General features: G+C 31.1%; 100 protein-coding genes and 1 other annotated feature (1 of these 101 running past the window's edge). Of the genes, 20 read left to right on the top strand and 80 right to left on the bottom strand.

Annotation, left to right across the window (positions count from 1 at the left end; genetic code table 11):
* From OCU55_RS12505 to OCU55_RS12560, 12 genes are all read right to left on the bottom strand, one after another.
* Positions 1–1158 carry the 5' portion of an acetyl-CoA carboxylase biotin carboxylase subunit gene (locus tag OCU55_RS12505; protein ID WP_261852644.1) on the bottom strand. 186 nt of this gene lie to the left of the window's left edge, so only the first 1158 of its 1344 coding nucleotides appear in the window; its start codon is at positions 1156–1158; its stop codon lies off the left edge, out of view.
* Between the two features lie 21 nt (positions 1159–1179).
* Entirely contained in the window at positions 1180–1605 is a 426-nt protein-coding gene (gene fabZ, locus OCU55_RS12510) for a 3-hydroxyacyl-ACP dehydratase FabZ (protein WP_261852645.1), read from the bottom strand.
* A gap of 15 nt (positions 1606–1620) precedes the next feature.
* The gene (gene accB / locus OCU55_RS12515; RefSeq protein ID WP_261852646.1) at positions 1621–2082 is read right to left on the bottom strand and encodes an acetyl-CoA carboxylase biotin carboxyl carrier protein; all 462 of its coding nucleotides are present in this window, start codon (positions 2080–2082) and stop codon (positions 1621–1623) included.
* Positions 2083–2088: 6 nt separating this feature from the next.
* Entirely contained in the window at positions 2089–3330 is a 1242-nt protein-coding gene (gene fabF / locus OCU55_RS12520) for a beta-ketoacyl-ACP synthase II (protein ID WP_261852757.1), read from the bottom strand.
* Positions 3331–3343: 13 nt separating this feature from the next.
* The gene (gene fabG / locus OCU55_RS12525; protein WP_261852647.1) at positions 3344–4078 is read right to left on the bottom strand and encodes a 3-oxoacyl-[acyl-carrier-protein] reductase; all 735 of its coding nucleotides are present in this window, start codon (positions 4076–4078) and stop codon (positions 3344–3346) included.
* Positions 4079–4095: 17 nt separating this feature from the next.
* The gene (gene fabD, locus OCU55_RS12530; RefSeq protein WP_261852648.1) at positions 4096–5037 is read right to left on the bottom strand and encodes an ACP S-malonyltransferase; all 942 of its coding nucleotides are present in this window, start codon (positions 5035–5037) and stop codon (positions 4096–4098) included.
* Positions 5038–5043: 6 nt separating this feature from the next.
* On the bottom strand, positions 5044–5976 hold the full coding sequence (gene fabK, locus OCU55_RS12535) for an enoyl-[acyl-carrier-protein] reductase FabK (RefSeq protein WP_261852649.1): 933 nt from the start codon (positions 5974–5976) through the stop codon (positions 5044–5046).
* Between the two features lie 16 nt (positions 5977–5992).
* Positions 5993–6214, bottom strand: a complete 222-nt coding sequence (gene acpP, locus OCU55_RS12540; protein WP_261852650.1) for an acyl carrier protein — start codon at positions 6212–6214, stop codon at positions 5993–5995.
* Between the two features lie 201 nt (positions 6215–6415).
* Complete coding sequence (locus OCU55_RS12545) at positions 6416–7393, bottom strand: beta-ketoacyl-ACP synthase III (RefSeq protein ID WP_261852651.1); 978 nt, start codon at positions 7391–7393, stop codon at positions 6416–6418.
* Between the two features lie 2 nt (positions 7394–7395).
* Entirely contained in the window at positions 7396–7863 is a 468-nt protein-coding gene (locus OCU55_RS12550) for a MarR family winged helix-turn-helix transcriptional regulator (RefSeq protein WP_261852652.1), read from the bottom strand.
* Positions 7864–8212: 349 nt separating this feature from the next.
* On the bottom strand, positions 8213–8626 hold the full coding sequence (locus tag OCU55_RS12555) for a Fur family transcriptional regulator (protein ID WP_261852653.1): 414 nt from the start codon (positions 8624–8626) through the stop codon (positions 8213–8215).
* Between the two features lie 218 nt (positions 8627–8844).
* The gene (locus OCU55_RS12560) at positions 8845–9396 is read right to left on the bottom strand and encodes a manganese efflux pump MntP (protein ID WP_261852654.1); all 552 of its coding nucleotides are present in this window, start codon (positions 9394–9396) and stop codon (positions 8845–8847) included.
* Positions 9397–9693: 297 nt separating this feature from the next.
* Here OCU55_RS12560 and OCU55_RS12565 point away from each other — a divergent pair, with 297 nt between their 5' ends.
* Complete coding sequence (locus OCU55_RS12565) at positions 9694–10911, top strand: 6-phosphofructokinase (protein ID WP_261852655.1); 1218 nt, start codon at positions 9694–9696, stop codon at positions 10909–10911.
* A gap of 104 nt (positions 10912–11015) precedes the next feature.
* On the opposite strand, the gene OCU55_RS12570 is transcribed toward OCU55_RS12565, so the two are convergent.
* Complete coding sequence (locus tag OCU55_RS12570) at positions 11016–12323, bottom strand: aminotransferase class V-fold PLP-dependent enzyme (protein WP_261852656.1); 1308 nt, start codon at positions 12321–12323, stop codon at positions 11016–11018.
* A gap of 495 nt (positions 12324–12818) precedes the next feature.
* On the opposite strand from OCU55_RS12570, the gene OCU55_RS12575 reads away from it, so the two are divergent.
* A complete protein-coding gene (locus tag OCU55_RS12575) occupies positions 12819–13397 on the top strand; it encodes a hypothetical protein (protein ID WP_261852657.1) in 579 nt (192 codons plus the stop codon).
* A 103-nt stretch (positions 13398–13500) separates the two neighbouring features.
* Here OCU55_RS12575 and OCU55_RS12580 read toward each other — a convergent pair whose 3' ends face one another.
* From OCU55_RS12580 to OCU55_RS12590, 3 genes are all read right to left on the bottom strand, one after another.
* Positions 13501–14709 carry an ABC transporter permease gene (locus OCU55_RS12580; RefSeq protein ID WP_261852658.1) on the bottom strand — a complete coding sequence of 403 codons (1209 nt, stop codon included), beginning with the start codon at positions 14707–14709 and terminating at the stop codon, positions 13501–13503.
* A 90-nt stretch (positions 14710–14799) separates the two neighbouring features.
* Positions 14800–15507 (bottom strand): ABC transporter ATP-binding protein, encoded by a 708-nt coding sequence (locus OCU55_RS12585; protein ID WP_261852659.1) that lies wholly within the window; start codon positions 15505–15507, stop codon positions 14800–14802.
* Positions 15500–16885, bottom strand: a complete 1386-nt coding sequence (locus OCU55_RS12590) for an efflux RND transporter periplasmic adaptor subunit (protein ID WP_261852660.1) — start codon at positions 16883–16885, stop codon at positions 15500–15502. The genes OCU55_RS12585 and OCU55_RS12590 overlap by 8 nt, the downstream gene beginning before the upstream one ends.
* A gap of 227 nt (positions 16886–17112) precedes the next feature.
* On the opposite strand from OCU55_RS12590, the gene abc-f reads away from it, so the two are divergent.
* Positions 17113–19038 (top strand): ribosomal protection-like ABC-F family protein, encoded by a 1926-nt coding sequence (abc-f, locus tag OCU55_RS12595; RefSeq protein WP_261852661.1) that lies wholly within the window; start codon positions 17113–17115, stop codon positions 19036–19038.
* Between the two features lie 130 nt (positions 19039–19168).
* Here abc-f and OCU55_RS12600 read toward each other — a convergent pair whose 3' ends face one another.
* The 7 genes from OCU55_RS12600 to OCU55_RS12630 form a co-directional block, all read right to left on the bottom strand.
* Complete coding sequence (locus OCU55_RS12600) at positions 19169–19660, bottom strand: dUTP diphosphatase (protein WP_261852662.1); 492 nt, start codon at positions 19658–19660, stop codon at positions 19169–19171.
* Between the two features lie 234 nt (positions 19661–19894).
* Positions 19895–20650 carry a prealbumin-like fold domain-containing protein gene (locus OCU55_RS12605; RefSeq protein ID WP_261852663.1) on the bottom strand — a complete coding sequence of 252 codons (756 nt, stop codon included), beginning with the start codon at positions 20648–20650 and terminating at the stop codon, positions 19895–19897.
* A gap of 279 nt (positions 20651–20929) precedes the next feature.
* Positions 20930–22651, bottom strand: a complete 1722-nt coding sequence (locus OCU55_RS12610; protein ID WP_261852664.1) for a glycoside hydrolase family 13 protein — start codon at positions 22649–22651, stop codon at positions 20930–20932.
* 369 nt (positions 22652–23020) lie between these two features.
* Positions 23021–23905, bottom strand: coding sequence for a sugar ABC transporter permease (locus OCU55_RS12615; RefSeq protein ID WP_261852665.1), 885 nt, complete (start codon positions 23903–23905; stop codon positions 23021–23023).
* 1 nt (position 23906) lies between these two features.
* On the bottom strand, positions 23907–24836 hold the full coding sequence (locus tag OCU55_RS12620) for a carbohydrate ABC transporter permease (protein WP_261852666.1): 930 nt from the start codon (positions 24834–24836) through the stop codon (positions 23907–23909).
* 64 nt (positions 24837–24900) lie between these two features.
* Positions 24901–26127, bottom strand: a complete 1227-nt coding sequence (locus OCU55_RS12625) for a sugar ABC transporter substrate-binding protein (protein WP_261852667.1) — start codon at positions 26125–26127, stop codon at positions 24901–24903.
* A gap of 491 nt (positions 26128–26618) precedes the next feature.
* A complete protein-coding gene (locus tag OCU55_RS12630) occupies positions 26619–26873 on the bottom strand; it encodes a hypothetical protein (protein ID WP_261852668.1) in 255 nt (84 codons plus the stop codon).
* Positions 26874–27251: 378 nt separating this feature from the next.
* Here OCU55_RS12630 and OCU55_RS12635 point away from each other — a divergent pair, with 378 nt between their 5' ends.
* On the top strand, positions 27252–27971 hold the full coding sequence (locus OCU55_RS12635) for a polysaccharide deacetylase family protein (RefSeq protein ID WP_261852669.1): 720 nt from the start codon (positions 27252–27254) through the stop codon (positions 27969–27971).
* A gap of 180 nt (positions 27972–28151) precedes the next feature.
* Positions 28152–28655: an amidase domain-containing protein gene (locus OCU55_RS12640; RefSeq protein WP_261852670.1), complete on the top strand. Its 504-nt coding sequence runs from the start codon at positions 28152–28154 to the stop codon at positions 28653–28655.
* A 257-nt stretch (positions 28656–28912) separates the two neighbouring features.
* Here the strand turns inward: OCU55_RS12640 and OCU55_RS12645 are convergent, their stop codons facing one another.
* The 3 genes from OCU55_RS12645 to OCU55_RS12655 all read right to left on the bottom strand — a co-directional run bounded on the left by OCU55_RS12645 (position 28913) and on the right by OCU55_RS12655 (position 30836).
* The gene (locus OCU55_RS12645) at positions 28913–29476 is read right to left on the bottom strand and encodes an N-acetylmuramoyl-L-alanine amidase (protein WP_261852671.1); all 564 of its coding nucleotides are present in this window, start codon (positions 29474–29476) and stop codon (positions 28913–28915) included.
* Positions 29477–29625: 149 nt separating this feature from the next.
* On the bottom strand, positions 29626–30183 hold the full coding sequence (locus OCU55_RS12650) for a hemerythrin domain-containing protein (RefSeq protein ID WP_261852672.1): 558 nt from the start codon (positions 30181–30183) through the stop codon (positions 29626–29628).
* An 11-nt stretch (positions 30184–30194) separates the two neighbouring features.
* Positions 30195–30836 (bottom strand): hypothetical protein, encoded by a 642-nt coding sequence (locus tag OCU55_RS12655; RefSeq protein WP_261852673.1) that lies wholly within the window; start codon positions 30834–30836, stop codon positions 30195–30197.
* A 366-nt stretch (positions 30837–31202) separates the two neighbouring features.
* Between OCU55_RS12655 and OCU55_RS12660 the strand changes: the two genes are divergently transcribed.
* Entirely contained in the window at positions 31203–32135 is a 933-nt protein-coding gene (locus OCU55_RS12660) for a polysaccharide deacetylase family protein (RefSeq protein ID WP_261852674.1), read from the top strand.
* A 323-nt stretch (positions 32136–32458) separates the two neighbouring features.
* Positions 32459–32761 (top strand): hypothetical protein, encoded by a 303-nt coding sequence (locus OCU55_RS12665; RefSeq protein ID WP_261852675.1) that lies wholly within the window; start codon positions 32459–32461, stop codon positions 32759–32761.
* A gap of 169 nt (positions 32762–32930) precedes the next feature.
* On the opposite strand, the gene OCU55_RS12670 is transcribed toward OCU55_RS12665, so the two are convergent.
* From OCU55_RS12670 to OCU55_RS12725, 12 genes are all read right to left on the bottom strand, one after another.
* The gene (locus tag OCU55_RS12670) at positions 32931–33449 is read right to left on the bottom strand and encodes a tryptophan transporter (protein WP_261852676.1); all 519 of its coding nucleotides are present in this window, start codon (positions 33447–33449) and stop codon (positions 32931–32933) included.
* Positions 33450–33591: 142 nt separating this feature from the next.
* Positions 33592–33827 (bottom strand) — a binding site (T-box leader).
* A gap of 47 nt (positions 33828–33874) precedes the next feature.
* The gene (locus tag OCU55_RS12675; protein ID WP_261852677.1) at positions 33875–35257 is read right to left on the bottom strand and encodes an MATE family efflux transporter; all 1383 of its coding nucleotides are present in this window, start codon (positions 35255–35257) and stop codon (positions 33875–33877) included.
* Between the two features lie 301 nt (positions 35258–35558).
* A complete protein-coding gene (locus tag OCU55_RS12680) occupies positions 35559–37436 on the bottom strand; it encodes a bifunctional diguanylate cyclase/phosphodiesterase (RefSeq protein ID WP_261852678.1) in 1878 nt (625 codons plus the stop codon).
* Positions 37437–37473: 37 nt separating this feature from the next.
* Positions 37474–37614 carry a hypothetical protein gene (locus OCU55_RS12685; RefSeq protein WP_261852679.1) on the bottom strand — a complete coding sequence of 47 codons (141 nt, stop codon included), beginning with the start codon at positions 37612–37614 and terminating at the stop codon, positions 37474–37476.
* Between the two features lie 254 nt (positions 37615–37868).
* Positions 37869–38060, bottom strand: a complete 192-nt coding sequence (locus OCU55_RS12690) for a DUF4250 domain-containing protein (protein ID WP_261852680.1) — start codon at positions 38058–38060, stop codon at positions 37869–37871.
* A 777-nt stretch (positions 38061–38837) separates the two neighbouring features.
* Complete coding sequence (locus tag OCU55_RS12695) at positions 38838–39320, bottom strand: GAF domain-containing protein (protein WP_280923799.1); 483 nt, start codon at positions 39318–39320, stop codon at positions 38838–38840.
* 169 nt (positions 39321–39489) lie between these two features.
* Positions 39490–40512 carry an adenosine deaminase gene (gene add / locus OCU55_RS12700; RefSeq protein WP_261852681.1) on the bottom strand — a complete coding sequence of 341 codons (1023 nt, stop codon included), beginning with the start codon at positions 40510–40512 and terminating at the stop codon, positions 39490–39492.
* Between the two features lie 17 nt (positions 40513–40529).
* Positions 40530–41897: a sensor histidine kinase gene (locus OCU55_RS12705; protein ID WP_261852682.1), complete on the bottom strand. Its 1368-nt coding sequence runs from the start codon at positions 41895–41897 to the stop codon at positions 40530–40532.
* Between the two features lie 19 nt (positions 41898–41916).
* Positions 41917–42579: a response regulator transcription factor gene (locus OCU55_RS12710; protein WP_261852683.1), complete on the bottom strand. Its 663-nt coding sequence runs from the start codon at positions 42577–42579 to the stop codon at positions 41917–41919.
* Positions 42580–42772: 193 nt separating this feature from the next.
* Positions 42773–44008, bottom strand: coding sequence for a [FeFe] hydrogenase H-cluster maturation GTPase HydF (gene hydF / locus OCU55_RS12715; RefSeq protein ID WP_261852684.1), 1236 nt, complete (start codon positions 44006–44008; stop codon positions 42773–42775).
* 14 nt (positions 44009–44022) lie between these two features.
* Positions 44023–45420: an aspartate ammonia-lyase gene (locus tag OCU55_RS12720; RefSeq protein ID WP_261852685.1), complete on the bottom strand. Its 1398-nt coding sequence runs from the start codon at positions 45418–45420 to the stop codon at positions 44023–44025.
* 12 nt (positions 45421–45432) lie between these two features.
* Entirely contained in the window at positions 45433–45771 is a 339-nt protein-coding gene (locus OCU55_RS12725) for a winged helix-turn-helix transcriptional regulator (RefSeq protein ID WP_261852686.1), read from the bottom strand.
* A gap of 328 nt (positions 45772–46099) precedes the next feature.
* Between OCU55_RS12725 and OCU55_RS12730 the strand changes: the two genes are divergently transcribed.
* Positions 46100–46750: a flavodoxin family protein gene (locus OCU55_RS12730; RefSeq protein ID WP_261852687.1), complete on the top strand. Its 651-nt coding sequence runs from the start codon at positions 46100–46102 to the stop codon at positions 46748–46750.
* Positions 46751–47050: 300 nt separating this feature from the next.
* On the opposite strand, the gene nudC is transcribed toward OCU55_RS12730, so the two are convergent.
* The 12 genes from nudC to OCU55_RS12790 form a co-directional block, all read right to left on the bottom strand.
* Positions 47051–47869 carry an NAD(+) diphosphatase gene (gene nudC, locus OCU55_RS12735; protein ID WP_261852688.1) on the bottom strand — a complete coding sequence of 273 codons (819 nt, stop codon included), beginning with the start codon at positions 47867–47869 and terminating at the stop codon, positions 47051–47053.
* A 143-nt stretch (positions 47870–48012) separates the two neighbouring features.
* Positions 48013–48249, bottom strand: a complete 237-nt coding sequence (locus OCU55_RS12740; protein ID WP_261852689.1) for a hypothetical protein — start codon at positions 48247–48249, stop codon at positions 48013–48015.
* Positions 48250–48536: 287 nt separating this feature from the next.
* Complete coding sequence (gene fucO, locus OCU55_RS12745) at positions 48537–49697, bottom strand: lactaldehyde reductase (protein WP_261852690.1); 1161 nt, start codon at positions 49695–49697, stop codon at positions 48537–48539.
* Between the two features lie 61 nt (positions 49698–49758).
* A complete protein-coding gene (rhaD, locus tag OCU55_RS12750; protein ID WP_261852691.1) occupies positions 49759–50577 on the bottom strand; it encodes a rhamnulose-1-phosphate aldolase in 819 nt (272 codons plus the stop codon).
* Positions 50578–50585: 8 nt separating this feature from the next.
* Positions 50586–51842, bottom strand: coding sequence for an L-rhamnose isomerase (gene rhaA, locus OCU55_RS12755; RefSeq protein WP_261852692.1), 1257 nt, complete (start codon positions 51840–51842; stop codon positions 50586–50588).
* Positions 51843–52079: 237 nt separating this feature from the next.
* Entirely contained in the window at positions 52080–53480 is a 1401-nt protein-coding gene (rhaB, locus tag OCU55_RS12760) for a rhamnulokinase (RefSeq protein WP_261852693.1), read from the bottom strand.
* A 247-nt stretch (positions 53481–53727) separates the two neighbouring features.
* A complete protein-coding gene (gene mmsB / locus OCU55_RS12765) occupies positions 53728–54939 on the bottom strand; it encodes a multiple monosaccharide ABC transporter permease (RefSeq protein WP_261852694.1) in 1212 nt (403 codons plus the stop codon).
* Complete coding sequence (gene mmsA, locus OCU55_RS12770; protein ID WP_261852695.1) at positions 54940–56475, bottom strand: multiple monosaccharide ABC transporter ATP-binding protein; 1536 nt, start codon at positions 56473–56475, stop codon at positions 54940–54942. It lies immediately after the preceding gene.
* A 104-nt stretch (positions 56476–56579) separates the two neighbouring features.
* Complete coding sequence (chvE, locus tag OCU55_RS12775) at positions 56580–57677, bottom strand: multiple monosaccharide ABC transporter substrate-binding protein (protein ID WP_261852696.1); 1098 nt, start codon at positions 57675–57677, stop codon at positions 56580–56582.
* A gap of 174 nt (positions 57678–57851) precedes the next feature.
* Positions 57852–59114 (bottom strand): response regulator, encoded by a 1263-nt coding sequence (locus OCU55_RS12780; protein ID WP_261852697.1) that lies wholly within the window; start codon positions 59112–59114, stop codon positions 57852–57854.
* A 2-nt stretch (positions 59115–59116) separates the two neighbouring features.
* Positions 59117–60586 (bottom strand): sensor histidine kinase, encoded by a 1470-nt coding sequence (locus OCU55_RS12785; protein ID WP_261852698.1) that lies wholly within the window; start codon positions 60584–60586, stop codon positions 59117–59119.
* Positions 60587–60589: 3 nt separating this feature from the next.
* Positions 60590–61558 carry a substrate-binding domain-containing protein gene (locus OCU55_RS12790; protein ID WP_261852699.1) on the bottom strand — a complete coding sequence of 323 codons (969 nt, stop codon included), beginning with the start codon at positions 61556–61558 and terminating at the stop codon, positions 60590–60592.
* Between the two features lie 329 nt (positions 61559–61887).
* Between OCU55_RS12790 and OCU55_RS12795 the strand changes: the two genes are divergently transcribed.
* Entirely contained in the window at positions 61888–62265 is a 378-nt protein-coding gene (locus OCU55_RS12795) for a CBS domain-containing protein (protein WP_261852700.1), read from the top strand.
* A gap of 140 nt (positions 62266–62405) precedes the next feature.
* On the opposite strand, the gene OCU55_RS12800 is transcribed toward OCU55_RS12795, so the two are convergent.
* The 3 genes from OCU55_RS12800 to gltB all read right to left on the bottom strand — a co-directional run bounded on the left by OCU55_RS12800 (position 62406) and on the right by gltB (position 69676).
* A complete protein-coding gene (locus tag OCU55_RS12800) occupies positions 62406–63377 on the bottom strand; it encodes an AraC family transcriptional regulator (RefSeq protein WP_261852701.1) in 972 nt (323 codons plus the stop codon).
* A 264-nt stretch (positions 63378–63641) separates the two neighbouring features.
* The gene (locus OCU55_RS12805; RefSeq protein ID WP_261852702.1) at positions 63642–65126 is read right to left on the bottom strand and encodes a glutamate synthase subunit beta; all 1485 of its coding nucleotides are present in this window, start codon (positions 65124–65126) and stop codon (positions 63642–63644) included.
* 17 nt (positions 65127–65143) lie between these two features.
* Positions 65144–69676 carry a glutamate synthase large subunit gene (gltB, locus tag OCU55_RS12810; protein WP_261852703.1) on the bottom strand — a complete coding sequence of 1511 codons (4533 nt, stop codon included), beginning with the start codon at positions 69674–69676 and terminating at the stop codon, positions 65144–65146.
* A 620-nt stretch (positions 69677–70296) separates the two neighbouring features.
* Between gltB and OCU55_RS12815 the strand changes: the two genes are divergently transcribed.
* The 4 genes from OCU55_RS12815 (at position 70297) to OCU55_RS12830 (ending at position 75305) form a co-directional block, all read left to right on the top strand.
* Entirely contained in the window at positions 70297–71004 is a 708-nt protein-coding gene (locus OCU55_RS12815) for a Crp/Fnr family transcriptional regulator (RefSeq protein WP_261852704.1), read from the top strand.
* A gap of 261 nt (positions 71005–71265) precedes the next feature.
* On the top strand, positions 71266–72498 hold the full coding sequence (locus OCU55_RS12820) for an FprA family A-type flavoprotein (RefSeq protein WP_261852705.1): 1233 nt from the start codon (positions 71266–71268) through the stop codon (positions 72496–72498).
* A gap of 17 nt (positions 72499–72515) precedes the next feature.
* Positions 72516–73229, top strand: coding sequence for an iron-sulfur cluster repair di-iron protein (gene ric, locus OCU55_RS12825; RefSeq protein WP_261852706.1), 714 nt, complete (start codon positions 72516–72518; stop codon positions 73227–73229).
* Positions 73230–73460: 231 nt separating this feature from the next.
* Entirely contained in the window at positions 73461–75305 is a 1845-nt protein-coding gene (locus OCU55_RS12830) for a multicopper oxidase domain-containing protein (RefSeq protein WP_261852707.1), read from the top strand.
* Between the two features lie 204 nt (positions 75306–75509).
* Here the strand turns inward: OCU55_RS12830 and OCU55_RS12835 are convergent, their stop codons facing one another.
* The 7 genes from OCU55_RS12835 to OCU55_RS12865 form a co-directional block, all read right to left on the bottom strand.
* Positions 75510–76271, bottom strand: a complete 762-nt coding sequence (locus tag OCU55_RS12835; protein WP_261852708.1) for an exodeoxyribonuclease III — start codon at positions 76269–76271, stop codon at positions 75510–75512.
* 163 nt (positions 76272–76434) lie between these two features.
* Entirely contained in the window at positions 76435–78345 is a 1911-nt protein-coding gene (locus tag OCU55_RS12840; RefSeq protein ID WP_261852709.1) for an FtsX-like permease family protein, read from the bottom strand.
* Positions 78332–79102, bottom strand: a complete 771-nt coding sequence (locus OCU55_RS12845; protein ID WP_261852710.1) for an ABC transporter ATP-binding protein — start codon at positions 79100–79102, stop codon at positions 78332–78334. Before OCU55_RS12845 ends, OCU55_RS12840 begins: the two co-directional genes overlap by 14 nt.
* Positions 79103–79359: 257 nt before the next feature.
* Positions 79360–80370 carry a sensor histidine kinase gene (locus tag OCU55_RS12850; protein WP_261852711.1) on the bottom strand — a complete coding sequence of 337 codons (1011 nt, stop codon included), beginning with the start codon at positions 80368–80370 and terminating at the stop codon, positions 79360–79362.
* Positions 80367–81041 carry a response regulator transcription factor gene (locus OCU55_RS12855; protein WP_261852712.1) on the bottom strand — a complete coding sequence of 225 codons (675 nt, stop codon included), beginning with the start codon at positions 81039–81041 and terminating at the stop codon, positions 80367–80369. Before OCU55_RS12855 ends, OCU55_RS12850 begins: the two co-directional genes overlap by 4 nt.
* A gap of 320 nt (positions 81042–81361) precedes the next feature.
* Positions 81362–81685 (bottom strand): hypothetical protein, encoded by a 324-nt coding sequence (locus OCU55_RS12860; RefSeq protein ID WP_261852713.1) that lies wholly within the window; start codon positions 81683–81685, stop codon positions 81362–81364.
* Positions 81686–81786: 101 nt separating this feature from the next.
* Positions 81787–82170, bottom strand: coding sequence for a MerR family transcriptional regulator (locus tag OCU55_RS12865; RefSeq protein ID WP_261852714.1), 384 nt, complete (start codon positions 82168–82170; stop codon positions 81787–81789).
* A 237-nt stretch (positions 82171–82407) separates the two neighbouring features.
* Here OCU55_RS12865 and OCU55_RS12870 point away from each other — a divergent pair, with 237 nt between their 5' ends.
* The gene (locus OCU55_RS12870; protein ID WP_261852715.1) at positions 82408–82941 is read left to right on the top strand and encodes a hypothetical protein; all 534 of its coding nucleotides are present in this window, start codon (positions 82408–82410) and stop codon (positions 82939–82941) included.
* A 187-nt stretch (positions 82942–83128) separates the two neighbouring features.
* Here the strand turns inward: OCU55_RS12870 and OCU55_RS12875 are convergent, their stop codons facing one another.
* A complete protein-coding gene (locus OCU55_RS12875) occupies positions 83129–84325 on the bottom strand; it encodes an MFS transporter (RefSeq protein WP_261852716.1) in 1197 nt (398 codons plus the stop codon).
* A 95-nt stretch (positions 84326–84420) separates the two neighbouring features.
* Positions 84421–86412 carry an NAD(P)/FAD-dependent oxidoreductase gene (locus OCU55_RS12880; protein WP_261852759.1) on the bottom strand — a complete coding sequence of 664 codons (1992 nt, stop codon included), beginning with the start codon at positions 86410–86412 and terminating at the stop codon, positions 84421–84423.
* Between the two features lie 272 nt (positions 86413–86684).
* Between OCU55_RS12880 and OCU55_RS12885 the strand changes: the two genes are divergently transcribed.
* Positions 86685–87596 carry a LysR family transcriptional regulator gene (locus tag OCU55_RS12885; RefSeq protein WP_261852717.1) on the top strand — a complete coding sequence of 304 codons (912 nt, stop codon included), beginning with the start codon at positions 86685–86687 and terminating at the stop codon, positions 87594–87596.
* A 386-nt stretch (positions 87597–87982) separates the two neighbouring features.
* On the opposite strand, the gene aroD is transcribed toward OCU55_RS12885, so the two are convergent.
* From aroD to OCU55_RS12905, 4 genes are all read right to left on the bottom strand, one after another.
* On the bottom strand, positions 87983–88747 hold the full coding sequence (aroD, locus tag OCU55_RS12890; RefSeq protein ID WP_261852718.1) for a type I 3-dehydroquinate dehydratase: 765 nt from the start codon (positions 88745–88747) through the stop codon (positions 87983–87985).
* A gap of 14 nt (positions 88748–88761) precedes the next feature.
* On the bottom strand, positions 88762–90009 hold the full coding sequence (locus OCU55_RS12895; RefSeq protein ID WP_345795593.1) for an MFS transporter: 1248 nt from the start codon (positions 90007–90009) through the stop codon (positions 88762–88764).
* 57 nt (positions 90010–90066) lie between these two features.
* Positions 90067–90939 carry a shikimate dehydrogenase gene (locus OCU55_RS12900; RefSeq protein WP_261852719.1) on the bottom strand — a complete coding sequence of 291 codons (873 nt, stop codon included), beginning with the start codon at positions 90937–90939 and terminating at the stop codon, positions 90067–90069.
* 554 nt (positions 90940–91493) lie between these two features.
* Positions 91494–91988 carry a hypothetical protein gene (locus OCU55_RS12905; protein ID WP_261852720.1) on the bottom strand — a complete coding sequence of 165 codons (495 nt, stop codon included), beginning with the start codon at positions 91986–91988 and terminating at the stop codon, positions 91494–91496.
* A gap of 209 nt (positions 91989–92197) precedes the next feature.
* Here OCU55_RS12905 and OCU55_RS12910 point away from each other — a divergent pair, with 209 nt between their 5' ends.
* On the top strand, positions 92198–94216 hold the full coding sequence (locus tag OCU55_RS12910) for a Na+/H+ antiporter (protein ID WP_261852721.1): 2019 nt from the start codon (positions 92198–92200) through the stop codon (positions 94214–94216).
* A gap of 168 nt (positions 94217–94384) precedes the next feature.
* Here the strand turns inward: OCU55_RS12910 and gltA are convergent, their stop codons facing one another.
* From gltA to OCU55_RS12925, 3 genes are all read right to left on the bottom strand, one after another.
* Complete coding sequence (gene gltA / locus OCU55_RS12915) at positions 94385–95767, bottom strand: NADPH-dependent glutamate synthase (protein ID WP_261852722.1); 1383 nt, start codon at positions 95765–95767, stop codon at positions 94385–94387.
* Positions 95760–96653, bottom strand: a complete 894-nt coding sequence (locus OCU55_RS12920) for a sulfide/dihydroorotate dehydrogenase-like FAD/NAD-binding protein (protein ID WP_261852723.1) — start codon at positions 96651–96653, stop codon at positions 95760–95762. The genes gltA and OCU55_RS12920 overlap by 8 nt, the downstream gene beginning before the upstream one ends.
* 167 nt (positions 96654–96820) lie before the next feature.
* The gene (locus OCU55_RS12925; protein WP_261852724.1) at positions 96821–97843 is read right to left on the bottom strand and encodes an AI-2E family transporter; all 1023 of its coding nucleotides are present in this window, start codon (positions 97841–97843) and stop codon (positions 96821–96823) included.
* Between the two features lie 273 nt (positions 97844–98116).
* Here OCU55_RS12925 and OCU55_RS12930 point away from each other — a divergent pair, with 273 nt between their 5' ends.
* Positions 98117–99187, top strand: a complete 1071-nt coding sequence (locus tag OCU55_RS12930) for an NAD(P)H-dependent flavin oxidoreductase (protein ID WP_261852725.1) — start codon at positions 98117–98119, stop codon at positions 99185–99187.
* A 292-nt stretch (positions 99188–99479) separates the two neighbouring features.
* Positions 99480–101069, top strand: coding sequence for an ABC-F family ATP-binding cassette domain-containing protein (locus OCU55_RS12935; protein WP_261852726.1), 1590 nt, complete (start codon positions 99480–99482; stop codon positions 101067–101069).
* A gap of 41 nt (positions 101070–101110) precedes the next feature.
* On the opposite strand, the gene OCU55_RS12940 is transcribed toward OCU55_RS12935, so the two are convergent.
* The gene (locus OCU55_RS12940; RefSeq protein WP_261852727.1) at positions 101111–104341 is read right to left on the bottom strand and encodes a DEAD/DEAH box helicase; all 3231 of its coding nucleotides are present in this window, start codon (positions 104339–104341) and stop codon (positions 101111–101113) included.
* Positions 104342–104560: 219 nt separating this feature from the next.
* Positions 104561–105166, bottom strand: coding sequence for a DUF2238 domain-containing protein (locus OCU55_RS12945; protein WP_261852728.1), 606 nt, complete (start codon positions 105164–105166; stop codon positions 104561–104563).
* 281 nt (positions 105167–105447) lie between these two features.
* Between OCU55_RS12945 and OCU55_RS12950 the strand changes: the two genes are divergently transcribed.
* Positions 105448–106404: a D-2-hydroxyacid dehydrogenase gene (locus OCU55_RS12950; protein ID WP_261852761.1), complete on the top strand. Its 957-nt coding sequence runs from the start codon at positions 105448–105450 to the stop codon at positions 106402–106404.
* A gap of 55 nt (positions 106405–106459) precedes the next feature.
* Here the strand turns inward: OCU55_RS12950 and OCU55_RS12955 are convergent, their stop codons facing one another.
* The 7 genes from OCU55_RS12955 to OCU55_RS12985 form a co-directional block, all read right to left on the bottom strand.
* On the bottom strand, positions 106460–107281 hold the full coding sequence (locus OCU55_RS12955; RefSeq protein ID WP_261852729.1) for a PhzF family phenazine biosynthesis protein: 822 nt from the start codon (positions 107279–107281) through the stop codon (positions 106460–106462).
* Between the two features lie 71 nt (positions 107282–107352).
* Positions 107353–108093, bottom strand: a complete 741-nt coding sequence (locus tag OCU55_RS12960) for a gamma-glutamyl-gamma-aminobutyrate hydrolase family protein (RefSeq protein WP_261852730.1) — start codon at positions 108091–108093, stop codon at positions 107353–107355.
* Between the two features lie 432 nt (positions 108094–108525).
* Positions 108526–108780 carry a hypothetical protein gene (locus tag OCU55_RS12965; RefSeq protein WP_261852731.1) on the bottom strand — a complete coding sequence of 85 codons (255 nt, stop codon included), beginning with the start codon at positions 108778–108780 and terminating at the stop codon, positions 108526–108528.
* A gap of 376 nt (positions 108781–109156) precedes the next feature.
* On the bottom strand, positions 109157–109816 hold the full coding sequence (locus OCU55_RS12970) for a hypothetical protein (protein ID WP_261852732.1): 660 nt from the start codon (positions 109814–109816) through the stop codon (positions 109157–109159).
* A 341-nt stretch (positions 109817–110157) separates the two neighbouring features.
* Entirely contained in the window at positions 110158–110346 is a 189-nt protein-coding gene (locus tag OCU55_RS12975) for a hypothetical protein (protein WP_183276355.1), read from the bottom strand.
* Between the two features lie 187 nt (positions 110347–110533).
* Positions 110534–111238 carry a restriction endonuclease gene (locus OCU55_RS12980; protein ID WP_261852733.1) on the bottom strand — a complete coding sequence of 235 codons (705 nt, stop codon included), beginning with the start codon at positions 111236–111238 and terminating at the stop codon, positions 110534–110536.
* Between the two features lie 89 nt (positions 111239–111327).
* Complete coding sequence (locus OCU55_RS12985; RefSeq protein ID WP_261852734.1) at positions 111328–112320, bottom strand: LacI family DNA-binding transcriptional regulator; 993 nt, start codon at positions 112318–112320, stop codon at positions 111328–111330.
* A 180-nt stretch (positions 112321–112500) separates the two neighbouring features.
* Between OCU55_RS12985 and OCU55_RS12990 the strand changes: the two genes are divergently transcribed.
* Complete coding sequence (locus tag OCU55_RS12990) at positions 112501–113211, top strand: glycerophosphodiester phosphodiesterase (protein WP_261852735.1); 711 nt, start codon at positions 112501–112503, stop codon at positions 113209–113211.
* Positions 113212–113458: 247 nt separating this feature from the next.
* Here the strand turns inward: OCU55_RS12990 and OCU55_RS12995 are convergent, their stop codons facing one another.
* Together OCU55_RS12995 and OCU55_RS13000 are read right to left on the bottom strand one after the other, a co-directional pair.
* Positions 113459–114457: an inorganic phosphate transporter gene (locus tag OCU55_RS12995; protein ID WP_261852736.1), complete on the bottom strand. Its 999-nt coding sequence runs from the start codon at positions 114455–114457 to the stop codon at positions 113459–113461.
* Positions 114450–115073, bottom strand: coding sequence for a DUF47 domain-containing protein (locus tag OCU55_RS13000; RefSeq protein WP_261852737.1), 624 nt, complete (start codon positions 115071–115073; stop codon positions 114450–114452). The genes OCU55_RS12995 and OCU55_RS13000 overlap by 8 nt, the downstream gene beginning before the upstream one ends.
* Between the last annotated feature and the right edge of the window lie 270 nt (positions 115074–115343).

Raw genomic sequence — 115343 nt, forward strand, 5'->3', positions numbered from 1 at the left:
TATCATAGAATCATAATGGGGTGGAATTACATATCCATTATACACTGCACTGTCAATCCTTACACCATTTCCTCCTGGCATGAAAAGAAATTCTATCTTTCCTGGTGAAGGTGCAAAGTTTCTATGTGGATTTTCTGCATTTATTCTACACTCAATAGCATGACCTCTTATCTCTAAGCTCTCTTGAGTAATTGAAAGTTTTTCTCCTGCTGCTATCTTAATCTGCTCTTTTACTAAATCAATACCTGTAACCATCTCAGTGACTGGATGTTCAACCTGTATTCTAGTGTTCATTTCCATAAAGTAGAACCTTCCGTTCTTATCAAGAAGGAACTCTATAGTTCCAGCATTTTTATAGTCCACAGCTTTTGCAGCTTTTACTGCAGCATTTCCCATTCTATCTCTCAAATCTTTGTCTAAAACAACAGAAGGAGCTTCTTCTAAAACCTTTTGGTTTCTTCTTTGAAGTGAACAATCTCTTTCACCTAAGTGAATGATATTTCCGTGCTCATCACCTAATATCTGAAATTCTATATGTCTAGGATTTTCTATGAACTTTTCCATATAGATCCTGTCATCTCCAAAGTTTACTTTCGCTTCACTTTTAGCTGTTTCATAGGCCTTATCTAATTCTTCCCTTTTATGAACAATTCTAATACCTTTTCCGCCGCCACCAGCAGAAGCTTTTACCATAACAGGATATCCTATGTTCTCAGCACTATTATAAGCCTCTTCTAAAGTTTCTATTATACCTTCTGTTCCAGGAACTACTGGAACCCCAGCATCTATCATTACTTCTCTTGCTTTTGATTTGTCTCCCATCATTTCAATAGTACTTGGTGATGGTCCGATAAACTTAATATTACATTCTTCACACATTCTTGCGAATACTGAGTTTTCTGATAAAAATCCGAATCCTGGATGAATAGCTTGCGCTCCTGTAAGTACTGCTGCACTTATTATGTTGCCCATATTCAAATAGCTATCCTTAGATTTAGCAGGTCCTATACAAACTGCTTCATCAGCAACTTGTGCATGCAAGGAATCTCTATCTGCTTCTGAGTAAACAGCAACAGTCTCTATTCCCATTTCTCTGCATGCTCTTATTATTCTTACTGCTATTTCTCCTCTATTGGCTATAAGTATCTTTCTTATCATTTAATCACCTCAATTAAGGAATTAGTCTCCTATAGCGAACATAAACTCGCCTTCAACAGCTTTTTCATCGCCTACATATGCTATGCCTTTTCCTATACCTGCTGGGCCTTTTGCTTTAATTATCTCAACTTCCAGTCTTAAAGTATCTCCAGGAACTACCTGTCTTCTAAATTTAACTTTATCTATACGCCCAAAGAAAGCTATCTTACCTTTATTTTCTTCTAATGAAAGTAATGCTACAGCTCCCGTTTGTGCCAAAGCTTCTACTATTAAAACACCTGGCATTACTGGATGACCTGGAAAATGGCCTTGAAAGAAGTTTTCATTTGCAGTCACATTTTTTATTGCTACAGCTCTCTTTCCTTCTTCAAGTTCTAAAACTCTATCTATCAATAGAAATGGATATCTATGTGGAATTATTTCTTGTATTTGATTTATATCTAACATAAAAATCAGCTCCTATTATTTAATTCTAAACATCTTCTGGCCATATTCTACCATCTGTTCGTTAGAAACTAGTACTTCAACAATTTCTCCATCAACTTCACTTTGTATTTCGTTCATAATCTTCATAGCTTCTATGATACAAAGTACATCGCCTTTTTTAACTTTATCTCCAACCTTTACAAAAGCTGGTTTCTCACTGCCTGCTGAAGCGTAAAAAGTTCCTACTATTGGAGAATTTACGTACGTTCCACCTTTAACTTCTACTTCTTCAACAACCTTTTCTGTCTTGCTTTCTGATATATATTCTAATTTGCTAGCTTCAACAGCTTTTATTTCCTTTGTTGTAGTTGTTTTTGGAGCACTCTCATTATTGTTTTTACTCATTTTAAGAGAAACTCCGTCAAACTCCATTTCGAAATTTGTAAGATCAGAAGAATTGATTATTCCAATCAATTCTTTAATTGAAGCATAATCCATAAAACATTACCTCTCAGTCCATTTTTTAAATAGAAGTACAGCATTATGACCACCAAATCCTAAAGAATTTGAAAGTACATAATTAACTTCTTGATTTCTTCCTACATTCACGACATAATCTAAATCACAGTCTTCATCAACATTTTCATAACCAATTGTAGCTGGTATATAGTTTTCTTCTACAGCTTTAATTGCAACTATAGCTTCTATTCCTCCAGCTGCTCCTAAAAGGTGGCCAGTCATTGATTTTGTTGAACTAACTGGTACTTTGTAAGCTTGCTCTCCAAATAGTCTTTTTATAGCTACTGTCTCAAATTTGTCATTGTATGGAGTACTTGTTCCATGGGCATTTATATAACTTACTTCTTCTTTAGCTATATTCCCCTCTGTAATAGCAAGTTCCATAGCTCTAGCAGCACCTTCACCTTCAGGCGATGGTGAAGTCATATGATAAGCATCACAAGTGCTTCCATATCCAACTACTTCTCCATATATCTTTGCTCCTCTTGCTAGTGCGTGATCTAATTCTTCAAGAATCAGTATTCCAGCACCCTCTCCCATAACAAAGCCTTCTCTATCTTTATCAAAAGGAATAGAAGCTCTCTTAGGGTTCTCATTTTTTGACAAAGCATTCATAGAAGCAAATCCTGCTATACCAAGAGGTGTTATAGAAGCTTCAGCACCACCTGCTATCATTATATCACTATATCCAAATTTTATGTTTCTAAAAGCTTCACCTATAGAATTTGTAGCACTTGCACAAGCAGTTATTACTGAAGTACATATTCCTTTTGCACCAAATCTTATCGCTATATTACCTGCAGCCATGTTTGATATTGACATAGGTATAAAAAATGGTGAAACTCTTGTAGGTCCTTTTTCATGAAGTTTTATAGTTTGTTCTTCTATAGTCGCAAGACCACCTATACCTGAACCAACGATAACCCCTAATCTTTCTTTATTAACTTTATCAAGATCCAATTTTGAATTTTCTACAGCTTGTTGTGCTGCAGCTAATGCAAATTGGCAGTACCTATCCATTCTTCTAACTTCTTTTCTGTCTATATATTCTTCAGGTTTAAAATCTTTTACCTCTGCAGCAAGTTTTACTTTTTGTTCAGTAGTATCAAAAGCTTTTATTTCGTTAACTCCACAAACGCCTTCTTTAATACCATTCCAAAAAGAGTCAACACTATTTCCTAAAGGAGTTATTGCTCCCATTCCCGTTACTACAACTCTTCTTCCCATCATTCCACCATCCTTACATAACCATTCCGCCATCAACATTTATAACCTGGCCAGTAATATAATTTGATAAATCACTTGCTAAAAATCCTACAAGATTAGCAACATCTTCAGTAGTTCCTAATTTTTTTAAAGGAATTGTATTTAATGTAGCTTCCTTCACTTTATCTGATAATGCTCCTGTCATATCTGTTTCTATAAAACCTGGTGCTACTGCATTACAAGTTATACCTCTAGAAGCAAGTTCTCTAGCTACAGATTTGGTAAGCCCTATAACCCCTGCTTTTGATGCGGCATAATTTGCTTGACCTGCATTTCCAGTAATACCTACTACAGAAGTCAAGTTTACTATCTTACCACTTCTTTGCTTCATCATTATTGATGATGCTGATCTTATTGTATTGAATGTACCTTTTAGATTTGTGTTTATAACACTATCAAAATCTTGGTCTTTCATTCTCATTATTAGTCCATCTTTAGTTATTCCTGCATTATTAACAAGTATATCTACAGAACCAAACTCAGCGAATGCTGTCTTTATAAGTTTATCAGCGTCTTCACTGTTAGATATATCACATTGCACGCCTATAGCATTTACACCAAATGCTTTTATCTCAGTTAAAACTTCATCTATAGAGCTGCTTCTATAGTTAACTACTATATTAGCTCCCATTTCAGCAAGCTTAATAGCAATAGCTTTTCCTATTCCTCTACTTCCTCCAGTAATTACTGCAGTTTTTCCCTTTAACATGAATTCACACCTTCCTATTAATTTAACTTGCTTAATCCTTCTATAGTTTTATCTAAAGATTTAATGTCTTCAACATTAAATATATTTACATTTCTGCTTATCTTCCTAACAAAACCGCTAAGAGCACGACCTGGTCCAACTTCTATAAAAGTATCTACACCGTCATTTATCATAAGTTTTATAGAATCTTCCCATTTTACTGAACTCATGACTTGTTTAACTAGTAAAGGCTTTACATCCGTGGTTGAGTTTACATATTCAGCAGTAACGTTACTAATAAGCGGAATACTTAATTCATTTAATTCTATTTTATCCAATTCTCCAAATAATCTTTCACTTGCTGGTTTCATCATCGATGTATGAAATGGACCACTAACAGTTAATGGAATAACTCTTTTTGCTCCTCTTTCAGATAGTAAAGTGCCGCACTTTTCAACAGCATCCTTTTCACCGGCAATAACTATTTGGTCTGGGCAGTTATAATTAGCCACTTCAACTACACCAACCTCTTTGCATTCGTTAACACATGAATTAAGAACATCTTTATCCATACCAAGTACTGCTGACATAGCCCCTACACCTAGAGGTACAGCTTCCTGCATAAAGAATCCTCTTTTCTTAACTAAAGTTACTGCATCATTAAAGCTAATAGTTCCCGCCGCAACATGGGCTGAGTATTCACCTAAGCTAAGTCCAGCAACTACATCAAAACTTATTCCTTTTTCTTGTATAACTTTAAGAGCAGCAATAGATGTAGTTAAAATAGCAGGTTGAGTATTTTCAGTTTTATTTAATTCTGTATCTGGGCCTTCAAAGCACATAGACTTAAGTGAAAATCCTAAGGCTTCATCAGCTTCATTAAATATCTTTTTTGCAACCTCATAATTATCATATAATTCTTTTCCCATTCCAACGTATTGTGCACCCTGGCCGGAAAATAATAACGCTATCTTCATCATATCCTCCTAGTTAAACTTCGCTATAAGTTCATCATATTTATCAAACATTTCTTTTATGATTTCTTCACAACTTTGTTCTTTTGATATCATACCAGCTATTTGTCCTGCCATGAATGAACCTTCATCAGGATTTCCTTCAACAACAGCTTTAGCTAGAGCACCACGTCCTAGTTCATCATATGCTTCAGTTGGAGCATTTTCTTTTTCTAAAGCTTCAAACTTTTTAGCAAGCTTATTCTTGATTACTTGAACTGGATGTCCTGTAGCTCTTCCAGTAACCATTGTATCAATATCCTTAGCTTTTATTACAATATCTTTATAGGTTTGGTGTATAGTGCATTCCTTAGCAACTAAAAATCTAGTACCGACTTGCACTCCTGTTGCACCTAGCATAAATGCAGCTGCAATTCCTCTTCCATCTCCAATTCCACCAGCAGCTATTACAGGAATATCTACTGCATCTACCACTTGAGGTACCAATGCCATAGTAGTAAGTTTACCTACATGACCACCAGATTCACAGCCTTCTGCAATAACAGCATCAGCTCCACATCTTTCCATTCTCTTCGCTAAAGCAACAGAAGGTACAACTGGAATAACTTTTATCCCATTACTCTTCCACATCTCAACATACTTTCCAGGATTACCAGCTCCAGTTGTTACAACTTTTACACCTTCTTCACAAACTACTCTAGCTAATTCATCTGCGTTGGGACTTAAAAGCATTATATTCACTCCGAATGGTTTATCTGTCAATGTTTTTGCTTTTCTTATTTGCTCTCTAACATATTCAACCGGTGCATTTGCTCCTGCAATTATTCCAAGACCCCCAGCATTTGATACAGCAGATGCCAATGAAGCATCTGCTACCCAAGCCATACCCCCTTGTAAAATAGGGTATTGTATATTTAGAAGTTCACAAATATCTGCCTTAATCATATTTTCCTCCTAAGGATTAAACTCTCTCTTCGATATAAGTAACTGCGTCTCCAACTGTCTTTATAGCTTCTACATCTTCTATTTTTACATTGAATTCTTCTTCTAAGTCCATGATTATTTGGAATAAATCTAAAGAATCAGCACCTAAATCTTCTTGAAATGTTGTTGCCAATGTTATTGCATCAGCATCTACTCCTAATTGTTCTACTATTACCTCTTTTATTTTTTCTAATACCATTATTTTTTCCTCCTAATAATTTCATAATTTATATTTATCCGGCTATCCATTAAAAATAAAGACACAACTTTTTAAAATCATCTTTTTACACTATCTACAAAGATGATTGCTTTATTTTACTTTTGTTGAGCCAGTAAAATTGGCAAACTTATTTTAAATTTAATATTAAAATTTCGCAACTTGTTTATTCTTAAGTTAATCCTACCATTGTAGGAATATAGACCCCCAAGTGAGTCCTCCACCAAACCCTACTAAAACCAACTTATCCCCTTGCTGAAGCAATCCATTTCTATTAGCCTCATCTAATGCTAAAGGTATCGAAGCTGCTGATGTGTTACCATACTTATTTAGATTTACATAAAACTTTTCTTTAGGTAAGTCTAATTTTTTAGCAGCAGCGTCAACGATTCTAAGATTAGCTTGGTGAGGGAATATTAACTTCACTTCATCTAACGCAGTTTCAGCTTTTGCCAACACTTCATTTACTGCTTGCGGTATCTTATTAACTGCAAATCTAAAGATTTCTTTACCATCCATATTTATATAGATTTCATCTTGTTGATTTTCATCTTTAATATATGGGTTCTTAGGGACAAATTCTCCGCATGTAAGTGAGCTTCTTCCTAATGTTCCGTCAGATCCTAATACAGAACTTATTATTCCCTTTTCTTCTGTTTTCTTAAGAACAACTGCACCAGCTCCATCTCCAAAAAGAACACAGGTACTTCTATCATTCCAGTTGACTATTCTAGAAAGAGTTTCTGCGCCTATTACTAGAGCATTAACTTCTTCACCTGCTCTCATAATTTTATCTGCTACAGATATAGCATAAATAAAGCCTGAACATGCTGCACTAACATCAAAAGCATATGCTTTTTTAGCTCCAATAATATCTTGAACTATGCATGCTGTTGATGGAGTAAAACTATCTGGGGTTGTTGTTGCTACTATTAGTAAATCTATATCCATAGGCGTAAGCCCTGCATTATTTATTGCATCTAATCCAGCTTTTGCAGCTAGTGCCGAAGTGTTTTCTCCTAAAGAAATTCTTCTTTCTCTTATTCCTGTTCTAGAACTAATCCATTGATCATCTGTTTCAACTATTTTAGATAAATCATCATTAGTAACTATATTGTTTGGTGCATAACTTCCTGTTGATATTATCTTTGTATAAATCATAACTACTCCTTGCTTTCTTTATTAAATAAATCATAAGTATTTCTACAAAACACATTTAATTTTTGTAGTGCATGAACCAGTACAGCTTCCTCTTCTTCAGATAAGTCTGTCACTGTTGCTTTTACCATCTCTAAATGAAACTTTTCATGAATTCTATAAAGCAACTTACCTTTCTTGGTAAGACTAATTTTAACTACTCTTCTATCTTCCTCAGATCTTACTCTCTCAACATAACCTTTCTTAACAAGATTATTTATTGCAATTGTCAGAGTACCAACTGTTATACTTAATTGTTTGGCTACTTCACTCATACTCTTTGAATCATAATAACCTATAGCCTCAACAGTATGAACTTCTGTGATAGACACATCATTGAATCTACCAGACTGCAATGCATATTCTTCTATATTTAAAATCTCATTAAAGATATCCACGAGAAGAGAATTGATAATACTATGAGTATTATTCATATTGCCTCCTAAATATATTTTGATAATCAAACTTTTTTATATTCAAAGTATATGGGAATTATTTATTTGAGTCAATAGATAGTTTTTCGCTATATATGCTTAAAATTAGATATTTAATCCATTTAATTAAAAATAGCTATGATTATTTCACTTTTATATAGTGAAAACAATCATAGCATTATATTATCCCCTATTTATTAGCAATTAATTCATAATCATGTAATTAATTTAACTATCATCAATCCAAAATGCAAATGTAAATATAATAAAGCTATATATATTCAGTGTTATTCCCTTCAACTGCAAACTAAAAATAAATTTTACAATTCACAATTTATTTACACTTATTTTAATCTTTATTTTTACATTGTTCACATATTCCTTTAAGTACTAACCTATGTTCTGTTAATACAAATCCTGTCTGATTCTTAAGCATTTCTTCGATTTGCTGCATTGGACATGGCACTTCTATCTCTTTATGACATTCAGAACACTCTATTTTATGCATATGTTTATTTTTTCTTATTGCAAAAGAGTATTTTCCATTACCTAAATCAAACTTTTCAATTATTTGTTTAGCTTCAAATACTTCTAAAGTCCTATATACTGTCGAAAGATTTATATCCATCCCTACTGCTTTGCATTTGTCATAAATATAATCTGCTGAAACACTAGAATCATTGTCTGAGAGAATTTTATATATGGCTATCCTACTCTTCGTAATCTTTATTCCTTTTTCACCTAGGTATTCGCCAACTCTCATATTTTGCTCCTAACATTTTTATTTCATTATAACATAAATTGAGTTGTTTTCAACATATTGAATTATATATAATTTTACATTGAATTCTTTCATATAATACTTGTCCAATTTTATCTACTAAATGTGTCGCTTCATAATAAAGTTTGTATTTCCAACTCCGTCTCTCATATCAAGAAAAGTTTTAAAAATAACTCATGGATTGAACCGATATATCTAAATTATGCAAATATCATTTTCAATCCAAAAAGTAGAAGGATTATACCACCTATGTAATCTGCATATTTTGAAATTAATTCTATTCTTCGCATATATCTTGAAAAGAAAAAAGCACACATGCTAAGTACAAATGTTACTAATCCAATTGTTATAGAATTAAATAATATAGAAATTGTATTTTCAACGTGGTGAAACACTGTAAATCCAACTACTAATGCATCTATACTTACTGAAATTCCAAGAACAAAGTACATCTTTGGGTTTAGTAATAAACATTCATCTTTTTGCTCCATGCCATCTTTTATCATCATTACTCCTGTAAAGGCAATTACCATACCACCGATTATATTAGGTATAGAAGTAACATATTCTTCAAATAATACACCAAAGTAGGTACCTAAAAATGATAACAAAAACTGAAAGAAACCGAATGAAATAGCGAAGAGTATTTTCTTAGTTTTGCTCACAGCACAATTTATACCTATACTCAAAGCAATTGCCGATGCATCCATTGCTAATGCAACTGAAATGATTAATAAACTTTTCATTTCCATAGTTTGTCCCCCTTTTCTTCTAACTTTCAAAGTATAAAGATATATTTGTATGACTTCATACAATACTATTGTATTTTCAAGTCTTTAATTTTATTCTTCAAATGCAATGCTTTCAAAAAATTAGACCTGTGATAATATTTAAGCTTAATTATGAGACAATTCTAAATATATAAATTATATTCTTTTACTTTAATAGGCTTTATATTTATCATATTTTGTAGTATAGTATTCATTGTACGTATTATTTAGCTAAATAGTATAGCACATTTAAACTACTCAGTACAAAGGAGAGATATAATGAATTGTATTGTTGCCCAATCAGGTGGTCCAACTTCAGTTATAAATTCTAGTGTTTTTGGTTTAGTTGAAGCTAATAAGGATTTAAATATATATAACAACGTCTATGCTGGATTAAATGGTATAGAAGGAATATTGAATAGAAAGATAATTAATTTATCTGAAATGGATAGTACAGAGCTTGAAATATTTCAACATACTCCATCATCTGGGTTAGGTTCTTGTAGGTACAAGCTAAAAGATTCTTCAGTATGTGAAGATGAATATGTTTCACTTATGTCTATACTTAATGAACTAAATATAAAGGCTTTCTTTTATATAGGTGGAAATGACTCAATGGATACTACTGCTAAACTTAGCAGATATGCAAAAGATCATAATATCGATATTAAATTTATAGGTATTCCAAAGACTATAGATAATGATTTAATGTTTACTGATCATACACCAGGCTTTGGTAGTGCTGCAAAATTCATAGCTACTTCTACAATAGAAACCTACTTAGATTCTACTGTATATACCGATAATGGAATATTTATATTAGAAACAATGGGTAGAGATACTGGTTGGTTAGCTGCTGCTGGAGCTCTAGCTAGCGTGGGGGACAAAAAAGCAGCTGATTTCATATATCTACCAGAAGTTGCTTTCGATAAGATAAAATTTATAAATGATGTTAGAGAAACGTTTAAGAGAAATAACCATGTTTACATAGTGGCATCCGAAGGTCTTAGAGACGAAAATGGTGATTTTCTAACAATGTCCTCCCAAGGTGGGGCTCATGATAAGTTTGGTCATACTCAGCTTGGTGGTGTTGCTCACTTTCTTCGTACTTTGATAATAAATGCAGGTATAACTAATAGAGTAAAAACTCTAGAACTCGGAGTTTTACAAAGATGTGCTATGCATTCAGCATCAAAAGTTGACTTTGATGAAGCTAAAATGGTTGGCAGAGATGCTCTTAAATATGCTGCAGATGGTCATTCTGGCTATATGGTTGCTATAAAAAGAGAAGAAACTGAAATATACAGTTCTTCTACCTTCTTAATTGAAGCAGATAAAGTAGCCAATAAAGTTAAATATTTTCCTCTAGAATGGATAAATAAAGAGTGCAATAACTTAACTATTGAAGCAATCGAATATCTTAAGCCATTAGTTTTCGACCAACCAGCTTATAAGCTTTCAGACTCTCTACCAAAATATAAAGTTTTCAGGATGTAGTTGTAGTTAATTACATATTTAAATATATATACAGGCTATATGAACAAAATATTCATATAGCCTGTATTGTTTCATTGTTCACGGTTAGACAAATAGAACTTTTATTAGTATAGATGTTTTCTTATTATATATTCCAATACATTTAGAAATTCATTAATTTCATTTATTGTATTGTACATACCAAAGCTTATTCTTACCATACCAGGTTTTCTACCTCTATTTCCCCGTATGAAACTTAGCACTTCTTCATCGGTAACATCCAATAAACGTTTAGCATACGGCTGAGCACAAAAGCAACCACTTCTTACTGCTATTCCCCTTAAATCTGATAACATGCCAGCTAGATCTTCATGATAAATATTTTTTAAATTAATAGATACTAATCCTAGTTTATTTTTATCATTTAAATCACCATAGGTAATAACATCTGGCATACTTCTTAATCCTTCCGAGAGATAGTCTCTAAGTAAGTCTTCATGCTCCTCAATGTTATTAAATCCAATCCTATTGAACTCATAAATAGCCGCTACCAAAGCTATAACCCCTAACACATTTGGAGTACCTCCCTCATCTCTCTCAGGTGCGTCTAACCAGTAAACTTCGTCATCTGTAACGATATCTACTGTTCCTCCACCCTTTAACAATGGCAAACTATTGTTAAACTTATTCTTTTTACCAACTATCGCTCCACTTCCAAAAGGCGCATACATCTTGTGAGCAGAAAAAACTAAATAGTCAATATCATCATCTTCATCTTCATCAGTATAATTCATATCAACTTTTCTATGCGGAACTAATTGTGCACCATCGACGATTATTTCAGCACCATTTTTATGAGCAATCTTAGCTATCTTATGAATATCGTTTATATAACCAGTAACATTGGAGGCCCCTGTTACACTAACTAATTTTATACTTCCTTTAGCTTTATCTAATCTTTCTTGAAATTGATCAATTTTTAATCTCCCATTATCATCTACCTCAACGTATTCAACTACACATTTTTCTCTCCAAGGCAAGTCATTCGAGTGATGCTCCATTCTTGTTGTAAGAACAATCTCTGAACTATCTTCAATCAAAATGTTAACAAGAGTATTAATACCTTCAGTTGTATTTTTCACAAATATTACTGTATAGTCATCTCTATCGCTAAGGTTGAAAAACTTTAATATTTCATCTCTCGCATCGTTATATAGTTCTGTACTAACTTTCGACTTATATCCTTTTCCTCTACCTATTGATCCATACAGCGGTAAAAACTTATTGACACAGTGTAAAACTTGCTTCATAGCAGGTGTGGTAGCAGCATTATCAAAATTAATAGGAGTTATTTTTCGTCCGTTTGCTAAAGGAATAGCTTGTTCCATACCCAAAAATAATTCTCTAAAGTTCATTTCTCTTTTTTTCATCATAACAAACTCCCTCCAATATATACTATTCACATATCGTACTAATGTACATCACACTCTTTACATTCTTATATTTTTACAATTATTTCAATATACCGTATGTATATACAAGCTTTCCAGGGAGGTTACTGATATGAATTCCTTACGCAACTCATTAAGACTTCAACAATATTGATACATTACTTAACATCTTCCAAGACGTTATATAATCAATAGTATTTTAGAAATTAAATGGTTATACAGGAGATGCTATATGAGCGAGCTATTAGAATTAAATGATTTTTTCAGATGTAATGGCCTCAAAAAATCACTATTTGTTCTTTATTAGTGATTTTTTTTGCGTAAGCTCATTAAGGCATCGGATGTAGTGACACCTTAATTTCATACACCTATGAAACATATACCAAAAATTAAATTTTCAATATATTAGTCTACTTTTATTAAATCTTCATATTATTTAAACATATAATTATAAGAGTTTTATTTGGAGGTATAAAAATGTATCCTGATAGGAAGTACATGGATAAATCAATTAATGATGATTTGAGCTTCGAGCCCTTTATAGGAGAATATGATTCTCCTTTTTCTGAAAATCTATTATCTATTTCTGATAATACTAAGTTATCTTCAGATAAGTTTGTTCCATTTTCAGAGAATAGTGTTCCTTTTTTAGAAAATTCAGGTCCTTTCTCAGAGAATATAGTTCCATTCACTGAAAACTCAATACCTTTTACAAACAATCTATATTTGAATGGATTTAATAACAGGTCATCAATCGGAGATAATTTCAACAAAATAAAGCTTTCTTCAACATATTGGTTTAATTCGCTTTTCAACAGTTCCACTGAGATTAACAGAGGTTATGTACCAGTCCCTGTTCAACTTTTTGAAGATATAGATACTGATTTTGATGAAAGACTGACCAGCGATAAGGTTAATCAAATATTTAGTAAAATAGAAGAAAATAATGGTTCAATCATGAAAAGCCTCGAAGCCTATAAAATTCCTTTTCCAGTTTCTAAAATGATTGTAAAAAAACTAATTGCCCTTTCTATAAAGTATTCTCCAAAGGAATAGACATAAAAGAACTCGCTGAAATAATATTATTCAGCGAGTTTTTTGCATAACAGTCTTTATCAATATCTATGAAGAAAATCTAAAAAATGATATTTTTCATTATTTATTCATATCTTAGAGCATCTATCGGATCTAATCTTGCTGCTTTTCGAGCAGGATAAATACCGAAGAATATCCCTACACTCATAGAAAATAATATCACAAGAAATATATGTTTAATGTATAAAATAGGCGTAACATTGGCTAACCTTCCTATAGCAAAGGCACCTAAAATACCTATAACCATTCCAACTATTCCACCTATTAAAGATATAATAACTGATTCAGTTAGAAATTGAATCAAAATTAAGTTGGTAGTAGCTCCTATTGCCTTTCTTATACCTATTTCTCTTGTTCTTTCAGTTACTGACACAAGCATAATGTTCATTACTCCGATTCCACCTACAAGCAATGATATAGCTGCAACCGCTCCTATGAATGAAGTAAATATATCTATGACTTTATTTACTTGCTCAACCTGCTTCATAAGCTTTTCTCCAGTATATATCTCTTTACCTTTGTTATTATGTCTGGATTCTAAAATATTTATTGAATCACTTGTTGCAGTATCAACATTATCCTTTGTCTCAGCTAAAACATACATACTATCAAAATTATCGCTAAGATCATAAATATTTTCTATTGTAGAAACAGGCATAGCTATAAAGGCTGGAATTTGGTCTTGTGCGAATCCTACCATAAGTTCAGAAGACTTGGTTACACCAACAACTGTCACTTTTTTAGGAGAATTATTTCTTCCTATTAATATAGATTCTCCTGTAATATCCTTATATCCAAATAGATATTCTGCAGTAATTTCATCAATAACTGCTACATTTTTCCCATCTTCCATCTCTCTTTCATTGAAAAAGCGTCCAAATAGGAATTCGTAATTCTGTATGTAGCTAAAATCTGTGTTTCCTCCATATACTACAGCCCTTTTACTTTTATCATTTACTCTTACAGTTCCTGATTTCTGTATTAATGGAGATATGTATTTAACATTTTCACTTTTATCCTTTATAGCTTTCACATCATTTATACTGAAATAATCTGATTTCGCAATTTGTTGTCCAGACACCTTTAACTCCACTGTAGAGGAGCCTATTTTCTCCAACTCTCCAGTGATACTAGCTTTTCCACCATTTCCAAGAGATAGTATCGCAATAACAGAACTTATTCCAATTATTATTCCTAACATGGTTAAAAATGATCTTAACTTATTAGCTTTAATGCTGTCTAGGGACATTTTAAAGTTTTCTATAAAGTCCATCTTAATCCCCCTAAATTATTAATTAATTTTAAATGAGACCTATGTCTTAACGCCTCAATCTCAGAAGCATTCCTGATACTAAAGTTACGTTTAGATCGCTGTATTATTTATAATAATTCTATTTTCAACTTTCTCATCGTTAATTATTAATCCATCTTTGACTTTAACCAATCTTTTTGTGTACATTGCTATATCAGGTTCGTGGGTGACCATTATTATAGTGGCTCCTTCTTCATTTAAATCTTGAAATATCTTCATGACCTCTAGACTAACCTGCGAATCCAAGTTTCCTGTAGGTTCATCAGCCATAATTACTGATGGAGAATTAACTATAGCTCTTGCAATAGCTACCCTTTGTTTCTGTCCTCCAGATATTTCATTAGGCTTATGCTTTATCCAATTTGTAAGTGAAACCTTCTCTAAAGCTAAGAGCGCTCTACTTCTTCTTTCCTTAGCCGAAATACCGGCATATATCATAGGTAGTTCAACATTTTCAAGTATAGTCATCCTAGGCAAAAGATTAAAGTTTTGAAAAACAAAACCTATTTCTTTATTTCTTACTTTTGCTAACTCATTGTCAGTCATATTAGATACGTTCTCTCCATTTAGTATGTACTTTCCTGTATCCAGTCTATCTAAACATCCAAGTATATTCATCAGAGTGCTTTTTCCTGAGCCTGATGGTCCCATAATTGAGGCAAACTCACCTCTCTTTATTTCAAAGCTTACCCCTTTAAGCGCAGTAAAGTTTAATTCTCCAGTTTTATAAGTTTTGTATATCTCTGAAATCTCAATCATTCCCTACTCCTTTACCATTAAGCCTAACCGTAATTCCATCCCTTATCATAGTACTTGGATTTAATATTATCCTTTCTCCTATATTTATACCTTTAACAATTTCAGCATTTATCTCAGATTTTATTCCTACCTGTACTTCTCTTTCTGATACTCTCCTATTAGCATCTACGACATATACAACATAACGCCCTCCTTTTACAGCTTTTATTGCTTCCATCGGTACTGTTACTACAGAGTTTCTCTCGGCAAGTAAAATATCTACATCTACATCAAATTCTGTTTTTAGGTTTTCATCAGATTTTGAAAGTTCAATTTCTGCATCCATTGTTACATCATTACTTGCGGTAGTCGCTATCATACCAATTCCAGATACTCCTTTTTTACCTGAAGGACTTATAAAAGATATTTTCCCATTGTACTCTTTTCCATTGCTTTTGATTGTAGCGTTCTGATTCACTTTTACTTTATCAATATCTGATTTTCCTAAGGATACAATCACTTTTAAATTTTCTAAATCTTCAATAGTCACTGCCACCAAAGTAGGACTCGCTATACTTCCTATAGCTGCATTTAATGAAGTGACAGTTCCGCCAAAATCAGCTGTTAAGCTCTCTGGCATATATCTTAGTCTAGAGTTAGCTGATTCAAAAGCAATCTTAGCAAGAGAAACTGTATTATCCATCTGCTTAAGTTTTTCTTCTGATATTGGTTGTATGTTATTTTTTTGCGTTTCAAGTGTAGTCAGAGTTTTTGATAGCTGCTGCAAAACACCTATACTTGCACTACTGTCAGCCTGAGCTATTGTAGCATCTTGTTCATTATTATCTAAAGTGTTTGCGGCTTCTTTTGAATACTTCCTTTCCTTATTTGTAATTTTATCTTTTAACGCACTCACACTATTTATAAAGCCATAATTATTAGTTACCGTATTCCTATCTAACTTAAACTGCTCAATTTTAATCTTGACATCTGCTATTTCTCTATCTAAATCTGTAATCTTACTGTTTATCTTTACATTTTGATTTAATAAGTCCTGTCTTTGTAAAATTGCACTATCATATTGAATTTTTGCTTGCTTAGCAGCATTTTGCATATCCGATATATCGAAGCTCATTAGAATGTCACCTTTCTTCACTTTGTCTCCAATCTTGAAGTTGATGTTGGTGACTTTCAACTGTGAACCGTAATAATCTTTAACGTTTTTAGCCTTAACAACTCCTGTGGTATTTAAATAAGATTTTATGTTCTCTTTTGTAACTAGTATAGTTTTTACAGAAATGTTGTTAGATTTATTCTTTCTAAACTGAAGAAATCCAAAAGCAGTACATATTAAAGTTATTACTCCAATCAATGTTATTATCTTTTTTCTTTTGTTCATATATTCTAATGGTTCACTTCCTTTCTTAAGCTTCTTGCTTATTTACAGTATTATTATATATAATAGTTTAAATAATATTATTAATAATATTATTTATTTGAGTATTTGTGTAAAAGTGATATGGATAGTATAATTAATCGTGTTTGCATGTATGTAACAAAATTGAAATCACAAATTTTATTTTTCTTTCATACATTTATAATTGTCAGTATAAAGGAGTTTTATTTATGATAATCTTAAGTTGTAAAAATATTAAAAAAAGTTTTGGTATAGATGAAATTTTAAAGGATGTAACTTTTAATATAAATGAAGGTGAAAAAGTCGGACTAATAGGGGCAAATGGTGAAGGAAAGTCTACATTATTCCGTATACTTACAAGAGAAGTTTCTTATGATAGCGGTGAAGTTTTTATAGATAAAAACAGCACTTTGGGATATCTTTCACAGCATCTTGCGTTAGAAAACTTTAACACAATAATGGATGAGATGCTTATAGTTTTTTCTGATTTAATGAATCTTGAAAAAAAGCTAAAAAATATCGAAGAAAAAATGAATGAACCCTATGACTCATCAAAACAGGAATATCATGATAAGTTAATTAAAGATTATACTCAAGGTCATGAACTATACGAAAATAGAGGCGGCTATATTTTTAGAGGAGAAATTTCTAGAGTATTAAAAGGTTTAGGATTTACAGAAGAGGATTTCGATAAGCCTATCAATGTTCTAAGTGGTGGTCAAAAAACTAGAGTAGCCCTATGTAAGTTACTTTTAATAAAGCCAGAGTTGCTTTTATTAGATGAACCTACTAATCACTTAGATTTAGATGCTATTGAATGGCTTGAAGAATATCTTAAAAACTATAAAGGAACTGTTTTAGTAATATCCCATGATAGATTTTTCTTAGACGGTATAACAACACATACCTATGAACTTATAAATGGCCATGTTAACTGCTATAATGCTCCATACACTAAGTATTTAGAACTTAGAAAGAAAGATTATGATGCCAAATTAAAAGCATTTAACCTACAACAATCGGAGATTAAAAGACAAGAGGACATTATAGAAAAATTTCGATCTTTTAATAGAGAAAAAAGTATACGTGCTGCAGAAAGCAGACAAAAAGCACTAGATAAAATGGAAAAAATGGATGCTCCTGATAGAGAAAAAAATGGAACAAGGATTTCTTTTCACTCCCAAATTAAAAGTGGTAATGACGTAATCCATGTAGAGAATTTATCCAAAAGATACAGCGATAAATTATTATTTGAGGATGTTAACTTTGATCTTAGAAGAGGTGACAAGGTTGCATTAATAGGTGAGAACGGTAGGGGCAAGACTACACTTTTCAAAATAATAATGGAAGATATAAAAGCTGATAGTGGAATTACCTATTTAGGAAAGAATGTGTTTCTAGGTTACTACGACCAAGAACAGTCCAATTTAAATCTTGAAAAAACAGTAATTGATGAAGTTTGGGATGAATTTCCGAAGATGAGTACTACAGAAATAAGAACAGCTTTAGCATCTTTCTTATTTTTCAATGAAGATGTATTTAAAAAGATAGAAAACTTAAGTGGTGGAGAGAGATGCAGAATAAACCTGCTTAAGCTTATGCTTTCTAAATCAAACTTTCTATTGCTAGATGAACCAACAAATCACTTGGATATAATGTCAAGAGAAGCCTTAGAAGACGCTATCCTTGATTATGATGGTACTTTAATTGTAATATCCCATGATAGATATTTTTTAAACAAAGTTATAAATAAAATATATGAATTAGAGCAGAATGGAATTAAAGAATATCTAGGAAATTATAACTATTATACTGAAAAGAAGAAAAATCCTAATAGATATGAAGGATTAGAAGAAGAACAACTAGGCAAGACTAAAACTCAAATCAAGGAAGAAAGAAAAAAGAAAAAAGAAGCTGAAAAATTAGAAAAAGAAAACAGTTTAAAGTTGAAAAACTTAGAAAAAGACATCTCTATATTAGAAGAGAAACTATTAAAATTACAGGAAGATTTATGCTTAGAGGAAGTATATTCTAACCCAACAGAGAGTGAAAAGGTTAATAAAGAAATTCTCTCCACTCAAGTAGAAATAGATTGTTTATACGAGCAATGGGAAGAACTAGAAGCAAATTCTTAAAAAGCTTGCAAATCCACTGAAATCTCTAGGTTTACCCGTCATGAAAACTTTATACTTTCCTTTAGAGTAAAAAATAGGCTCTAGTGGTTTCATATCCACTAGAGCCTATTTTTCTATGTAAGTACCTCTTTTATCTTAACCCAGTAGAACCAAATCCACCACGGTCACTATTTCCAAAAGATTCCACTTCTTCAAATTCTAAATCTGGCATGACCTCCATTATCCTAAATTGTCCTATTTTATCTCCACTCTTAATCCAGGTCCCATCAGATTCGATCTCACATAAAAATTGATTTGAAAGTGTTTCTGAACATTTCTCTAAATGTTTTCCTTGCAAACAATAAACCGGCATATGCCATTGATCGTTATCACCTATATATGTATCATCGACAACACCAACGGAATTAGTTTGAATGATTCCCCATGTTTTGAATGTTGAACTTCTAGGTGCTAAATGAGCTTCCCACCCTTCAGGTAATTCTAATGCAAACCCTAGCGGAATCATTGCTCTTTCCCCAACTTTAATAAATATATCTTTATTTGCAAATACATCAATCCAATTACCTTTTTCTATTTTTTTTAATTTTGTTGCTCCTTCAAAATATTTAATTCTCATTTTCATACTTAATATCTTCCATCCTTTTCAATATTGTTTCAATATAATAGTAAAATACCAGTTAGCTATACTTTTTTATTAGTAACTTATAACTAATATTTATACTCCTAAATTGTATAAAAGTTTTGTATGTTTTCTACAATTATTTTCACATATATAGTTTTCTCTTATTATAGCAAAAAAATATAAAATAGATAAGATGCCTAGGTGGCACCTTATCTATTTTATAATTTACTCATGTTATATAAACCAGAATCCGCAGCCGCAGAAACCGAATAGCAATAATAAAATCCAGAAACCGTCAAAGCCACAACCGCAATCATTAAATCCACCACAGTTGTTACCAAAGCTTCCACAACAATTATTGAAGTTGTTACAGCATCTATTTTGATTAAAGTTTGCTAAAACTTCTTTTCTAATTCTGTTAATAGCTGTAACTTGACGTTCTCTGTGATTTCTGTCTATAGTAACCTGATCACTTGGGACATATATTGGATCTCTGAAAACGCATTTATCTATTGGTTGAACTACCTTATAAATACCATCTCTCAATCCTTCGAATACAGCTCTACCATTTCTATCAGTGATTTTTGATGATACAAAACAGAACTTTGTTTCGCAACCGCAAGTATCTAATCTTAGTAGAAAAACTCTTACTCCACTAATTGGTTCACCATCCACACTAATAAGTCTTGATGTAAATACTATTTTGCCACCTTTTCTTTCATGATGATGGTCATCATGGCAATCATCATGATGTTGGTCATCATGGCAATCATCATGATGTTGATCATGTTGATTGTCCTTACATCCGCTATTACGTTTTTCTTCTCTAATGGTAGCTTCATTAAATTGCTCTACGTCAACATCTACATCAAAATTATTTTCAATGTTCACCTGATTATTTGACGCAAAATCACTTCCAAGTTCATAATTACCATTTAGCCATTCTAAAGTTTCATTGTTATATAGATTATCAGAAAATTTCATACCCACAGTGGTACCCCTCCTTTTCATCCTTCTTCTACATATTATGTAAGAGATACCAGTTATGTGATTAACTTCGACAGTAAGATAAATCCTAAGTTTTGTTTTTAATATAATTTAATATATGCAAAAAGACAACCAATGTTTAATATCGGTTGTCCTTAAGCTATATTAAATAATCTATATATTTTTAACTAGTATAAATTAAGTTTTCGTAATGTACCAATACAGTATTGATTAACTTCAATATATCAAAAAATAAGTCTGATAAACTTGCATAAGCTAATGTTAACTTAATTTTAGAATCTTAAATGACATTGGTTCTAGAACTATTTTACCATCAATCGTTTGCTTTTTATTTTCATATAGATCATAAGCTAAATCATTAATATCTAATAAATACTCATATTTCTCTTCATTGTTGTTTATTAAAACTAATACTTTTTCATCTTTATAACTTCTTATGAAACCTAATGCCATTCCATCCTTACATATATTAGTATAGTCGCCATACACAAGAGCCTTAGATTTCTTTCTAACATCATTTAAAGTTTTGTATAGGTCGAACATATCTAAATCTTGTTTTTCTTTATCCCATATCATACATCTTCTGCAATCAGGATCATTCTTACCTTCCATTCCGATTTCATCACCATAGTATATGTATGGGATTCCTATATATGTGTATTGAAGAGCAATAGCAAGTTTCATCTTATCCTTATCGCCTTCACACTCAGTTAAAAATCTAGCAGTATCATGACTATCTATAAGGTTTAACAACTGCCTATTCACTGAATTCATATATAAAGCTCTGCTCTCAGCAAGGATATGATCAAGTTCATCAGCATTCATAACTTTCCTTGCAAAAAAGTCTAAACAGCATTCTCTAAAAGGATAGTTCATTATTGAATCTAACTGATCTCCTTTTAAGAAAGAATTGGATTCATGCATTATCTCACCAATTATAAACCCATCTTCCTTCGATTCCTTTACAGCTTTTTTGAAATCTCTCCAAAATGCATGATCTACCTCATCACAAACATCTAGTCTCCAACCATCAATTCCTATCTCTTCAATCCAATACTTAGAAACCTTTAATAAATAATCTTTAACTTCAGGATTGCTTGTATTCAATTTAGGCATTCTTGAAACCTTATTTGCAAATGTTACATAATTAACTTCCTTCATATCTACTGGGTAGGAGTCAACAAAATACCAATCCTTATATTTTGATTTCTCACCTTTCTCTACTAAATCTTCAAAAGCAAAGAAATCACTTCCTGAATGATTATAAACTGCATCTAAAACAACCTTAATCCCATTATCATGGCATTTCTTAACCAATTCTCTTAGTGTTTCGTTATCTCCGAACTGAGGATCTATTTCATAGTAGTTAGTTGTGTCATATTTGTGGTTAGATCTAGATTTAAATATTGGAGTCATGTAAAGTATATTTACGCCTAAGTCACTAAGATAGTCCACCTTATTAATTATACCTTGTAGGTCTCCTCCAAACATAGTTTCAGGAGTTACTTCATCCCCCCAAGGAAGTGTCCCCTTAGGATCATTATTCTTATCTCCATTGGAGAATCTATCTGGGAAGATTTGATAAACTACCCCTTCTTGTGCCCATTCTACTTCTTTATACAAATCTGCTTTACAAAGGAATGGAAACTGGAACGCATTAGGATTACTAGGTTTTTTATCAACTAACCCTCTTTCATTTAGGAAAAACTTATTATCCTCTAAATCTATCAATTCAAAGAAATATCTAAACCTTTTTTCTTCTACTTCAATATTAATTTCATAGTAATCAAAAAGATCAGAAGTATTTGCTTTTTTCAATTCTATAGTATCAAATTCATTTTCCCAATCATATCTATCTTTATAGTAAACAACTACCGATTTTAAATCGTCTTTTGCTGTTCTAAGCTTTAAATGTAAAGATTTATCTCCTGTACCATAAGCATACGGAGCCTCTGTTATATGATGTATTGCATGTTTGTTCATATGTTCCACCTCTTATTAAGATTAGGTAAACACCAGCTATATTAATATATTTTTTTACCTTTTATAAAGACTAAAAAATTTACTACAAGCTAATGTACCAATAGTATTATTATTTTTATAAAAGTTTCTTTTAAAGAAGTACAACTTCAATTTGAAAATCATTTTCAAAATTCTTCCATATTATGTGAGGAGAATTTTAAGATATAAATTTAAAAATTAAGTGGTACATCTATAGTATCTTCATTTTAAAATCAATAATAAATCTTGCTATATAATTAAAATTTTCAAAACCTTATGGATTGTACCGATAAAGTTTTGAAAATTTTTAATCAAATATTATATTATCTAATGATTTGAAGTCTTTATTTATTAACCCTTTACTGATCCAGCTACAAGACCTTGAGCAATAAATTTCTGGAATGCAGTAAACACTATAGAAATAGGAAGTGATGCCATTACTGCAGCTGCTGAGAATTGAGTCCAGTTTGCTGAAAATTGATTTTTTATAAAACTTTGTAACCCTGTTGCTATAGTCTGATTTGCTGCATCTTTCATTAATGCAGAAGTGAATATAAATTCTGAATATGTTCCTATGAAGGAGAATAAGAACATAACTACAAGCATTGATCTAGTCAATGGCAATATTATTTTAATAAACATCTGCCAAGTAGTAGCACCATCAACATAGGCAGCTTCATCTAAATCTTTCGGAATACCATCAATAAATCCTTTAAGGAGCCATATGCTATACGCTGACCCACCTGCAAGTAATATTATAAGAGTCCAGAACCTATCCATAAATTCGAACTTATAAGCAATACCTAATATTGCTGGTAAAGCCATTGTTGCTGGGAAATATTGAAGAACAAGTAGTGTCATAAGACCATTTTTTCTTCCTCTAAATCTAACTCTAGCAAATGCAAATGCTGCTGGAAGAGTCATAGCTAACTGAATAAATGCTACTGAAAAACATAAAATCATAGAGTTCTTCATCCAAATTAGAAAATCTGTTTCATTAATTACTTTTGCATAGTTCTTTAGAGTCCATTCTTTAGGGAAAAATGATGTCTGTACAAAAGCATCTCCAGAAGCCATTGATGAAGTTACTACTGCAATTATAGGAATCATTGTTATAATCACAACAATCCAGATAAATATTCTTCCAAGCCAAAGGCTTCTTACTTCAGAAGGTCTAAGTTTTTTCTTATATTTCAAATTAGTTCTAATATTGCTTGATTCTTTAACAGATAGCATACTAATCAACCTCCTTAAATTGTCCTGATGCTTTCATTTGTGCAACTGAAATTGTAGCTATTATTAAGAATATTATTATTGAAAGTGCTGATCCTATGTCATATCTTCCAAATTGTGTTGCTAACTTATATGTTGTTGATGAAAGTATGTCTGTATAACCTGCGAATTGTGTATCAAGTCTTGCTGGTCCACCTGTAGTAAGAAGGAATGCAGAACTAAAGTTATTAAAGTTAAATGCAAAGGATGATATTAATAGTGGATATGCTGTTCTTGTTAACTCTGGTAAAGTTATTTTTCTAAATTGAACAAATTTGCTAGCTCCATCTACTTCTGCTGCTTCATATTGATCTTCTGATATTGCTGATATAGCTCCTATACATATATTCATCATATATGGGAATCCTAACCAAATATTTACTATTATAATTGCTATTCTTGCCCACAATGGATTAGTCAACCATTGTAACGGCTCTTTTATAAAGTGAAAGTTTATTAAAAGTGTATTAATCGCACCGTAATCTGTATTTAATAATCCTTGCCAAGATAATATAGCTACAGCTACAGGCAATGTCCATGGAATAACTAAGAAAGCTTTATATACGAACGCCTCTTTCATATTTTTATTTGAAAGAACAAGCGCTATTATCAATCCTACAAAGAAACAAGTTGCTGTTGATATTAATGCAAAGGATATTGTCCATCCAAAAACTGGTAAAAAAACCTGTTTAAAAGGTCCAGTTAATACGTCTACAAAATTGCTCAATCCTACAAAATGATAATTATCTCTGTTATACATGGTGAAATCAGTCAAAGAGACATATATTGTATATATAATTGGTAATACTGTAAAGATAAATATTGAAATAAGTGCTGGTAATAAATATGGAATTGCTTTTAATCCATTTCTTCTATTGCTTGTAACTCTTTCCACAACTAACCCCCCTAATTATTTTTTAAAAAAGGGGGATTTATCCCCCTATATAGTTTAACCTAAATTATTTTTGTTGTGCAATACCTTGTTTGATTTGTTCTACTGTAGTATCTGCAGCTTTTTTAGCATCTACTTTTCCAGCAGTTAAAAGTTGTAAATTATTTGCACCTGGTGTCCACATAGCTTGGATTTCAGGTATATTTGGCATTGGTTGTGCAACTTTAGCTTGTTCAGCAAATTGAACAGCTGTTTCACTAGCCTTGAACTTATCACTATTTAAAGCATCATTTAATACTGGTATTCTGTTTCCAGTTTCAAATAGTACTAGTGGAGTCTTGTCGTTTAAGTATTTCATTAATTCCCAAGCTGTATCTTGGTTCTTAGATTTTGAACTTACGAATGCTGTTTGAACTCCCATGAATGATGGAGTAGCTTTTCCGTTAGTTTGTGGTAGTGGAACTACTTTAAATGGAACTTTAGCATCTTGGAAACCCTTAACATCCCAAGGACCTGAAATATAGAAACCTATCTTACCAGCTTGGAAGTCACCCTTTGCTCCATCGCCCTTTATATCAGCGCTCATAAACTTATTTTTAACAACTAGATCTTGGATGAATTGATATCCTTTTACTGCACCATCGTTGTTTAATCCGATATCTTTTGCATCTAATGAACCGTTATTATTCTTAAATACGTATCCACCGTTTGCAGCAAGGAAAGCATATGAATAATAGAAGTTATTTACATCATATTTAAATCCAACTTCTTTAGCTTTAGTAACTAACTCGTCCATTGATTTAGGAACTTCTTTTACTTTATCAGTATTATAGAATAATGCATATGTTTCCATAGCTATTGGAACTGCATATTGCTTACCTTGTAAAGTAACAGCATCAATTACTGATTGAGATGCGAATTTGCTCTTATCAATAACTCCTGAAGGAACTTCTGCTAATACTCCAGCTTTTTGGAATGTTCCAAGGTTATCATTTGCTAAACCATACATTATGTCTGGACCTTTAGAACTTTGTGATGCTTGAATATAAGCTTGGAAATCACCCTTGTCCTCTACAACCTTAACCTTGTTACCAGTTTCCTTAGCCCATTGTTGAGCAATCTTGTCTAATTCTTTTACTTCATTAGTCATTAAATGTGACCAAACAACTAATTCTTTTCCACCCTTAGAATCCTTTGCAGCTGTGGAATCATCTTTCTTTCCACATCCTATAAATGCACTTGAAATTACTAGAGCTGACATTACTGTTGCTAAAACCTTTACACGTTTACTCATATTGTACCCCCCATAATTAATTAATTTATAATATTTCAAACATTAGCGCAATCGGTTGCATTAACGTTTGTGATCTACTGTAATTTCATTATAAATTCTAATGAATACGTTGTCAACATGTTTTCAACTTATTTTTCACTGTTTTTTATCCTATTTACCGATTATTAGTATTTATCTTTGTTATTTTAACTATTTCTTTATAATGCTACATATTATATCTTTATTGTAATTTCTAAGTATACTTTTAACCTATTAAAGAAAAAATGAATTTATACCTTTGAGCACTAAAAAATTGGCGTTTATGAAACAAAACTAACAGAGAGATCAGGTTGGTTTTTGCTGTATAACCTAAAAAGCTATGTTAAACATTTATAATTACTTGTTTTAGCTATTTTGAAGTGTCTATATTTTTATTCAGTAAAAAAGCACCCTGTTGTTCAAGATGCTTTTAAAATTCATATTCAATATCAGAGTATATTACATTAACACAATTATAATTCTTCATAATCCACATCTACAACTTTGCCACCTGTAGAATTAGTTTTGACATGATCGTTTAAGTTTTGCTTTATTGGATTATCTTTTTTATGTTTATTTCTTGAAGAAAACATACTGCTATTTTTTATAGTTTTATATAACCATACTGCAAATACTACAAGCAATATTACAGGCAATAGGAGTTTAAATAGCATCACTGCTCCTATTATTATTGCAATGACAACCAAAATCTTCACTATACTTTCCATTATTAAAACTTGATACCTCTTCTCCTAATATACATATGCACATATAAATTAAACACTTAATATTTAAAATATAAAATACCCATTTAAAAATATTAATTTCGGCATCATGTATTTATTTTTATTCCTATTTAAATGATTTACAAAATTCACTGAATCCTTGTATTGATTTTATTATATCATTTATTAATCAAAAATCCATGAACAAATTGTAAATTATAATTATAGTTACTGTATAACACAGTACTCAATACCGTTTTATGCAAACTCTTCCAAACTGGATTGTATTTCCTAATAAAAAAGACAATATTTTTTCCCGTATTTGAAATAATAAAAAAGATGAAAATAAATAATTAGTAAAAATCTCTAGGAGGCGATTATATGAGGCATACTACTCGAATTGCATTTTGTATCCTCTTATCATTAATTTTATTTAATTTAAGTTTTGTTAATGTCTTTGCATACGAAGAAACTTCGAATGATCAAAAAGTGGTTTATTTAACATTTGATGATGGACCTAGTGGAAAATTAAATAATAAAGTTTTAGATATTTTAAAAGAAAAAAATGTTCACGCTACATTCTTTCTTATCGGCAATATGATTAAAGGTCAAGAACCACTAGTAAAAAGAATGGTTGATGAAGGAAATGCAGTAGGTCTTCATACTTATAGTCATGAAAAAGATAAGATTTATAGAAGCAATCAAAGCTTCGTGGATGAAATGTTGTTAACTCAACAAATAATTTATGACGTTACAGGAGTAAAAACAACTATAATACGATTTCCATTTGGCTGTAACAACAATTCTTATAAATTAACTACGGCAATGGTAGATACCCTTCACAGTAGCAATTTTAAAATCTATGATTGGAATGTAGATTCAACTGACGGAATGAATCCTAGCTTAGCACCATATAAGATTTTTTCTAGAGCAAAAAGTGATAAAAATCCAGCTGTAGTACTTATGCATTGTGGTTATCTAAATAAAAACACTGCTGCTGCTCTGCCAGAAATAATAGATTATTATAAAAGCAATGGATATGAATTTAAGGTAATAACTGAAGATACCCCTGAGGTATATAGATTAAGTAAACATAGATAATTATTACTTGTATATAGAAATTATATAGATATTTATGTATACATATCATTTTATGGCCTTCTCAATAATTATATTGAAAAGGCCGTAAAATATAAATTGTAAATAAATTAGATATTTAGTATAGTACATTTTATTTAGATTTGAATATTATGATCATATAACAATTTTTATGGATGAATTATGTATTATAATAATATAGCTGCCGTATCCTACGCTACTCAATATGCTTTATCCCCCAATAGCAAGTTTGTATACATGAAACCATCTGGTAAGATAGGTGGTGATTGTGCAAGCTTCTTATCACAATGTTTATTAGCTGGTGGTTCAAGAATGCAGTACAGTAATTTACCATGGTTTTATCAATCTATATCTTCATCACCTTACTATAAGTGCTCTATAAACTGGTCTGTAGCAAGTTCTCTCTATTGGTTTTTAATGAATAATTCTACAAAAAGCAATTACGGACCAAAAGGAAGATTATTAAAAGATATTTCAGAATTAACATTGGGTGATTTAATTTTCTTTCAAAACTCAAGCAAGAAGATATTTCACGGGTCCCTAGTAACCTCATTTGATGGTGAAGGCATACCTTTAATATCACAACATACCTATAATGGTTTAAACGTCCATATCAGAAGCGAGTATTTTAAAGATACAATCTACTATGTTAGAATATTTATATAAACCTTAAAGATTAGAACTCTTAGATATAGTAAAAAAGTTACTGAAACGAACTTCTTCAGTAAGTTTTTTTTGCGCATCTGCTTTTCCAGATGTATTATGTAGAAATATACAGACGACGTATTCTTCCTTTTTTTAAACTCGTATTATGTTTTAAGTCTGTTACTCATAATTATCCGCAGATCTAACTTAATTATGACTGGTCTAAAGGACAAAAAAGAAAGCTATGGTTACCATAGCTTCATTTTTATACCCATAGCTTATCCACTTTCCGATGGTTCTTTACTTGATTCTGCTTCTCCAGCTATCGCTTTTACTATAGCTTTTGCAATTGTGTACGGATCATATCTTTCCATATCTTCCTCTGAATCAATATAACAACATTCTATTAACACACACGGCATATTTGTGTATTTTGTTACGTATAGGTTACTGTTTTTCACTCCTCTATTTACATATCCAAGCTTAGAAATTTCCTCACAGATTTTATAAGCAAACTTTTCCGATCTCCCTCCAAGTTCACTCACCCAGCATTCTACTCCTCTTCCACCTCCCTCATTAAAATGAATAGAAAGATGCAGTGATGAATTACTTTCGTTTGCAAGTCTAACTCTATATCCTTTAGAAGCACCAGCAGAATTAAAACTTTTCTGCCAAGGTGTACAATCCTTAGTCCTATACCCTAATTCTTGAAGGTTTTTCATTATAAGATTCCACACAGCCTTTGTGCAGCTATCTTCAAGTCTTATTCCCTTAGCACCAACATCTGGATAACAGTTATGCCCAGCATCTCCACTAATAGTAGAACCTTTTGCAATTCGCATTCTATCACCACCTAAAATTTTATTCTATATATATCCATACTATGCTTAATTTTTATAAAGGTAACTATTATTGTTTAAAAACCATTGACACTCATTTACAGAAAGAAAAGAACTACCAGATAACTTTAAGTCATTCTGGTAGCTCTTTTTTATGCCAAGTATTTTTTTTCTAGATTATTTAATGAATCTAAGTACTTATCTTGTATCCCACTATTATTTGCATTTACTTCAAAATCTTCACAATTCTTATTTATTGAAGCAAGAGTTTCACCTGAAAGATTATTTTTCGCAAATTTATATACAATCTTATCTTCTTTATCGATATGTCTATCTAATAAATTAGCATATGATATAGCATTTGCTATGACATCAAGTTTCGCTTCTTCTTCTCCACCTAAAACCTTTTTTATAGCTTCATCCAGACTATTTATGAAGAACCTTCCTTGATCATGCTCAACCAACATTCCAAACTGGATTGTCTTCTTTATAGCTTCATTTAGCTCCTCTTGCATCTTGTTGAATAAAAATTGTTCTTCTTTACCATGATGATGTTTATCAGCATAATTTCTTATAAAGTCTATCATTAAATATAAATCATCATAAGAAGCATCTGTACCTTTAAGCACTTTAAAACAAAAACTTCTTACCACCTTTAGCATTCTTTTTATGTTCTTATGTTCTTCCATCATTAATTCGATTGAATCCATTTGATCACATCCTAGCCTACTAATTTTATAATTCTTGTTCCATTGTCAGTTATTCTATATTCAAAATTACTATTTAATTCTTTTACGAATTCTTTAATCCAATTATCTCTTAATCTATAGAATAATCCTACATCTCCATTTTCTCTATCCCAATATTGATAATGAATGCATTGTGTGGCTATCCATTCAATTCTTTCTTCATTATTAGTAACAACTTCATTTACCCTATCACAAGGCATTCCTTCTAATATATAGTCATTCATTGCAGTGTAAATTTCTGCAGGTGTTTGTGGCAAACCTTTTTCTGTCTTATACTCTCCAGCTGCAACCTTTCCTTGTTCAGAAAACACTTGAACCATATCATTTACTAATAAACTATCTTTTTCAAGAAGTTTAGTTACCCAAGCAGCCTGTCTTGATTCAGCAGCACTTATTTTACCTTGAAGCCATCCGTGAATATTGCTAGTATCAATTATATCTTCTAAAGGCCTATCTTCCACAGGAGCTCCGTACTTTGCATAAATTTCATTTCTTAAATCTTCTATATCTATCCCTTTTTGTTCAGCTAACTTAACTAAACTTTCTTCTAACCCCTCAAACCATTCTATCTTATTAAATAACCAATAATGTATCTTTCCTAAAAATAAACTCATTTTAATATCACCTCGTATAAATTTGTATAATGTATATTTTTTAAGTTTGAATAAGCTTTACTATTCTTCACACTTATTTAAAGTACAATAAGTATTTTTAACATCTTTTATATTATTTATTTAACAATTTCATTTTATAATAAAATCTATAAAATAACGGTAACAAAAGTTACAGTATTAAAAATTTGATTTTAGTGATTTTGTTTTAATTTTGTAATTTATTTTTATTAATTTGTAAATAAATGACTAAATTTAGCATTTATAATTATTATGCAAGCCTATTTGAAAAACTAAGTAACAAATCTATGTTATGATATAACATAAGTTAGAACAAATAAAGAGCACTAAATTGGAGGGACAAAATAATTGCATAAATCAAAAAAATTAAAGCCTAAAAATATCCTATTAATTTTAATAATAGCATTTACATTAATATCAATAGTTTTTCTTCACATTAACGATGTTAATAATAGATCTAAATTATCTCCTCCAGCAATTTCAGAATCCGGGAACATTCCCCCTAGTGATGACATTATTAATCATGTAAAAGAGCATGCTGTAAATACAGATTCTAATGAGAATCCTAAAGATCATAATTTAGAAAAGCCACCAATAAATCACGGTAAAAATGGTTTTGATGCCTCTATTATACAAGATTTCTTATTGAAAAACAAAATTAAGTCAGATGGTAAAAAGATAGCTTTTCTAACATTTGATGATGGACCTTCTTTAGAAGTTACCCCTAGAATTTTAAAAACACTTAATGAAAATAGTATCAAAGCTACATTTTTCGTTGTTGGCAATCAGTTAGATGCACATCCAGAATCAAGAAAATTACTTATGGATGAGTATATGCAAGGTAACTCTATAGGAAATCATACTTATAGTCATAATCCCGACAAGCTATACCCTAAAAAAAATGTAGATGCTAAGTTCTTCATAGAAGATTTAGAGAAAAATAATACAACCCTTAAAAGTGTACTTGGTGATAATTTCCATACTAGAATAATTAGGTTTCCTGGTGGTCATAGAACTTGGAACAAAACTGCTGAAGTAGACCATATCCTAAAAAAGCAGGGATATATATTTTTAGATTGGAATGCAATGACAAGTGATGCTGAGGGAAATCCTAAAACAAAGCAAGAACTTATAAACAGATATAAACATACCTTTAAAGATCAAGATAAATTAGTAATTTTAATGCATGACTCTGAAGATAAGAGTACTACTGCTGACGCTTTGCCTGATATAATTAATGATTTAAAAAGCAAAGGTTATGAATTTGAAACTCTAACTTAGCTATAACTTCATACCATTCCAACTCCAATCATTAAGTTATGCATACTAAAAGGATAGCTACACTATCTCTGAATATGCATAACTTAATTTTTTATTAAACTCTTCCTTTATACAAAAAGATTTATAATTTAACCCTTAATTTGATTATAATAAAAGTATTTTTATAATTATTGATAATAATATTATTGGATATAAAAACTTATTTGTTACAATCTACAAACTTGCTTTTAAATGAGTTTTTCTTTTAAAAAAACTGCTCAAATCCCAACATTCTGTGATATATTTGAGTAAAGAAGATTTTCTATTAAAAGGAGGATTTCTATATGTTAGTAAAATGTTCAAATAATACATTATGCAGTTCTTTAACTATAGGTAAAGAGTACTTAGTTATCGATGAAGGTGACAAGTATTACGTTATTTTAGACGATACTCAAAATGAAATAACTACAAAGAAAGATAGATTTACTGTTGTTGAAGACAGCGATCTAGCTAAAAAAACTAAAGCCACAATAACTGAGTTAAACTATCAATTAACCAATGATTTTTCTGATATCAAAGATTTTAAAATCAGAAAAAACAGTAAAGGTGAAATTAAAGAAATAATAGTAAAGTTTAAATACGAATAGTCTTTCTATTTATATTTGAACTTTTCGTTAAAACTTATTATTTAAACCTTTTCACAAATCTCGAATAATATAAGGAAGTAATATTGAAATTATATGCTTCCTTATGCAGTAAAAGATAGGTTGTGTTTAATCACAGCCTATCTTTTTATACTTTTTTATTTAATTATACTTACATCATATCTGTCCTATTATACATTTTATATGAACTAGCTACTATTCTATAGAGTATCAATCCAACAATCAAATTCAATATCATTGCTGGCACTACTGCTGCCATAAATAAAGCTGTAAAACTTCCTGGCAACCCCACAATAATTGACGCTGACTCTAAAAATATAAGTCCACTTATGAGCGTACCTATAGGTAGAACTATTCCCATAGTTAAAGTATCTTTTACTCTTCCTTTTAAGCCCCTTAATATAAGGAAAACTAGGTTTGCAGTTACTATTTTATCTATCATATTTGGTATCTGTCCACCAGGAAATTTAGTTGTCATAGCTGTGAAAATACCTATGATTATTCCAGCTATGAAAGCAGTCTTATAATCATCATTTATCATCAGAATTATAAATAGCATAGTAAGCGCAAAGTCAGGCTGAATAGGCAACCCAAGTGCTGGTGTAATCTGATGAAGCAATGCCCCAATTGCTAAAAGTATGGCGTTTATTATCATTTTTCTTGTTTTCATTATAAAATACCCCCTGATTTATTATTATATTTGTTCTGTAGTCAAAATTATTATACTCATTACTTCACTTCATCAAATTCACCTCCCTAGCTCTTATTACAGTTCTACCTGTTTTTAAAGAATAAAAAAACTCCATCCTAAAAAATAGGACGGAGTATATCCGCGGTGCCACCTAAGTTACCAATAAAGGCCTCTCATTATCAGGTACAATCATACCTTCTCTGCTATAACGTGCAGAACACGACATCAACTACTCTCAAAAGATTTCGTATCGTTCCTCAAAGGCCCATTCACCGGATATCCATGTACTGCTTCTCATCAAATGCAGCTTTCTGTAACACTTTTATTCCTGCTACTATCCCTTATCAAAGGATTCGTTATTTAAATATATTATAATTCCATCTCCAACTACTGTCAATACCTAATCAATCAATTTTTAATTTTTCTAAGACCCTTAATTCCTTTCTTTTAGGAACTAATACAACTGCTGTAAATATTCCTGTAAGAATTATTCCCTTTAATATACTGCTTATGCTTATACTCCACCAAACTCCATTAAGCCCTAGCATGTTCGGAGCCGAAAGAATAATTGCTAAAGGAATTCTTGCACCAGTTAAGACAATACCGGTTATTGATGGATATATGGTCTTACCTAATCCGTTAAAAGCTCCACTTGTTGTTATTTCAATACACATAAATAATTGTGAATATCCAAGAATTCTTAAATACATTTTTCCTAAGCTAATAGCTTCAGCTTCTGGTATAAATACTCCAAATATAGCCTTTCCACCAAATACTAGTAATAAAGTTGCAAAAAAACCTATAGCAGATGCAAGAAGCATTGTGGCAAAATAACCTTTAAATATCCTATCCCACTTTTTAGCCCCAAAGTTTTGTCCAACAAAAGCACTTAATGCAGTAGATAAGCCCCCTGCAGTCATCCAAGATATTGCTTCTATTTGAGCCCCTACTTTTTGAACAGCTATTGCAGTTGATCCATATACCGCTATTATTCTAGCAATAAACATCGCAAATATTGAGAATAACCCATTTTGCATCGCTACTGGTAATCCTAATCTAAGTATCTTTTTAATTGAGTTTATATCAAGTTTTTCAAATAGTTTAATCTTTAAAAATGCATCTTTTCTATTCTTAAGTGCATAAAGAAAAAGTAAAGTCACCACCATCTGAGCCGTAACTGTAGAAATAGCTGCTCCAGTTACCCCCATCTCAGGTACTGGCCCTAATCCAAATATAAGTATAGGATCTAAAACCATATTGTATACTAACCCTACAGTGTTTATCAAAAAAGGAATCTTGCTCTCTCCTGATGCATTAAAAATCCCTGTTAGAATAGGATTAACAAAAGTAAATACCATTCCTAAGGATGATATTATCAAAAATATATCTGCCATATGTATAACATCACTATCTCCTAGCTTAAAAAAATCTATTAATGGCTTTCTTAATAAAATAAGTATAACTCCATACAAAACAGCTATTATTAAGTTTAATTTTATACTGTTATTTATGATTTTTTTTGCTTCACTATTCTCATTTTTCCCTAAAGCTTGTGCTACACCCACCTCTGCTCCAGTCTTTGATATAAGAACTAATGAATTTCCAAACCAAGAAAAAAATCCAGCTGTTCCAACTGCAGCTACAGCTTTACTGCCATAATTCCCAAGCCAAAGCATGTCTGTCATATTATAAGCCATCTGAATAAATGAAGTGCCCATTATAGGTAGCGAAAGCTGTATTAATGTCTTAACTATATTACCTTCTGTAAGTGTTATTCTTTTCTTCATTGTTACCTCCTTTTAATATAAGGTTCTACGCACCTCACTTACAATTATTTAAAAATTAATCAGTTAACCATCTCTAGATTATTCAAGCAAAAAAGTCATTGAAACGATCTTCATCAATGAACTTCTTTACGCACCTGCCTTTCCAAATGTATATGAGAAAAAATTGGCAGACGAATTCATTTTGTTTTTTACTGTATCACATAAAATACTAAGTTAGATCTTTGAAATTTATTAGGCTTTGCACATTGAAATTTTTATACTTTCCATACAGTAAAAAAGTTTAGGAACTCATTCCTAAACCTTATGCAACAATATATCTTTCTTTCATAAGCTCAACAATCTTTTCATAGCTTTCTGGTTTACTATAGTAATACCCCTGAACAAAATCACAGAAAATACTCCTTAAGTAATCAACTTGATTTTTGTATTCTACACCTTCAGCCACAACCTTAATACCTAATTTATGGGATAGCTGTATTATGTTTTCTACTATATACTGACTTTTCAAGTTACCACCAAGTTCAGAGACGAAACTTCTATCTATTTTTAGCACATCAATAGGTAACTTGGTAAGATAATTAAGTGAAGAATATCCAGTACCAAAGTCATCCAATGCAATACTGAATCCTAACCCCTTTAGGAAAGCTAGTATCTTTATATTTCTATCAAAAGATTTCATTAGCAAACTTTCTGTTATTTCAATCTCTATATACTTTGGTTCTATATTATATTTTTCAGTTAACTTTTTGAATGACTCAATTATATTATCATCTCTAAGTTGTATTTCCGATAAATTAAGCGCTAACTTAAAATCATCATGCCCTTTTTCAAGCAAATCTTTGCACTTCTTACACACTTCTTCAATCACAAAAAATCCTATTGGTATTATAAGCCTTGTATTTTCAGCTACTGGTATAAATTCTACTGGACTTACCATTCCAAGCTCTTCGTTCTTCCATCTTATAAGAGCTTCAAAACCCATTATCTTAGAATCATCAAGAACTACTTTAGGTTGAAATTGAACATATAATTCCTTCTTTTCTAGTGCAGTTCTTAATCCTTTTTCTAAAGTATAAAATCTATTTTGTTCACGAGATATTTGATCATCAAAAAATTGATAAATATTTTTACCATTTCCTTTAGCTTTGTACATAGCAACATCTGCATTTCGAAGTAATGATTTATAATCAATAGCATCATCTGGAAAAACTGTAATCCCTATGCTTGCTGTAGTAAATATCATTTCATTCATCAGATTTTTAGTATTATTAAATACATCAATTATCTCTTTTGCAACTGCTTTAACATCCTTTAAATCATCTATATCTTGCATAAAAATTACAAACTCATCTCCACCAAATCTACATAATAAGTCGCCTCTTTGACTTACAATGTCTTTTAATGCTTGAGCTATAATTTTTAATATATCATCTCCGTAATCATGACCAAAAACATCATTTATATACTTAAAATTATCTAAATCTATTAAGATTAATGCTGCTTTATTTTGATTAACCTTATTTTCCTTAAGATACTTATTTATAAGTACTTTAAGATAATTCCTATTATGTAGTCCTGTAACTGAATCGTAGTAACTCATATAACTAATTTTAAGTTCTTTTTCCTTTTTATCAGTTAAATCACACATTGATCCATATAACCACGTTGCTTTTCCTAAATTATCTCTTATGATCTTTGCCTTAATATTTAGCCATTTTATAGTTTCATCGTCGGCAACTATTCTATATTCAGTTTCATAATGATTAGCATTTATATCTTCAACGGTATCTAATAAATTCTTTCTTGATAAAGCCCTATCCCCTTCATGAATTATCGATAACCAATCTTTTTCATAACTAAAAATATTATTATCATTAATACTTACAATTTCTTTAATTTTTTCACTGAAATGAATCTCATCTTTAAGTATATTCCATTGAAATATTATATCTCTAGTGCCTTCAATTGCAACATTATACTTTTCTTCCTCTTCTTGAAGCTGCTTATTTAAACCTACTAGCATATTTTTTTCTTTATCTAGTTTTAACAACACCATAAATAAGAAGGATATAATTGCTAAATCAAATACAAATCCTACTATTTTCAGACTTGCAATATTCATTGTTATCATTGCTATGACTGAAATAGCATAACCCAAAATGTATATATTCTTTTTCAAGTAATTACCTCCAAATTTATGTATAGTATTAAGTAACTTATTGATTATCTTTTGTTTTATTTAAAGTTTCTCCTGCTTCGAAATTTTCATCTTCTATGCAATTATTTTTGTCGTTTACTAAAGTAGCTATTAATGTTATTGAAGCAGCTGCTAATAATAACAATTTTCCTTTTTTCATCAAGAATAATCTCCTTTACGTTAACTTACTTATAGATTATTATATTAGAAATTATTGCTGTTGGAAACATATTTATTCATATTAATTATTTTTTTTACATTATATTTTATATTTATCAATAAAATTTATGACTTTATATGGAAATATTGGAACTTTTAACATAACTTATAGATTTATTTAGCATCTCTTTTTTTCAACAAGTCAAATTTATACATAGCACTTGTAGCTTAGTTCTATTTTAGTCATTAGCAAATTTATCTAATAAACTGATTATTTTCTTGCTGATATTCGTATCCTACAGATAATAATTTATCAACTAATACATTTTGGGATATGTCCATGTCTTCACATAAAACCTCTAAATTACTATAAAAATCTCTTAATTTCATATTTATTATACTTAATAATATGAAAGCATCCATACTCTTAATTTGTTCGTCATCCATATTTCTTCTCTCCTCCATTATATTCTAATTTTGTTTATCGAAACTTATCTATTGATATGCTAGTATACTTCTTAACTCTGTCTTAATATTACCATACTATTATTTCCCAAGAAATTGTATACAGCGGAATGTATACTTATTTTATTTGCTGTTGTTTTAAAGTATTCTGTATCGAAACTTATCCCGGCTTATGGGCACTTTCGTGCATGTATAAATTAATAGTTGAGCTAGGAACTCCATGAGGATTTATAACTTCAAATCATTAATCTAGTAATTCTTAATGAAAACGAGCTATTTTTATATAAATAAAAGCTTTGAAGTCTTCCCTAGATTTAATTTTACTATACTTTCTTTATATATGGTACACATATAAATTCTAAATACAATATGAAATCGACTTATAATTATTGTAACTTATTTGCGTATTTCACAATATAATATATTATCTCAGGAAAAATAACTTATGATAAGGGGAGAAATATTATAAGTTATAAAGGCTTTCTAGATAAAATCTATGATTTTGGATAAGGACTTTAACTAGAAAGACAAAGTCTCTAACAGATTAGCAGAAATCTTTCTAACAAGATTAATTCTCCCTATCCAAAATCAGCGTTAAGAAAAGGCCTTAGTAGTATTACACTTTTAACCTCTTCTAACTATATGCCTGATTAAATATTCGTCCTTTGTGTTGTTAGATTGAGAAATCAATCTAGCAAAAGACCTCCAACAAATGTTGGAGGTCTTTTGCTAGATTCATCTCTTTTTCTAATTCCAATATTATATATGTTTTTCGATTATCTCTACCGCTTCTCTAAGATATTTCTCTTCTAGTTCTCCAAATCTACCTTTGTTTGGAGAATCAAGGTCTAATACTCCAAATACTTCTCCATCTTTAATTATCGGAAGTACAATTTCTGAACTTGAAGCACTATCACAGGCTATATGACCTGGAAACTCATGAACATCTTCTACACGCAAAACAGTTTTTTCTTGTGCAGCGGTTCCACATACTCCGCTTCCTACTTTAATTCTATAACAAGCTGGTAACCCTTGAAATGGCCCGAGTACTAACTCTCCATCTCTCATAATATAGAATCCAGCCCAATTACAATCGTCCATATAGAACTTTATAAGTGCAGAAATATTTGAAAGGTTTGCAATCAAATCAGTTTCTGTCTCAAGTTGATCTCTTACTCCCCACACCATAAACTTGTAGTTTTCTTCTCTATTTGTGTCTGATGCTACTCTTATTTCTTCCATTTATTATGCCCCCATCGTCTTGTTTATTTATTGAAACTAACTTTTTGAAATTATAACATAGTGTCTTTTTTAGTACAAGTTACTTTTAATCACTAATATCACGATAAGTAAATTAGATCTAATTTAGTATTTTTGAAGATTACATAGCTTCGCCACTTTGTTAATTACCCTAGTCTTTTGCATTTCCTATATATAAAAGCTTTTGTCTTAGTTTATCTTTTGTACCTTCATCACAAAATGCAAAGCTTATTGCATTTTCTATTGTATTAATTACTTCTGAATCAGTTAATCTAAAATTACTTATTATCTTGATATATTCATTAGTCAAAGTCGTATTTGAAACAGTATTGTTATCTGTATTTACTGTAACAATTAAATTTTTCTTAATATATTTATATATTGGGTGGTCTATAATTCTATCTACTATTCCTGTATTATAGTTACTAGTCACACAAACTTCCAAAGGAATATTTTTATCAAGCAAAATCTTCATGGTTTTTTCGCTTTTTATAGCCGCTGTACCATGACCAATTCTCTCTGCATGAAGTAACTCTATAGATTTATCTATATTTTCAAAGTTCCCAGTCTCACCTGCATGTATAGTTATATGAAAACCTAAGCTTTTAGCCTTATCAAATAATTCAACAAATTGGTCTGCAGGATACTTTTGTTCATCACCTGCTAGATCTATAGCAACTACTTTGCTACCTAAAAACTTTTTTGCAGCGTAGAGTTGCTCCTTATTTACTTCATAACTTTCATGCCTTAAAAGACATATAATTAAGTTAAATTCCACATCAAATTTTGCCTTACCTTCATTAGCTCCATCTATTACAGCCTGAATAACATCTTCCATCGCTAATCCATTTTTACAATGGAACCAAGGGGCGAATCTTATCTCTATATATTTTATATTTTCAGAATTACAATCTTCAATAAGTTCATATGCAATCCTTTTTAAATTTTCTTTACTTTGCATTACCGATATTGGAATCTCAAATTTTTTCAAATATTCTTCTAAGGAAACAGTTTTATCTAGTACTGCTATTTTATTTATAAACTCTTCTTTCTTGTCTTTTCCCATATATCCATCTTGTTTCATCAACTCAAGCATTGTGTTAGGTCTTACAGAACCATCTAAATGGCAATGTAGATGTATCTTAGGTAAAGATAATAATTTTTCAAGTTTCAAATAATCACCTTCTCTTATTAAACATTTTTTATATTAGCAATATAAAACGCCACTCCATTGTTTTCATTCTTAGCTTGTATATTGGCTCCATGACACTCGACTATCTCTTTTACTATGGATAGACCTAATCCGTATTTTCCATTTTTCCCCTTAGTGAAAGGTAGAAATAAATTTTCAAAATCCTTCTCATCTATTTCTTCACCATCATTGTATATTCTTATAGTATATTTGCCTTGTTCTATATATAGACTTACCTCAACCTTTTTCCTAGCATATCTTGATGCATTATCAAGCAAGTTTTCAAGTACAATAGTAAATTGCTCTTTATCTCCTAAAGTAAGTGCATCTTCTAATGTTTCTATATCCCATTGCAACTCCATATTATTGGCTTTTATTTTATAAAAAACATCAGAGATCACATCACATAGCGAGTATAATTGGTTTTTAACGGGTTTAGAATTTACATATTCAAGCTTAGAAAGTTGTAACAGATCCTTTATCCTCTTCTGAAGCATTATAGCTTCTTCATCTATAACTTTCATTGTCCCTTGAAGAGTTCCATTTGGATAAATTCCGTCCTCAACCGCTTGTACATAGTTCCTAATTACCATAACAGGTGTTTTTAATTCATGCGAAACCTGCTGAAGCATATTTTGTCTCCATTCATCTCTTTTTATAAGCTGGATTCTCATATCTTCAATACTTTCTGCTAACCTGCCAAGTTCATCTCCTCTTTCAAGTTTAAGTGAATCATACCAATCCTGTTTAGCTATTCTTTTTACTCTTCCTTCCAAAAATTTTATAGGTGCAGTTATATAATTGGAAAATGCCATAGATACCATTAAACTTATCATTATTGCAATGATTCCCCCAACTATTAGTTTCTCCGTAACATCCTTTACAAGTTTATTTCTATAGGTATCCATCATAAAAGATATTATATAGGAATCCTTTCCCTCGAAGTTAGTCTTTTTTATAACATAATATAATCTACCACTGCTGAGTTTATAATCATATCTCTTGCTAGTTTCAGTCTGAGTCATTGTTTCTTTTTCAATTATCTTCATAAGGTCATTGGTTAAAGAAGACCTAGAAAATCTCTTAATAATGTTTAGATTTTGATATGGATACACCACCTGAGTTACCGATCTTGTATCTTGAATCATACCTATGTTTTCAGCATTTATCTCTTCTAATTCTAGATTCTTATCTTTATTTTTTGACTGAAGAAAAGTATCTTGTGCTAATTCTATGGTTTTATAAGTTTCATCTGTAAAAAAGGAACTTATTGATATATTGAAGTACAGAACTAAACATATAAATACTCCAGCTATTATACCGGCACTCACAGCCCAAACTTGAAAGGTCAAAGATTTATTTTTCATAATACCCCCAAAATTATCACTAATTAAGTCTATAACCAAATCCATATACAGTCTCAATCCTAAGTTCTGGCATTCTTTTTCTAAGCCTTCTTACAAGATCATCCACAACCCTGTCACTTCCATAATAACTTTCTCCCCAAATCATATTTAATATATCATCTCTTGAAAAAGTTTTTTGTTTATTGTTTAAGAAAAGCATAAGAAGATCAAACTCCTTAGAACTAAGACCTACATCTTCGCCACCTTTTGTTATTATTCTTTTATCTGTTTCAATCAAATACCCATATAAATACTGACCACTTGATAGATCTAATTCTTTGTATGTTCTATCTAATAGTTTTTTTGTTCTTATAACTAATTCTCTAGGCATAAAAGGTTTAGCTAGGTAGTCATCACTACCCATCTCAAGTCCTACTATCCTATCAATATCTGCGTCTCTTGCCGATATAAAAATAACAGGAATATTTTTATTGTTAGCCTTAATTTCTTTTAAAACTGTAAATCCATCAACATCCGGCAACATTATATCTAAAATCCAAAGATGAGGATTCTCATATATAGATTCTATAGCATCTTCACCTTTTAAAAAGCTAGATACTTCGAAACCTTCTCTTACTAAATAAGAGCATAATACTGTATTTAGATTCTTATCATCCTCAACTAAGAATATCTTATAACTCATAATTCTTCACTCCTCTTAGGGATCTTGCTAATTTAATTATCATAATTATACTCTAATTATTACAAAAAAGTTAATATTTTTTACATTAATAATTTAAAATAAGTTTATATACCTAAAAGCCGAATAAGTTTTGTTTTTTTAAAGTAAAAAAATAGCCTAGCGATATTATATCACTTAAGCTATTTTTTTAATTCTAATCTAATTCTTCATATTCTAGTTTAGCCATTGGGAATGGCTCTAATGCTCTTTCTAATATTCCTTGAACATATGCTATTAACATTCCATAGTTTACTATTGGTACATTATACGCCTTGGCATCTTCTATTCTTGAGCACATTGCAGTTCTATTTAGCATACATCCACCACAGTGGACTATAAGTGAGTATTGCTTAACATCATCAGTAAATACTACGCCTGAAGAATATTCAAAGCTCAATTCTTTTCCTGTAAGCTGTCTAAGCCATCTAGGGATTTTTACTCTTGCTATATCATCCGCCTGTTTGTGATGAGTACATCCTTCTGATACTAGGATCTTATCTCCATCCTTTAGCTTCTTAATCGCTCTTATTCCTCTAACCATCTCTGCAAGATCACCTTTGTATCTAGCAAATAATATTGAGAAAGAAGTAAGCATTATATCTTTAGGGGTATCTGCCGAAACCTTTAGAAATACCTGCGAATCAGTTATAACTAGCTTTGGTTTCCTTCCTAGGCTATCTAGTGTTTGCCTTAATTCATGTTCCTTTGTAACCACAGCAATTGCATCACTTTCCAAAATATCTCTGATTGTCTGCTGTTGTGGCAGTATTAGTCTTCCTTTTGGGGCTGCTTTATCAATTGGTGTTACTAAGACAACTAAATCACCTGGATTTATGAGATCTCCAACTATTTTAAACCTATCTTCTTCCTGAGGCAAAAGGCTTATTATCTTGTTTTTTATTTCTTTTATTCCCTTATTTAGTGAAGCTGAAGCTGGAACCACTTGAATTGAAAGCTTCTTTGCCATTTCTTGAGCGGCTTCATCATAGGAAACCAATTGGTCAATTTTATTTAATACCCCTAAAACAGGAATATTCTTTTCTTTTATTAACTTGACTATATTTATGTCTTCTCCTGTAACACCAACAGCACCATCTACAACTATTAGCGCAACATCTGCTTTGTCTAAAACTTCAATAGTCTTTTTTATTCTAAGTTCTCCTAGTTCTCCTTGATCATCAAGCCCAGCTGTATCAATTATTACACATGGTCCAATTGGCAGTATCTCTATAGCTTTATAAACAGGATCCGTTGTGGTCCCCTTAACTTCTGATACTATAGAGATTTCTTGTTCTGTAATCGCATTTATAATACTTGATTTACCTGCATTTCTTCTTCCAAAAAGTGCTATATGTACTCGCTCTGAACGAGGTGTAGAATTTAAACTCATATAATCTTCTCTCCTTACTTTCCAGGTATACCTGGCTTTGTTAGCTCTAACGGGTTAAGTATTGCATCTACTTCTTCCTTAGTCAATATATTTTCTAGATAGATTGCTTCTCTTAAGGTTATTCCCAAAACTAATGCTTTTTTTGCAATTTCACTTGCTCTATCATAACCTATATGATGTATTAAAGCAGCTGTCATAGCTGTGGATTTCTCTAAATTTTCTCTGCAGACGTCCTTATTTACCTCAATACCTTCAATACATTTCTCTCTAAATATTATAACAGCTTTTTCTAATAACTCTAAGGATTCTAATAGATTTTCTGTTATAAGAGGAATGAAGGCATTAAGTTCAAGCTGTCCACTGGCCGCAGCAAAAGTTATTCCACTGTCATTTGAAACAACCCTCATAGCAACCTGTGCTATCATCTCTGGTATCACTGGATTAACCTTTCCAGGCATTATGGATGATCCTGGCTGTCTCATTGGAAGTATCAATTCCCCAACGCCCCCCTTAGGGCCAGAGCTTAAAAGTCTTAAATCGTTTGATATTTTCATTAAGTTAACAGCACAGGATTTTAAAAGACCTGACACTTCAACAAAAACATCAGCGTTTTGAGTAATATCCATAGGAAAATCAGAACGTGCGAGACCGAGCCCTGTAAGCTGCTGAAGCATATCAGTCATCATAAAAATATATTTATTTGTGGCATTTAATCCGGTACCGATTGCTGTTCCACCTATATTTGTCACTCTAAGTCTTTCTTCAACCTTATAAATTCTCCATCTATCTCTCTCTATAGCTTTTGCATAAGCACCAAACCCTTGCCCAACCATCATAGGTAGTGCATCCATAAGTTCTGTTCTACCAAGCTTTAATATATTTGCGAACTCATTCTCCTTTACTTGAAGAGATTCCTGTAAATTTGCTAATGCATCAGCTAATCTTCTTATCTTTCTTATAGCCGCAATTCTTAAAGCAGTTGGACATACATCATTTGTAGACTGAGACATATTTACGTGATTCAACGGATGAATCACATCATAGTTTCCCTTTTTTTCGCCTAATAGCTCTAAAGCTCTATTGGCTATAACCTCATTTACATTCATATTAGTAGAGGTTCCAGCACCACCTTGGAAGGCATTTATCTTAAAGCTATCATTATGCAAGCCTTCTGCAACTTCTTCTGCCGCACTAATTATAGCTTTTCCTTTTTCTTCATCTAGTCTTTTAAGCTTTGAATTCACTAACGCTGCTGCTTTTTTTATAATTGCAATTTCTTTCACATAATCTATATTGACGTACCTATCTCCAAGATTAAAGTTTTCCATAGCTCTTACAGTATTTATACCATAATACTTAGAATCATCTATATTTCTATCTCCTAGCATATCATGTTCTAATCTAACATCCATAACTCTGCTCCTTTACATTTCTACTTCCTTCACCATATTTTCTGCGCCCCACTTTGACATAATCTCAAGAACAGGAATAAGGCTTTTTCCTCTTTCTGTTAGAGAGTATTCCACCTTGGGAGGAACTTCGTTATACTGTTTTCTATTTATTATCTTATCTGACTCAAGCTCTTTAAGTTGTTGGCTCAATGTCTTATGCGCAATTGTTTGGAGTCTTTCTTTCAACTTGTTGTATCTAACTACTTCATGTCTATATATCTCCCATAGTATTATCCATTTCCACTTTCCCTCTAATACAGAAATGGTATAATACATTGGGCATTCCCCATATCTATCAATAAATTTATCCATGTTTCCCCCTTATAAGCATAATAGTCAGTTTGACTATATTCTATCTCAATACTTACTTTTTGTTAAGTATATAACAAATAAGTGCATACTTACTTCTTTTTATATTAGAATATATAATTTATTATATAAAGTCAATTTACTTGAAGTTTCTTCACTCTTATATTGGCTATTTATTTTCACTCATAAATACTTATTTGTTTATAAAAAAAATTTATGTAGTTTTGAAAATAGCTTTCAGATTGAGTAGTATATCTTTATTAACTTAAACTGAAAATTAATGTAATTAGTGAAGCTATAAGTTAAGTATTAGTTTAGAGGAGAGGTTAATATGAAAGTTATTGCTTTAAATGGTAGTCCAAGAAAAACTAAAAATACTGCTACTGTTCTAAAAGAGGCTCTTGAAGGAGCAAAAACGCAGGGTGCAGAGGTCGAACTTATCAATCTTTACGACTTAAACTATAAAGGTTGCATTAGCTGCTTTGCTTGCAAAAGAATCTGTGGTCAAAGCTACGGTAAATGTGCTGTTAAGGATGATTTACAGCCAGTGCTTAGAAAAATTGAGGAAGCAGATGCTCTAATATTAGGTTCACCAATATATTTGGGTGAAGTAACTGGTGAAATGAGATCATTCTTAGAAAGATTTCTATTTCAGTACTTAGCTTACGATACTGATCATTCATTCCACTTTAACAAAAAATTACCTATAGGATTAATTTACACAATGAATGTTCCAAGCCAGCATATGAGTGCAGTTGGATATGAGAGCAAGTTCAAAAATACTGAAGATATGATGAAAAGATTTTTTGGTGAAGCAGAATCATTATTTGTAAACGATACTTATCAGTTCGATGATTATTCAAAATACGTTTCTACAATGTTTGATGTAGATCATAAGATTAAAGTTAGAGATGAAGATTTTCCTAAAGATTTAAAGAAAGCTTTTGAATTAGGTATAAGATTGGTTCAACAAACTCTCTAAAAACGGCATTATACCTATATATTTATATAAATATATAATCATATGTTTATATCTTTATAAAAACATATATTTATATAAATCCGCATTCTCATATTTTAGAGTTCCTTTATACATGGTAAAAGTCACAGGTGCGTGATTTTCGAACAAGTATGGAACCCAATCATATGTTTTACTACTTAGAAAATACTTTTTAAAAGTATTTAACTCAAGTATTTCATAAACCGAAGACCATGTATACGTTAGGAATACCTTTACTTGTATACATGGTCTTTGGTTTTCATTTTATAAACAAACTATATTTTAGTCTTTATAAATAACTCCATCTATTATCTTTCTTGCAAGAGTAAACTTTTCAGGTATGTTTGGGAAATGATCTTTATCGAACCAATCAGCATATAATATCTCTTTTCCATCTACCTTTATATCACCAGATTCATATTCCGCAATGAAACCTAGCATTAAGGAATTCGGAAAAGACCAAGGCGCACTGTTATGGTATCTAACATTCTTTACCTTTATCCCAACTTCTTCTAACACTTCTCTTTTAACAGCACTTTCTAGGTCTTCGCCTGCTTCTACAAAACCAGCAATTAAGCTATACATGTTATTTTTAAAATTACTATTATGAGCAAGTAAAATCTGATCTCCTTTTATAACAGCAACTATTATAGCTGGGCATATCACAGGATACATTACATGATCACATTTTGGACATACCTTCGCAATTTCATCTTCTTTAGTTACCGTTTTTGCTCCACATTTTCCGCAGAACTTATTAGTTCTGTTCCAATGAAGTATTTGATTTGCTCTTCCTGCAGCAGAAAATAGGCATTCATTTACTGTGTTCGCAAAATCTCTTAGGGACATTAATTCAAACCCCTCAGATAGCTTAATTTCAGAATGAGTCTCTGTGGCAAAACAGCTAATCTCAGCAATTTCACCTATAAAGAACTGATCTTCATATTTTATGTTTATTGGCTTTATCTCCTTTAACAAAGGAATTTTTATTGAATTTTGTTCTATCTTGACTAATATATTTCCATTGTAAAAAACAAATACGAAATCATCATCTATGATTTTCTTAGTTACATCTGATAATATTTTAAAATACTGTTCCATTTTTAAATCCTTTCTTTGATGCGTTATACTTCAGTCTGGCAACCTTATATAGTTCCTCGTTCAACTATTAATTTATACATGCTAAAAGTCATAGGTGCATGATTTTCGGACATGCATAGCTTAAGTTTCCGTAATAGAACTCTTTAGTTACTTACTACCTTCTTATATTTAGAAAACTCATTCACTATATAAATAGGAAAAGCTATTCCTACAAATAAGAATATGATTGCACTCAATATTGTAAAATAAAGGTTTGCTATATGTTTCAACATATAAGTGTTGACAGGTAATATGATAAACATATAAAAAATAATAAGTTGATTTAAATCTTTTACTTTCTTACCTTTCTCTGAATTAACAAACTCAATAAACTTATCCATAATAGCTCTCCTAATTTAAAATTTTAATGCATATATTACTTCTCAACAGGATTTATATAACAAAACTAGCCTTTCAAATCCTTATACTTCATATAATTATACTGCTTATAATTGCGTATATCAATTTTTTTACACATCTGATTTTTAGAGCAAATGTGAATAAAATTGCAAACTAGTAGATATACTACAGTTGCTAGTTTTAGTCGATATAAATTTTTATGTTTTCTTACACAGAAATAGAAGAAACCAATGAGTCCAGCTGCTCATTGGTTCTTCTTAATTTTATTCTATTTAAAAGCCTTTTTATAGATTGCTAATATCTCTTCAACACTTGTATCTCTTGGATTTCCTGGAGTACAAACATCAGCATATGCCATTTTAGCAAGCTTTTCTAAATCTTCTTCCTTAGCTCCTATTTCAGCTAACTTTTGTGGTATACCAATACTCTTTGAAAGAGTAACTACTGCATCTACTGCTGCTTTTCTATACTCTTCTTGAGTCATAGAGTCTACATTTTCAACACCCATTTGACGAGCGATTTCTCTATACTTTTCTCCAGTAGCTGGTGCATTATATTCTATAACATATGGTAATAACAATGCATTAGCAACACCATGAGGAGTGTCATATACAGCTCCTAATTGATGAGCCATTGAATGAACTATTCCAAGCCCTACATTTGAAAATCCCATTCCAGCTATATATTGAGCTGTAGCCATTCCATCTCTAGCTTCAACATCATTACCGTTTTCTACTGCCTTTGGAAGGTTCTTAGCTATAAGTTCTATAGCCTTTAATTCAAACATATCAGTCATAACCCAAGCACCTTTAGTTGTATATCCTTCAATAGCATGAGTTAAAGCGTCCATTCCAGTTGCAGCTGTTAAGCCTTTAGGCATTGAAGTCATCATTTCTGGATCTATTACAGCAAGAACTGGGATATCCTTAGGATCTACGCAAACCATCTTCTTAACCGCTTCTTCATCTGTTATAACATAGTTTATAGTAACTTCTGCTGCAGTTCCAGCTGTTGTTGGTACTGCTATTATTGGAACTGATTTATTCTTAGTTGCCGCTACTCCTTCAAGAGACTTCACATCTGAGAATTCTGGATTGTTAGTTACGATACCGATTCCTTTAGCTGTATCTATTGAAGATCCTCCACCTATAGCTAGTATGAAGTCAGCTCCTGACTCTGCATAAGCCTTAACCCCTGTTAGAACGTTCTCTATTGTTGGATTTGGTTTTACATTATCATATATAACATAAGGAACACTTGCTTCTTCAAGAACTCTTGTAACCTTTTGAGCAACATTAAACTTTAATAGATCTTTATCAGTTACTACAAAGGCTTTCTTAAATTGTCTGTTCTTTGCTTCTTCTCCTATTACACTGATAGCACCTTGTCCGAAATAAGATGTTTCATTAAGAACTATACGATTTATCATAAAAATTCTCCTCCCAAAATATCATTTAAAAACAAAATTTATAATAATGTTATGGTTTTAATTATTGTAGATATTTTTCATCCAGTTCAACCTTAAAGTCTCTCGCTAAATCTCTAAAGTTATCTGAACTTATTGTTTGTTTCTTTCCACCCATAGATAATACTTTAACTAATATTTCAGCAGATTTTTCTACTGTATCCATAAGTCCGAAAGTAAGATCTAAATCTTCTCCTGAACAGAAGGTTCCATGATGAGCCCATATAACTATGTCATGTGACTTCATAAGTTCACCTGTAGCTTCAGCAATTTCTGCTCCACCAGGTACCATCCAAGGAACTATGCCAACTCCACTTGGGAATACCACTGGACACTCTGTAGCCATTTCCCATAACTCTCTTGTAAATACCGCTCCATCTAAAGGAAGTACAAAGGTTAATGCTATTAAATTTGTAGTATGTGAATGCATTATAACTCTATGTTTTCCATTTGTTGCAGCCTTCTTTATTGAGTGACTGTTAAGATGTGAAGGAAGTTCACTTGTTGGTCTATCACCATTTGTAAGTCCCCATACTATCTTATAGTTCTCACCTTTTTCATCTATCTTTATAAGACCAACGTTTTCTTCTAAGCAAACTGATATATTTCTTATGAACTTCCCGCTTCCTGTAACTAAGAAGTATTCATTTGCTAGATTTTCAACTTTAATTCCTATTGGAGTAAATTCTCTTGAATCATCTATATATTCCTGTACTCCATTAGTTTCTTCTTCTGTTAGTCTGTAAGTTATATTTCCACCGTTTCTTTCATGCCAGCCCTTAAGCCATGCATCGTTAGTTATCTTAGTAAATGTTTTTATAAAGTTCATATCTTGTAGTGCCATCATTATACCTACTTTCTTTCTGCTAGTATTGTTTTTTCATATTCTTTAACTTCATTTATCCATTCTTCTTTAACTGGAACATTGTTTAGTTCACAGTAGTAGTTCCATATGTCACCTAATGGATAAGTCTTTAACTCTTCCATTAATGCTAATCTTTCTGTGAAGTTTCCTTCCTCTTGAAGTCTTATTAACTCTTCGTGAGGTATTAACATTGCTGAAAGTAATGCCTTAAGCATATTGCGAGTCCCTATTACCCAAGCAGCTATACGGTTTATACTTGCATCAAAGAAATCTAGTCCTATTATTACTCTATCTAATGCATCGTTTCTTACTATTTCCTTAGCTATTTCTTTAAGTTCATCATCTAATATAACAACATGGTCACTATCCCAACGTACTGGACGACTTACATGAAGAGCAACTTTTTCAGAAAATAATAACATTGAAGATATCTTATCAGAAACCACTTCTGTTGGATGGTAGTGTCCTGTATCTAATAGTGATAAAAGTCCATTTTTAGCAGCATAGTTTATATAGAATTCACTTGAACCTACTGTATAAGATTCAGCACCTATTCCAAATACTTTTGACTCTACTGCGTCTAAGTTATACTTTGTATCTATTTTTTCAGCAAATATTTGATCTAAGGAATCCTTAAGTCTCTTTCTTGGTCCAAGTCTATCACTTGGTATATCCTTATATCCATCTGGAATCCAAAGGTTAGTTAAACAAGTTTGTCCAAGTTCCTTACCGAAGTATTCACCAATTTTTCTTGAACCAATTGCATGTCTTATCCAGAAATCTCTTACTTCTTTGTTTGGATGTGATAAAGTTAATCCATCGCTAGCCTTTGGATGAGAGAATATTGTTGGGTTAAAATCTAAACCTAACCCTCTTTCCTTAGCCCAGTTCACCCAGTTCTCGAAGTGTTCTGGCTTAAGCTCATCTCTTTCAATTGCCTCACCATTAGTTTCAGCATATATTGCATGTAAGTTAACCTTATGCTTTCCTGGTATTAAGCTTAACGCTTTGTCTAAATCTGCTCTTAACTCTTCAGGATTTGTTGCTCTGCCTGGATAGTTACCTGTAGCTTGTATACCACCTGATAGTGCATTTTGGCTTACTTCGAAACCAGTTACGTCATCACCTTGCCAGCAGTGTACTGAAACCTTAACCTTTTGAAGATCTTGTAATACTTTTTCTACATCGATACCAAACTTTGCATACTCTTGCTTTGCAACTTCATATTTTTCTTTTATATTCATGATAACTCTCCTTTTTCGTTATTAATTAATTCTTCATTTTCGCTAATCCATGCTTTTTATATTATCCCTAATACTTATAAACAGTTTTACAAATGATTATTTATATATAAACTGTACAATCATATATCCTTCAACTAATGCCTATTCCCTAAAAAAACATATTCTATTTTTTGCACAGTTTTTAACACAGTTTAATTTATATAAAGCTACATTTTAATAACTTTAAATATCCAAAATCTAAGGTGCATAGTTCTTTATCTCGAAAGATTTTGCTATAAGTTTTCTTGCTTCTTCAAGGTTTGCTATCTTTTCGTAGCTTAGAAGCTGAGCAACTATGTTTCCGATAGCAGTAGCCTCTACCGGTCCTGCCAATACTTCTTTTTGAGTTACTTTTGCAAGAAGTTCATTTAGAAGTTCATTTTGGCATCCACCACCAAAAACATTTATTCTCTTATATTGCTTTTCAAATATTTCTTCAAGCTCTTCAATTGATTCTTTATAGCTTGAGCTTAAGCTGTTATAAACACAGTAAGCAACTTGTCCAACGGTTTCAGGGACTTGTTGATTCGTTTCTCTGCAGTAACATTTTATTTCTTCAATCATGTTTTCTGGATTTAAGAATCTATCATTATTAACATCTATGATTGAACTAAACTCTTCCGATTCCCTAGCCTTTATAACTAGTTCTGCAAAGGAATACTTATTTTCATAATTTCTTCTTACCTCTTGTATTATCCAAAGTCCCATTATGTTCTTTAAGAATCTAAATCTATAGTCTATTCCACCTTCATTAGTGAAGTTATAATTCATAGATTGAGGTACGCATATTGGAAAGTGATTCTCCACTCCCATCAGCGACCATGTTCCTGAACTTAGGTACACACTGTCATTATCATTACATACTGAAGCTATAAAAGCTGAACCTGTATCATGAGTAGCAGGAAGTATAACCTCCATATCAAATCCAAACTCTTGTACTAATTCTTCTCTAAGATTTCCAAGACTAGCCTTAGGAAGCCTTATCTCTTGGAATATTGATTTATCAATTCCAAGCTGCTCTAAAATTTTATGATCCCAAGTTCTATCGAAAGAGTTTACCAGCTGTGTGCTTGTAGCGTTTGTATACTCATTTGCTTTTACTCCAGTTAAGAGGAAATTTAAGTAATCAGGAACCATTAAAAATGCCTTTGCATTTTCTAAAACATTTGGCTTTTTATTCTTAATTGCCATTAACTGATATATTGTATTGAATCTTTGAAACTGTATTCCTGTATAAAGATAAAGCATATCTTTAGGAATTGTCTCAAATACTTCTTCCATTATCCCTTCAGTTCTATCATCTCTATATGCAACAGTATTTCCTAGAACTTTATCTTGTCTATCTAACAGAACAAAATCTACTGCCCAAGTATCTATTCCTATACTTTTAGGTAATTTCCCAATTTCTTTACACTTATGAATTCCATTCTTTATCTCTTGGAATAGACCTTTTAGATCCCAGCAATATTCATCATCTATTTTTCTTATTCCATTTTCAAACCTATAAACTTCTTCTATCTTCATTTTTCCATCTTCAATATATCCTAAGATGTGTCTTCCGCTAGAAGCCCCAATATCAATGGCTAAATGATATTCCATAATTTATCCTCCTTAGCTTCGAAATCATTTACACAAGTAAATTATAGTCGCCTAAGCGAGCTAATATAATGTCTACGTTTGTATAATTTATTATCCTTATTTGCACTTTCTTTATAAAATTCAATCTATTATAAAATACCTTCTTAATTCAAGCTTCAAGTTATTGTAAAGAATCTTCTATATTAGGTTTTATATCTTTATAAATAGAAAAAGGAGAGCATACACTCTCCTTTTAACTCTAACAAATCTATCTCTTCGATTTTGAAAATACATCAAAAGCAACTGCCATCAACAAGACAAATCCTTTTATCGTCATCTGCATGTCACTTCCAACACCCATTATAGACATACCATTATTTAATACACCCATTACTAGCGCACCAATTATAGCACCTATTACTGTACCTACTCCACCATAGGCAGAAGCTCCTCCTATAAAACAAGCTGCAATAGCATCAAGTTCAAAGTTTGTTCCTGATTGAGGTGCTGCTGCATTAAGTCTTGAAGTAAAGGCTATACTGGCTACTGCACTTAATACTGCCATATTTACATATGAGAAGAAAAGTACTCTATTTGTATTTATTCCTGAAAGCTTTGCTGCCTTCTCATTTCCACCCATAGCATAAAGATATCTTCCTTGAATAGTATTGTTTGCAAAGAAAGAATATACGAATACCAATACACCAACTATAACAAATATAACTGGAATCCCCTTATATTTTGCAAACCAATAAAATACTAAATTCGTAGCTACAACTACTAAAGCAATTTTACCAATCATAACATATAAAGAATTACTTTCATATTCATTCTTTTTACTTGCAGACCACTTCTTTGCCTCTAAAAATATATAAACTATAGAAATTATAATTCCAGCTATAATTGCTGTTAGGTTCAAAGCCGAAGCTCCTTTAAAAATATCTGGTATATACCCTCCACTTAACTTTTGAAAACTTTCTGGGAATGGAGATAAAGTAAGTCCTTTAAGCATTGTAATTGTAAGTCCTCTAAATATAAGCATACCTGCAAGGGTTACAATAAATGCTGGTATTCTTACATAAGCTATCCAAAATCCCTGCCATATTCCAATTATTAAACCAGCTACTAGGCAGAATACTATGGCCAACCATATATTCATTTTCATACTTACTATAAAGGTTCCAAGTAATGCGCCTATAAAAGCACACACTGATCCAACAGAAAGGTCTATATTTCCTCCAGTTAAGATACACAAAGTCATACCAATTGCTAATATGAATACATAGCTATTTTGAAGTATTAAATTAGCTACATTCATTGGAACCAAAAGTATCCCATTAGTTAAAATCTGAAATATGATTATAATAACTACCAATGCTATAAGCATTGCATATTGTCTTACATTACTCCTGAAGGTACTTTTAATTCCATCTAATAAGTTGTGCTTAGTATTATCTCCAGATTTTTGAACTGTTTGCATTTATATAACCTCCCTATTGCTATTCATTATGCATTTCATTATCGACTCTTGAGATGCATCTTTTTTATCTAGCTCGCCTACTATTTTTCCATCATTAATAACATAAATCCTATCGCAAACACCTAGTATTTCAGGCAATTCAGAGGATATGAATATAACTGACTTTCCACTATCCGCCAAATCATTTATAATCTTATATATTTCATACTTTGCTCCTATATCTATTCCCCTTGTTGGCTCATCTAAAATAAGGACATCAGGTTCAGTAAATATCCATTTACTAAGAACAACTTTTTGCTGGTTCCCTCCTGAAAGGTTTCCTACATCCTGTAATATAGTTGGTGTTTTTATATTAAGCTTTTGCCTATATTCTTCAGCAACTTTTGTCTGCCTTGATTTATCTATAACAAAATTCTTACTTATCTTAAATAAATTAGCTATAGTAATATTATTTTTTATATTATCTATTAGATTTAAACCTGCTGTCTTCCTATCTTCTGTAGTATAGGCTATACCATGTTCTATGGCCTGTCTGATGCTATTAACAGTAATTTCTTTACCATCCTTAAATATTTTCCCTGTTATATGGGTCCCATAAGCCTTTCCAAAAATACTCATAGCAAATTCTGTTCTTCCTGCTCCCATAAGACCTGAAAGCCCAACGATTTCGCCTTTTTTAACTTTTATATTCATATCCTTGATAACTTTTCTTTGCGGTATCAATGGATCATGTACATTCCAATCTTTAACCTCAAAAACTACATCTCCAATATTAGAAGTATGTTCTGGAAATCTGTGAGTAAGATCTCTTCCAACCATTCCTTTTATTATTCTATCCTCACTTATATCACCGTTATTTTCTAAAGTCTCTATAGTCGCTCCATCTCTTATTACTGTTACCCTATCAGCGACCTTCACAACTTCATTGAGTTTATGAGAAATAAGTATTGAAGAAATACCTTCTTTCTGTAATTCTAATATTAAGTTTAATAGATGATCTGAATCTTCTTCATTTAAAGCAGCAGTAGGCTCATCTAATATTAAAAGCTTAACATTCTTAGCTAAAGCCTTTGCTATTTCTACCAACTGCTGTTTTCCTACACCTATATCTATAATCTTTGTATTAGGATTTTCATTAAGTCCTATCTTATTAAGCATTTCTGCAGCTTTATCTTTTGTTATGCGCCAATTTATAAAATTATTTTTTGCTCTTTCATTACCTAAAAATATGTTTTCAGCTATTGATAGATATGGTATTAATGCTAGTTCTTGATGAATTATTACTATCCCCTTCTTCTCACTATCCTTTATATTAGTGAATCTGCATTCCTGTCCTTCATATATAATGTCCCCTGTATAAGTTCCATAGGGATATATTCCACTTAGGACATTCATTAAGGTAGATTTACCAGCCCCGTTTTCACCTATAAGAGCATGCACTTCTCCTTTTTTTACATTTACATTTACATTATTTAAAGCCTTAACCCCTGGAAAGAGTTTTGTTATATCTTTCATTTGAAGAATATAATCCTCCATCTTTTTCCCTCCCATATCGATACTTTTCTTTCTGCTGTCATAATATGTTTGTAAAGCCGAGCACCTTAGCTTTGTGCTCGGCTAAACTTATTGTTTATATTTTACTATTTTAAATCTGCTTCTTTATAATAACCACTATCTATAAGTATTGTTTTATAGTTTGAAGCATCAGCATAAACTGGATCGCATAGGAATGATGGTACAACCTTGCTTCCATTGTTATAAGTCTTTGTATCATTTACTGCAGCTTCCTTACCTTGTACTAAACTATCAACCATCTCAACTACTTTTGAAGCAAGAGTTCTAGTATCTTTGAATATTGACATAGATTGTTGCTTATTTATCATAGCTATTACATTTGGCTTATCGCAGTCTTGACCTGTTAATACTGGATATGGCTTATCACTAGTTCCATAACCAGCATTCTTTAGGGATGCAACTATACCTATTGCTAAACTATCATTTGGAGAAAGTACTACATCAAGCTTTTTGTCTTTTGCATAGTTAGCTGTAATTAAGTTATCCATTCTTGCTTGAGCCTTAGCTGAATCCCAGCCTTGAATTGCAATTTTAGTAAAATCTTTTTGTCCACTTGCGACAACTAATTTTCCATTGTCAATATAAGGTTGTAATATGCTCATAGCACCATTAAAGAAGAAAGTCGCGTTATTATCATCTGGTGAACCACCAAATAGTTCTATATTAAATGGACCTTTTCCATCCTTTAAGCCTAGTTGCTTTTCTATATATTGTCCTTGAATTACTCCAACCTTGAAGTTATCAAATGTTGCATAATAGTCAACATTAGGTGTCTTCATTATCAATCTGTCATAAGCTACTACCTTTACGTTGTTATCTGCTGCTTTCTTAAGAACATCTGTCATTGCTGATCCGTCTATTGCAGCTACAACTAAAACCTTACAACCTTTTGTTATCATATTTTCTACTTGTTGAGTCTGAGTATTTACGTCATTGTTAGCATATTGAAGCTCTACCTTGTATCCTTTTGCTTCTAGCGCTGATTTCATGTTTGATCCATCTTGATTCCATCTTTGAAGTGATTGAGTAGGCATAGCTACTCCAATTAACTGTTTGGTGGAAGTCGCTGCGCCTGTGTCTGTAGCTTTTGTCCCCGAATTACCACAACCAGCTAAGGTTGCCATTAAGCCTAAAGCTAAAAGAGTAGTAAGTACTTTTTTCATTTATTATTCCCCCTTGAAGTTTATTTTGACCACAGACTCATTATAGTTTTTGAATACGTTTAACTAAAGGTTTTTACTTGCTTTTCACTGGTAAACTCTTGCGCAGATTTTTACAGCAAAAAAACACCCATATGGTAGTGTTATTTTAAATACACTACTATATGGGCTTATGTCTTATTTTCTAAATTCTGTAGGACTTCTTCCTTCATACTTTTTAAATACTTTACTAAAATAATTTGGATCATTATAACCAACAGAGAAGCAAATCTCTTTTATGCTTATAGAATTATCCCTAAGGAGCTCCTTAGCCTTCTTTATCCTAAGAATATTTATATAATCTGAAAAATTATAACCTATAATCTCTTTGAAAGTCCTGCTAAAGTAATAGCAACTAAGGTTGAATCTAGCTGCAACGGTATCAAGATCTAATTCTTCCACCATATTTTCAACTATATACTTCTCTATATCTTTAAAAAGTACTGATTTACTACTATCCATATTGTGATTATTTTCATTCAAATTGTCTTTTATATTTTCTATATGAATAATGTTATTATCACCTCTTTTTTCTAGTGAAGTAATGGCTTCTTTATATGATGTATGCATCGCTGCAAGACCGCTATAGCACCTTCCTATTCCTACATTTATGGATATATCAAATATTCGTTGTACATCTTTTCTTATATCTACAGCTAATTTTACTATAGTAATCTTTTTATCTTCATCACTATTATCTACTGGAGCCTCAATAAAATATACTAATTCTTTAATAGACTTGTACGTTCCTATTGCTCTATACTTTAAGTTTATATAGCCTTTTATATATTCTCCAACCTTGCTTTTAACTTGATTGTTAAATAGCTCTGTGTTGTTTCCTTCAAGTTCTATTACCATTGAACATGTATTTTCAAAGCTTAAATTCAAGTAATTCTTATACATCTGCTCATCAATAGCTTCAAATGTATTATTTAGTATATAGTAACTCAATTCATTTTCCATAACTGAAATTAAATTATTTAGCTTTTCAGCATTTTCTATTTCGCTTTTTCTTTTTGCTTTTTCTTTATCTACACATGCTACTGCTTTTCTGATCTTTTCAATCAGCTCTGTTCTTCCGAAAGGTTTTAGTATATACTCTTTGACATTATTTTTCACAGCCTCTACTGCAAAGTCAAAATAGTCATATGCAGTCAATATAATAAAGTAAGTATTAGGGAGTGATCTCTTTATCTCTTCAATAGCTACTAACCCATTTATACCAGGCATTTTTATATCAGTAATAACGATATCTGGTCTAGCCTGTTCTGATATCTCAATAGCTTCTCTTCCATTACGAGCCTCGAGCACTTCTAATTTATCACCAAACTCCCAGCTTAGGATACTTATAATAGATTCTCTTTCATACTTTTCATCATCAGCAATAAGAAGTCTTACCATGTCTACATCAACACCTTTTTAGGAATTTTTAAATAGATTTTTGTTCCTAGCCCCTTTTTACTTTCTATGGCGAATAGATTTTTCTCATCATATAGTAACTCTAACCTATTAATTGTGCTCCTTATCCCCATTCCAGTAGTATGTCCTATATGCTCACTAGAATTATCTTCTGAGCTTAACTTACTAAGAGTTTCTTCATCGATTCCGCAGCCACTATCTTCAATAAGCACAATTGTATAACTTCCTTCTTCGTATATAGTTATTCCTATATTTCCACCATCTTCCATTGGTTCTATACCATGTATAAAAGCATTTTCTACAAAAGGTTGAAGAGTCATTCCTGGGACCTTTACTTTTGTTAAATCAACCTTTAAATCTAATATAAAAGTAACTCTTTCATCATAGCGAACCTTTTGTATGAATATATATTGCTTTACTACATCTATTTCTTCCTTTAATGTTGCATTTCGTTCCATCATTGTTAAGCTATATCTCAAAATTCCTGATACAGACTTTATAAGTTCTTCTGTGGTAGAAGCATTTTCTTTTATTGCTGTTTGATTTATACAATTTAAAGTATTAAATAAAAAATGTGGATTTATTTGGGATTGAAGCACTTTTAATTGACTTAACTTTAGTGCATTTTCATATTTTAAAATAGTAATCTCATCATCTATTACTTTTCTTTCAAGCTCAGCATTTCTCTTCAGTGAATTTATATATACTTTTATATTCTTAATCATGCTGTTGAAGGCCTCTGATAACAAATCTAATTCATATATATCAGTCTTTTCTCCTCCTACCATCTCGAAATCGCCATTTGAAACCTTTTTTGATGCCTTTACCAGTTGCCTCAATTTTAAGCTTATATTTCTAATAAAAAAGAGCGTTGATAATATGCTCATCAATAGTGCCGCTGTAATATATAGCATTATAATCTTATTTATAATACGTTCTTTAACTTCATAGCTTTTATATAAGGTATCATTATAACTAATATAGCTATCCGTTAAATTAGTAATATAACTATTACAATAAGTCTGAATTTCCTTAGTAGAAACATAATGCTCATAATAAGTATCAATAGACCCTCTATTGTCATAAAGCTCTATTGTCTTCTCTCCTTCAGCTCTATAACTATAAAGAGTATTTATTAAATCTCTTAAAATATATTGGCTTTCAACATCAGAAATCTCTTTAAGGGAATTTACCTTATTTAGTGCTTCATTTAAATCTTTTCTATAGTCATTTCTACATTGAGTATTATTGGTTTGTATGTATTTATTAAAATTATCAGATGCCTCATTAAGTAGATTTTTTATTTCGTTTATATTGTTCAATTTACTTAGCATAATAGAATAATTCTCATTTATTTTTCTATTTGTAAGTACTGCAGTAATATTACTTGTAGCTAATGGAATTATAATAATGAGAGCAAAAATAATGAATTTTCTTCTTAAACTATTTTTCATTCTCTACTCTCCCTGCTTTTTCTTATATTCATTTATATTATTTTTATCAACTACTTGTACATCTGTTAAGTTTACCTTATCCACTTTCTTACCTTTAGATATATCCATTATCATATTTACTGCATTGTATCCCATCATATATGGTCTTTGTACAATAGTGGAAGAAATTACTCCTGATTCGATAAATTGTAAGGTTTCAGGCAAGTCATCAAAAGCAACAATCTTAACTCTCCCTACAAGTCCAAGGCTTGATACTGCTTTAGCCGCCCCTACTCCATCAAGAGCCGATGTACAAAATAGAGCTTTTATATTATAGCTTTTAGTTAGTATTTTCTTAGCTGCAAGTTCTGCTTCAAGTAGATATGAATCAGAAGATTCAACACTAACTATATCTATCTTTGAATTACTATTTATATAATCTTTAAAGCCCTGTACTCTTTCTTTTTGATTTGTTACGTCTTTACCACCTATAACTATACCGATATTTCCTTCGGTTCCAATTTGCCTTATCATTTCCTTGGCACCTTCAGTACCTGCACCGATATTATTTGTGCCAACGTACGCTAAACGTTTACTTTGCTCTGCATCTGAATCTATCGTAATAAGAGGTATTCCATTGTCAACAACATTATTAATTACAGAGTTATATTTACTTTCCTCCTGCACATATGTAATTATTCCACTTACCTTAGCAGCATACGCCATATTGATAAGTTTAAGTCCTTCATCAACATTAGCATAATCAGGTCCCTCAACCTTAACAACAGCATTTCTTTCCTTCGCAGCCTTTTCCGCCCCTGCCTTTATATATTGCCAATATGGATTTGACTTCACATGGCAAATAAGTACTATTTCTGGTTTTATTTGCTCTTTAACATTGGTAGGTTCTTTAAAAATTCCAAAAAGGATAAAAGTGAAAATTCCAAAAATTAAAATTATTGTTATATATCTCAGATTATAAAGGTTCTTCATTTCTTTCCCCCTTAATTATAACTCCTAATTTACATTTCTATGGTTTAATATACATGATTATTATATAATATATTACAAAATATGTATATTAAAATTATAACTTCTTATCAATATATTACCAGTAATTATTTGCTGTAATTTGTGGCTATTCTAACATCAAATTGTTGTAAATTTTATCTTATCCTTTTAGCTTAATTTCACCCCAGTGCCTTAACAGTACCAAATATATAAAGAGAATTATTATTTTCTAAATATTCTGAATCTATGTTTTTTAATGTAGTTTTTTGTAGTAAAATAAAAATATAAACATATTTGAGGGAGATGATATCATGAACATTAGTAATCTATTAAAACCTAATCCTATTACTTTAAAAGTAAACGATGACATAGATAAAGCTTTAAAACTTATGGATGAGTTTGATTTAAATGGTATGCCAGTAATAGATGATAACGAGTCTTTAGTTGGAATGGTGGTTAAAGCAGATATATATAGATTCATGGTAACCCCAGGACACTATGAAGATTGTCCAGTTGAATGGGTTATGTCAAAATTAATAATTTCAGCTCAATCTAATGAAGATCTTATTGTTGTCGCCAAACGTTTAAGGAAAAATAATATTATTTCCATGCCAGTGGTGGAAAACGAAAAGCTAGTTGGAACTATAACCATTGAAGATTTATTAGATTACTATATTGGATTAGAATAAATTTTAAAATAATAAGGCGCTGTTAAAATACCATGTTGAAATTAAGTAGTTAGTCATCCGATGCTTTAATTCAAATAGCTCGCTCATATAGCATCTCCTGCATAACCGCTTAATTTCAATAATATTCTTATATTAATTATCTAGTCCTCGTGTAGCTTCTTTCCTCTATATTCCTTAGGTGTAACTCCATACTTTCCTTTAAATATCTTATAAAAATAAGTAGGATTCTCATAACCTACTAAATCTATTATTTCAACTATAGAATACTCAGTAAGCTTTAATAACTCTATTGCCTTACTTAACTTTTTCTCTTGAAGAAGCTCTTTGAAAGTCATTTTTGTATGCTTTTTTATTAGTTTGCTAATTTTATAATGTGGCTGATTTAATTTTTTAGCAAGTTCAAATAAATTTGCATTCCTATAATATTTATCAATATATTTGAAACTTTGAATTATAAGGAGCTTATCATAATTATTAGCTGAATAAGTTTCAATATCCTTAGATCTCTTCACTAACTCAACTAAGAGTAATCCTACTAATAGCTTAATTGTTGCTTTACTCATAATAGAAGGTTCATAAAGTTCTGTTATTATTTTTTCTGCAAGCTCTTGTATATAATTTTTATCAGCTACTTTAAAGTATAAGTACTCTCCTTCACTATAATCCTTATATAAGGTGGTTAGTAAAAACTTACTTATTAAGCTTTCATCCTCTAAAAGAGTTATTATATAGTCAAAAAACTCTGGCTTGATTATAAAATTTATTATTATATCCTCTTCTTCAGAGGCTTCTATTTCATGTGTTATGTATTGATTTAAAAAGATAAACTCCCCTTGTTTTAAAGTAATTTTTCTATCATCTATATTCTGTGTCAACTGTCCCTTATAAACATAATTAAACTCTATGTAATTGTGTTTATGCTTAGGAAAATGTACAAATCTAGTATGTCTTCTTATATCAATTAATTCTCCTGTTTGTAGGAGTTTTCTGCTATCTACTATAAATTCACCGTTATCAGTATATAAGCTTTTATTAACATTTTCTTCTCCATTTAATATCTTTTCTTCTTCCTCTGTCAATGCTATGAGTCTTTGATATATATCTTCTCTCATAGTTTCCTCCTAAAAACTTTGTCTTATCTCATTTCATTATAACATGTTTATAAAGATGAACTACTTCGATCCGAAATCTATTTTTAAAACTCTCACGGGTTCTGGTTAGAGAATTTAAAAATATAAATTCTAATACGAAGTAGTTCATCAATTCAGTGGAATAGATATTAATGCCTTCTAGTTACACCTAAAATCCCTTTTAATACTTACCTTGTCAACAATAAAAAATACCACTTCAAAAAGTTATGAAGTGGTATTTTTATATTAAACTAAAGTTGTATATCCTTCTAAGAACTTATCTACTTCTCTTGCACAAGCTCTTCCTTCATTTATAGCCCATACTACAAGACTTTGTCCTCTTCTAACATCTCCACAAGCGAAAACCTTGGATACATTAGTTTGGAATTTTCCGTACTGAGCATTTACATTTGTTCTTCCATCAGTTTCTACTTCAAAGCCATCAGTTACATACTTCTCAGCTCCTACAAAGCCCATTGCAAGTAGTACCATATCTGCTTTCCAGATCTTTTCACTACCTTCAACTTCCTTTGGAACAAAAGCACCATTTTCGTTCTTTTCCCAATTTACATTTACTGTTTTTACTGCAGTGAGGTTGCCTTCTTCATCACCTATAAATTCTTTTACTGTGATTAAGAACTCTCTAGGATCCTTACCATTCAAATCAATAAATTCTTCTTGACCGTAGTCAACCTTATGAATTCTTGGGTATTGTGGCCATGGATTAGCATCAGTTCTTTCTTCCGGTTGCTTACCCATAATTTCAAATTGGACTAAGGAATTGCAGTTATGTCTTAGACTTGTGGCAACACAGTCAGTTCCAGTGTCTCCTCCACCTATTACAATAACATCTTTTCCTTCTGCAGATATATAATTCTTATCCTCTAAGTTTGAATCTAAGAGGCTCTTTGTTGTTGATTTAAGAAAATCTACTGCATAATGTATTCCCTTAAATTCTCTTCCCTTTGCCTTTAAATCTCTAGGATTTGATGAACCACAAGCTAAAACTACAGAATCATACTTTTCTAAAAGTTCCTTAGAGTCAACATTAACCCCAACATTTGCATTTGTTACAAAGCTTATTCCTTCTTCTTTCATGATATTCACTCTTCTATCAATTACAGCCTTATCAAGCTTCATGTTAGGAATACCATACATCAAAAGTCCGCCTACACGGTCATTTCTTTCATAAACAGTAACGTTATAGCCTCTTTTATTAAGTTGATCTGCACAAGCAAGTCCAGCTGGTCCAGAACCTATTATTGCTACATTTTTGTCCAATCTTACTTTTGGAGGATTAGGCTTAATTAGGCCTTCTTCAAAAGCTCTCTCTATAATAGATCTTTCATTTTCTTTTATAGAGATTGCTGGTCCATTAATTCCAGCAGTACAAGCTGACTCACAAGGTGCTGGACAAACTCTTCCTGTAAATTCTGGAAAGTTATTAGTCTTTAGAAGTCTTTCAATAGCTTTCTTCCAATTTCCTTTGTATATTAAATCATTCCATTCTGGTATAAGATTATTAACAGGACATCCAGATACCATTCCATTTATCATTATTCCTGACTGACAGAATGGTATACCACAGTCCATACATCTAGCCCCTTGAACTTGTTGTTCCTCTTTGGAAAGAGGAGTTACAAACTCGTTGTAATCTTTTAATCTTTCCTTTGGTTTTTTCTTAGCTGCAACTTTCCTATCATATTCTAAAAAACCTGTTGGCTTTCCCATAATACTCCTCCTCTTTCCTACTTTCTTACTCCTTTTATTACATCAAAGGCCATTCTTTCTGCATCTTCTTTTGAAGCACCTGAAGCTACATACTCTTTAATTAAGGTAGTTATATTCTTATAATCCTTAGGCATTACCTTAATAAAGCCTTTCTTATATTCTTCAAAGTTTGAAGCTATATTTTTCGCTTCAGCAGAATCAGTATATTTTCTATGCTCTTCTAGAAGCAAAAGTATATCTTTTTCATCTGATGCATTTAACTCTTCTATATAAACCATGCTTTCATTTATATTTTTTCTCTTTGTTCCTTCAGAATCAAGAATATAAACTACTCCACCTGACATACCAGCTGCAAAGTTTCTTCCTACCGGACCAAGTATAACAATAGTTCCACCAGTCATATATTCACAACCATGATCTCCAACACCTTCAACTACTGCTGTAGCTCCAGAGTTTCTAACTCCAAATCTTTCACCAGCAACTCCTCTTATAAAAGCCTTACCACTAGTAGCCCCATATAAAGCTACATTGCCAACTAATATATTTTCAGTCGGGTTAAGTGTTACAGTGTCTGGCTCATATACTATTATCTTACCGCCAGAAAGTCCTTTTCCAATATAGTCATTAGCATCTCCTTCAAGTTCTAGTGTAAGACCATTAGGAATAAATGCTCCAAAGCTCTGCCCACCAGCACCCTTTGTTTTTACCCAAATAGTGTCTTCTGGAAGTCCTTTTTCTCCATATCTCTTAGTTATTTCGCTTCCTAATATTGTTCCGAATACTCTATCAGTGTTACCAACATTTACTTCAAGCTTAACATTTGACTTTCCTTCAAGAGCATCTAGCGCGTTTGGTACTAGTACCTTTGAGTCTAAAACATTATATAATTTATGGTCATAACTCGCTTGATACTTGTAGATTCTGTCATGTGGAACTTCTGGATTGAATAGCAGTCTTGATAAATCTACTTTCTTAGCCTTCCATCCACCAATAGATCTTTGTACTAATTTATCAGTACGTCCAATCATTTCGTCTATTGTTCTGAAGCCAAGCTTCGCCATATATTCTCTTAGTTCTTCTGCTATAAAGTACATGAAGTTTATAACATGCTCAGGCTTTCCTTTAAATCTCTTTCTTAATTCTTCATTTTGAGTTGCTATTCCAACAGGACAAGTATCAAGATTACATACTCTCATCATCACACAACCCATAACTACTAATGGTGCTGTAGCAAACCCAAACTCTTCTGCACCTAGAAGTGCTGCAATAGCTACATCTTTTCCTGACATAAGCTTTCCATCAGTTTCTATTACTACTCTTTCTCTTAAGCCATTTAGGATTAGAGTTTGGTGAACTTCAGCAAGTCCAAGTTCCCAAGGTAATCCAGCATGTTTTATAGAAGTTCTTGGAGATGCTCCTGTTCCTCCATCATAACCACTGATTAGTATTACATCTGCTCCACCCTTTGCAACACCTGCTGCAACTGTACCAACTCCAGCTTCAGAAACTAATTTTACACTTACTCTTGCTCTTGAGTTAACATTCTTAAGATCATATATAAGTTCTGCCAAATCTTCTATAGAATATATATCATGATGTGGTGGTGGTGATATTAAACCAACTCCAGTAGTTGAATGTCTTGCCTTAGCTACCCATGGGTAAACCTTAGTTGCCGGAAGCTGTCCACCTTCACCTGGTTTTGCCCCTTGTGCCATCTTTATCTGTATTTCTTTTGCATCTACAAGGTATTCTGAAGTAACTCCGAATCTACCAGATGCAATTTGTTTTATTGCAGAAGATCTTAAATCTCCATTTTCATCTACAACAAATCTTTCTCTTTCTTCTCCGCCTTCACCGGTGTTAGATCTTCCACCAATCCTGTTCATTGCTATTGCTAAACATTCATGAGCTTCCTTGCTGATTGAACCGTAAGACATAGCTCCTGTTTTGAATCTCTTAACTATTGACTCAACTGATTCAACTTCATCTATAGAGATACTTTCATTACCTAGTTTTAAATCTAGTAAGCTTCTTAGAGTTAGGTTGTTCTTTTCATTGCTAACTAAAGAAGTATATTCTTTAAATTCTTCATAATTACCTGTCTTACATGCATCTTGAAGCTTATGAATTGTAAGAGGATTATATAAATGTTCTTCTTTATTACTTCTAAACTTATGAGCGCCCTCAGAATCAAGAGTAAAGTCTATAAGTCTTGCATCAAAACCTTGTGTGTGTCTTATTACAGCTTCTTTCTCTATATCTAGAAGATCAATTCCTTCTATCCTAGATGGTGTCAATGTAAAATACTTATCTACTACTTGCTTTGATATTCCAATAGCTTCAAAAATTTGAGCTCCGTTGTATGATTGTATTGTTGAAATACCCATCTTAGAAATTACTTTAACAATTCCTTTTAGAGCACCCTTATTATAATTGTAAACTGCTTTATCAAAGCTTAAATCCACAGTACCTTCTTCAACTAAAGTTCTAATAGATTCATATGCCATATAAGGATTTATTGCATTAGCACCAAAACCTAAAAGTAGTGCAAAATGATGAATTTCTCTAGGTTCTCCAGATTCTACAACTATACTAACCTTAGTTCTTTTTGCTTCATCAACCAGATGGTGGTGTAATGCTGAAACAGCAAGTAACGCAGGGATTGGAACATTATTTTCATCAACAGTTTTATCTGAAAGAACTATAATTGAAGTCCCATTTTCTATAGCTTCATCAGCTTTTCTTAGTATATCTTCTAAAGCCTTTTCCAGATTCCCTTCTTTGTTCTTATTGAATACTGTTGGTATAATTACATTTTTAAACCCTTTATTTTCTATAGATAATACCTTATTAAAGTCTTCATTAGATAATATAGGATTGTCTAATTTTACTCTTCTGCAGTTATTCTCACCTTCAGAAAGTATATTTGACTCTGCACCTAAATACACTCTTACAGAAGTTACTATCTCTTCTCTTATTGCATCTATCGGCGGATTAGTAACCTGAGCAAATAATTGTTTGAAATAGTTATATAACAGCTGTGGTCTATCACTTAAAACTGCTAGTGGTGTATCAACTCCCATAGATGCTAGTGGATCATCTGCATTTACGCACATAGGAGTTATTGTAGATGTAACATCTTCATAAGTGTATCCAAAAGCCTTTTGCAATCTAACTAATTTAGCTTCTTCTAATTTTTCTTCAGATACAGTAACTTCCGGTATTTCTCTAAGCTTCAATAAATTATCCTTAACCCATGTTCCATATGGTTTTAAAGTAGAATAATTTTTCTTTAAATCATTGTCATCTATAAGCTCACCATTAACTGTATCAACTAAAAGCATTCTACCTGGCGTAAGTCTTCCTTTATACTTTACATTGCCACTTTCAACATTCATAACTCCAACTTCAGATGATAGTATTAAATAATCATCCTTTGTTACATAATATCTTGAAGGTCTAAGACCATTTCTATCTAAAGTTGCACCTAGTATATCTCCATCTGTAAATGCTATTGCAGCTGGTCCATCCCATGGCTCCATCATTGTTGAATTATATTCATAGAAAGATCTCTTGTCTTTATCCATTTCAGGATTCTTGCTCCAAGGTTCTGGAATAAGCATCATCATTATGTGAGGAAGAGTTCTTCCATTCATATATAGAAACTCTATTGTGTTATCAAGCATTGACGAATCCGAACCATTTTTATTTATTACTGGAAGAACCTTTTTAAGTTCATTTCCAAATATATCTGATTTAAATTCCGATTCTCTTGCGTTCATCCAATTTACATTACCTCTAATGGTATTTATCTCTCCATTATGAATGATGTATCTATTAGGATGAGCTCTCTCCCAGCTTGGGAAAGTGTTTGTACTAAATCTTGAGTGAACAAGAGCTATCGCTGTATCCATAAATTTGCTTTGTAAATCTGGGTAAAACTTTTCAACTTGAACTGCTGTAAGCATTCCTTTGTAAACTAAAGTCTTAGAGGAAAGGCTAGCTATATATGCTTCAACCATTTCTTTTTCAAATAGTCTTCTGATTACATAAAGTTCTCTTTCAAAAGTTTTTGAATCAAAGTTATTATTATTTGAAGCAACAAATCCTTGCATTATAAAAGGCATTGCTTCTCTAGATGCGTCTCCTAAGTCCTCTGGATTAACAGGAACTTCTCTCCATCCCAAAAAGCAATGCCCTTCATTAAGAACAATATTTTCAAAAAGCGCCTTTGCTTTTTCTCTCTTCTCTTTATTTTGTGATAAGAAGAACATTCCTACACCGTAGTGCCCTTCTTTCGGTAATTCAAACCCACATACTTTTGTAAAGAAATTGTGCGATACCTGAATCAGTATTCCTGCTCCATCTCCTACATTAGGATCAGCTCCAGCGCCCCCTCTGTGCTCTAACTTAACAAGAATATCTAATGCATCCTTTACGATGGCATGGTTCTTTTTGCCTTTAATATGTGCTATTGCCCCAATACCACAGGCATCTTTTTCAAAACTTGGATCATACATCCCTTGCTCTTTCGGAAAGTTACAAAACATAGCCAGTCCCCCTTTAATATTACTTTTGCTATATTAGATAAAATTGCTACATTTACTCAATAAACAATTCTTAACTCTATCATTTAAGTATTCTTCTATTTCATAAATATATAATTTTTATTTCAATACAACATATCTCTTATATTATTTTTATTATGATAAATTTACTATACCATATGATTCATTTAATGAACCAAAAAAAATTATATTGTGAAATAATAATATCACTAAAGTGTCAAAAAAATCAATATAATAATTAATTTTTATAAAAAAATATTAAAATTATGCAATAAAATCATAACTAAACTTCACTTTTATTACAATATACGTAATCTCATTCATTTTGATACTAAAAACTGTAAATTGCAATTTTACTTAAGGACACCTTCAAAACCAAGTTAATGAATTATTTGAAAATATGAAAACCATTTCTAAAAATTTGCTACTTCAATTAGAGATATATTTAAAAATTTTCTCACGAAATTGTTCATCTATATGGAACTATTAAACTCATTGAAATAAAATATTAAAAAGTTACTATTATAGATCAGTTTATATAAAAATATATTTATGATAAAATAATATACAAATATTTATTAACACTTCATGAGGTGATATATTTGAATAAAATTCAATGTGAAAATTGTAAAACCAAACTTTGCGCTAGCAAAGTTCCCATATTTGCATCACTTGACAGAGATCATTTATCTAAGGTTGTTTCTAAAATAAATCACCTTAGCTTTAATAAAGGTGAAGCAATTTGTGTCGAAGGAGATCTTTCTAACTCTTTAGTAATTATAAATCAAGGTCAAGTAAAACTCACAAAGGTCACAAAAGAAGGAAAAGAACAAATAATACGAGTTTTAGCTCCAGGTGATTTCTTCGGAGAACTTAGCCTCTTTAATGAAAAAGATAAATACAATTTCTCTGCATATGCTCTCTCTTCTGTAAAAATATGTTCTTTAAGTAAAGATGCAATGCACACTATACTTATAGAAAACCCTGAAATATCAGTAAAAATATTGACTGAAGTTTCTAAAAGGCTTATTGAAGCTGAAAATCTTGCACAGAATCTTGCAACCAATGATGCTGATATAAGAGTTGCTAGTCTCATCTCCGAATTTGGAGAAAAATACGGACATAATACTGATTTAGGAATAGAAGTTAACTTACCTATGAACAGAGAGGATATGGCTAACTATATAGGGGTTACTCGAGAAACTATAAGCAGAAAGCTCACTAAGCTACAAGACTCTGGTGTAATATCTTTAGTAGGAAATAAAACTTTAATTATTCGAGATTCTAGCAGACTAAATGATTTTATGTAAGTACTATTGTAATTTAATATTGTTGTCTAAAGCTCCTGTTTTTTTACAGGAGCTTTAGTATTTTTATATTAATTCTTTGCGCAAGCTCATTAAAGCATCGGATGGATAACAATTTAATTTCGACTCAGTGCTTTAAAGCATCTTTTTATTATTATTTTAAAATTTGATTTGAATCATATTTTTAAAATCTTAATGCTCATATAATTAAGCCATAGCAAACGAAAAAAAATTAATTTGATATAAAATTTAGGAGGCTTAATTATGATAAATAAAATGATGATTGCAGAAAACATATATAGCGTAGGTAAGGTAGATGATAGAGATGTTCCATTCCATAGACTTACATTAACAAAAGGTACAACATATAACAGCTACTTACTAAATACAGAGAAACCAACAATTATAGATACTGTAGATATAAGCTTTGGAAAAGAATTCGTAGATAACTTAAAAGAAACTGTAGATTTAATGAAAATACAATATATCGTTATAAACCATACAGAACCAGATCACTCAGGGGGACTTGGAAGTCTTGCAGCTCAAGCTAAGAATGCTACTATAGTTTGTACAGAAAAAGCTGTTGAAGAATTAAAAGAAATGTACAAACTTCACAAAAGAAACTTCTTAGTAGTTAAAGATGGAGACAAATTAGATATAGGTGGTAAGACTCTATTATTCTTAGAAACACCATATCTTCATACTGAAGAAACTATGATAACTTACTGCATTGAAGATAAGATTTTATTCCCATGTGACATATTCAGCACACATATTGCTAATACAGAAGTGTTTAATGATTTAGCTAAGGAAGATATTTTTGAGGACTTTAATGTTTACTATACATTAATCATGCACCCACATAGAAAGCATGTTCAATATATGATAAATAAGATTAAAGATCTTGATATTAATATGATAGCTCCATCTCATGGATATATATTAAGAACTGAAATAGAAAAGTTTGTTGGAGTATATGCTAACCTAAGTAAGAATACTACAACTAATAAATCAGCAACCGTAATATACTCCACTATGACAAGTAACACTAAAAAACTTTCACAAAGCATAGCTGATTTCCTTAATGCTGAAGGAATCACTGCTGTGACTGTGGATGTAAATAAAACTCCAAAAGAAGAAGTATTAGATTATATAAACAGCTCTGATATAATACTTTTCGGTAGCTCAACTAGGTATGGAGACATGATAGGATCTTTAGAGGATGTATTAAAAGAATTGAAAGCTATGGACTTATCTAATAAAATAGTTGCAGCCTTTGGTTCATACGGTTGGAGCGGTGAGTCTATAGAAGTAATACAAGATTATCTAGTTGATACAAATGCAAATGTATTAGAAACTTCTAAAGTAATAAAATCCACTGGTATGTCAGATGTAGCTTTCCCTATTAGAATAAGATTTACTGCAAAAGAAGAGTCTCTTCAAGATGTAGAAAGAGCTTGCGAATATATTGGAAATCTTGCACTTAATGCAATATAACAATTTGGAGGTATACAATGATAAATACAATAGATAAGAAAGATACTTTAGGTCAAATAGTTTCTATTTTCCCCTTAGCAAGCGAGATATTTAATAAATATAAGATTGATTATTGTTGCGGTGGTCATGATAACTTAGAATCTGCTTTACTTGAAAAAGAACTCAATGTTGATAGTATTTTAAAAGAACTTAATGAATCTTATGAGGCATTTGTGCAGTCTAATAATGAATACATTGACTGGAGAAAGGAATCACCAATCAATATTATAAATCATATAGTAAGAACTCATCATTCTTACACAAAAAAAGAATTACCCAATATTGATTTACTTATGATGAAAATTTTGAAAGCTCACTTTTCTCATCATCAAGAACTTCTATTAAAACTACACAAGCTGTTTGGACTTCTAAAAATAGAATTAGAAGAACACTTAATTAAGGAAGAAGAAGTACTATTTCCTTTGATAGAAAAGTATTCTAGTGATAAATCTAATGCTACCCTTACAAAGGTAACTGAATTTATAAAGGAAACTGAATCTGAGCATGATGCTGCTGGAGACATTCTTAAAGAAATCAGAGAACTCACAAATGATTTCTCTGCACCAGAAGATACTTGTACTACGTTCAGGCTTGTATATGCTCAGATAGAAGCTCTTGAAAAAGATCTATTCATTCATATACATTTAGAAAATAGTATCTTATTTTCACTAGTTTCACTTGAGACCCAATAAATATGTGTCAGTAATATTGTTTATAAATCTATCTGCCTTAAATTATAGACAGTATTCAAATATATAAAAAAATTATATAGATCTCTACATCTCTACAAAATAAGACAAACCACTTCAATACTTTAATTTGAAGTGGTTTATCTTTTATTCAACATACGACATATTATTACATATAATGTATCAATGTACAATTGTTAACAAAAATATGTTGTATATGAAAGGATGATAACTATGGCTGTAAGACATTACGTTTTGCTAGCTACTGATGGAAAAACCAAATTACCTACATCTCCAGAACTTCCTCCTGATCCTGTAACAGAAGTTGAAGTTCTTATATACGGATTTGTTGGTGGATTATATAAAGTTGATGATAAGGTAGTGAACGAAAAACTAAACTGGGAGGATTCAAAGAACTTGTCTGATTTATATGCGCTAAAAGGAAGTGCATATCTGCCATCTCCTATTATATGGGGAGAGGTTGGCGACAAAATTTATATTACATTGATCAATCTTGGTATGGAATATGTCAGTATAATGGACCCTCATACAGTTCATATGCACGGTGCGCATGTAGCCACTCAGTTAGATGGTTTCCCTGAAGCCTCCTTTGCAGTTCCTATGTGGGAGTATAATGGCAGCAATAAACCTGAAACTCTAACCTACTATTTCTACCCAGAACATCCTGGTACTCTAATGTACCATTGTCATCAAGAAGCCTCAGAGCATGTACAAATGGGAATGTATGGTGCATTAATAATATATCCATCTTACAAAAGTCTAGAAGAAAATGGTATAAAAAAAGATAAGTGCGGAAGATGGCTTAATAATGGAGAAATTGTTCCTAATATACCTTGCTCCGCTACAAATAGAAATTTTGCTTATAACAACATCAATTCTTTTTTCAATAAGGAATATATAATGTTATTATCAGACATCGATCAGGTTTGGCACGATAGTGTATTAAACGGTACTGATTTTAATCCAGTAAACTACAAACCTAATTTCTGGTTGGTTAACGGAAGACCTTTCCCTTACTCCTTACTTCCTCATCCTCAAACACCTCAAGTAGACAGTGATAAAGATCTGTCTCAACTTAATTATGAATCCTATGTACACGTAAAAACAGGGGAAGATTTTTTACTCAGGATGATAAATATAGGTTACCAGGTAATACCTTGGCATATACACGGATGGCATTTTAGAGTAATAGGTAAAGATTCACACATAAGCCCATTCTTAGAAATGAATCACATGTCAAGCAACATGAGTGATATGGGGCATCCTGTAACTGAAATGGGCTTTACCTGCACAATTGGATCTGGTGAAACCTATGATCTTATGATAAACGCAGAAAACAAGAGTCCTATATACAGAAAGTATATAGTAAAAGGGCAAAATTCTATACCTTCAGTTTGTAGACAAATTCATGAGCTTAAAGCCTATGATCCTTCCCTTATAGCAGAAATCCCTACAGAACCTGTTAATATATTAAATATTAATACAACAAATTATATAGATATCTGCGATGAACCAGAAGAAAATCCAAATAGTAACTTCTTCCCTCAGTTCTATCCAATGCACAATCATGACGATTACAAAGTCACAAACAATGGAGTTTATCCTGGAGGGCAGTTGACATATATACAAGTAGACGCTCCTGAATGTGGTGGCTTGATGGGAAGTTATTATGCAAACAAAAACTTTACTGATCTAATACTAAAAAGATTGGATGAAAATATTAACTTCAACTGGAAAACTGATAAACCGAAAGATTTAGGTGAAACCTTCTCAGTGAGATGGACTGGGAAGTTAAAACTTCCTATTTCTCAAAGATACAAATTACAGTTAATTTGCATAGGAGATGGCACAGTAAGGCTTAATGATAAAGAGATCCTGAAAGTGAAAAATTATTATTCTCTCCCAGTAGATTTTGAAATCATTGATTTTGAAAGCGAAAAAGATTATAAAATTGAAGTTGAATACGTCGGAAACTCAAAAGGATCCATTTCATTACTTTGGACCTCTGCAACAAAGGTAAGAGAAGTAATTCCTCCTTATAACTTATACCCAATTTAAAATATTGTCGGTGCTATAATAGCCTTTAAGAAAAGCCTCCTTAATATCATCTTTACAGATTTTCTATAGGAGGCTTTTACATATTTAAATGGTTCCTAACTCAACTATTAAGTTATACGTGCCCGATAATCACCCGAAACCGTGATTATCGAACAAGTATAACTTAAGTTTCGATATAGGAACCCTTTAAATAAGTTCAGCTAATTATTTTATCTCTATTGATACAGGACAATGATCTGAACCAAATACATCGTTCAGAATATCTGCACCTATAACTTCTTCTAATAGGTTATTAGATACAAAATGGTAGTCTATTCTCCATCCGGTATTTCTTTCTCTGGATTTAAACATATAACTCCACCATGAGTATTTTATAGTCTCTGGATTAAAATGTCTAAAGGTATCTGTATATCCGTTAGCAATAAACTTATCCATCCATTCTCTTTCTATTGGTAAGAATCCAGAAGTCTTTTCATTTGACTTTGCATTCTTAATATCCATTGGTGTATGAGCAGTGTTATAATCGCCGCAGATTATAAGCTTCTTCCCTTCCTTTACTCTTTCATTACAATATTCAAGTAAAGCATCATAGAATCTCATCTTATAATCTAATCTTTCTTCACTACTCTGTCCGTTTGGAAAATATATATTAAATAGAGTAAATCCTTCAAACTCTGTTATTAAAATTCTCCCTTCACTATCGAATTCTTCAATTCCTATGCCATGACTAACACTTATAGGCTCAGCCTTAGAATATGTAGCTACTCCACTATACCCCTTTTTCTCTGCGAAAGAAAAATACGAATGATATCCCTTTATATTTCTAGCTGCATCATCTAAAGTTGCTTCTTGCAGTTTAGTTTCCTGTATACATAGTATATCTGGTGAATCCGTTTCTATAAAATTTAAAAAATCTTTTTTCATCATGGCTCTAAGCCCATTAACATTCCATGAATATATCTTCAAAAAACCATCTCCTTAAAGAATAAAGTACAATCAATAATAATTATTAATTATATGATATTATACTTTATTCCCTAATTCAATGTCCAATAATCAACTTGTAATAATTTATCAGACTTTAGTTGCGCATTTTTGCTGATTTACTCAATTTCTTTCTAGAAAAAATTTAAGTATTATTATTGACAACAATCTTAGTATAAGAATTCAAAGTCACAAAGTAATACACACAATAGATAAGTCCATACACTGAAGCTATCACAATGAAACTGTTCATAAGTTTTAAAGAAAGCATTTTTCCCAGTGCAATGGTTGCCGGTAATGAGTTTATTACGGCTACCATAAATGGTGCCCCAAATAGCAATCCTAATTCTTTTGCAATTGAACTTTTTATTTCACTATTACTTACTCCAATTTTACTTAAGGTAATAAATTTCTCCTTATCTTCTCTTGCTTCCATCTCCATCTTAAAGTATATTATACTTCCTGTAGCAGTTATAAATAATGCACCTATAAATAACCCAATAAAAGCCATCATACCTAATAACTTTAGCCCATCTGTATAATGTTCATAAAAAGTTACGAGTCCACTTTCCTTATAAAAATCCCCCCGTAAATCACTTAAGAAATTTTGTGCTTTGAAATCATTATCTAAGATGTATCCTTTCATCTTAATAATCTTTGATTTCTCAGAGTTTAATTTCATAGAATCATAGATATTGTCTTTAACTACAAAAGTTTGGTTAAAATGATCAAGGGCTATGAAAGGTTTTATATCTGTTTGTACTACCTTTAAATTATAATTTTTATCTTTTAAATTTATATTGACCATTTTATTTAATGCATTTTTATTAGCGGCAAAGCTCTGCACTTGTATGAAGTAGCAATCATCTTCATTAGCTAATTCTGCTTTTCTATCAACCTTTTGATGTTCATTTACCTTATTAAAATCACTTTGTTTAATAACATAAAAGTCAGCATTTTTATTACTAAGTGGATCTTCTGCATTTACTATAAGTAATTCAATTTCATCCGAATATTTAACTGATATTTCCTTGTGATTACCTAGTACTTTATCAAAAATCATATTTTCATCTTTTGTTTCAAAATATTCTACTGAAAAAGGTCTCATATATCTTGAGTTTTCTTCAGCTCTTGTATAAGAACCCACACAAGTAACCAATGCACAAAGAGCAATAGTAGTACTTATGGCAATGATACTGAGAGTTCCAACATTTCCTCTATACCTAAAATATAGCTGTGAAGTTGATATAAGCTTAGTACCTTTAAAAAGCCTCTTTTCATTTTTCTTATTTATATATATTAAAAATGATGTAGCAGATGTAAAGAGTAGTATTGTACCTACTACTACTAGTGCAACAACTATTGGAGCCTTAAGTATATTGCTACCTAACTCTTGGATAGCAATACTATAACCAAAATACATACAAACAACTGATACAATGGTAAATAAAAATGTTATTGCTGATACTTTTAATCCTCTCTCAGCTCTTTTTGATGCATTGAATAAATCTATAAGATTACTGTTCCTTACAATAATTGAACCATGGATTGAAATAATAATATATATTGTGCCAAATATCTTTAATGTCATATTTATAGCTCTTAAATTCCACTGAAAAGGCACAACTGATGATATTTTAACCATATAGAAAAGAATCATTATGAAGAACTTGCTAAAAATTAGTCCCAATGTTATTCCAAAAATCAATGCAATTGCAGTAATAAATGTATTTTCATAAAAATTAATCTTTGCAACTTGATTTTTAGACATTCCTAGAAGCATATAGGTAGCAAACTCTTTTTTCCTTGATTTTATAAAAAATGAATTAGAATACCATATAAAAAATGCTGAAAATATCACGACCATTACTGCCCCAACATTAAATAAGGTTATAAATTTCTTCATTTCTCCAAGCTCGCCCTGAATATATTTACTGTATAAAATAGACATAAAAAGATAGACTGAAAATATACTGAAGGATAAACTCAAGAAATATGACCAATAATTTTTAAAATTCTTTTTTATATTTCTGGTTGTAATACTAACTAATGTCATCAGTATCACCTCCTATGACAGAAAGTATCTTTAAAATTCTTTGATAAAAGTCTTTTCTTGTCATATCACCTTTATATATTTCATTAAATAACTTACCATCCTTTATAAATATAACTCTCTTACAGTATGATGCCGCAAAAACATCATGGGTTACCATAAGTATTGTAGCTTTATTATTCTCATTCAACTTATTCAAAGCCCCTAATAGCTCCTTAGAAGATTTGGAATCAAGCGCTCCTGTAGGCTCATCCCCTAGTATTAAAGATGGATTAGAAATCATAGCTCTTGCAGCCGCTGCTCTTTGTTTCTGCCCACCTGAAACTTCATAAGGATGTTTATTGAGTACTTCACTTATTCCTAGTTTATTTGTAATGTCAGTTAACCTTTTTTCGATAATTGAGTAAGCTGTTTTAGATAGAGCCAGAGGTAAGACTATATTTTCCTTAAGTGTCATGTTATCTAAAAGATTAAAGTCTTGAAATATAAAACCAAGCTTCTCTCTTCTAAACTTCGATAAATTAGGTTCTTTTAGTTTTGTCACATCATTACCGTCAATATAGACACTCCCTGAAGTAGGCTTATCTATAGTTGATATTACATTTAAAAAAGTAGTTTTACCTGAACCTGAAGGTCCCATTATCCCTACAAATTCTCCTTCACTTATCTTTAGATCTATATTATCTAAAGCTGTGTATTTTACTGAACCAAATTTTGATCCATATACCTTTTTTAAGTTTTTTATATTCAATACTTCCATATAAATACCTCCAAATTTATTTCGTAGATGCACAGTAATCACATTGATACTATGTTTAAAATGATTTAAAAAGCTTAAGCCTTAGCATACTGTCTTTGCTGTATCCTATATTAAAAGTATATAAAAAAACAAAATGCACTGCCATTTATTTGGCTTACATTTTGCTTTTCAAACTTACAAATTTGTAATATGGATATACAACTTCATTATATAATTTATATTTTCATATTGAAATGATACATATTTATACCACTTCATTAATCGCCATATATGGGGAAGCAAATATTAAACTTTGACCCTTTTCCATATTCAGATTCTACCGTTAATCTATGCCCTAGCTTTGTAGAAAGTTTTTTAGCAAGATATAATCCCATACCGGTAGCTTTAAGATTATTATCCCTACCATTATTGCCCGTAAAGGACTTAGAAAATATTCTATCTATATCTTCTCTTCTTATTCCTATGCCGTCATCCTGTATAGTAAGCACTATTTCATTGTCATTTTTAGAGGTATAAAAACTTATGCTTCCTCCATCTTTGGTATATTTAAGAGCATTGGATACAATCTGATCAATTATAAATGCCAACCATTTTTTATCTGTATCAACTGTTAATTTATTATCAATTTTATTGAAAAAAATAATATGTTTTCTTATAAAAATAATAGAATGTTTCTTAACACTTTCCTTAACAATATTATTTATAACAGCTTCGCTTATAACATAATCCTTTGAAAAATCATTACTTCTTGAGTAATATAGAACCTTTTCAACATAATCATCTATTCTATCAAGTTCTTCCTTTAATGAATTTACTGTTAATTGTTCTTGAAAATTTATTGTATCTAGTATAAGTTTCGCAGTAGTTATCGGAGTCTTGATTTCATGTACCCAGCTTATTATAAATTCACTATTCTCAGAGAAACTATCTTCTATATTTCTCAAGGAATCTACATACTCCTTATATAAATCAGAAATAATCAACTGATATATTTCGTCTTTATACTCAAAAGTTTTAGTAAATATCGGTGTCTTATCTTCTGACTTTTGTATTTCTTTCAAACTTTTTATATTCTTATTTTTAACAGTATAATCATATAAAATGAAAAATACTAACATTATAATAGATACAGTAATCATATAAACTAAATTAGAAGTCAAAACTTTATTGCTACTATCCACATATAGACAGAGTAATATAAAAGCCAAAAGAATTACGTAAAAAACTAAAAACCTAAAATTCTCTTTTAAATATCTAAAAAGACTCATTTTACCATATACCCCTGATTTTTTACTGTTTTTATATACTCCTCTAACCCCATCTCATTTAGCTTCCTTCTTAGTCTATTTATGTTTACTGTTAACGTATTATCATCTATAAAACTCTCATCCTCCCATAGTTCCTGCATAATTTTTTCTCTGCTTACTATTCTTTCATGACTTTTCATCAGTACATATAGTATTTTGAACTCATTTTTTGTGAGCTCCACACTTTTACTTTCATAGTATAATGTATTGTCTTTAAGTGAAAGTAATACACCATTATAATTTATTACCTCAATTGAAGCATCAGAGTAAGAATACGTCCTTCTCAAAACAGCATTTATCTTGGCTATCAATACCTCCATAGAAAAAGGCTTGGTTATATAATCATCTCCACCCATATTTACAGCCATGACTATATCCATATTTGTATTTCTTGAAGATAAGAATAATACTGGCACCTTTGATATATTTCTTATTTGATTACACCAATGAAACCCATCAAATATTGGCAGGTTTATATCCATTAGTACAAGACTAGGAGAATAACTTACAAATCCTCCAACTATATCACTAAAATCTTCAACGCAACAAACGTCAAATCCCCATTTCTTAAGAGAAGCTGTTATTATATCTCTTATCTTTTCTTCATCTTCTATTATCATTATCTTATACATAATTTCTCCTTACACTTAGGTTCTTCAATGCAAAAATCAATTCATACTTGTTCTAAAATTCTAGTATCTAATAATTTTCCAGCGTACACAAAATATTAGCTGACTAAAAAACTGTATACTACTATGAAAATTATACCATTATTATAAAAAATTCGCTAAAGTGATCTTCTTTAGTGGATTTTTTTGCGCATCTGCCTTTTCTGAACGTATGAGAAGAAATTCTGGCAGGCGACATATTCTTCTTTTTTTATTCTTTAACTTAAATTATGTCTTAAGTCTGTTCGCATAATTATCCATAGATATAATTGAGATATAAATTCCTAAAGAATAAAAAAATATAAAATTATCACTGCCACAGATATTATAAGTCTTATAATATGATGTCCTACATTTATTTTCCCATAAATCTTAATTCCACTAAGTATTGCAGATATATGATTAAGAACTAGCCCAACTAAGAGAGTTATTGCTGATAAAATCAAGTTATTTTTCGTAATCAATACTGACACAATTAATAGCACTCCACCAGTTATCATCATTAATGTAGCTAACCTTGAACTCTTCTTTTGTTTGAGACCAAGCGCTCCAGCAATTATACTCAACAGTCCATAGATCACAATTATTACAACGAATACAATATTCATACAAACACCTTCTTTAATTATTTGTATAATCATTTCTTTATCTTTAGGATATTTTTAAGAGTATTATTGAAATTAAATTGTTGTCAGGGGATGCTTTAATATCATCTATTTTGAATAAGACTATTAGTTTTAATAATCATCTTATTCAAAGCAGTTTTAACTATTCTAAGTTCCTCTTCTTGTCTTTCTATAGCCCTATATTTCAATTCAATCATCTTAAGACAAATCTCTATATCCTTAACACTCTCGCCATTTATATCTTCACATTGTTCTATATTTTTCTCTAATTCAAAAAAAGCTTTTATCTCATCAAGAGAGAAATCGAGTTTTTTAAGCTTTATTATAATTAAAGCCTTTTCAACATCTTCTTCAGTATACATTCTTCTCGAATTTGCTTTTGCTGGAATTAATAATTTAATCTTGTCATAATACCTTAACGTATCAATTGATATGGTTGTAATTTTTGAAAATTTTCCTATATCCATATTTGCCTCCATCGAAAATACTTTGCCAAATTTATACTTATTAATTCAACTATAAAACCTGAAGCCACCTCCATGTCAATACAAATATCTTATTATTTCTAATTTAGGGTAAATATTCTCACCATCATATTTATGTATAAATTACGATCTCAATTTGGAATTATAATTATAGAAAAGTCCTTATGGCGAAGCCTTATGAATCATAGCTATATCAATTAAAAGAGGAGATTATATATTATGAATATAATACCAAAAATCATTACTACCATATTGATGTCTACACTATTAACTAATTTACCTTATTCTGAAACGGAACTTAAATATAATTTATCTGCTTATCTTAATAAAGAACAGATTCCTCATAAAAAAGATAATTTAATTACTCCTGAACAGACAAAAGCTCAAGTTGAACTTTTCAAACAAGCCCTTGATGAATTTGGAGCTACTTCTCCAGAACAAGTAATAAGTATTTGGGCTAAGTCTGAAAAAACAAGAAATGGAGTTTACCACTACTCAGTATCTTGTAAGGATTTAAAAGCAAATATTATTAAAGATTTAGGTGTTCCAAAAGATAACTATTGGATATATGGTGTATCAAGTCCCTGGCTCGATAGATATGATGTTATTTCTAAAAACAAAATAAGTGATACTGAGTATATTGTTAAATTAAAATTCTTTTGGTCAACTTCTTCTGGACCCTTCAATACAACAGAAAATACTCTTAGAATTATACAAACCGGAGATATTTGGTGTGTTAAAGAGGTTACTTAAGTTTAGTTTTTTACTCATTATATACTAAATCTTATATATTTTTATTTATAGTTATTTCGATGATTTCACACAATTATTTTGTAAACTTAAACATAACTAATAACAAATATAAACTAAAAACTTATGCACACAAAAAAATATAGTGCAGTAAATGACTTTGAGCCTATTACTGCACCATATCTAAATATTATTTATTTTTGCCAAAAACCTTATCATATCTCATTTTTGCAATTGTAGATGCTATAATCGCTATTACATATATCCCCAGCATAAAATAAAAAACGTATACTATTCCAAAATGCCTTAATATAAGTCCTGTTGATGCCGGTATTACTGCAGCTGCTATACCACTAGCCGTAGAAACTAAAGCTATGGTTGCTCCTTTATTTCTCCAGAATAACTCTCCCATAGTTGTTTGTGCCATTTGTAAAACTCCAGCAGATGAAAAACCTGCTAAAGCAAAACTTATAGTAGCAACAGTTGTGGTCTTGAATATTAACACAATTATAAGAAAAATTATCCCTATTATAGGGTAAACTGCTGTTACTAATATAGGCTTAATTGTTTTTTGAAGTAATTTTGCTAATATAAATACAGATACAATCGCTCCTATACTATAATAAGTTATAAACTTCAGAGAGGTTAGTTGATTCATCCCCAAGATCTTCTGTCCAAAAGTTGGCATCCACATTTGAAATGCTGTATATATAGAATTTGAAGTAAAACCTATTATTATTAAAGCTATTCCTTCTTTTCTAAATACAGGTTCTGATGAAAATTTAACATTTGAATCCGTTTTATCATTGGAAGCAGAAATCTCATTTTGCTGTGGAAACTTTCTTCCCATTATGAATAGACCATTAAGAAATACAATCAAAGCTATTAAGAAAAATGTATTACCATAAAACATATTTCTTTCTACAAAGAAAGCTATTATAAAGGGCAAAAGTGCTCCTCCAGTTGCTACAAAAGCTTTTATTAAAACATTTGCAGTACCAGGTGTCTTTGGAAAGCATTCCATCAAAGTTGGATAACTTGCCGCGTCCATAAAAGCATGAGATATGCCTGCAAAAGCTGAAAATAATATAGCTAAACCATAGCTTGGTGAAAGAGGTATCCCTACTAAAAAAACTACCATTGTTAGTGGTGCTAAGCATAAAAATCTTTTCCTTCCAAACTTATCAGACAATCTCCCAGCAGCGTATAATGTTGCAGATCTTACTATCCCTTCTGCTGATATAAGAAAGCTTATACCTGCGGCATCAGTATTAAATTGCTTCATTAAAAATCCCATATTTGAGGAAAGTAAAATTAATATCATTCCTAGCATACCATAACTAATATATATCCCCAGAGCTGTTTTGAAATACCTACTTTTAAACATAAATTCCTCCAACTTAATAAAACCAACTAACCAAACACCTATCTCTTGTATTTATTTTCCAAGAAACTTAGGTGTTTGGTTATTGTATTCTATATTTATATTGACCCTATTTTTTCTAATGTAAGGATTATATCTCTACCTTCTGCCATACCATCTATTATTTTTCTAGTTTTTGAACTATCTCCAATATTTATTACTTCTACATTTTTTTCTTCAAAATGCTTTTGTAAATCATTTAGTATTGGATTCTCAGATCTCATCCCTAAACAAACAAAGCCATAGTCAAAATCTAAATTTTGTTCTTTATCATCTTTCTTCACCTTAAAGTGATCAGATGCAACTTCTACCAAAGCTGTTCCAGTATGAACATTTACTTTATTTTTTTCAATTATATCCATCATAGAAAGCTTTGTTATTACATCTAAATCTCTTCCAAGCATAGGCATCATTTCAACTATAGAAACTTCTGCTTTCTTTTCGGCAAAATATTCTACAACATCTAGTCCTACTGCTCCACCACCTATAACTACTACTTTCTTATCTTTAGCATCTTCAAATTTATCCATATTATTTAAAAGTCCTAAAATTGAGTATATATTTTCTTCACTTTTATCTATACGCTCAAGTAATCCCTTAATAGGAGGAAGTAATGGTTTAGAACCAGTAGCATTTACTATAACATTTGGCTTCAGGTTTTCTATAGCTTTAATGTCAGCCTTTGTATTGGTATAAATCACTAAATTGCTTAACCCTTCTGCTCTTCTTATTAGGTATTCTGGCAAATAAGAAATTCTTCTTTTATCTGGTAGCTTAGAAATTTCTTTAGCTAGTCCACCTAAATATGGCTTTTCTTCAAATAGGAATGTTGTACATCCTATTTCTGCTGCAGTACAAGCAGCTTCAAGCCCAGCAGATCCTCCGCCTATCACAACTACAGTAGTTTGCTTTTTAACTCTTAACTTCTTGTATTCATCTTCATTTATTGTATCAGGGTTCATAGTACATCTTATAGGCCTATTTAATCCTATTCTGTGACCAGCGCATCCTATATTACATGAAAGACATTTTCTTATTGTATCTTCTTCATTATTCTTAACCTTTAGAACCCAATTTGGGTCAGCAATAAGGCCACGGCCCATTCCTATTAAGTCAGCATGTCCCTCTGCTAGAATATTTTCTGCAACTTCTGGATTTCTAATGTTACCAGTTGTTATAGTTGGTTTATTAAATTTCTCTCTTACAGCTTTAGACATGTATGAACGCCATCCATCTTCAAGATTCATATTATCTATCTGATATTGCAGCGAATCATTTAATGCTGCAGAAACATTGAACACATCAACTTCTTCATTTAGATATTCTAATATCTTTAAAGTATCCTCTAAAGTATTACCACCTTCTAAAAGCTCATCTGCACTTACTCTAAGGAAAATTGGGAACATTGGTCCAACAGCAGCTCTTACGCTATCAATTACCATTCTTGCAAATCTAGCTCTATTTTCTATACTCCCACCAAATTCATCTTCACGCTTATTATATATAGGTGATAAGAATTGACATATTAAATATGAATGTCCTGCATGTATTTCTACTGCATCAAAACCTGCTGTTTGTACTCTTTTTGCTGCCTTGCCATATTTCTCAACTATATTAAGTATTTCTTCCTTTTCTAGTGGTCTTGGAACTGCACCACCAGTTTTGGATGGAATATTTGATGATGAAACTGGCTGACACCCTATTCTATCTGGAACTGCTGATGCACCCGAGTGGTTTATCTGCATTGCTACACAGGCACCATACTTATGCATTCTCTCTGTTAGTTTATATAATGCTGGCATAAAGCTGTCATGATCAATTCTAAGCTGAGTTGTTCCATTTGATCCTAGAGGAAATTCTACAGCTGCGTTTTCTACTATGATTAACCCAGTTCCGCCTTTTGCTCTTTGTTCATAGTACTTTATATGATCACTATTTATTTCACCGTTCTGACTTGCATAGTTTGTCCCCATCGGTGGCATTATTATTCTGTTTTTTATTGTCATGTTTTTAACTTTTAATGGACTAAAAATATTGGTATATTTCATAATTTTTTTGACCTCCATTTAAAAAACCAAGTAATTTAAACGTTTTTTTATTTAATCTTTTGATTTTTACTCTTTTAATACATTATTTTTTGGTTTGTTATGCAAACCAATTACCATTAATAACTTCAACTTAATTTGTTAAATAACAAACTAACATAATTAATTATAATATGGTCATTATCATAAATCTAATCAATATTTTATGCTTTATCCATAGATATTTTTTATGAGTTGTTCTATAATAATTTATATCAGATTTTAAGGAGTGATCCCCATTGAATTTAAAGCAACTTGAGTATTTTAGAGTATTAGCAGGTATGGAGCATGTTACTTTAGCAGCCGAAAAACTCTCGATAACACAGCCCAATTTAACTTATGCTATATCCGAACTAGAAAAAGAACTAGGGGTGTTTCTGTTTGAAAAACAAGGAAGAAATATCAAACTTACAAAGTATGGTCGTTTTTTTCTTAACTATGTGACTAATTCTCTTAATGAATTAGAAAAGGGAGAAAAAGAGTTAAAAAGACTTGTGAATCCAACTCACGGTACTATAGATTTGGCTTTTATATATACCTTAGGACCTCATTTTGTGCCAAACATGATTAAAACATTTTTTAGTGAAGAAGCAAACAAAAATATAACTTTTAATTTTAGCCAAGGTAACACTAAAAACATTATCCAGGGTTTGAAGGAAGAAAAGTTTGATTTGGCTTTTTGTTCGTATGTAGAGAATGAGCCTAACATTAATTTCATTCCTGTCACAGAACAAGAGTTAGTTCTTATAGTTTCGAAGGATCATCCTCTTGCTTCGTTTGATAGTATAGATTTAAAAGATACAAAGCCTTATCCTTTTGTATACTACAACAAACTAAGTGGCCTTAGACCTATAATTGATGATCTTTTCGCAAAGGTAGACTTTTCTCCTAATATTATTTGTGAGGTAGAAGAAGATAGTGCTGCTGGTGGCCTTGTTTCAATCAACTACGGTATTGCAGTGGTACCAAATGCATGGGTAATAAAGCAATTTGATGTGAAAACTCTTAAGATAGTAAACCCTCCCCATAAAAGATTTATCTACCTTGCATATATGAAAAATAAATACTTAAGCCCTACAGTTCACTTATTTAAGGATTTTGTTATGAATGGACGCGAAGATCACTTCAAAAATAGTGATTTGTTTATTTAATACTGTAATACTGTGTTGAAATTAATTGGTTATTCATCCGATGCTTTAATGAGCTTACGCAAAGAATTAATATGATTTTGTCATATTCCGTGGCTAAAACTGTAAACTCACTACGTTCGAACAGTACAGTTTTTTAACGCCACTACATATGAAAAAATCATTTAATTTTAATAGCTCGCTCATATAGTATCTCCTGCATAACCAATTAATTTCAACAATACTCTTGAACATAGTCAAATAAATGATATTTTAGTTGTATATTAAGATTTATAGATACGCAAATAAGGTTATGAACCGTTAGAAGTTCATAACCTTATATTTATTATTCAGATTTACTTTGCTCAATATTTTGCTTAAATCAAAGCATTTCTGCTGTAGGTGCTATATTACTTTAAGCTTTTATGTAGTAACTGTAATACTCCATATAAATCTTCTACACCAATTTGTCCAGGTGCTGAGGCCTTCTTAGCAGCTCCAAAAGTTAAAGCAGATCCGAAAACTTCTCCAGTTAATCTACTTATAACACCAGTTCCAGCCATAGACATTGTGATTATCGGTCTATCAGCGTATTTTTCTGACATTATTACTGTAGCTTCAAGTAATTCTAATACATCTAGCTTTGATTTTGGCATAACGGCAATCTTAGGAATATCAGCTCCTAAATCCTGCATCTTCCTTAAACGATAGATTATATCGTCCTTTGATGGAGTTTTCCCAAAATCATGATTTGATGCAACAACCTTAACTTCTGAAGCATGTGCACTCTCAATTATATCTTTAACCACTTCATCGCCTGTAAAAGCTTCAACATCTACTAGGTCAACTAAACCTGTAGCAGCAACTGCCTTATTTAATTCTGCATATGTTCTTGCATCAATTACCTTTTCTCCACCCTCTTTAGATGTACGGAAAGTAAATAGGAGAGGTATATTATTTAAAGCAGGAACTAAATCCTTTAAGACATCCTTAACTTTTTCAATATCAAAAACATCTTCAAACCAATCAACACGCCATTCTACTACATCTACATGTATATCCTTAAAACTTAATGCTTCTGCTATTATATCTTCCTTAGTTTTCGCTACTATAGGCACGCATATCTTTGGAATGCCGTCACCTAATACTATATTCTTAATCTTAACTGTATTCATAGTTACCTCCTTGATTATGCTCTAGCACTCTTTTCTTCAACCGAAACTTTTCCATAACTCATATTAACATATATTGCAAGTAATACTCCAATAAATGTTATTCCTATATTTAATAATAAAACATATTTAGGTCCGTTTACTCCGAAAGATTTAGTTAGTGCTCCAGCTACTGATAACACTGCATAGTTTGCTGCACTTGATGCTATCATTATAATACTTGTAATTATTCCTTTAATCTTAGGAAACATATCATTAATAGTAGAAACCGCTAACTGTAATACACCGCCTGCAGCTGAGAAACCAATTACAAATCCACCTATTAAAGTGATTTGTGGTGTTTTTACAACATAAACAATTATTAACATGATCATTGCAATCAATGGATATACAACTAATACTCTAACAGGCTTTATAGTTTGTTTTACAAGTACTGCAGTAAGAATAACTGCAACTATCGTACCTATAGAATAGTATGATTGAATAACACTTGGATTCTTAAGACCTGTTGATTTTGCAAATTCTTGTATACAGTTTAACCAAAGTTGGAAAGTTGAAGTACATGTAAATCCAATTAATATAAGTGCAATACTTGTTGGCGTAAACTTTACTGATTTTATCTTTTGGAATAACGATTCTTGCTTAGCTTGTCCATTACTATCTGAACTTGATTTAGGCATTGGCATAACTGAAACTAAAATTGCTATAACTACAAACAATGCAGACATCACGAAGAATAATGTTTTATATGACATATGGTTTGCCGCTACATATCCTATCATCATTGGAAGACCTAGTTGTCCAATTGATATAAATAATTTTGTTAGAATACTTGCAAGTCCAGTAGATTCAACTAGTATTTCCATACATGCAGGTATAACTCCTGTATCTAGGAATGAGTTTGCAATACCACCAACTAAAGCACAAAGATATGCTACTGATGCATTTGGTGACAATGCTATACCAACTAGATATATAATATAAGATGAAATCCCTATAAGTGCTGAGAATCTACGACCTATTTTATCTGAAAGCGGTCCAGCAAAAGGAAGTGCTACTAAACGTCCAAGACCAAGTGCTGCTATAACCATTACAACAGAACTAACATCATAAGTACCATTTGCAAGTAATTTCGCTCCCCATTGCGCTGCAAATTGTTGCTTATATTGAGCTAAAATTGAAACCCCAATCCCGTGTATAAAGTAGTTTAAATAAAGTACGAATGCCGTTAAATAGTACTTTTTATAGTTGATTTTTTGTTCCATTATTTTTGTCCCCTTAATCTAATATTCTATTGAACTTTAATCTTTAGTATTTTATTTCTAGTATCTTATTTCTAATGTTTCCTTCATGTATTCAATTGGCATAGACTTTCCAGTCCACATTTCAAAAGCAGCAGCTCCTTGGAATAACATCATGCCAAGTCCGTTCATTGTCTTGCATCCAACTTCTTTTGCCATTTTAAGCATTGCTGTTTCAGCTGGAGAATAAACTATATCTACTACTATAAGCTCTGGACGGAAATAAGATTTATCAGGTATATAAGTCTTTCCTTCTAAAGGCTTCATTCCCATTCCTGTTGCATTTGTAAATAGATAACTGCTTTCTATTTCTTTCTTTAACGTATCTAAATCAGATAGATCGTATAATGTAGCTTTACAGTTTGTTTTTTCATTAATATTTCTTACAGTTTGCTCAGCTCTTTCCCAGAAACTATCTTTAATATTAAAAATTGATAATTCAGCAACACCATCTAAAGCTGCTTGTATTTCTATTGCAGTTGCAGCACCACCTGCTCCAACAATCGTCATCTTCTTTCCTATTACGTCTATACCAGCATCTTTTAAAGCAGCCATATAACCCATTCCATCTGTGATATGTCCTGTTAAAACACCGTCATCATTTACAATAGTATTTACAGCTCCACAAAGCTCAGCTGCTGGTGACAATTTGTCTAGATACTTATGAACTACTGTCTTATTAGGCATTGAAACATTACTTCCTCTTACCTTCATTGCTCTAAAACCTTTTATAGTATCTTCTAATGTACTATTATCAACTTCAAACGCTAAATAAGCATAATCTAATCCTAACTTTGCAAATGCCTCGTTATGCATTCTTGGTGAACTTGAATGTCTGATAGGGTATGCAATTAATCCAATAAGTTCAGTATGTCCTGTTATACGTTCTGCCATAATAAATCTCTCCTTCAAATTAGGTATATAATATTCATATTTCCAAATTAAAGATTGTCAAGTTAATCACTTAACAATCTGACATCTTTATTATAAAGGTGCTCTTTATATTAATCCAATTAATTTTTTAACCATAATTCATAAGTATTATTTATGAATTGTAATATAAATAATATTCTTGTTTATTACCTAAAGCATTACGTTATCTAGCTTATGTAAGCTATCATGAGACAAACTCTCTTATAATTGTTCAATATAACTTGTATCGATTTCAACTAAAATATCTCATCCTGCAGTATCAATATGTAAAATTGAACCAATTTAAAAATCAAGTTAATCCTCTACTGATTATGTGAGTTTTCGTTATATAATTAACATACCGGCAATTCAACCTAATCCCATATATTAATGTTTCACTTATATTGCACTTTAATACTGTTTAAAGATGAACTACTTCGATCCTAAATCTATTGTTAAAACTCTCATGGGTTCTGGTGAGAGAATTTAACAATATAAATTCTATTATGAAGTGGTTCATCTATATAATGTTTATGCTAAGCAACACCAAGTAGCTTACTTTCTACAACCTTCCACTGTCCGTCAATAATCTTTAAGATAATCCTAAACTCACTTGCTCCAACAGGGCTCACCCAGTTATATCCTTTTACAACAGTTCCTCCATCACCATCTGGTTCGATGCTAGTGAACATTAGCAAGTTTCCATCTATCTTAAGAGATCCCATATTATTCGCTAAGCCAATTTGTTGAAGCTTAAACAAGGAAGCATTCAATACTGTTTTATTATATTTTTTATTAAAGTATTGAATTGCTTTTTCTCTTTCTTCATAAGTTGTATCAGTAAAGTACAGTGATTCCATATCTAAAACTAAGTATTTTCCTCTACTTAATACTTTATCTCCTTTATACATCTCATCATAAGCCAAAATAAATGCATCTATTATTCTTGGTTGTTTATAGTTAGATATCCTGCTAGTAGACATATTAAAAACAATACTTAATGCTGAAATAAATGATACTACTCTCTCCATATTTCTTCCTCCATACTTTGCTCGTTTTTTAATAGACATCTATATCATTCAAATTAATTAAAATTAAATTTATTATCTTTTTCGATGATAAAAACTATACAGTAAATAAAAAAATTAACCTAATAAATATGTTAGATTAATATCCTTTAAATTAAAGGATAAAATAATAGAATTGATTAGACATTTATATGAAGAAAGTGAGAATACATATGGAAATCTTTATTGTTGTGTTAATTTTGCTTTTAAGCATTGTAATATCAAATATTTTGAGTAGACTTATTCCATTTGTACCAGTACCTCTTATACAAATTACTTTCGGAATAATATTAGGAGTGTTACCTACTGGCATACATATGCCTCTAGAACCAGAATTATTTATGGTATTATTCATAGCACCTTTGCTGTATAATGACGGAAAAATGACTTCTAGGGAAGAGCTTTGGAAGATAAAAAGTCCCGTATTTTTAATGTCCTTTGGCTTAGTTTTAGCAACAGTACTTATAGTTGGTTATATAATTCACTTTATGATACCGGATATTCCCTTATCAGCTTCTTTCGCTTTAGCCGCTATTTTATCACCAACTGATGCCGTAGCAGTAAGCTCATTGTCTGAAAGAATTCATCTACCTGAGAAAATAATGACACTGCTAGAAGGCGAAGCTCTTACTAATGACGCCTCTGGATTAGTTGCCTTCAAATTTGCTATCGCAGCTACAGTTACTGGAGTATTTTCCTTTGCTAATGCTGCTTTGAGTTTCTTTGTAATAGCAGTTGGTGGATTTCTAGTAGGAGCAGTTCTGGCCTTAATAATTGCAAGACTTACAGCATTTATAAGAAGACTGGGGCTTGAGGATGCAACCTTCCACGTGCTAATGCAAATTATATCTCCTTTTGTAATATATTTAGTTTCAGAAGAACTTGGATTGTCTGGTATTCTTGCTGTAGTTTCTGGAGGAATCGTTTATTCTTTGCAATCCGATTATTCCGAGCCAATTATTTCAAAATTAAAATTTGTATCTCGTAGTACTTGGTCAGTACTTATATTTATAATTAACGGCCTTGTATTTTTAATTCTTGGTCTACAGATTCCTGATGTAATGTCAGTAATTTTTAGAGATGATACCATAAGTAATTTTAAAGTACTTATGTATATAGTTGTTATTTCAATAGTTTTAATATTGTTAAGATTTATATGGGTTTATAGCTTATGGAACGAGAAATGGAGCGTAAATGAAAGCATAGAAGAAAATCCAAATAGGTTTTTAAATTCGCTTTTAACATCTCTAGCTGGAGTACGTGGAGCTATAACTCTTGCTGGTGCCTTCTCTATTCCATTTTATTTAGAGAATGGACAATATTTTCCTCAGCGTGATATCATTATATTTATATCAGCTGGAGTAATACTATTAACTATATTCATAGCTAGTTTTGTTTTACCACTACTAGTAAAAAATAAAAATATCGAAGCTGATAAAAACTCATCAAAGTTAAATCAACAGGCTCTTAAAAGTGTTATGAATGCGGCCATTAGACTAATTAATGATGAAACAAATCAAGAAAATAAGCTCGCAGCCTCTTCACTAATAAATGTATGTGAAAAAATAAAAAATGATAATCCTATAGATAAGGAAGATATAAAGCTTACTATAGAGGATAGAAAAATAGAAAAGGATATTTTTCTATTAGGTATAAGGGCTGAACGAAAAGAGGTTAGAAGGTTATTGTCTGACAACAAGATTCCTCCTGCTACCTATGAAAAAATCGACAACTCACTAACTAAAGTAGAAAACTGTTTGTCTAAACCACCAATCATAGAAACTTTAAATAGGATGGACTCAATAAAAAACTTTATTTCTAAGTTTTTGAAAAAGCAGCTTAATGTTAATCCAATCAACATTAAGGACATAAAGAAGATTAAAGTATTAACTTCAAAAGCAGCAATCTATGCTATTAAGGAGCAAATCAATGATACAAATAAAAAAGCTTCTCTAGCTGTTATTGATCACTATAACGACATCATAAGAAGACTAACTACTTTCACTATCGGTGAAGATATTAATAATGTTAATAAGCAAAGAAGCAAACTTCATCTAAAGGCTTTACAAGCAGAAAGAGACCAAGTGCAATCACTACTACAAAACAATGAGATAAATCGCGAAACTGCGCTGAAACTAAGAAATTTTATAAACTATATGGAAGCTACTGCAATAGAGGAGCAAAGCTTTTAAGTTATGTGTAGTTATTTGCTGTATAACTAAAAAGTTTCTAATCTATTGAAATATCTAGGTTTAGCTAACTTTAAAGTTTTATATCTTCTTATACAGTAAAAAGTACCAATCAAAGGTCATTATCCTCAACCTTTGATTGGTACTTTAATTTATCACTTTATTAACTCTCTATTTTTGTAAGTCTTCGATTATAGCCTTGGCTGCTTTTCTACCCGCACCCATTGCTTTTATTACTGTTGCAGGACCTGTTACAACATCTCCACCGGCATATACAAATTGTCTTGAGGTTCTTCCTGTCTCTTCATCTATAACAACTAGATTCCATCTATTAGTTTCTAATCCTTTAGTTGTATCACCGATTAATGAACCTGCTTTAGTTCCTATTGCCATTATAACCATATCTGCATCTAAGATAAACTCTGAACCTTCCACTGGAACAGGACTTCTTCTTCCAGATTGATCTGGTTCTCCTAGTTCCATCTTTATGCATCTTAATCCATTTACCCACTTATTTTCATCTGCTACTATTTCAGTTGGGTTTGTCAAAAGGTGAAAATGAACGCCTTCTTCTTTTGCATACTCTATCTCTTCTTTTCTAGCTGGAAGCTCTGCCTCAGATCTTCTATAAACCATATGTGCCTCTGCACCAACTCTAAGAAGAGTTCTTACAGCATCCATGGCAACATTCCCTCCACCAACTACTACTACTTTTTTACCTACTATAAGTGGTGTCTTATAATCTTCTTTATAATCTCTCATAAGATTATTCTTTGTTAAGAATTCATTAGCTGAAACCACTCCATTGAAGGCTTCCCCTGGAATCCCCATAAAGCTTGGCATTGCTGCTCCAGTTCCTATAAATACAGCTTCAAAACCTTCTTCTTCTAGCAGCTCGTCAATAGTTATCGTCCTACCGATCATAACATTTTTTTCAAACTTAACACCAAGTTTTTTAAGCTTTTCAATTTCATTATTTACAACTGTTTCCTTAGGAAGTATAAACTCAGGAATCCCCCATGCTAATACTCCTCCAAATTCATGAAGAGCTTCAAATATTGTTACTTGATAGCCCGCCTTTGCTAAGTCACCAGCACAAGCAAGTCCTGCTGGACCACTTCCAACTACTGCAACCTTTTTGTCTAGTATTACTTCAGGCTTTTCAAACTCTATTCCATTTCTTATGCTCCAGTCTCCAACGAATCTTTCTAGTCTACCTATAGCTATAGGCTCACCTTTGATTCCCATCACACATCCACCTTCACATTGAAGCTCGTGTGGGCACACCCTACCACAAACTGATGGAAGTGAGTTTGCTGTTGCTATTATATCTGCTGCTTCTTTAAAATTTCTTTCTTTTATGGACTTGATAAAGCTTGGGATCTTATTGTTAACAGGACATTTAGCTACACACTTAGGAACCTTACATTGAAGGCATCTTTCTGCTTCACTTACAGCTTCATCTTCATCATAGCCTAAATTGACTTCATTAAAATTAGCTACTCTTATTTTTACTTCCTGCTCTCTTACTGGAACTCTTTCTAATTTAATCATTATTACTCACCTCAAATGCAGTCTCTTCTTGAATTTTATGTTCTTTACCATACAATTCTCTAAACTCTGTTTTAGCTTCATAAGATTTATAGATATTCTGTCTACTTCTTACCTCTTCAAAATTGATTTTATGACCATCAAATTCAGGTCCATCCTGACAAGCAAACAGAACCTTTCCACCAACTGTCACTCTACAAGCTCCGCACATACCAGTACCATCTAACATTAAAGTTGTCAAACTTACTATAGTTTCAATTTCTTTACTCTTTGTTAGATTACAAATAGCTTCCATCATATCTATAGACCCCATTGTAATAACCAGATCATATTTATCTTCTTCTAGTATTTTATTTGCCACGTCTATTGTAGTACCTTTTATCCCTACTGATCCATCTATAGTTGATATTATGATATCTTTTGTTGTTTCTTCCAACTTATCTATGTATACTAAACTACTTCTATCCTTGAAGTTTAGCACTATTTTAAATCCAATTCCTAAATCATTAAGATACTTAGCTTCAGTGTACATTCTTGTAGCTGCTGAATCTTCCGCAATAAACAATATTTTTTTATCTTTTAAAACTTGTCTATCTCCATTTACTAAGCGAGACGGTTGTCCATAAGGACCTGCAAAATCAACAAGTTTATCTCCTGATTTTAGTAAAGCTAAATCCTTAGTTGAATCCCCTACTAATCTAAATACTATTGTTATAACTCCATTTTCCTTATCAATACCACATATTGAAAAAGGAAGTCTTTCTCCTTTTTCATCTATTCTTAGCATTACAAATTGACCTGCCCTCGCTGATTTAGCCACTCTTGGAGCACTAACCTGCATTGCAAACAAATTGTTACATAAATTTTCTATACTTACTATGTTATACATATATTTCTCCCCTTATTTGTCTTATTAATAGACAATTTTATATTTTTGACTTATATTCTTAAAGACTCTGCTCAAAATTCAGCAGAGTTTTAAAAACACTATTAGATTTAAAATTATCCATCCTTAATAACTATATTTCCTTAATCAATAAGCTAACCTATACTTCGTCATTTTGAATTATATTTGTCGTCAATATCAATTAGGTCAAGTATAAATATAAACACCGGTATTCCTATTATAAGTCCCCAAACACCAAAAAAATGTTCAGAAATGATAAGTATTATAAAGGTATAAAAAACCGGAAGTTCTGTCTTTGATGACATTAGCTTTGGATTTAATACATATCCCTCCAAAGCATGAAGTATTGCTATTATGATAAATACATAAATAACCTTAGTTGGTCCACCTGATGCATATGCAGTAAGTGACAGAGGAACTAAGGATATGAACACTCCTGCAACAGGTATAAGACCTAAAACGAATATCATTATTCCAAGTCCTAATACATCTGGAATTCCTATAAAACTTAAAGCAATGATAGATAATCCTCCGTTTATTATTGCAATTAGTATCTGTACTTCTATTACTTTTCCAAAAGATCTAATAAACTTTTGACAAAAATATTCTAGCTCTATATAAAAACTCGAAAGTTTGCTGTACTTAAATTTCCTTGTGAATTGTATTATTTTATTTTGCTCCAATAAGAAAAATAAACTTAGTATTAGTGAAACAAATATATTAAATCCCCATTTACTTATATCTGCAACATATCTTATTAAGGCATCCCCCCATTGATTAACGGAACCGCCTATTTCAAATTTCTTTGTATGTTCAATTATAGAATCTAATACTACATTATCATGTGGCGCCATATAAAAGGCAACTGCCTGCTTTACAATCTGCACTACCTGATAAATTATTATCGGCAAATATCTGCTAATACCAAATACAACAACCGCTATTAGCAATATGTATAATACAGCTATGGTTATTCTTCTATCTACCTTAACAAACTTACTAATTCTTCTGTTTATAGAACTTTGCATTCTATACATAAGGTAAGCTAATATAAAGGTAATAAGAAATATGTTTGCAAATTCTCTTAAGAAATATGCTATTACAGATATCACAGCTAAAATAGCTATCCTTTTAAATCCTCTGTTCTTAAAAAATTCCAAAATAGTTTCCATTAAGACTCTCCCCAGAATTATTTCTTGCTAAATTTTATAGTTTAATTTTATTTTCTTACAAAAAATCTTATATGGCAAGTTTTATTCCTTAATAATTTATTAATTTAAGCTTAATTTTACAATTTATCGTGAATGATTTTTAATTTAGATAAGTAATCTTCGAATTGGTGTGCTAATCAATAGTTGACATTAATCTCTACATACATTACTATACTATAATATAAATACTTTGACTATCAAAATATTTTTTTTATTCGAGAGAGGGATATTTTTATGAAACTAAAACCACTGAGAATTGGTGATTTAATTGCAAAGGTTCCAATAATACAGGGCGGAATGGGTGTCGGAGTTTCTTTATCAAACTTAGCATCTGCTGTAGCATCTTGCGGAGGTATTGGAATAATATCAGCTGCTCAAATAGGTTTTAAAGAACCTGATTTTGAGAAATCTCCACTAGAGGCAAATTTAAGAGCATTAAAAAATCATATTAAAACCGCTTTAAGTAAGGCTAAAGATGGAATTATAGGTGTAAATATAATGTGTGCTTCAAATAATTACGATGAAATCGTAAAGACATCAATTGAAGCTGGAGCACAAATAATAATTTCCGGTGCAGGTCTACCTACACATCTTCCTGAACTTTGTAAAGGTTCTAATGTTAAAATAGCACCAATTATTTCTTCTGACAAAGCTGCTAATGTAATAATGAAGCTTTGGGATAGAAACTATAAGGTAGCTCCGGATGCTGTAGTTTATGAAGGTCCTGCAGCTGGAGGTCATCTAGGTTTTAAACTTGATGATTTAAATAACCCCGACTACTCAGTTGAGGATGAATTAACTAAGATATTAAATGTTATTAAGATATATGAAGAAAAGTATAACAAATCTATACCTCTTATCGCTGCTGGTGGTATATATACTGGTACAGATATTGCAAAAATATTAGCTTTAGGCGTTAGCGGCGTGCAGATGGCAACAAGATTTGTAGCTACAGAAGAATGTGATGCACATATAAACTTTAAGATGGCTTATGTAAACTCTACTCTAGAGGATATATCAATAGTTAAAAGTCCAGTGGGAATGCCTGGTCGTGCTATCACAAATCCTTTTGTTGCAAAAACAAAGGAAGGTAATATAAAGGTTACTAAATGTTATAAGTGTATAACAAAATGCAACCCTGCTACTACCCCATATTGTATAACAAAAGCTCTTATCAATGCAGTTGAAGGTAATTTAGAGGATGCTTTGATATTCTGTGGAAGCAATGCTCATAGAATAGATAAAATTGTATCCGTTAGGGAATTAATGGATGAACTTGTTACTGAAGCTGAAAGTTATGCTTAAATTTAGACCTATATAGCTATCTCAATATGAGATAGCTTACTTTTTTTCCAAAGTAATATATATACTAAACCTATATTTTTATGATATAATCTTGAATTGTGTGATAAATATTTATATCACCTATTTTACATAAAATATTTTATTTTTTAGCGATAAGTAAGTAATTTCAGTTTGCAAAACTACTAGAGATTACTTAACTTTAAATGTTGTAATAACAGGCACTACTTATATTATTAATAAGATGCTTTTAAATGTTATAAAAATTGGTCATTAAACAGAAAGGAAAGTGTAAATGATAAACGTTGTTAATGTAGGCTTAAGATATGGCGGCCGTAAACTATTTGAGGATGTAACTTTAAAGTTTACTCCTGGAAACTGTTATGGTGTTATAGGAGCAAATGGTGCTGGTAAATCAACATTCCTTAAAATTTTATCAGGAGAAGTTGAACCAAATACTGGAGAAGTTATAGTTGCACCAAACGTGAGAGTTTCTGTGTTAAAACAGGATCACTATCAATTTGATGATTCACAAGTTTTAGAAACTGTAATCAGAGGTAATGAAAGACTTTATGAAATAATGAAGGAGAAAGATGCTCTTTATGCTAAAGAAGACTTTAGTGATGAAGATGGTATCAAAGCTTCAGAACTTGAAGGTGAATTTGCTGACATGAATGGTTGGGAAGCAGAATCAGAAGCTTCTTCTTTACTTCAAGGTTTAGGAATTGGAACTGATCTTCATTATAGAAATGTTGGAGAACTAACTAGTGGAGACAAGATAAAGGTTTTACTTGCTCAAGCTTTATTTGGTAAGCCTGGCGTACTAATACTTGACGAACCTACAAACCATCTTGATATAAAATCAATTAACTGGCTTGAAAACTTCTTAGCTGATTTTGAAGGTACAGTAATAGTAGTATCCCATGATAGACATTTCTTAAACATGGTATGTACTAATATCTGTGATGTTGACTTTGGAAAGATTAAGCTTTATGTTGGTAACTATGATTTCTGGTATGAATCAAGCCAATTAGCTCTTGCAATGTCAAAGGATCAAAACAAGAAGAAGGAAGAAAAGATTAAAGATCTTCAAAACTTTATCGCGAGATTTAGTGCTAATGCTTCAAAATCTAAACAAGCTACTTCAAGAAAGAAGCTTTTAGATAAGATAACATTAGATGATATTCAACCATCAAGCAGAAGATATCCATTTGTTGGCTTCAAACCTGAAAGAGAAGTTGGAAATGATGTTCTTACAGTAGATGGAATCACTAAGACTATCGATGGTGTTAAAGTCCTTGATAACGTAAGCTTCATGGTTGGAAGAGAAGATAAGATAGCTTTCGTTGGAGATGAAATAGCTGTAACTACTTTATTTAAGATTCTTACTGGCGAAATGGAACCAGATAGTGGTAGCTACAAATGGGGTATAACTACTTCTCAATCATATTTCCCTAAGGATAACACTGAGTACTTCAATAACTGCAACCTTAGTTTAGTTGATTGGTTAAGACAATACTCAGATGAAAAATCCGAGAGTTACTTAAGAGGTTTCTTAGGTAGAATGCTTTTCTCTGGAGAAGAAGCTTTAAAAGAAGCTAGTGTACTTTCCGGAGGAGAAAAGGTTCGTTGTATGTTATCTAGAATGATGCTTAGCTCAGCTAATGTATTAATTCTTGATCAACCAACAAACCATTTAGATCTTGAATCAATAACAGCTGTAAATAATGGTCTTATAGACTTTAAGAGCGTACTTCTATTTGCTTGTCATGACCATCAATTCGTTCAAACTATTGCAAACAGAGTTATTGAATTAACTTCTGAAACAGTTGTTGATAGAAAATCTACATACGATGAATATCTAGAATTCAAAGGTATGAACTAATAATTAAAAGCTGTAGTCTTAATTGACTACAGCTTTATTATTTAAAATTCTGTTTCATTGAAAAGTTCTTTTATATCATCAATGTTCATAGTACTTATCACCGATGATGCTATAGCCTCTTCTTCCATAACATTATTGATTATATCCTTTTTCTTTTCTTGAAGCTTATATATCTTTTCTTCTATAGTTCCTTTAGCTATAAGCTTTATTACCTCAACGCTATTTTCTTGCCCTATTCTATGAGCTCTATCTGTGGCTTGATCCTCCACCGCTGGATTCCACCAAGGGTCAAAGTGAATAACCACATCAGCTGAAGTAAGATTAAGCCCTGATCCCCCTGCCTTTAAAGAAATCAAAAATACAGAGCTGTTACCGCTATTAAAAGAATTTACTAATTGTAGTCTTTCTTCTGACCTTACAGACCCATCTAAGTACATATAAGATATTCCAGTTTCCTGAAGCTGTTTTCCTATATTCTTAAGTGCCGATGTAAACTGAGAAAATAATAAAATCCTATGACCTTCTTGGATACAACTTTCTATAAGTTCATAAAGGGTATCAAGCTTACTGCTTCCCCCTGTATAATCATTAATAAAGGTCGATGGGTCACAGCACAATTGCCTAAGTCTTGTAAGTGCCGATAATATCTGAATCTTACTCTTATTTACCCCATTTTTCTCTATATTAGATTCAATCTCGTTTTTAAATGTCCTCACATAAGTAGCATATAATTTTCTTTGCTCCTTGTTTAGTTCCACTGCTACCTTTCTCTCAATCTTAGGTGGCAATTCACTAAGCACATCCTTTTTCTTACGTCTTAAAATAAACGGAGTAACTTTAGCTAAAAGCTCACTTAATGCAGTTTTATCATCATCCTTAATTATAGGAATCTCATATTTCTTTTTAAAAGAATTTGAAGAAAAAAGAAATCCTGGCATTATAAAATCAAATATAGACCAAAGTTCCATAAGCGAATTTTCAATTGGTGTTCCTGTTAAGGCAAATCTATTTTCTGCCCTCAATTCTTTTACACTTCTTGAATTTTGAGAAACACTGTTCTTGATATTCTGAGCTTCATCAATTATAGCTATGTTAAAGGCATGTCTTTTCAACTCTTCTATATCTATTCTAACAATAGGGTATGTGGTTAATATAACATCAACATTCTTAAACTCATCTTCAAGCTTACTTCTATTAGCTTTACTGCCATAATAAATTAAAATATTTAATGAAGGAGCAAATCTCTCTAGTTCTTCTTTCCAATTGTATAAAAGAGATGTTGGGCATATCACAATGGAAGGATTAGTTTTTTGGTCCTCTTTTTCTGATAGAAGCAAGGAAATTGTTTGGAGAGTCTTACCTAAGCCCATTTCATCTGCCAATATTCCTCCGAAGCCATATTTTTTTAATGTCTTGAGCCACTTATAACCATCGATTTGGTAATTTCTCATCTGACAATTCAGTTGTTGCGGTATGCTTATTTCCTTCTTGTTTATCCCCTCAAAAGAATCAATCAATTTTGAAAAGCTGTCATCCCTCTTAACAATATCACCATTAAGATATTTATTTATTTTATCATTAAGATATAAAGCATTATATTTATCAAGATCAACTTTGTCATTTAAAAGACTGCTTTCTTTAATATTTAATGATTCCAAAACTTTGTTAAAGTTCAGTAATGTAGGGTCATCAAGCATAATAAACCCTTTGTCAGATGCTTTATAATATTTTTTACCACTTCTTAAAGCTTTGATAGTGCCAACAAGTTCTTCACTTGTTAATTCATCTATATTAAACGAAAACTCAAGCAAATCCTCATCGTTAATTCTTGTACTAGCATTCAATGTAAGTTTTTTTATAACCTTAAACTTTTTAAAAGCCTCAGAATAATATATTTCTCCAAACGCAGATAATTTTTCTAATCCGTCATTTTGAAGCTCAATTATTTTTTCTTCATCGCTTATAATAAAATTATCTTTATTCTTTATAAATCCCATTGATATTAATAGGTTTTTAACCTCTTCTTCTTTATCTATATCCCTTATAACTGATACATCTTTAGGCACGTATTTTTCTGAAACAGCATCTATTTCAACAATCTTATAGTCAAACTTGACCTTCAATCCCACATGCTTTCCTACTTTATCAAAATAGAATTTACAGGTTAGTGAAGCCCCTGACTCTTCTAATTTCTTTTTTAAAGTTTCAGGTAACTCTATATTAGAAATCGTATTTAACACCGGCAATATCTTTCCTATGAATAGCCCTTTTTCCCTATTTGGTATTAAGAGTTCGTTGTTTTCACTACCTATAAAGAATGTACAAATGGCCTTTAACTTATTTACATTTCTCTTATCACATCTATAAATCTTTTTATCATAAAACATATATTCATAGTCATTTGTTACAGGAATCGGCAAATCAATCTTAGGTTTAACCCGCATTACCACTAACTCTTCTTCAATCTTTGTTTCAAACTTCAATTCATCTGTACATATCCTGCAGTTCTCATATTTATCTGAATCAATTACTATAGTTATGCTTTTTTCCTTACAATGTTCCAGTACTCTTTTTAAACTTGAATCCACTAACTTTATATATTTCCCCTGAAACAACATATTAGGAGCTCCTTTTTCTGATGCAATTTCTCCAATTGAAAGCAAATCTTGAAGAAAACAAATTAAATTATTATCAGGAACCTCAAAATATTGCTCGTTAAGGTCTAGTATAAAGCCCTTGCCAAACTCTAAAATACAATCTTCTTTCTTAATATCTAAAAGAAATCTTTCAAGATCTCTGACCGAATATAATTTATCAGTTCCAACCTTTAAATCAAGCAAAGTAACTTCTTTATTAAGCGTTAAAATAACATCTAACTTCACTGGTTCCTTCTGCTTTTTTGCAGTAACTAAGTTATCATATAGCTTTACCATTTGTTCTACTATACTAACTTTCTTTACTTCTTTCTTAGCTAGCTTATTTAAATAATGAAGATACCCTGCTGCTATATGACTACATACCTTTCCATCTTTAAGGTAGTTTGCGCAGGTACACTTCCCCTCCATAAGCTTATTTTTAAAGTCTATTTGAAAATTCACTAAATACTGATCAAAATACTCTGATGCAACATAACATCTTATGCTTCTTGATAAATCTTCTTCTAAGTCTTGAATCTCAAAATCAAAAACATACTCTCCTGTATAATAAGTTTCCCCTTTTTTCAATATATGAGGTTTACACAACTCACTTAAGTTTCCATATCTAAAATTCAAAGAATTCACCTCCTAAAATGGATGAACAATTAAACAAATATACTATTTATAAATCATTACCTTAAAACTTTGTTTTAATCTCTCTTTATAATTATAAATAGTAATAAGGTTAGAAAGTCTAACCTTATTATTATATCATTGTTTTCACTATCTTGTTAAATGATTTTGAGACAATACAAATTAAATTTTCTACTTCCTTACAGCAAAAAATCCTACATACTAATTCTCCTTTTCACCACGCCATAATGCTGAAAATACGAAATTAAATACTATAGCACCTGCTAATGCACAAATCATATCCCATTGTGCATCCCATATATCTCCTTGCATACCTAAGAAAGCATCGGCCTCTCCACCAACAATAAAGGTAATAGCAAATTCTATAATCTCATAAAACGCACTTACAGCAAGACACATGCATATTGAAATTATAATAAGCCAAACTTTTCCCTTTACTATTCTAAACTTCCATAATATTTCTCTGATTATTAAAGCAGCTGTTGCTCCTTGAACAAAATGCCCAACTCTATCATAATGATTTCTACTTAAGTTAAAGATTTTCTGGATCCATGAAAAAAGAGGAACTTCGGTATAACTGTAATGTCCTCCAATAAGCATTACACATGAAGCAATGAGTATAAGCATATATGTAAGATTAGAAAACTTAAATTTCTTATAGGTTAATATTAGCACAGGAATCCCTATGATTAATGGAGCTGCTTCCAGAATCCAAATCAAGTAGCTTTTAGGTTTAACAAGTGACCATATAAAAATACATATTAGAAATATTAAACCTATATAATGTTTTTTATCTTTAGTTATCATAAAAACACTCTCTCCTTGCCCACCGTATATTTACACATATACGTATCAGATATTAGCATCGTTTTTTGATCTTTACCTCATTATTATTTACAAGTTATTATAAATAAACTATACTCTATTTTTATATTTTAAAATTAAGTTTGATATCTTTTGCAATTTTTTAAGCTTAAATATATTGAATTAAAAAGCATCTTAAGCAAATCTTATTTAAACTTATCATTTAATTAGAAGACTGATTATCATATAATATTAATTAAAAGTCTATAGATTATGGAGGAGATATAATGAAGCTTATTATTCTTGATGCTAAAACTCTAGGAGATGATATAGATCTAAGTGTTTTACATTCCTTTGGCGATTTAACAACTTACGAAACAACTAAACCTGAACAAGTTGTAGACAGAATAAAGAACGCTGAAGTTATTATTACAAATAAAGTTATATTAAATGAGGCCAATCTATCTAAATGTCCAAACTTAAAGCTAATATGTCTTACTGCAACTGGTACAAACAATGTAGATTTAAACTATGCAAATAGCAATAACATTGCAGTTACCAACGTAGCAGGTTACTCTACAAACAGTGTTGTTCAACATACCTTTGCTTCACTGCTATACCTTCTAGAGAGCCTTAAATATTATGATGACTACGTTAAAACAGGTGAATACTCTAACAGTGAAACTTTTACACATATTAATAAACACTTTTGGGAGTTAAAAGGCAAAACCTTCGGCATAATTGGTCTTGGTGAAATTGGTAGAGGAGTAGCTACTGTTGCTTCAGCCTTTAGATGTGAGGTTGTATACTACTCAACTTCAGGTAAAAATTCCAACAGTGATTACAAAAGAGTGGATCTCGCTGAATTGCTTTCAAAAAGTGATGTTGTGTCTGTCCATTGCCCATTAAATGAGAATACTAAAAATCTTATTGATTATAAAGAGCTTACTCAAATGAAAAAAACAGCGATGTTATTAAATATGGGACGTGGTGGGATAATTAATGAAGCTGCTTTAGCAAAAGCATTAGATGAAAACCTAATCTTAGGCGCTGGTTTAGATGTTATTTCCAAGGAACCTATCGATAAATCAAACCCTTTACTAAATGTGGTAAATTCAGATAAACTTTTTATAACACCTCATATTGCATGGGCAAGCATAGAGGCAAGACAGAATTTAATCATAGAGGTTTATAAAAATATAAGAGCTTATCTTAAAAATGAAAAAAGAAATAGAGTATAGTTTTACCTATACTCTTAAATGTATAAATCACTTTATATTTTTATTGTAAAGTGATTTATATAAACATTTGGCCCTTTAAAACTAGCACAGCTCTTCCTGATAACTTTACTCTACCATTGCTAAGTATATGCAAATTTATCTCCCCTTCTCTTGAAGAAAGCTGCTTGGCTTTAAGAAAACTTTTATCTTTCTTTGAAGACCAATACTGTGCTAATAAGGTATGAACTGAACCAGTTACATAATCCTCGTTTACCCCTGCCCAAGGATTGAAATATCTGGTAACAAAATCATAGTCATTATCTGAATTTGCTGTTATTCCTACACCTTTTAGTCCGTCTATGTGTATATCCTTCATCTTATTAAAATTAGGTTTAACAAGTCTTATTTCTTCCTCACTTTGTAACTCAAACACTAATTTTCCTGTAAGTTTTCCACAAAAAACATTTACATATCTATTAATTCCTAAGGATTTTATTATTTCTTCGTAATTAAATGGTATATTTGCTTCTGGTTCATCAATTTGAAAGTCTAAGCTTATTTCTCCATTACTTTCTTTACAAGCCTTAATTATTCCTTTGTTACCACTGTAAAGTATATTATCAAACGGAATTTTTATTTCATTTAACAAAACGTGAGAAGCTGCTAAAGTAGCATGACCACATATATCAACCTCATATTCTGGAGTGAACCATCTAATACTATAGATGTTATCCTTAAAAGCCATAATAAAAGCTGTTTCAGAAAACTTTAGCTCCTTAGCTATGAGCTGCATAGTACTCTCCTCTAATTCTTCGTTCAATATGCAAACTCCAGCTGGGTTTCCTTTAAATATTTCATTAGCAAAACTATCTACTGTGTATACAGATATACTCTTCATTTTTTCAGTCCTTTATTATTTTTTTATTTATCATATATAGAGCGGTTCATACTGAGCTGTTAATATTTTCATTATATATGTTTATTAATGCAGGAATTAACAAAACTATTAAAAAGCTCCTGCATCGTATTATTATACTTACTCATCATTTCTGGGTGCCATTGAACTGCGATAACGAAGCCAGCATCAGATTTCTCAATGCCCTCAATAACTCCATCACCTGCCACTGCTACCACATTAAAACCATCAGCTACATCATTTATAGCTTGATGATGATAACTGTTAACCAAAATGTCCCCTCCTACTATTTTATATAATTTACTATTTTTTTCAATAGTTACTGGATGAGTTCCTCTAAAATTCGGAGCATTTTGCTCATGTTTTATATAACTTCCTTCAATATAGGACATATCTTGATATACAGTTCCCCCGAAAGCCACATTTAGTACCTGCGCTCCCTTGCATATTCCAAATATTGATTTACCTTTGCTATATGCTGTTTTTATCACTTCTATAGTAGCCTCATCTACTACTCTATTCACAAATCCTAGTTTTTGCTTTGGTTCTTCACCATAAAGAAGTGGATCAACATCATATCCCCCAGATAACAATATACCATCCATTTGACTCACTATAGTATTTAAAACCTCTTTATCCAAAACTGGAGGAATTATAACCGGAGCTCCTCCAGCCCTTATTATTGAATCAACATATGCATCTGTAACATATACTCTTTCACTACCTAAAAAAGCTCCATTATCTATGGATAAAAGGTTTGCCATAATTCCTATTAGTGGTTTTTCTTTCTTCATATTAGCCTCCTAAAACGCATAAATTATTTCTCATATGTATAATACAAGTGTAATATATATTTTTTTCTAACCAAATTAATAACCAAAAAGTTTATTAATAATTTAACTAGAAAACATTTGAAATCTTTATAATTTAATACTATTATATCAAAAGTTTATCAACTTTTATAAACAATTTATTATAACAACTGATAAATATGGTTACCTTTTAAAATTAATCCATATATACTATGTTTAACAAACTCATATTGCTATTATCACAAATCTAATTGAATTATAAATCCCTAAAGAATAAAAAAACACAGTCCATTTCATAATAGAATTTATATTTCTAAATCGAAGTGGTCTGTGTTTTTAAGATTCATAACTTAGCCAAAAGTTATTAACCCTCCAGTAAAACTTTATATAGTGTTCCAAATACAAATATATATATTAAGATATAAAAATTGATATTGTTCCCTCTATTATAAAAAATTCAAACGCTATAGCTAAAATACAAAGTAATAAAAATAGAGAGGTTCTTCCATCATCTTTATTTTTATGTTCTAAACCAATACTATATATTACAGAATTATTTTTAATCTTCGCATCATCTTTTCTCATAGTCTCTTCAAAGAAAGTCTCATAAATCATTTTATATAAAGGTATATTAGCAATACCAAGCAATAATATTAAATCCCCATTCATAATTTCTCTCGCCTTTTCATAATTTTATCTTTTATTACAGTTTAATATTAACTATAGGGTTCCATTACAAAAACCTAAGTTATACATGTTGGAAAATCATGCACCTATGAATTTTAGGCATGCATAACTTAATAGTTGAGGTTGGACCCCTATATGATTCCTAACTCAACTATTAAATTATAATGTATTTTTAATTAAACTTGTACTAATTTATACAAAATTATGCTTCATTATTACTTAATATATAAAATCTCCTTATTTATATTTAAAACGGCACATTAAGCTGTACCGTTTCATCAAATAAAACATATATATTTTTTCACCTGAGCATTCAATATTCATTTTCTCGCTACCATAATGCTTTGGCCAATTGTAATTACTTAGCTTCTTTCTTCAAAATATCTATTTTTCTTTGCATTAATGAATTTTGTTTATTAATTGCATCAATTACATTTTTAGCTGAATTATTTATACTAGCAGTGTCTTTGCTTTCTGCAGCTTTTTTATATTCTTCAAAATATTTCTTATTATTTTCTCTTAATGTCTTTGATTCCTTTTCTAATTCTTCCATTTTCTTTTTTCCATCATCACTTAAATCTTTCCATATCTTTGATGATTCTTTTCTATTACTTTTTAATTCATCAAGCTGTTTCTTGCCTTCTTCTTCAGTAATTTGTTTACTCATCACCTTGTCTTTTATGGCTTTTGCTTGATTTTTAAATTCATCAAATCCTTTTTGGTCCTGTACTTTATCTCCTGCTAAGCTAAAAAATTGTTGCTTTAGTTCAATCTTTTTCTGCAAAGCAACCTCTAGTGATTTTTTATTTTCACTACTCAATCCTTCAACTTTTAATAAAGCTTCAAATTTATTTTCTCTTCCAGAAGCTTTTACTTTATGATGGTAGCTGTGATTTAGGTCAACTTGATTTTTATTATCTACATTATTATTTGTAGTTTGATTATCTATGCCATAGGCTATTGTAGGAATAGATAAAGCTATACTTAATAATATAGATACAACGAATCTTTTTTTCAAAAACAAACACCCCTTCGCAAGATTAATGTATTTTCTTTATTAATCTGCCTTAAACTTGAAAATTTTATGTATAAATTATCTAAAATGAAGACTCTGTTAAATTAAGCGGTTAGCCATCTGATTAAAAAGTAAAAGACTGCTTCATTTTAGAAGCAGTCTTTGACCATCTATTATATTGTAATTACTTATCTCTATGCTTATTTTGAATTTCTTTTACTGGTTCCTGTTCATTCTTTTCAGGACTCTTAAATCTTTTACTATTCCATGATGATTGTTGATTTTTTTTAGACATAAAATCACCTCCAAACTATTATAATTAGTTTTGGAGATAGTCTATCTTTTTATTCAGATTTCTCAGATATTCTTTTTATCAGTTTTTTCTCTATTAGTTCACTTTTGCTAAATCCATTTACAAAACATCTTATCTGCTTATAATCTATATTATTCATTTTAAAATCTAAGACATCTATCCTATCACCTTTATAGACTACAGGTTCTTTTACTCCATTTAAGAAAATTTCTACTTGCATTTGTTTCTCCTTACTTTTAATAAATTTATCTTGTATAATTGTTTATTTTCGGTACAGATACTCAATTTAGATTCATTTATTTCTAATTATATTCCAACTATAGTTATATAATTTTTCAACTTCAAACTACTCTCAGAATACAATGATTTCTCGAAAATTTCATATCTATCTCAATATATTATCTTTATTATTTCGCATTATGATAGTTATTTGCCCCTTCTACATTCGTAGTGAAACTACATTGTGGGTATCCTTCACAACCATAAAAATATCCATATCTCCCATCTCTAAGAACTAAATTAGCTCCACATTTAGGGCATATTGTTTTATTAAATATTTCATTTTTATTTTTCACTTCTACAAGATTATAAAGTTTCCTTCTATCATATAATTCTACTTCGTTGTATTTAGCCAATATCTTTGCATTTTCAGTAAAATAGCTGTTAGTTATCACAATTGATCTATCAGCATTATAATATTTCATAGAAGCTACTACTTGCTGAACTGCCTCTACTCCAACCTTGCTTTTCCATCTTTTAGCCTGAACTACTATCTTTGATTTATCTTTCTTTATTATTAAATCCGCACCATAATCAGCAGTTGTTGGCGTCAATTTAACTTTATATCCCAACTTCTTAAATTTTAAAGCTAAGAACTCCTCGAAATCTTCACCACTTAATTTATCGATATTATCCATTTTGTACTTCATCATTCTTTTCACAGTATATTTCTTCACTATAAAATATATAAATATCAAAATAATAGTGCTTAAAATACTATCTATAAAAAAAATGCTTTTATCAACAAAAATCCTTAGAAGCGAAATCTGTATAATATATGCTATAATAAAACTCCTTCTTAATCTATCATCTTTAGTATTCCTGTATTTCACATTTTTTCATCCTTATCTTTTGTAGTTATTTATGTAAATTCATCGACTATCTTTACAGCATTTTAAACAAGGTCTTTTAAATTTTACTACTAATTTGGCGCCATGCAGCTATCTCTAAGAATTAGTTTTGTAGGAACTATAACCTTTTTACATATTTCTCTATCCTTTTTTAATCTTTCCATTAAAAGGTCAAATGCTATTTCTCCCATAAACTCAGTATGAGCCTTTATTGTAGTTAGAGGTGGAACAATAAATTGAGCTGTAGAAATATCATTAAATCCTACAATACTTATATCTTTAGGAATTGATAATCCTCTTTCGTTTATTGCCTTATATGCTCCTATAGCCATAGAATCACTGGCTATAAAAACTGCACTTGGCATAACTTCCTGCTTCAATAAACTGTTCATCAATTCATATCCACTACCAGGGGTAAAATTCCCTACTCTTGTGTATTCAGGCCTGTATAAATTGATATCTTTCATGTACTGTGTATATGTAACTTCCCTATAATCTACTATATCTTCTTTACCATCATTAATTGCTTCACGTCCACCAATATATGCTATTCTTTCATGACCGAGATTTGTTAGATAGTTTAAAACCTCATTAACAGCTCTCCTAAAATCTATAACTACAGAATCATATATTTCTTCATTTGGAGAACAGTCTACAAATACAATATTTTTAGATAAATCTTTAAATTTATCTATATCTTTCTCTCCAAACTTTCCTATTGCAATTATCCCGTCAACATTATACATATTATCAGACACTTCATTAATTCTTGTGAAGCTTATACTTTCTTCACTAAATTTTCTTTCTATTGCCATTCTAATTGACATATAGTAAGGATCAAGTAATTCTTCTCTATCAGTATACCAATGAATTAATCCTATTTGATAGGAACTTTTCTTATTTTTTCTTTGCTTCATAGTCATATAATTCAGTTCTTCTGCTACCTCAAAAATTTTCTTTTTTGTGACATCAGACACATTCAAAGTATCATCAAAATTTAATACTCTTGATACAGTTGCTATAGAAACACCTGCTTTACTTGCTATATCTTTTATTGTTGCCATATCTTCTACTATTATCTCCTAATTTTATTAATAATCTTCTAAGCATTACATGTTGTATTATTTAATAAAATTTTACCAATGTTTTAGTAAAAAATCAAAGTTTATATTTTAACATAATTATTCTTTACAGTAAAAAAATAATATATTAAACTAATTTTAATATATTTATGAGGTGATGTTATGACTCTTAATATTGCACATAGAGGCTTTAGCGGTGAATACCCTGAAAATACTATGTTAGCATTTAAAAAAGCTTCAGAAACCCATTGTAATGGCATTGAAACAGATGTACAACTTACCAAAGACGGTATTCCTGTATTAATTCACGATGAAACCTTAGATAGAACCTCTAATGGCACTGGGCTTGTGAAAGACTATACTTATTCAGAATTATTAAAGCTAGACTTTGGCAACGGACAAAAAATCCCAGCCTTAGAAGACTTCATCGCATTCTCAAAGGAAAAAAACTTATTTATAAATTTAGAATTAAAGAACAGTATAATTGAATATGAATCCCTAGAAAGTATCACTTTGAATTTGTTAGACAAATATAGTTATCCAAAAGACAAAGTAATCTTATCTTCTTTTAACCATTATTCTATGGTAAATATTAAGACATTAGATAAGTCATATAAGACCGGTCTTCTATATGATTGTTGGATATATGAACCTGGTAATTATTGCAGACTTTGTGGCGCTGATGCTATGCATCCACAGTTTTTATCTGTTTTAAATAAAAAGTTAGTAGATGATATTAAAATTAAGGACTTTCAAATAAACACATATACAGTTAACGATGCAGAATATATGAAAAAACTCCTTAACTTAGGAATAGATGGAATAATTACTAACTATCCAGATCTACTTAATCAAATCATGCAACAATCATAAAAACAAGCGCTACTAAAAGTATCGTATTGAAATTAAGTGGCTATGCATCCGATGCTTTAATGAGCTTACGCATAACTACTTAATTTCTCAATATCCTTAAACATAGCATGAAAATTTTATACTTTCTTTTAAATTTAAAAAATCCAAAGTGACTATAGATTGCGAAATGCCTGATTAATCACAGCCTCACAAACCTATAACTACTTTGGAATAAAAATTTTATATTATGTAATTAAAGTTCCGTAAATTATATAAGCTTAATTATAAATATTGCTATTCCCCCTAGGGCAGCACATATCGGAATAGTTATAACCCATGTCCACATTATATTTTGAGCTAGACTCCATCTAACAGATGAAAATCTCTTTGATGCTCCAACACCCATAATAGAACCTGAAATTATATGAGTAGTACTTACAGGTGCATTAAGCATAGTAGCACTAAATATTACAGCAGCAGCACTTGTCTCCGCTGCAAACCCATTTACAGGTGCAAGCTTTGCCATATTAACTCCCATTGTCTTTATTATCTTCCATCCACCTACAGATGTACCTATTGCCATTGCAGTAGCACATCCAGCTTTAACCCAAAAAGGAACATGGAATGTAGTAATTAATCCACCACTTAGTAATGCTGCAGTAATGATGCCCATTGATTTTTGTGCATCATTTCCACCATGGTTAAATGCCATCAAAGCTGCTGATAATATCTGTAGCTTTGAAAATGACTTCGTTACTTGATGTGGTTTTGCTTTTCTTAAAATCCAGTTTAAAAGAGTCATAAATATATATCCTATTACAAAACCGATAACTGGAGATAAGAATAACCATAAAACTACTTTAAATAAAACATTATGCCAATTTACAACTGCAAAACTAGCCTTAAATACTATTGCTGATCCTATAAGACCTCCAATAAGTGCATGTGAAGAACTACTAGGTATAGCAAAGTACCAAGTAACAAGATTCCATATTATCGCTGCAACTAATGCAGCAAGTACTACTGTTTGAGGTATTAAACTCGGATCAACTATATCTGATCCAACTGTCTTTGCAACTTTAGTACTTATAAATGCACCTACAAAGTTTAGAAAAGCTGACATCATTATAGCCTGCTTAGGAGTCAAAACTCTTGTAGATACGGATGTAGCTATAGAATTAGCAGTATCATGGAAACCATTTATGAAATCAAAGCCTAATGCTAAAATAACAACAACTATAGTTACTACTAATATAGAACTAGACATGCTTTGTTACAACTCCTTCAATAACATTTGCAAGCTTTTCACATGAATCTATTGCATCTTCTAAAGATTCATAAATATCCTTCCAAATGATTATTTTGATTTCCTTTGTTCCACCACTAAATAGTTCTTTCATACTTTCTCTGTATATTCTATCGCAATCATTTTCAAGTTTATTAACTTCTACTATCTTATTTTTTATCTCAGCTGTATTTTTCATATTCTTAAAAGCTCGCATTAAAAGCTTAATTTCATCGCTTGCTTTTACAATATTTGCTGAAATAAGTAATGCACTTTCATTAACTTCGTTAACATTGTACATTAAAAATCTTGCTGCAGTATCTTCGATATAATCAACTACATCGTCAAGTGCTTTACCAATGATGAAAATATCTTCTCTATCGATAGGTGTGATAAAGCTGTTATTTACTTCCTCAAGAATTTTGTGTAGCTCATCATCGCCTCTGTGTTCGATATCTCTTAAGTGCTCGTATTTTTCATTTCCCTCATTTGGAGATTTTACAAAATCATCAAGTGCGCGTGCTGCATCACTTATAATCTCGGAAAATGAAATAAATAAATCAAAAAATTTGTCGTTTTTAGGTGATAAATTAAACATAGCTTCCTCCTATGATCTAACTTTTATTTGCTCAACTCTATTAATGATACAAGTTGTTTGTTAAGATTGTGTTAAGTTTTATTAATAATTTTAATTATTCTCTTCACTTTTTAACTTTAATAACTTAATATATGTTTTTTTAACATTATCATCATTTACTTAACTAAAATTTAACTTTATGATACTTGTACAATTATACATTTGAGGAATAATATTTATTAACTGGAACATATACTTCACTTAAAGAATTATTAACCAATGATTTGTTAA

The sequence above is a fragment of the Clostridium folliculivorans genome (genome assembly GCF_024341905.1).
GTDB lineage: Bacteria > Bacillota > Clostridia > Clostridiales > Clostridiaceae > Clostridium_AR > Clostridium_AR folliculivorans.

Coding starts and splice junctions, on each gene's coding strand:
- fabZ (WP_261852645.1), bottom strand. CDS start 1,605: ATGTTAGATATAAATCAAATACAAGAAATAATTCCACATAGATATCCA.
- accB (WP_261852646.1), bottom strand. CDS start 2,082: ATGGATTATGCTTCAATTAAAGAATTGATTGGAATAATCAATTCTTCT.
- fabF (WP_261852757.1), bottom strand. CDS start 3,330: ATGGGAAGAAGAGTTGTAGTAACGGGAATGGGAGCAATAACTCCTTTA.
- fabG (WP_261852647.1), bottom strand. CDS start 4,078: ATGTTAAAGGGAAAAACTGCAGTAATTACTGGAGGAAGTAGAGGAATA.
- fabD (WP_261852648.1), bottom strand. CDS start 5,037: ATGATGAAGATAGCGTTATTATTTTCCGGCCAGGGTGCACAATACGTT.
- fabK (WP_261852649.1), bottom strand. CDS start 5,976: ATGATTAAGGCAGATATTTGTGAACTTCTAAATATACAATACCCTATT.
- acpP (WP_261852650.1), bottom strand. CDS start 6,214: ATGGTATTAGAAAAAATAAAAGAGGTAATAGTAGAACAATTAGGAGTA.
- OCU55_RS12545 (WP_261852651.1), bottom strand. CDS start 7,393: ATGATTTATACAAAGATAATATCAACAGGAAGTTATGCACCAAACAAT.
- OCU55_RS12550 (WP_261852652.1), bottom strand. CDS start 7,863: ATGAATAATACTCATAGTATTATCAATTCTCTTCTCGTGGATATCTTT.
- OCU55_RS12555 (WP_261852653.1), bottom strand. CDS start 8,626: ATGAGAGTTGGCGAATACCTAGGTGAAAAAGGAATAAAGATTACGAAG.
- OCU55_RS12560 (WP_261852654.1), bottom strand. CDS start 9,396: ATGGAAATGAAAAGTTTATTAATCATTTCAGTTGCATTAGCAATGGAT.
- OCU55_RS12565 (WP_261852655.1), top strand. CDS start 9,694: ATGAATTGTATTGTTGCCCAATCAGGTGGTCCAACTTCAGTTATAAAT.
- OCU55_RS12570 (WP_261852656.1), bottom strand. CDS start 12,323: ATGATGAAAAAAAGAGAAATGAACTTTAGAGAATTATTTTTGGGTATG.
- OCU55_RS12575 (WP_261852657.1), top strand. CDS start 12,819: ATGTATCCTGATAGGAAGTACATGGATAAATCAATTAATGATGATTTG.
- OCU55_RS12580 (WP_261852658.1), bottom strand. CDS start 14,709: ATGGACTTTATAGAAAACTTTAAAATGTCCCTAGACAGCATTAAAGCT.
- OCU55_RS12585 (WP_261852659.1), bottom strand. CDS start 15,507: ATGATTGAGATTTCAGAGATATACAAAACTTATAAAACTGGAGAATTA.
- OCU55_RS12590 (WP_261852660.1), bottom strand. CDS start 16,885: ATGAACAAAAGAAAAAAGATAATAACATTGATTGGAGTAATAACTTTA.
- abc-f (WP_261852661.1), top strand. CDS start 17,113: ATGATAATCTTAAGTTGTAAAAATATTAAAAAAAGTTTTGGTATAGAT.
- OCU55_RS12600 (WP_261852662.1), bottom strand. CDS start 19,660: ATGAAAATGAGAATTAAATATTTTGAAGGAGCAACAAAATTAAAAAAA.
- OCU55_RS12610 (WP_261852664.1), bottom strand. CDS start 22,651: ATGAACAAACATGCAATACATCATATAACAGAGGCTCCGTATGCTTAT.
- OCU55_RS12615 (WP_261852665.1), bottom strand. CDS start 23,905: ATGCTATCTGTTAAAGAATCAAGCAATATTAGAACTAATTTGAAATAT.
- OCU55_RS12625 (WP_261852667.1), bottom strand. CDS start 26,127: ATGAGTAAACGTGTAAAGGTTTTAGCAACAGTAATGTCAGCTCTAGTA.
- OCU55_RS12630 (WP_261852668.1), bottom strand. CDS start 26,873: ATGGAAAGTATAGTGAAGATTTTGGTTGTCATTGCAATAATAATAGGA.
- OCU55_RS12635 (WP_261852669.1), top strand. CDS start 27,252: ATGAGGCATACTACTCGAATTGCATTTTGTATCCTCTTATCATTAATT.
- OCU55_RS12640 (WP_261852670.1), top strand. CDS start 28,152: ATGTATTATAATAATATAGCTGCCGTATCCTACGCTACTCAATATGCT.
- OCU55_RS12645 (WP_261852671.1), bottom strand. CDS start 29,476: ATGCGAATTGCAAAAGGTTCTACTATTAGTGGAGATGCTGGGCATAAC.
- OCU55_RS12650 (WP_261852672.1), bottom strand. CDS start 30,183: ATGGATTCAATCGAATTAATGATGGAAGAACATAAGAACATAAAAAGA.
- OCU55_RS12655 (WP_261852673.1), bottom strand. CDS start 30,836: ATGAGTTTATTTTTAGGAAAGATACATTATTGGTTATTTAATAAGATA.
- OCU55_RS12665 (WP_261852675.1), top strand. CDS start 32,459: ATGTTAGTAAAATGTTCAAATAATACATTATGCAGTTCTTTAACTATA.
- OCU55_RS12670 (WP_261852676.1), bottom strand. CDS start 33,449: ATGAAAACAAGAAAAATGATAATAAACGCCATACTTTTAGCAATTGGG.
- OCU55_RS12675 (WP_261852677.1), bottom strand. CDS start 35,257: ATGAAGAAAAGAATAACACTTACAGAAGGTAATATAGTTAAGACATTA.
- OCU55_RS12685 (WP_261852679.1), bottom strand. CDS start 37,614: ATGAAAAAAGGAAAATTGTTATTATTAGCAGCTGCTTCAATAACATTA.
- OCU55_RS12690 (WP_261852680.1), bottom strand. CDS start 38,060: ATGGATGACGAACAAATTAAGAGTATGGATGCTTTCATATTATTAAGT.
- OCU55_RS12695 (WP_280923799.1), bottom strand. CDS start 39,320: ATGGAAGAAATAAGAGTAGCATCAGACACAAATAGAGAAGAAAACTAC.
- OCU55_RS12705 (WP_261852682.1), bottom strand. CDS start 41,897: ATGAAAAATAAATCTTTGACCTTTCAAGTTTGGGCTGTGAGTGCCGGT.
- OCU55_RS12710 (WP_261852683.1), bottom strand. CDS start 42,579: ATGAGTTATAAGATATTCTTAGTTGAGGATGATAAGAATCTAAATACA.
- hydF (WP_261852684.1), bottom strand. CDS start 44,008: ATGAGTTTAAATTCTACACCTCGTTCAGAGCGAGTACATATAGCACTT.
- OCU55_RS12720 (WP_261852685.1), bottom strand. CDS start 45,420: ATGGATGTTAGATTAGAACATGATATGCTAGGAGATAGAAATATAGAT.
- OCU55_RS12725 (WP_261852686.1), bottom strand. CDS start 45,771: ATGGATAAATTTATTGATAGATATGGGGAATGCCCAATGTATTATACC.
- OCU55_RS12730 (WP_261852687.1), top strand. CDS start 46,100: ATGAAAGTTATTGCTTTAAATGGTAGTCCAAGAAAAACTAAAAATACT.
- nudC (WP_261852688.1), bottom strand. CDS start 47,869: ATGGAACAGTATTTTAAAATATTATCAGATGTAACTAAGAAAATCATA.
- OCU55_RS12740 (WP_261852689.1), bottom strand. CDS start 48,249: ATGGATAAGTTTATTGAGTTTGTTAATTCAGAGAAAGGTAAGAAAGTA.
- fucO (WP_261852690.1), bottom strand. CDS start 49,697: ATGATAAATCGTATAGTTCTTAATGAAACATCTTATTTCGGACAAGGT.
- rhaD (WP_261852691.1), bottom strand. CDS start 50,577: ATGGCACTACAAGATATGAACTTTATAAAAACATTTACTAAGATAACT.
- rhaA (WP_261852692.1), bottom strand. CDS start 51,842: ATGAATATAAAAGAAAAATATGAAGTTGCAAAGCAAGAGTATGCAAAG.
- rhaB (WP_261852693.1), bottom strand. CDS start 53,480: ATGGAATATCATTTAGCCATTGATATTGGGGCTTCTAGCGGAAGACAC.
- mmsB (WP_261852694.1), bottom strand. CDS start 54,939: ATGCAAACAGTTCAAAAATCTGGAGATAATACTAAGCACAACTTATTA.
- mmsA (WP_261852695.1), bottom strand. CDS start 56,475: ATGGAGGATTATATTCTTCAAATGAAAGATATAACAAAACTCTTTCCA.
- chvE (WP_261852696.1), bottom strand. CDS start 57,677: ATGAAAAAAGTACTTACTACTCTTTTAGCTTTAGGCTTAATGGCAACC.
- OCU55_RS12780 (WP_261852697.1), bottom strand. CDS start 59,114: ATGGTAAGACTTCTTATTGCTGATGATGAAAAGTATGAAAGAGAATCT.
- OCU55_RS12785 (WP_261852698.1), bottom strand. CDS start 60,586: ATGAAAAATAGTTTAAGAAGAAAATTCATTATTTTTGCTCTCATTATT.
- OCU55_RS12790 (WP_261852699.1), bottom strand. CDS start 61,558: ATGAAGAACCTTTATAATCTGAGATATATAACAATAATTTTAATTTTT.
- OCU55_RS12795 (WP_261852700.1), top strand. CDS start 61,888: ATGAACATTAGTAATCTATTAAAACCTAATCCTATTACTTTAAAAGTA.
- OCU55_RS12800 (WP_261852701.1), bottom strand. CDS start 63,377: ATGAGAGAAGATATATATCAAAGACTCATAGCATTGACAGAGGAAGAA.
- OCU55_RS12805 (WP_261852702.1), bottom strand. CDS start 65,126: ATGGGAAAGCCAACAGGTTTTTTAGAATATGATAGGAAAGTTGCAGCT.
- gltB (WP_261852703.1), bottom strand. CDS start 69,676: ATGTTTTGTAACTTTCCGAAAGAGCAAGGGATGTATGATCCAAGTTTT.
- OCU55_RS12820 (WP_261852705.1), top strand. CDS start 71,266: ATGATAAATAAAATGATGATTGCAGAAAACATATATAGCGTAGGTAAG.
- ric (WP_261852706.1), top strand. CDS start 72,516: ATGATAAATACAATAGATAAGAAAGATACTTTAGGTCAAATAGTTTCT.
- OCU55_RS12830 (WP_261852707.1), top strand. CDS start 73,461: ATGGCTGTAAGACATTACGTTTTGCTAGCTACTGATGGAAAAACCAAA.
- OCU55_RS12840 (WP_261852709.1), bottom strand. CDS start 78,345: ATGACATTAGTTAGTATTACAACCAGAAATATAAAAAAGAATTTTAAA.
- OCU55_RS12845 (WP_261852710.1), bottom strand. CDS start 79,102: ATGGAAGTATTGAATATAAAAAACTTAAAAAAGGTATATGGATCAAAA.
- OCU55_RS12850 (WP_261852711.1), bottom strand. CDS start 80,370: ATGAGTCTTTTTAGATATTTAAAAGAGAATTTTAGGTTTTTAGTTTTT.
- OCU55_RS12855 (WP_261852712.1), bottom strand. CDS start 81,041: ATGTATAAGATAATGATAATAGAAGATGAAGAAAAGATAAGAGATATA.
- OCU55_RS12860 (WP_261852713.1), bottom strand. CDS start 81,685: ATGAATATTGTATTCGTTGTAATAATTGTGATCTATGGACTGTTGAGT.
- OCU55_RS12865 (WP_261852714.1), bottom strand. CDS start 82,170: ATGGATATAGGAAAATTTTCAAAAATTACAACCATATCAATTGATACG.
- OCU55_RS12870 (WP_261852715.1), top strand. CDS start 82,408: ATGAATATAATACCAAAAATCATTACTACCATATTGATGTCTACACTA.
- OCU55_RS12875 (WP_261852716.1), bottom strand. CDS start 84,325: ATGTTTAAAAGTAGGTATTTCAAAACAGCTCTGGGGATATATATTAGT.
- aroD (WP_261852718.1), bottom strand. CDS start 88,747: ATGAATACAGTTAAGATTAAGAATATAGTATTAGGTGACGGCATTCCA.
- OCU55_RS12895 (WP_345795593.1), bottom strand. CDS start 90,009: ATGGAACAAAAAATCAACTATAAAAAGTACTATTTAACGGCATTCGTA.
- OCU55_RS12900 (WP_261852719.1), bottom strand. CDS start 90,939: ATGGCAGAACGTATAACAGGACATACTGAACTTATTGGATTAATTGCA.
- OCU55_RS12905 (WP_261852720.1), bottom strand. CDS start 91,988: ATGGAGAGAGTAGTATCATTTATTTCAGCATTAAGTATTGTTTTTAAT.
- OCU55_RS12910 (WP_261852721.1), top strand. CDS start 92,198: ATGGAAATCTTTATTGTTGTGTTAATTTTGCTTTTAAGCATTGTAATA.
- gltA (WP_261852722.1), bottom strand. CDS start 95,767: ATGATTAAATTAGAAAGAGTTCCAGTAAGAGAGCAGGAAGTAAAAATA.
- OCU55_RS12920 (WP_261852723.1), bottom strand. CDS start 96,653: ATGTATAACATAGTAAGTATAGAAAATTTATGTAACAATTTGTTTGCA.
- OCU55_RS12925 (WP_261852724.1), bottom strand. CDS start 97,843: ATGGAAACTATTTTGGAATTTTTTAAGAACAGAGGATTTAAAAGGATA.
- OCU55_RS12930 (WP_261852725.1), top strand. CDS start 98,117: ATGAAACTAAAACCACTGAGAATTGGTGATTTAATTGCAAAGGTTCCA.
- OCU55_RS12935 (WP_261852726.1), top strand. CDS start 99,480: ATGATAAACGTTGTTAATGTAGGCTTAAGATATGGCGGCCGTAAACTA.
- OCU55_RS12945 (WP_261852728.1), bottom strand. CDS start 105,166: ATGATAACTAAAGATAAAAAACATTATATAGGTTTAATATTTCTAATA.
- OCU55_RS12955 (WP_261852729.1), bottom strand. CDS start 107,281: ATGAAGAGTATATCTGTATACACAGTAGATAGTTTTGCTAATGAAATA.
- OCU55_RS12960 (WP_261852730.1), bottom strand. CDS start 108,093: ATGAAGAAAGAAAAACCACTAATAGGAATTATGGCAAACCTTTTATCC.
- OCU55_RS12965 (WP_261852731.1), bottom strand. CDS start 108,780: ATGAATGGGGATTTAATATTATTGCTTGGTATTGCTAATATACCTTTA.
- OCU55_RS12975 (WP_183276355.1), bottom strand. CDS start 110,346: ATGCAAGTAGAAATTTTCTTAAATGGAGTAAAAGAACCTGTAGTCTAT.
- OCU55_RS12985 (WP_261852734.1), bottom strand. CDS start 112,320: ATGGCAACAATAAAAGATATAGCAAGTAAAGCAGGTGTTTCTATAGCA.
- OCU55_RS12990 (WP_261852735.1), top strand. CDS start 112,501: ATGACTCTTAATATTGCACATAGAGGCTTTAGCGGTGAATACCCTGAA.
- OCU55_RS12995 (WP_261852736.1), bottom strand. CDS start 114,457: ATGTCTAGTTCTATATTAGTAGTAACTATAGTTGTTGTTATTTTAGCA.
- OCU55_RS13000 (WP_261852737.1), bottom strand. CDS start 115,073: ATGTTTAATTTATCACCTAAAAACGACAAATTTTTTGATTTATTTATT.